The organism is Roseateles sp. L2-2, from assembly GCF_050613215.1.
Taxonomy (GTDB): Bacteria; Pseudomonadota; Gammaproteobacteria; order Burkholderiales; family Burkholderiaceae_C; genus Roseateles; species Roseateles noduli.
Genome location: NZ_CP192509.1, coordinates 218,988 through 330,693, shown reverse-complemented (window position 1 = coordinate 330,693; position 111,706 = coordinate 218,988). Strand labels below are relative to the sequence as shown.

Here is a 111,706-nt window from a genome sequence, read left to right as displayed (position 1 = left end):
CCGAGCATGGTCTCCCTGATCCTGAAGCTGGCGGGCTACACCTACGGCCCGCTGCTGGGACTGTTCGCCTTCGGCATCCTGACGACGCGGACCCTGCGCGCCGGCGTGCTGCCGTGGGTCGCGCTGGCGGCGCCGGCGCTTTGCTGGGTGATCGACGCCCACCAGGCCACCCTCTTCGGGGACTACCGGATGGGGTTGGAGCTGCTGCTGGTGAATGCCGCGCTGACCTTTGGGGGGCTGTGGGTCGGCTCGCGGCCCGCGCCGTCCTCCAGCGGGAAGTCGCCGGGCTGAAGGACGTAGTCGGCATACCAGGCCCGCACCCGGTCCGCCTCCCGCAGGACGGACGGCGGAAAGTCGTAGCGGCCCATCAGTGCGATCCCGTTGGTGTCGGGCAGCAGCCCGTCTTCGAGGATCAGCCCCTTGCCCTGTGTCCTGACCAGATGGAGCGGCCGATAGCTTCGCCGCAGGATCTTCCCCAGCGCGAGGTTGTGGGAGGTGACAACGACACGCGCATGCGCGGCAAGGTGCTGCAGCACTGCGGCCCCGGCCGCCACGGATTCGATGTTGTTGGTGCCGCGGAAGACCTCGTCGATGATGAAGAAGGCCTTTTTTCCAGCAGCCTCGGCGACCTTGACCAGGGTTTCGGCGCGAAGCAACTCGGCCATGTAGAGGCTCTGGCTGTCCTCGATCGAATCCTTGTTCTCGATGCTCACCCAGACGGTCACCGGAGGCACCCGCGCCTGGGTGGCATAGCAGACGCCGAAGGCGCGCGCGACCAGCAGATTGATACCGACGGCCCGGAGCAGCGTGCTCTTCCCGATGCCGTTCTGCCCGCTGAGCAGCAGGCTCTTGTCGCTCATCCGGAGGCTGAGCGGCTGGCAGTCGTCGAAGAGCGGACTCTTCAGATCCGTGAAGACGACACCCCCGTCCGTCTCCAGCCTGGCGACGCAGAGCTGGCCAGCGGAGAGAGCGTGCTCAAGGAAGCACAGATCCGCCTCGCATTCCGCCACTCGCTCATAGACCCGGCGCAGCGACGGGAGGGCGGATTCGAACCGTTCCACTGACGCGCGCAGCGTCGCGTACTCGCTCATCGCCAGCAGGTTGGCGTATTCCGCGATCGCCGCGAAGCGGTCATACAGACGCCCCGAGATCAGCGCGGCGAGCCGATCCGTCTCGGCCAGATCATCTGTCAGCGCCCCGTACAGGCGGCCGCGGCGGGTGACGCCCAGTTCTCCGAGCGATCGGGCCGACGCGAGAACCAGCAGCAGCCCGGCACGCAGCTTCTTCCATTCCTGGAGGCGCGGGAACAGCCGAATCTGCACGAAGCCGACGAGACCCACGTAGGCCAGCGTCGCACCGATCCCGACGGTCGCGGGCCAGGCGAACAGCCACTGCAAGGTCCAGACGAGCGCCAGTCCCCAGGGCGCCAGCCATAGACGCTCGGCCCAGCCCGGAGTGACGATCCTGGCGCCGTGGAACAGATGCGGCGTGATGTCGTCGCTGGCGCAGCGCAGGGCCTCCCGGATCGGTCCGGCGGGTTCGATCAACGCGGTGAGTTCAGCAGGGGAATGCTCCTGGAGCAGGTCGGCGACGACACCCGGGGCGATCGCCCCCCGCCTGAGGCGCCGATAGGTCGCCTGGCGGGCGCACAGGCTGGCCCGCTGGCCGATGCGCCTGAGGTACGCCGGCATGTCCAGGTCCCGCCACGACTGGTCGTCGACGTGCTCCGGCGCGTCGACGTCCTTCGCGCGGTCGAGGCTGGCCACCTCGCTCTCCGAAAACCAGTCGTAAGACATCGAGTGCGGACGCGCATTGGCGAACGATTCCGAGAAGACGGCCCGGATTCTCTTGAACCGTCCCGAAACGAGGGCGATGTGAGGCAGGGTCATCGGTCGTTGGTCTGCATGTGAGGGCTCCAGCGGTCAGTCAGCCGGACTGTTCAGACAGTGTTTCACGATCCGCGGGCGGTCATCCCACAGGTGCTCGTTCGCGTTCTCCGATGGGCAGGATCGAGCGTTCCGCAGCGGCGGACTGACCCTCGCCCGCTATCCTGGAGCGACGTGCCACGACGCACGCTCCCTCACCGCCCATGCCGCACGCCCATCGCGCCCGCCCCGCCCTTCACGCCTCGACGCCCCCGTCGTTCGCCCAGCGCCAGCACGCGCGGCTGCGCTGGGTCGAGGCACTGAGGCGCCAACTGCGCAGCAGGTTCCTGCTCCGGCTCCATGTCTTCGTCATCGCGATGCTGATGCTCGGCGCGCTGATGCTGGGCGGGGCGGGACTGCGGGCGATGGGCGTCGAAGCGCTGGCCTGGCGCTACGCCCTGCTGCTGCCGGCGAGCTACCTGATCTACCTGGGCCTGCTGCGCGTGTGGGCGCGGGCCCTGTTGCGTCACGACGGGTCGCCGCTGGACGGCACGCCGGACCTGCTGGACTTCGGCTCCCAACTCGCCGGCAGCCTCGGACGCGGACGTGCCCCCGTGCCGTTCCGCAGCGGCGGTGGCGGCGATTTCGGTGGCGGCGGGGCTTCCGGAGACTTCTCCACAAGCGCATCCACAGCCTTGTCCACCGACTTGCCAACACCCTTTTCCACAGCTTGTCCATCGCACTTGTCCACAGCCGGCGACGCGCTGGGTTCGACCGGCGACGCGGTCGGCGGACTCGATGAGGGCCTGGTCATCGCCGTGCCCATCGCACTGATCCTGGCGATCGGAGCGGCACTCGGCTTCTGCGTCTTCGGACTGTTCGGCGTGGAAGTGCTGCTGGCGGTCTCGGTCGAAGTGGCCCTGGCCAGCGTCGCCGGCGGCATGGCCTGGCGGCGCATGAGCGAGGAAGGCTGGTGGCGATGCGCGGTCCGGCGGACCTGGGGACCGGCGCTGGGCCTGCTGCTGGTGGGCGTGCTGCTGGGCGCGGCCATCGATCACTGGATGCCCGCCGCCGATTCGCTGCCGCACGCGTGGCAACTGGTCCGGGTGAAGTAGTCGCCACGGGCGGCGCCTGAGCGGCTCCTGCCGCGAGCGGGTCGGACCGGCGACGACAATCAGTCCATGGCCACCCAGAAATCCCAATACGTCTGCTCCGAATGCGGCGCTACCAGCGCCAAGTGGCTGGGCCGCTGCCCGTCCTGCAGTGCCTGGAACACCCTGGTCGAGACCGCCGCCGAGCCCGCCGCCGGCAAGAACCGCTTCCAGGCGCTGGCCCGCAGCCAGCCCGTCGCCACCCTGTCCGAGATCGAGGCCCGCGACTTCGAGCGCACCCCCACCTCGCTGGAGGAGCTGGACCGCGTGCTGGGCGGCGGCATCGTCACCGGCGGCGTGGTGCTGATCGGCGGCGATCCGGGCATCGGCAAGTCGACGCTGCTGCTGCAGGCGGTCGACGCGCTGTCCCGCCAGATGAAGGTCCTCTACGTCACCGGCGAGGAATCCGGCGCGCAGGTCGCCATGCGCGCCCGGCGCCTGAGCCTGGACGGCTCCCAGGTGCGCGTGCTGGCCGAGATCGGCCTGGAGAAGATCCTCGCCACCATCGAGGTCGAGAAGCCCGACTTCTGCGTCATCGACTCCATCCAGACGATGTACTCCGAGCAGCTGTCCTCGGCGCCGGGTTCCGTCGCGCAGGTCCGCGAATGCGCCGCGCAGCTGACCCGCACCGCCAAGTCAGGCGGCTGCGCGATGGTGCTGGTCGGCCACGTGACCAAGGAAGGCGCGCTGGCCGGGCCGCGCGTGCTGGAGCACATCGTCGACACCGTCCTCTACTTCGAGGGCGACACCCACAGCAGCTACCGGCTGGTGCGCGCGATCAAGAACCGCTTCGGCGCGGTCAACGAGATCGGCGTCTTCGCCATGACCGAGAAGGGCCTGAAGGGCGTCACCAACCCGAGCGCGATCTTCCTGTCCACGCACGGCGAACCGGTGCCCGGCTCCTGCGTGCTGGTCACGCTGGAAGGCACGCGGCCGCTGCTGGTGGAGCTGCAGGCGCTGGTCGACGGCGGCGGGCCCAGCCCGCGCCGGCTGTCGGTGGGCCTGGAGCGCGACCGTCTCGCCATGCTGCTGGCCGTGCTGCACCGGCACGCGGGCGTGGCGACCATGGACCAGGACGTCTTCGTCAACGCCGTCGGCGGCGTGCGCATCAGCGAACCGGCGGCCGACCTGGCCGTGCTGCTCGCGATCCAGAGCTCGCTGCGCGGCAAGCCGCTGCCCAAGGGCTTCTTCGCCTTCGGGGAAGTCGGCCTGGCCGGCGAGGTCCGCCCCGCCCCGCGCGGCCAGGAGCGCCTGAAGGAAGCGGCCAAGCTCGGCTTCTCGATCGCGGTCGTGCCGCAGGCCAACGCGCCGAAGAAGCCCATCGACGGCCTGACGGTCCACGCAGTCGCCCGCATCGAGGACGCCATCGAGATCCTGCGCGGGCTGTGACGTCGCCGACGTCGGGAACGATGCCGGTGTCGGGATCCACGACGCCGGCATCCGCAATCGCCACACCCGCCGCCGACGCGGCCCGACGACAATCGCGGGTTCGGCCCCATCGCTTCGGGGTCCGGCCTCACCCCCTTCGGAGTTCCCCCGCATGAACCGCCTCGTCGGCATCCTTCTCGCCATTGCCGCCATCGTCGTCGGCACCTATTACTTCGGCTGGAAGGGCGCCATCCTGGGCACTTCCGCCGTCATCTTCTATCTGCTGCTGCAGTTCTCGCAGCTGATGCGCGTCATGCGCACGGCCCAGAAATCGCCGCTGGGCCACGTCTCCAGCGCGATCATGCTGAACTCGAAGCTGCACGCCGGCATGAAGCTGATCGACCTGATCCGCATGTGCAAGTCGCTGGGCGTGAAGGTCCAGGAGAACACCTATCGCTGGACCGACACCGGCGGCGACGCGGTGGACGTGGTCATGGAAAACAGCGTGGTCGCGCGATGGACGCTGATCCGCGCCCAGGAGCCTGAATCGGCGGCCCCCGACTACACACCGGCCGCATAAAATCCCCGACTTCGCAGCACCCGGCCCCTGAGCGGCCGCAAAGGAAGACCCATGTCCCTGGACGATCGCGACGGCAAGATCTGGATGGACGGCGAGCTGGTGGACTGGCGCGACGCCAAGATCCACGTGCTGACCCACACCCTGCACTACGGCTGCGGCGCCTTCGAGGGCGTGCGGGCCTACCAGACCGACAAGGGCACCGCGATCTTCCGGCTGCGCGAGCACACCGAGCGCCTGTTCAACAGCGCCAAGATCCTGCGCATGAAGCTGCCGTTCACGATCGAGCAGGTCGAGGAAGCGCAGAAGGCGGTCGTCCGCGAGAACAAGCTGGCCAGCTGCTACCTGCGTCCGCTCACCTGGATCGGCAGCGAGAAGCTGGGCGTCAGCCCGAAGGGCAACAAGATCCACCTGATGGTCGCCGCCTGGGCCTGGGGCGCCTACCTGGGTGAGGAAGGCCTCAAGCGCGGCATCCGCGTCAAGACCAGCAGCTACACCCGCCACCACGTCAACATCACGATGACGCAGGCCAAGACGGTGTCCAACTACACCAACTCGATCCTGGCCAACATGGAAGCGACCGAGGACGGCTACGACGAGGCGCTGCTGCTGGACGCCTCGGGCTTCGTGTCCGAAGGCGCGGGCGAGAACCTCTTCATCATCAAGAACGGCGTGGTCTACACGCCGGACCTGTCGGCGGGCGCGCTCAACGGCATCACCCGCAACACCATCTTCGCGATCTGCCAGGACCTGGGCCTGCAGCTGGTCGAGAAGCGCATCACCCGCGACGAGGTCTACATCTCGGACGAGGCCTTCTTCACCGGCACCGCCGCCGAAGTCACGCCCATCCGCGAGCTGGACCGCATCGAACTGGGCAGCGGCAGCCGCGGCCCGATCACCGAGAAGATCCAGTCGGCCTTCTTCGACATCGTCAACGGCCGCAATCCCAAGTACGCCCACTGGCTGAGCGTGGTCTGACCAGAGGCGGGCTTCGCCGCCCGACCGCCGGACCGACCGCCAGCCTCCGCAAGCTTTCAAGAACAAGATCATGAGCGCCAACACCACCACGCCCAAGGCCACCGTCGAAGTCACCGCCCAGGACCTGCAAGGTCCGGGCGTCGTCTTCTGCCCGAACCCCAAGATGCCGCTGTGGAGCAACCACCCGCGCGTCTTCATCGACCTGAGCCACACCGGCGAAGGCGCCTGCCCATACTGCGGCACGCTGTACAAGCTGAAGGCCGGCGAGCACCTGCCCTCCGGTCACTGAGCCACGACGGCCGCCCGCTCAGCGGTCGGCCTCCCCGCTCCCTTGAACAAGGAACGAGACCCATGGTGCGCAAGCCTCAGACCGCCCTGCTGCTGGCCTCTCCGGAGGACACCGAAGCGCAGTTCTACGAGGCCCTGCAGGCCGGCGACCTGGAACGGCTGATGGCCGTCTGGGGCGACGAGGACGAGGTCTGCTGCGTGCATCCGGGCGGGCCGCGCGTCGTCGGCGCGGCGGCGATCCGGGCGAGCTTCGAGCAGATCTTCGCCAGAGGCTCGATCCCCGTGCATCCGGAATGCCAGCGCCGGCTGGTCAACGGCGAGACGGCGATCCACCAGGTGCTGGAGCGCGTCGAGATCACGGACGAGGACGGCACGCAGAGCGCCTGGGTCGTCGCGACGAATGTCTACCTGAAGACGGCGCTGGGCTGGCGCATGGTCGCGCACCATGCCAGTCCGGGCACCTCGCAGGACGTGAAGCAGGAACTGGCGATCGTGTCCGCCGGTGCGCCCACGACGCTGCATTGAGAGGGTTGTCCATGCAGTACCAGGCACCTCCCTGGTTGCCCGGAGGTCACGCGCAGACGATCTGGCCCGCGCTGTTCGCGCGACGCTACGAAGGCCCACCGCCGCAGTTCCGCCGCGAACGCTGGCAGACGCCGGACGGCGACTTCGTCGACGTCGAGCACCTCATCGATTCCGCCGCCGCGCCAACGAGCGCGTTGAACGCCCAGGCGCCCGCAACCGCGCCCGCCGAGCGTCCGCTGCTCGTGCTCTTCCACGGGCTCGAAGGCTCCGTGGACAGCCAGTACGTGCAGGCCTTCGCCGCCGTGGCGCAGCAACGGGGCTGGGCCTTCGCGATGCCGTACTTCCGGGGATGCTCGGGTGAGCTCAACCTCGCGCCGCGGGCGTATCACTCGGGCGACTACCTCGAAATCGGCTGGATGCTGGAGCAGCTGCGCGCTTCGCACCGCGGCCCGATGATCGCCGTCGGCATCTCGCTGGGCGGCAACGCGCTGCTGCGCTGGGCGCAGGAGGCCGGCGAGACCGCGGCATCGACGGTCCGGGCGGTCTGCTCGGTCTGCTCGCCGATCGACCTGACGGCGGCCGGCCACGCGATCGGCAAGGGCTTCAACAAGCTGGTCTACACGCGGATGTTCCTGCGGACCATGATGCCCAAGGCGATGAACAAGCTGAAGCAGCATCCCGGGCTGTTCGACGCCGAGCGGATGCGGCGCGTGCGCAACCTCTACGAGTTCGACAACATCTTCACCGGCCCGGTGCACGGCTTCCGGGACGTCGACGATTACTGGCTGCGCGCGTCGGCCAAGCCGCACCTGGCGCGTATCCGCATCCCGGCGCTGGTGCTGAACGCGCGCAACGATCCGTTCGTGCCGGCACACAGCCTGCCGGAGCAGAGCCATGTCGGCGCGCATGTGACGCTGTGGCAGCCGCGCGAGGGCGGGCATGTCGGTTTCCCGTCGGGCCGGCCGCCCGGCCACGTGCGCACCATGCCCGAGCGCGTGACCGACTGGCTCGCGACGCGGCTCTGAGCCGCACGGAAAGGACTCGCATGGATGCCATCGTCGAAGCGGCGCTGAAGAAGTGGCCCAACGTGCCGCACTGCTACGGCTGGCTGGCGCTGGACGCGCGCGGCGACTGGTACATGCGCGACGAGCGCATCCAGGCCGCCGGGCCGTTCCCGACGGTGAAAGGCAGCCGCATCGTGCACGACAAGCTGATCGGCTTCATTGACCGCAACTACGCCTCGGACGATCAAGGCGCCTGGTTCTTCCAGAACGGACCGCAACGGGTCTACGTGCAGCTGGAGGCCGCGCCCTGGATCTGGCGCCTGCAGCCGGACGGCCGCGTGCTGAGCCACACCGGACGCGAGGCGCAGGTCGCTGGCGCGGTGCTGGACGATCAGGATCGTTTGTTCCTGGAGACCGATCTGGGCCTGGGCCTGGTCCACACGCAGGACATGGGGCCGGCAGCGGACGCGCTCGAAGCGGGACGCTGGACGATGTCGAACGCCACGCATGCCGAGCTCATCGCCCGCCATGGGGTGCTGCTGGCGCCGACCGATCCCAAGGGCGAATCAGGCAAGTCCTGACCCTGCGGCGAAGGCGGCGTGAGCCGCCGAGCTGCGTCGAGATGCGTCGCCCATGAAAAAGCCGACCCGCGGGTCGGCTTTCGTGTCTCTGGGGCGCGAGGCTTACTGCGAAGCGCCGGAGGCCGGAGCGGCAGGAGCCGAAGCGCCGGCATCCGCGCCGGAGGCGGCTGCGGCGGGCAGCTTCGGGTCGTCGAACTTGGCGCCGCCCTGGTTGGCCATGTAGACGACGGCGCGGGAGATCTCGAAGTCGCTGAAGTCGCCGCCGCCCTGCGGGCCCATGTTGCCCTTGCCCTTGAGGGCGGAGTGCACCAGGGTGTCGAAGCCGGACTTCACGCGCGGGCCCCAGGCGTCGTGGTCGCCGAGCTTGGGGGCGCCGGCCGCGCCGGTGGCGTGGCAGGCTGCGCACTGGCCCTGGAAGACCTGCTCGCCGGTCTTCATCGCGGCGGGGTTGGTCAGGTCCTTGAGCTCGATCGAGCCCACGGGCTGGATGCGGGCGGCGACGGCCTCACCCTCGAGGCCGGTGCCGCCGGCGCCGGGCTTGATCTCGCTGGACACGTAGTTCGCGAGCATCACGATGATCACGATGGGAATGACGAAGGCGAAGAAGACGGCGACGATCAGTTGCTTGGGGGTCTTGATCGGGCCCTCGTGGGCGTCGTGTCCTTCGGCGTGCGTGTCCTGGGCGTTGGCGTGGTCCTGGGTTCCGCTCATGAATTCCTCGTGGCTCGAATCGAATCGAATACGGCAGAAGCGAGTCCGGGTTTCTGAGGGGGTGTCGGCTGACGGATCGCCCTGGGAAAACCGGACCGTGGAACAGCAAATCGGCGCAGTATAGCCAGCCCCCTGTCGCCCCACCCTGGGGCTTTCGTCAAGGTCGGCACGTTGGTGGGGCAGGTGTTGCGCGAGGGTCGCGCAGCGGCTCGTCCAGATGTTCGCGATGGTGCCGTTTTGACGGGATGGGCGTGATCGGCTCGGGGGGCCTCAGAACGAGGCTAGAATGCGCGCTTCCCGCGGCGACCGTGGTGAAGTGGATATCATTGGGCCCTCCGAAGGCTTAGTCGCAAGTTCGATTCTTGCCGGTCGCACCAAAATTCCGAGAAGCCGGTTGTCACGAGCGTGGCAACCGGCTTTCTGCTTTCTGTCGTCGCATGACGCCGATCCCCCATCGGCAGGCCCACCGACACGCAAATTCGCTCATACGGCTGCCGCCATTTGTGCGATTGCTCCGCGAACGGATCTGCCTAAAGTTCCTCACCTCTGCTCCAGCGCGACCGGACAGGTCTGCGCCTCGATGGAGCTGGCTTCATGCCCGCCAAGAGGATTGAGAACCATGTTCCCTGACAAGATCCGACGCTTCGTTTCAAGGCTCCTCCAACGTACCGAGGCCGGTGAGATCCCCTGGGAATACGACCTGTTCGATGCGGTCGCCTGGAAGGAAAAGGACTTCGCCGTCTCCCTCCATTACTCGTTCAATGGTCGGGAGGACTGCGGCGTCTTCCGCTTCGTCTATCGGGATGCGCAAGGAAGCGATTTCGAGTTCTTCACGAACAGCGACAACGCCGACTACCCGTTGACGAAGCATCTTTTCGACAGCGCCCAGGCGACCAAGATGGAACTTCCGTTCTGACGACCGGTGAGGCGGATACTGGTCCGTCCACAGGTCCATCGAAGCCACGCCATGCGCCTCCTCATCCTCGGCGGCACCGTCTTCCTCGGTCGCCATGTCATTGACACCGCGCTGGCGCGCGGCCACACGGTCACGATGTTGAACCGCGGGCGGCACGGCCCGGGTCTGTTCCCCGAGGTCGAACGCCTCATCGGCGATCGCGACGGCGACATGAGCGCGCTGCGCGGTCGCGCGTTCGATGCGGTCATCGACTGCACCGCGTTCAACCCCGCACAGGTCGAGCGCACCGTCGCCGCGCTCGATACGGGCACGCCGCATGTGGTGCTCGTCTCCTCGATCTCGGCATATGGCGTGTTCCCGCCGCATCGCGTCTTCGACGAATCCACGCCGCTCGCTGAAGGCGACGAAGGTTACGGGCCGCTGAAGGCCCGGGCTGAAGAGACACTCGCGAACGCTCTGCCTGACCGGCACGCGATCGTTCGGCCAGGCTTGATCGTCGGGCCGCATGACCCGACGGGTCGATTCACGTATTGGCCGACGCGCGTCGCGCGCGGCGGCGAGGTCCTCGCTCCCGGACGGCCCGAACGGCCGGTGCAGGTCATCGATGTCCGCGATCTCGCCGCGTTCTGCGTGACGCTGGCGGAGTCGCGCACCACCGGCGCGTTCAACGCGGTCGGGCCGCGTCTGCCGATGCAGGCGCTGCTAGCCGCTTGTTTGCAAGCGGCGCCGGGAAGCGACGCCCGATTCCATTGGAAGCCGGACGCCATGCTGCTCGTGCTCGGCGTCGCGCCGTGGACCGGGCTGCCGCTGTGGCTGCCCGAAGAGGATCCGGCCGTCGGCGGCATGCTGCTTGGCGACGCATCCCGCGCCGTGGCCGCAGGCCTCACGACCCGAGCTATCAAGGAGACCGCTGCCGACACGCTCGCCTGGGCGCACGCGCCGCGAGAGCCCGGCTGGGATGCCGCCAAGCTCGTCGCCACGCTGGCGCCGGAGCGCGAGGCCGAGATCCTCGCCGGCCGTTCCGCCACGGACCGCCCGAGCGGCCCGGGCGGTGCCGGTCACCTCAGATCGACCTGATCAGATCGACCTGATCAGTTCAGCCTGAACACCGCGATCGCCGTCGACAACCGGTTCGACTGATCCTTCAGGCTTTCCGCGGCCGACGCCGCCTCCTCGACCAGCGCCGCGTTCTGCTGCGTCATCTGGTCCAGGTGACCCACCGCGGCGTTCACCTGGTTGATGCCGTCGCTCTGCTCCTGCGAGGCCGCGCGGATCTCGGCAATGATGTCCGTCACGCGCTGCACGCTGGTCACGATGTCCGTCATCGTCGTGCCCGCGTCGCTCACCAGACGCGAGCCCGATTCCACGCGCTCCACGCTCGTCGCGATCAGCGTCTTGATCTCCTTGGCCGCCTGCGCGCTGCGCTGCGCCAGCGAGCGCACCTCGCTCGCCACCACCGCGAAGCCCCGACCCTGCTCGCCCGCACGCGCCGCTTCCACCGCCGCATTCAGCGCCAGGATGTTGGTCTGGAAGGCGATGCCGTCGATCGTGCCGATGATGTCGGCAATGCGCCGCGAGCTGTCGCTGATCTCGCCCATCGTCGCCACGACCTGTCCCATCACCGCGCCGCCGCGCTGCGCCGTCTCCGCCGCGGAACCCGCCAGCTGGTTGGCCGTCGTCGCCGCATCCGCCGTCTGGCGCACCGTGCCCGTCAGCTGCGTCAGGGACGCCGCCGCCTGCTGCAGGTTGGAGGCCGTCTGCTCCGTGCGCGCCGACAAGTCCATGTTGCCCGTGGCGATCTCCGCGCTGGCCGTGCCGATGTTGTCCGTCGAGCCCCGCACCTCGCCGATCAGGCGCACCAGGGCGCCCTGCATCTCGCTCAGCGAGCGCAGCAGCTGGCCCGTTTCATCGCCGCTGGTCGTCTCGATGCGGCGGGTCAGGTCGAAGCGCGCAATCGCATCGGCCACTTCCGCCGCCTGCGCGAGCGGCCGCGTGATCGAGCGCGTCAGCCACACCGCCAGCGCACCGCCGGCCGCCAGCGCGACCAGCCCGAACACCACCAGCGCCACCCGCGCACGCGCGTTGGTCTCTGCCAGCAGCTTCAGCGCCGTGTCGAGCTGATCCCGCTGCTGCTGCGCCACCACGCGGATGCTCTCCAGATAGGTCGCCGCGGCCGGCTTGAACTGCTCGTCGAAGAGCTGCTTGGCCCGCGCCGGATCGCCCTGCTTCTTCGCCTCGGTGATGGTGTCGCGCACCTTGATGTAGGCCTTGCGCAGTTCGATCACGCGGTCGAAGGCGGCGCGCTCTTCCGGCGAGTTCAACAGCTTGTCCATCCGCGCCTGCAGCTCGTTGGAGGACTTCGTCGACTCGGCGGCCTGCTCCGCGAAGAAGGTCGCCAGGGTCGGGTCCGCGCTCACGGCGATCGCCGTCGTGCGCGTCCCGCCGTTGTAGACGTTGCGGTACCAGTCGGCGGCCACGCGCTCGGTGACGATGGTCTCCTGGTACATGGACTCCGTCTGCGCCGCCACGCGGCTCAGCCCCAGGTAACCCATCGCCGATCCGATCAGCGCAATCACCAGTACCAGGGCCTGGACCAGCCCCAACCGCCGGCCGATGGATCCCCGGACGTTCGTGTTGGACATCATGTTCGTTCTCCTCGACACCGGTCCGAAGGGAGATCGGACCCGCGGTGCGGCGCGATGTTGTCATCGGTACCGTACACCGATATCAAGCGCCCGTTAAGACGCATCTGCCCTGTGGAATGCTTGGCAGAGGCGTGGGCGATCTTCAGATGCGAGGGGTCAGCCGCACCTGCGGGATCGGCTTGAGAGAGCCCACGTCCAGGGTGCGCGGCTGACCCGACAGCTTGCGCGGCGTCGCCGCGCCGAGCTCGTCCAGGCCGGTGAGGAAACGCGCCGCTTCGGCCCGCAGCGCCGAGGAGCGCTGGTAGCGCGTGTCCGTGTCGAGCAGCACCAGCCAGTCCGCCGACGTTCCCCCGTCCGTCTCGGGGCCGATCCCGGCTCCCGTGCCAGTGCCAGTCTTTGCCTGCGTCCCCAGCGCCGACACCAGTCCGACCGTCGCCGGCTGCATCACCCCGAGGAAGGTCGTCAACCGCGCGCGACGGTGGCTGTCCCACCCCGCACCGCCTTCGGCCCCCGAAGGATGGAAGCGGGCGATGAGGCGCTCCGCCGCCATGCCGCCCGCCTGCGCGAGCGCGGCGATCGTCCCGGCGGGCATCGCCAGGTTGAGCCCGCCCTCGTCCGGCTTCTGGCTGATCTGGACGATGCGGTCGCGGAAGCCCGGCGTCGGGAACAGGATCTCGTCGCGCCAGTTCTGCATCGTGCCGACGATGCTCCACAGGAAACCGGCCAGCCCCGCCAGCGGCGCCTTCTCGCGCGCACCCGGCGCCTGCTGCTCCCAGTCGTCGACGAGGTCCGGTTCCGGCCAGTGGCGCAACCGTCCGCCGCGGTCGTCCTCGGGCAGGAAGATCCGTCCGCCGTCGTTGCCCGCCCCCCCCGGTCGGATGACGTGGTCCGGATGCGGTCGTTTCAGATTCACCGCGAAGGTGGGATGCCGCGGCAGCATCGCGTCGAACAGGTGCAGCGGCATGTTGCTGCCAATGCCGCCGTCCGAGAACCAGATCCGCGTCGCCCGCAGACGCAGGCGGCGGCGCTCCTCGGCGGTCTCGGCGGCGCGCACGGCGGCCTGCGTGCGCTGGTTGGCGGTGCGCGACCAGTCCACGGCGTACAGCGGCACCGCCGACAGCAGCAGCGGGAAGCTCAGGCTCATCCGGATCGCCACCACCACCGGCAGATCGCCGTGACGGGGCAAGGGGCGCAGCTCCCGGCCTTGGGCGCTCTCGATCACCGGGCCGTCATGGTTGCCGTTGAAGGGCGCCGCCAGTGCCGTCATCACCGCCGACGGAAAGAGGCGCGACCACTCCGCCGGGTCGTAATAGAACATCGGCGTCCCGGGCCGGAACGGGATGCTGTAGACCATCTGCTGGCTGACCGCGCTGGTGATCACCTCCAGGTTGATCCGGCGCGTCGCCGGATCCGGGCCCCACAGGTCGCCGAAGCTCAGCGGCGGTCCGTCGACGCTCTTCCCGGCCAGCTCGTTGAAGTAGCCGTGCAACCAGTCGGTGAGCGCGGTTTGCTCACCCGCCGCACCCGCAACACCCGACACTCCCGATCCACCGGGCTCGCCACGCGTGCCCTGCCCCGGCTGCGTCTGCCCGCTGCACAGGCCGTAGCCGTTGTCCTTGAGCCCGCGGAGCAGGCTCCTGGCGAAGAGCACCAGCACCGTCCCGAGCATCGCCGCGGTCACGAGCGCGACGATCACCGCCAGGCCCACGACGGCGAGCAGCTTCTGCCAGGGTCCGGCGCCCCCGTCGGACGCCAGGAGCTGGAGATACGGCACCAGCAGCGCCGCACCGACCGCGGCGATCGCCAAGGCGGCGACGCCGTGCATCGCCACCATCCCGCCGAGGATGGAGATCGCCGCCGCGCCTACCGGCTTGCCGAGCGCCCGCGTCAGTACGTCGAAGTGGCGGCGCAACGCCGGGACCGGCTGGAAGAGCGTGAACAGCCGGCTGCGACCGGTGCCAGGTCTTGCGCCCGGCAGTTCCGCGCCGAGCTCCTCCGGCAGCCGGGCCAGGCGTTCGAACGCGCCGGCATGGCCGCGCTGGCGGCCGAGCTCCGCCGCGGCGCTGGCCCCGGCGGCAATCGCGCCGGCCGAGGTGCCGCCGATGTTCTTGAACTGGTACTTGTCGGAAAGCCCCGCCACGAGCCGCGGATAGATCACGCCGCTGGTGACCCCGCCCTTCATGACGAGGTCGCAATGACTGACCCCTTCCACCGCTGACTGCCGCATGTCGTCGCTCTCCATGACGCCTGATTCTCAGGGCCAGGGCGACGAGCGTTGTCAGGATCGTTCCGGCTCGGCGTCGCGCACCCTGCCGTCGCGGAGCACCACGCGGTGGTCGCCGAAGCGCGCGACGTCCTCGGGATCGTGCGTGATCATCAGCATCGGCATGCCGATGCGCTCCAGCAGCGTGTCGAGCTCCGCCCGCATGCGGCCCCGCAGGTCCGGATCCAGCGCGGAGAACGGCTCGTCCAGCAGCAGCGCGCGCGGTTCGTTCACCAGCGCGCGGGCCAGCGCGGTGCGCTGGCGCTGGCCGCCGGAGAGCTGGTGCGGCCGCTGCTGCGCGACGCGCTCCAGCTCGAAGGCCTGGATCCAGCGGTCCACCGCCTCCCCGCCGTCGTGGCGCGACGGATTGCGCCAGCCGCGCTTCAGCGCGAAGGCGATGTTCTGTCGCACCGTCAGCTGCGGGAACAGCGCGTAGTCCTGGAAGAGGTAGCCCAGCCGCCGCTCGCGGGCCGGCACGTCGATGCGCGACGCGCTGTCGAAGACCGGATGGCCGTCGATGTAGATCGTGCCCTCGTCGGGTTTCAGCAGTCCCGCGATCGCCTGCAGGGTCAGGCTTTTCCCCGCGCCCGACGGGCCGTAGATCACCGTGCGCCGCGCCTCGGTGCTGAAGGCGACGTCGAGCTCGAAGCTGCGCCCGCCGCCCTCGACCTGCTTGCGGACGCGGACTTCGAAGCTCATGTCGTGCTCCTCGGCCCGGCCAGCCGTCCGGCGGCCAGCAGCACCACGATGCAGGTCAGCGACACGATCAGCACCAGCAGGTTGGCGGTGTCGTCCTGACCGGCCTGCACCGCTTCATAGACGGCGACCGACAGCGTCTGCGTCTTGCCCGGGATGCTGCCGGCGACCATCAGCGTCGCGCCGAACTCGCCCAGCGCGCGGGCGAAGGCCAGCAGCACGCCGGCCAGCACGCCGCGCCAGGCCATCGGCAGCGTCACCCGGAAGAACAGCGCCCATTCATTCAGGCCGAGCACCCGGCCGGCGCGTTCCAGCTGCGGATCGACGCCTTCGAAGGCAGCGCGCGCGGACTTCATGACCAGCGGGAAGGCGACGATGGTCGCGGCGATCACCGCGCCCTGCCAGGTGAAGATCAGGTTGATGCCGAAGGTGTCCCACAGCCACGCGCCCAGCCAACCGCGCTTGCCGATGACGACCAGCAGGTAGTAGCCGAGCACCGTCGGCGGCAGCACCATCGGCAGCGTCAGGATGGCGTCCAGCAGTTCCCGGCCCGGGAAGCGCAGCCGCGCGAGCGCGAAGCCCGCGGCGACACCGAGCACCAGGTTGAGCGCGGTTGCCCAGCCGGCGACCTTCAGCGACAGCGCGAGCGCGATCCAGGCGGATTCCACGGGGGACGGCGCTCCTCAGCCCAAGGTCGTCAGCCGGTCGGCCGATCAGGGCTTCTGGAAGCCGTACTTGGCCAGCACCGCCTGGCCGGCGGCCGAGGCGACGAAGTCCAGGAACTGCTTGCCGCCGTCGGCGTTCGTGCCGCCGTTGGTGACGGCGATCGGGTAGGAGATCGGCGTCTCGGTCGGCACGCTGAACAGGATGCGGACCTTGTCCTTCAGCACGAAGGCGTCGGTCGCGTAGACGAAGCCGGCTTCGGTCTCGCCGCGCGACACGTAGTCCAGCGCCTGGCGCACGTTCTGCGCGAAGACGGCCTTGGGTTCGAGGGCGGTCCACAGGTTGGCCTTCTCCAGCGCGGCCTTCGTGTAGCGGCCGGCGGGCACGCCTTCGGGCTTGCCGATGGCGATGCGCTTGACGGCGGGCTGCTGCAGCTCGGCCAGCGACTTCAGGGTCACGCCGTTCTCCACCGGCGTGATCACGACCAGCGCGTTGCTGACGAAGTTGCGACGCGAGCCCTCGACCAGCAGCTTCTGCTGCTGGGCCTTGTCCATGGTTTCCTGGTCGGCCGACGCGAACACGTCGACCGGTGCGCCCTTGGCGATCTGTGCGAGCAGCGCGTCCGACGCGGCGAAGTTGAACTGCACCTTGGTCCCGGGATGGGCGGCTTCGAAGGCCGGGGCCAGTTCCTTGAACGCGTTGGTCAGGCTGGCGGCGGCGGAGACGGTCACGTCGGCGGCGTGCGCGAGGCCGGCGGCCATCAGCGCGAGGGTCAGCACGGCGGCGCGGCGGGCGATCTGGGCGGGGCGAATCGAGCGCATGGCGAGTCCCTCAAGGGCTGGACACAAAGGAGGCTCGCAATATATCCCAGGATATTGCGCCGCACGACGCCCGAACACGGGCAGCCTCGCAGGGCGCACGGCCGCGCGCGAAGGCCCAGGCCCGAGGTTCTCGGTGTGTCGACGCCGGCGGCGCCGGTGCCCCTTGGAGCGAATTCCGAGCGGCGAGGAGGAGATTGAGCGGAAAGGGGCACCGGCGCTGCCGGCGTGCGCGCTGCTCTCAGGACGCGAGCAATTTCAGCAACTGCTTGATCTCGGGCTTGCAGGCTTTGAGGGCGGTCTCCTCGATCTGCCGATAGAGGGAGATGAGCGCGCGCCCGGACTCGGTGAGCGCGCTGCCGCCGCCTTTGGCGCCGCCGGCGGCGGTGGCGACGGCCGGCTCCTTCAGTGCCTTGTTGGTTTCGTCGATCAGCAGCCAGGCGCGGCGGTAGGACATGTCCAGCGACTTGGCCGCCGCGGTGATGGAGCCGGTTTCGTCGAGCGCTTCCAGCAGCGCGATCTTGCCGGGTCCGATGGCGATCACGTCGCCGACGGTGACGCGCATGCGGAGCTTGAGCGTCGGCTGGGGCGTGGAGGGAGCGGGAGTCGAGCGGGCAACCATGGCTGCATTACACCCGATGCCGCTGCCTCAATCCGCCAGGCGCCAGCAGCCCCGCCCGGCCGCTTTCGCCGCGTAGAGCGCGTCGTCCGCGCGGCCGAGCAGCGCCACGTCGTCTTCCGCGCCGCCGTCGTGGCAGGCGATGCCGATGCTGGTCGAGAGCCGCAGTTCCTGCCCCTGCAGCGTCAGCGGCGCCTTCACCACTTCCAGCACCTTCTCCGCGACCAGCGTCGCTTCCCGCGGTTCATGCAGGTTCTCGAGGATCAGCACGAACTCGTCGCCCGCCAGCCGGCAGAGCTGGTCGGTCTCCCGGATCGCCCCGCGCACCCGGTCGGCGAAGGCGCGCAGCACCACGTCCCCGGCCGCATGGCCCAGCGAGTCGTTGATCTGCTTGAAGTGGTCCAGGTCCATGAACATCAGCGCCATCGTCCGCTGCACGCGTCGCGTGCGGGCGATGGCCTCCGACAGGCGGGACTCGAACTGGCGCCGGTTCGGCAGGCCGGTCAGCGGATCGACGCGGCTGAGCTGGTCCAGCTCCCGTTCGACCTGCTTGAACGGCGTGATGTCGGTCGCCAGCGTGTAGACCCCCGCGACGCTGCCGTCGGGACGCAGGTCGGGCACGTACTCGGCCAGCATGTCCCGCACCACGCCGTTGGTCTCCGAACGCGTCTCGAAACGCTGACGCACCCCCGCCAGCGCCGCCTTCAGGAAGGGCTGCCGCTGCGCGTGCAGCACCGGCCCGATGACCTCCAGCAAGGTCCGACCCAGCGCGGCCTCCGGCTCCATGCCCATCCAGGTCCGGAAGGTCGCGTTGAGGAACCGCAACCGCTCTTCGGAATCGATATAGGAGATCAGCACCGGCAGGTTGTCCGCGATCGTGCGGAGCCGGCGCTCGCTGGTCTCATGACGCAGCACCGCCTCGTTCAGTTCCAGGGTGCGGGCCTCGACGCGCAGTTCCAGCGACGCATTCAGTTCCGCCAGCGAGCGGTCCTGCTCGGCCTGCCGGTGCGCGAGGTCGGTCAGCGCGTGCGACAGCAGCGCCGCCTCGCGGTAGCCGCCGACCGTCGGGAGCGCGTCCTCGCTCAGGTGGCGCCGCTGCGCGATCGCGTCGGCCAGCTCGTTCAACGGTCGGCTCATGCGCCGCGCCAGCCACCAGCTCAGGGGCACCGCCGCCGCCAGCAGCAGGATCGCGCAGAGCACGATCTGGCGGCGCAGCCCGTAGTAGTCGGACAGCGCCACCGCCACCGGCTGCCGCACCAGCACCGTCCAGCCCAGGCCGGGATACAGGCCGTAGCCCTGGCTCGGCACGCTGACGGCGAAGTAGTCGACGCCGTCGGACTCGTGGTGCCGCAGGCCCTCGCCGTGTTCGGCACCGATCAGCATCTGCTTGCCCTCGCGGTCGGAGGGCCCCAGGATCACCACGCCGTCCTTGCCCAGGACCAGCGCGTCGGCCTGGTGGGACGACAGCGTCGCGTCGATCAGCTCGCTCTTGATCTGGCGCGCCCAGCCCCAGCTCAGGTGCACGCCGAAGACGCCCTGCAACTGGCCGCGCTGGTCGAGCAGCGGGATCGCGAAATCGACGAAGCGCCAGGGCTCGTTCTGGCGCGGCAGCAGCTTTTCCAGCAGCAGCGCCGCGTGCACGTCGCCGACGAAGGGCTGGCCGCCCTTCGCGCCCTGCCACCAGGGCCGCTTGGAGACGTCGACACCGTCCAGCAGCCCGCCCGCCGCGGCCAGCACCTTGCCCTGGCCGTCGGTCACGCCCAGCCACGCGAAGTGGTCGAAACCGACCTGCACCTGGTCCAGCGCGCGGCGCATGGCCTCGGGATCGTCGAAGCGGCGGAAGGGCTCCAACTGCGCCAGCACCCGCACTTCCTTGAACTGCTGCGCCATGCCGCGGTCCAGCGCGTCGCGGAAGTCGACCGCGACCTGCCGCAGCGACTCGACCGCGCGGCGCTCGGCGTGGGCGCGGGCGAAGTTCTCGATCAGCAGCGCGGAGATCAGCAGCGCCGCCGCCACCGCCGACAGCACCATCGCGGTGAGCCAGCGGCCCAGCGACGCGCGCGAGCCGCGCGGCGGGACGAAGCCGTCGACGCTCGATCCGCCCGCGCCGTTCGGGTTGCCGGGCGCCGGAGGCGGCGTCAGGACCTGGGAGTTGTCGTGCATCTCCGCAGTTGTAGCGAGAGCCGCGTCAGCCCGCAACGCGGGATAGTGCCACTGCACCAGCGGCGGGCAAAGCCCGACCCTGTCCGGGCACCGTCGGAGGGCGGGCTGTGCAGGCGCACCAAAAGCGATCAAGCTGGAGGCCTGCCCGGCCCGCCCGCCGGACGGGGGTGGGCACGGCGCTTGCAACCGGCCCCTTCCGACCGCCACCCGGAGGCGGTCCGTCCCTGGAGACCTCATGCATGCGCTGACCCTTCCGGCCGCTGGCCACTATGACGAGATGCTGCTGCAAAGCGGCGCGATCCGGCCCAGCTACCAGGCCTTCGCGGACTGGCTGCACGCGCAGACGCCCGACGCCCTGGCCAAGAAGCGGGCCGAGGCCGACCTGCTCTTCCACAAGGTCGGCATCACCTTCGCCGTCTACGGCGACGAGGCCGGCGCCGAACGGCTGATCCCCTTCGACACCGTGCCCCGCATCGTCCCCGCCGACGACTGGCGGATGCTGGAGCGCGGCCTGCGCCAGCGCGTCACCGCGCTCAACCGCTTCCTGTGGGACATCTACCACGACCACGAGATCATCAAGGCCGGCCTGATCCCCGCCGAGCAGGTCTTCGCCAACGCGCAGTACCAGCCCGCGATGCAGGGGCTGGACCTGCCGCTGGGGGTCTACGCCCACATCACCGGCGTGGACCTGATCCGACATTCCGACGGCGGTTATTACGTGCTGGAGGACAACCTGCGCGTGCCCTCCGGCGTCAGCTACATGCTGGAGAACCGCAAGATGATGATGCGGCTCTTCCCGGAGCTGTTCGCGAAGTACTCGATCGCGCCGGTCGCCCACTACCCGGCGCTGCTGCTGAACACGCTCCGTCAGGCCAGCCTGGCGGACAACCCGACGGTCGTCGTGCTGACGCCGGGGCCGTTCAACTCGGCCTACTTCGAGCACGCCTTCCTCGCCCAGCAGATGGGCGTGGAGCTGGTCGAAGGCCAGGACCTGTTCGTCAAGGACGGCTTCGTGTTCATGCGGACCACCGTCGGTCCCAAGCGCGTCGACGTCATCTACCGCCGCATCGACGATGCCTTCCTCGACCCGCTGGCCTTCCGGTCGGACTCGATGCTGGGCGTGCCGGGGCTGCTGTCGGTCTACAAGCAGGGTCATGTCGTGCTGGCCAACGCGGTCGGCACCGGCGTGGCGGACGACAAGTCCATCTATCCGTACGTGCCGGACATGGTCCGCTTCTACCTCGGCGAGGAGCCGATCCTCCACAACGTGCCGACCTGGCAATGCCGCAAGCCCCAGGACCTGGACCATGTGCTGGCCAACATGGCCGAGCTGGTGGTGAAGGAAGTGCACGGCGCCGGCGGCTACGGGATGCTGGTCGGGCCGGCCTCGACGGCCGCCGAGGTCGCGGACTTCAAGGAACGCGTCAAGGCGAATCCTTCCAACTACATCGCGCAGCCGACGCTGTGCCTGTCGAGCTGCCCCACCTTCGTCGAGCGCGGCATCGCGCCGCGCCACATCGACCTGCGGCCCTTCGTGCTCTCGGGACGCGAGGTCAACATGGTCGCCGGCGGCCTGACGCGCGTGGCGCTGAAGGCGGGCTCGCTCGTCGTGAACTCGTCGCAGGGCGGCGGGACCAAAGACACCTGGATCCTGGAGAACTGACATGCTGTCCCGTACCGCCGCACAGCTCTACTGGATGAGCCGCTACATGGAGCGCGCCGAGAACCTGGTGCGCATGCTCGACGTCACGCACTCGCTGTCGCTGCTGCCGCAGTCGCGCGGCGCCGCGACGGAGCTCGCCGCGCCGCTCGCCGTCACCGGCACGCTCGAGGCCTACCAGGCGCGTCATCCGCGCCTGAGCGCGGAGCAGCTCTTCCGCTTCATGGGGATGGACCTGGAGAACCCGGCCTCGGTGCTGTCGTGCATCCGGCAGGCGCGCGAGAACGCGCACGCCGTGCGCGGCCAGATCACCGCCGAGATGTGGGAGGCCATCAACACCAGCTGGCTGGAAGCCCGCGAGCTCGCGCGCAAGGGCGTGGCCGAACCCTCGTCGTTCTTCGACTGGGTCAAGGAGCGCTCCCACCTGTTCCGCGGCGCGACCTACGGGACGCTGCAGCGCAACGACGCCTACTGCTTCATCCGGCTGGGTACCTTCGTCGAACGCGCGGACAACACCGCGCGGCTGCTGGACGTGAAGTCGCAGCTGATCGCGCCGGCGGTGGACACGCTCGCGCCGGTCGACGCGCCCAGCGAGAGCGCCCCCGACTTCTATGCGTGGAACGCGCTGCTGCGCTCGCTGTCGGCCTTCGAGGCGTATCACGCGGCCTACCGCGACAGCCTGAACGGCCGCCGCGTGACCGAGCTGCTGATCCTGCGCCCGGACGTGCCGCGCTCGCTGCGCGCGTGCTGCGACGAGATCCGCTCGGTGCTGCCGCAGATCGAGGCGCGCGGCGGCGACGAGGACGCGGGGCGCAAGGTCAAGCAGAGCGCGGGCCGGCTGGCGCTGCGGCTGGAGTATGGTGCGGTGGACGAGATCCTCGACCAGGGACTGCATCCCTGGCTGACGGGATTCCTGGAGGATTCGGCGCGGCTCGGCCGGGACATCCAGCAGGCCTACTTCGAGGCGCAGTAACCACCAGGACCGGGCCATGCACCTGCACATCTCGCACGAGACCATCTACGCCTACGACTCGCCGGTGGCGCGCAGCACGCAGTACCTGCGACTCACGCCGCGGCCCACGCGCGGCCTGCGCGTGCTGCACTGGCAGCTGGAGCTGCCCTCGCCCGCCAGCGCCTGCAAGGACGCGTTCGGCAACACGATGCACGTGCTGAGCCTGGACGGCCCGCGGCGCGACATCGTGCTGCGCGCGGTCGGCGAGGTGGACACCGACGATGCGCCGCCCACGCCGGATCCGGAGGAGGAACTGCCCTCCCCGCTGTTCCTGCGCGACAGCCCGCTGACGCGCGCGGACGACCAGCTGCGGCAGTTCGCCGCCGGCTTCGCGGACGCGGCGAAGGCCGACGCGCACGGCGCGCTGCTGGCGCTGATGGCCGCCATCGGCGAACGCATGCCTTACGTGCGCGGCTACACCGACGCGGCGACGCCCGCGGCGGAGGCCTTCGAGACCGGTCACGGCGTCTGCCAGGACCATGCGCAGGTCTTCGTCTGCTGCGCGCGGCTGCTGGGGCTGCCGGCGCGTTACGTCTCGGGCTATCTGGCGACGGACTTCGAGCATGTGGCCAGCCACGCCTGGGCGGAGGTGCGCCTGCCCGCGGCCGACGGCGCAGGCGCCGTTCCCGCGCACGGCATGGCGGGCGGCTGGCTGGGTTACGACATCAGCAACCAGTGCCTGGCCGACGGACGCTACGTGAAGCTGGCGACCGGTGCGGACTACCTGGACGCCTGTCCGGTGCGCGGTGTACGAACAGGCGGCGGCATGGAGACGATGCGGGCGGAAGTGCTCGTGAAGCCCGGCACGTCGGACCAGCAATGAGCGTGCACCACGACGGCGCGTTGCAAGCTTGATGCGCTAACCTTCCGTCCATGACTTACTGTGTTGCCATGCGGCTGCGCGCCGGCCTGCTGTTCGCGTCGGACTCCCGCACGAATGCGGGCGTGGATCACATCGCCACGTTCCGCAAGATGAACCTCTTCGAGCAGCCGGGCGAGCGCCTCGTCACGCTGCTCACGGCCGGCAATCTGGCCACCACGCAAAGCGTGGTGAGCCTGCTGCGCCAGCGTGCGACGGTCAACGGCCGTCACCTGATGAGCCTGACCTCGATGTACGACGTCGCGGAGCTGGTGGGCAAGACGCTCAAGGAAGTCGTCGCGCGCGACAGCGACGGCGTCGGCCAGCTGAACCAGGGCGTGGACTTCGGCGCCAACCTGATCGTCGGCGGGCAGATCCGGGGCGAGGCGCCGCGCGTCTTCCACGTCTATCCGCAGGGCAACTTCATCGAGGCCACGGAAGACACGCCCTACGTGCAGATCGGCGAGTCCAAGTACGGCAAGCCCATCATCGACCGCGTCATCGATTTCGACAGCTCGCTGGCCGAGGCGACCAAGTGCGCGCTGATCTCGTTCGACTCGACGATCCGCAGCAACCTGTCGGTGGGGCTGCCGATCGACATGCTGCTCTACAAGACCGACAGCTTCGCGCCGGCCGAGCCACACCGGATCACCAAGGACGATCCGTACTTCAAGACGATCAGCCAGGGCTGGGGCGGCGGACTGAAGCGGGTGTTCGAGCAGCTGCCGGACGAGGACTGGTTCGCGTGAGCGGACGGGGCCGCTGCGCGGCCCAGCGACTCAAGGCGCAGACGGTCCGGAAGTTCCCGCACCGCCCTCGGCTGCCGGCGGGACCGCCTTCGCGAGCTGCGCGTTGATCTCTTCGAGGATCTGTTCCAGCGAGTCCTCGCCGTAGCCGCGGTGCATCGCGGCGATGCGGCCGTCGCGGTCGATGATGAACAGATGCGGCAGCGCGTTCACCCCGTAGGCCCGCTGCGCGGACTTGTCGGCGTCGTTGACGAGCTGGAGCTTGAAGTCCTTCATGATGCCGGCGACGCGGCGGAAGACCTTCTTGTCCTCGGTGTTCACCGCGATCACCCGCAGACGCTCCTTGGCGACGCCCTGCAGGCTTTCAAGCTGCGGCAATTCCTTGAGGCAGTAAGGGCACCAGGTCGCCCAGAAGGTGACGACCACGATCTGGCCACGATGCTTGGCGAGGTTCAGCTCGTCGCCTTCCAAGGTGCGACCGAGCCGATCAGGCGCGAGGTCGCCCCGCTTCAGGCCTTCGGCATGGACAGCTCCTGCGATCAAGGCGCAGGCGGCCAGCAAGATCCCCGCCAGACGGCGCGCTCCGACTCCGAATCTCATGGGTGACTCCCTGTCACGGCTCGCGGTCGATACGCCGCTTGCGTGGGGAGTGATGCTAACGCGATGGCTTGCAGTCGCAGACCTCGCTCACCGGCCTTCAGCAGGAAGTCAGCTGACGTGCCGTGCCCTTCTTCCAAGGAACGCGATAAACGCCAGCGCTCGCAGTGCGCGCATGCAGGACGATGAGGGGCCACCAATCGACCAGCCGGGAGGCCATCGGCCAGAACGTCTGGGACGCCCATTGGTTGTCGAGCACATAGGCGATCAAACCGTTCCGTCGTATCGCCTTGCGCTCCTCTCCCGCCCGTTTGCTCAACTGATCGCGCGTGATCACGACCCAGCAGGTTCCCTGTGCTCCGAGTCCATCCATCCATGCCGTGTCGGCCATGTGCGCTGGAAACACTTCCTGCAGATGCACAACCCGCTCCGCGAGATGCTTCTCCTCGGACAGAACCGCCATCGCGCGGGCGATGGTTTCCGACAGGTTGTTGTCGAACATCACCTTCATGCGGCGACCCTTTGCTCGAACTCGACGGCCGCCATGACCTCTTGTGGCGTCGCGCGCCAGAGCCTCGACACGAAGTCCAGGGCCCCCTTCTCGGCCATGTAGGACTGCTGGACGGTGATGGTCGGAACGCCGGTGCGCTCAATGATCGGATGTCCGAACTGACGGGTCGGATCAATCACGATCAAGCGCTTCCTCGGCAGCGGGAACCATCGCAAAGGCTGACCGTTGCCGTCGAAGTCGATCTGATCCTTCAAGGCTGGCCTGACGATCCGATCGAAAACGTACTGGCGTCGCCTCACATCCAACAGCCGTCGATCTTGAGCAGAGGCGCCAAGCACCTCCATGAAGATGCGCTTTCCATCGGTCAGGAAGCGCTTGGACTGCAACGGGTAGGGCCCCAGGTCTTCCCGAGCCACTTCGATCGTTGCGCGGACCGCCTGCAAGGACACGCCTTGCCGGATCAGCTGCGTGACCATCCGAAGCTCCATCAGGTCCTTGAAGCCCAGCACATAGTCGCCGCCGATCTCTTCGTCGTCGGCATACTGGAGAAGCCACAGAGGCAGAGTGACCGATGTCCCTGAGGCCGTCCGGCGCGAATAGCCTTTCAGCCATCGGCGCACGCTGCGCACATCTGCGCCGACCAATTGGGCAGCGCGAGGAATGCGGTAAAGACCGGTACCGACAAGCGAATGACGTTGGCTCATGACGAAGCAGTTTAGGAACGCTTCGTGAGCCGGGAATCGAGCCAGCGAGGGATGTTGCCGCCGAGACACGCCCCATCGGGCGCCCCCTTCAGGGGGTACTCAATCGTCGAGCGACTTCAGGAACTGCTTCAGCTCCGGCGTCCGCGGCGAGCCGAAGACATCGGCGGGTGTGCCGATCTCGTGCACGCGGCCCTGATGCATGAAGATCACCCGATCCGCGACCTTGCGCGCGAAATTCATCTCGTGCGTGACCATCAGCAGCGTCATGCCTTCGTCGGCCAGCGACTCGACGACGCGCAGCACCTCGCCGACCAGCTCAGGATCCAGCGCCGAGGTGATCTCGTCGCACAGCAGCACCTGCGGCTCCATCGCCAGCGCCCGCGCGATCGCGACGCGCTGCTGCTGACCGCCCGACAGCTGATCGGGCATCGCATCGAACTTCTCCGCCAGGCCCACCCGCGCCAGCAGCGCCCGCGCCTGCTCCGCCGCATCCTTGTCGGAGCGCCGCTTCACCAGCGTCGGCGCCAGCATCACGTTGCGCCCGACGCTCAGGTGCGGGAACAGGTTGAAGCTCTGGAAGATCATCCCGACCTGCTGCCGCAGCGCGCGCATCGCCATCGCGCTTTCGTACAGCAGCGGCTTGTCGGCCACGCGCAGCGAGCCCTCCTGGAACTGCTCCAGGCCGTTGATGCAACGCAGCAGCGTGCTCTTGCCCGAGCCGCTCTTGCCGATCAGCGCGATCACCTCGCCGCGCATCACGTCCAGGTCGATGCCCTTGAGCACCTCGTTCGTGCCGTAGGACTTGCGCAACGCGGTGATGCGCACGATGGGCACGCCGGATGCGGGCGTCGTCATCGGCGGGTCCATGTCGTCGATCGGGTGGTCGATCACGTGATCGATCAGCTTGTCAGGCAGTGCGGCCATGCTGCTTCCTTTCGAGGTGTTGGGCGGCCAGGCTCACGGGGAAGCACAGCACGAAATAGAACAGCGCCACGCAGCCGAAGACCAGGAAGGGCTTGAAGCTCGCGTTGGCGATCATCCCGCCGGCCTTGGTCAGCTCCACGAAGCCGATCACCGATGCCAGCGCGGTGCCCTTGATGACCTGCACCAGGAAGCCGACCGTCGGCGCGATCGCCAGGCGCGCCGCCTGCGGCAGGATCACATGGCGCAGCTGCTCGCCGAAGCTCATCGCCAGGCTGCGCGCCGCTTCCCACTGCCCGCGGGGAACGGCTTCGACGCAGCCGCGCCAGATCTCGACGAGGTAGGCGCTGGTGTAGAGCGTCAGCGCCAGCGAGGCGGCCGTCCACGCCGAGACGTCGATGCCCAGCAGCGACACGCCGAAGTAGGCGAGGAACAGCTGCATCAGCAGCGGCGTGCCCTGGAAGATGCCGACGTACGCGCCGATCACGCGCTGCGTCTTGCGGCCCAGTCCGATGCGCAGGCACAGCAGCGTGCCGCCGACCAGACCGCCGCCGATGAAGGCGATCAGCGACAGCGCCACGGTCCAGCGCAGGGCGAGCGCGAGGTTGCGCAGGATGTCCCAGAGGGTGAACTCGATCATGAGCGTCTCCCGCCGCCGAAGAACCACTTCGGCCCGGCCCAGAGCAGGAAGCGCCGTGTGATCAGAGACAGCGCCAGGTAGATCGCCAAGGCGACGAAGGTCGCCTCGAAGGCGCGGAAGTTGCGACTGTGGATGAGGTTGGCGGCGTAGCTCAGTTCCTCGGTGGAGATCTGGCCGCACACCGCCGTGCCGAGCATCACGATGACGATCTGGCTGGTCATCGCCGGCCACACGCGCTTGAACGCGGGCGGCAGGATCACGCGTGTGAAGACCTGCGTCGGGCCGAGGGCCAGGCTTTGCGCCGCCTCCCACTGGCCCTTGGGCGCGGCCTGGATGCCGGCGCGCAGGATCTCGGTGCCGTAGGCGCCGAGGTTTAGCGTCATCGCGATCAGCGAAGCGGCCTCCGGCGACAGCTTCACGCCCAGCGCCGGCAGGCCGAAGAACACGAAGAACAGCTGCACGATGAAGGGCGTGTTGCGCAGCAGCTCGACGTAGACGCCGACGCCGCGCCGCAGCGCCGTCGACCCGCAGGCGCGGGCCCAGGCGCCCAGCGTCGCGATCAACAGGCCGAGCGGCACGGCGATCACCGTGAGACCGACCGTCCATGCGAGGCCGCGCAGCAGCAGCGGCCATTCGGCGAGGACGGCGCCGAAGTCGAACTCGATCATGGGCGGCTCCCGGGGTGCCTGCTAGACGCGATCAATGTCGAGGTGCAGCGAGGTCGCCGCTCAGAGCGGCAGCTCGCCCGCGCCGCGGCCCAGCCACTTCTTGGAGAGCGCTTCGAGTTCCCCGCCCTGCTTGGCGGCGGCGACGATCGCGTTGACCTTCGCGAGCAAGGCGTCCTCGCCCTTGGCCACGCCGATGAAGCACGGGCTGTCCTTGAGCAGCAGCTTGTATTCGATGTTCAGGCCGGGCTGGCGCTGCATCAGGTTGCCGGCGACGGCGGCGCTGGTGGCGACCACCTGCGTCTGGCCGGCGGCGAACGCGGCGATGGTCGCGTTGTTGTCCTCGAAGCGCTTGAACTCCAGCGTCGTCGGCGCGACCTTGGCGAGTTCCTGATCCTCCATCGCGCCGCGCGTCACGGCGACAGTCTTGCCGGCCAGGTCCGCGAAGCTCTTGATCGCGAGGCTCTTGGGCGCGAAGACGGCCTGGTAGAACGGCGCGTAGGCCGAGCTGAAGGCGATGACCTTCTCGCGCTCCGGGTTCTTGCCGAGCGTGGAGATGACGAGGTCGGCCTTCTTCGTCTGCAGGTACGGGATGCGGTTGGCGCTGGTGACCGGCACCAGCTCGACCTTCACGCCGAGCTTGGCGGCGATCAGCTCGGCCATCGCGACGTCCAGGCCTTGCGGCTTCATGTCGGGACCGACGAAGCCGTAGGGCGGGTAGTCGGTCGGGATCGCGATCTTGATGGTCTTGGACTTGGTGATGGTGTCCAGCGCGGTCTGCGCCTGTGCGCCCAGCGAGAGGACGCCCAGGCCGAGGCCGAAGCCCGCCGCCAGCAGCAGGCGACGCGGCAGGAAAGCGCGGACGGAGGGACGGACGGCGTGGCTCATAACAAGGCTCCTAGGTAGGGGGCGGGGGCGGAATCGGAAGCGTCGGCCACCGCTGCGCGTGCGCGCGAGCGGCGCGCCGGCGAGGCGGAAGACGATGCGGAGGCACTCGACGCCAACGGCGAGAGCGCCTGGCGCAGGTGATGCAGCGGGTCGTCGGTCTGGGTCTCCAACTGCAGCCCGGACTGCACGCTGGCGAGGTGCTCGGCCATCAGCGCCTCGGCGCGGACGGCGTCGCCCTGCTCGAGCGCGGCCACGATGGCAACGTGCTCCTGGCAGGACTGCGCGGCGTCGTGGGACGACTGGTAGAGCATCGCGATCAGCGTGGTGCGCGCGGTGTAGTCGCGCAGCGTGTCGGCGAGCAGGCTGTTGCCGAGGCACTCGGCCAGGCAGACGTGGAAGTCGCCGAGCAGGAAGCTGCGTGCGCCGACGTCGTCGCCGCGCAGGGCGGCCTTCTCCTGCGCGAGGTGTTTCTTCAGGCGCGTGAGCGCGGGCTTGTCGAGCGGGCGTCGGCCGCGCAGCAGGCCGAGCTCGATGACGCGGCGTGCCTCGAAGGCTTCACGGGCTTCGTCGCGGGAAGGAGCGATGAGGTACCAGCCGCGGCGCGCGCTGACGGTGACGATGCCGCGCGCGGCGAGTCGAGTCAGCGCCTCACGGACGATGGTGCGGCTGCAGTCGAAGAGCAGCGCGAGTTGCTGCTCGCCGAGGCGCGTGCCCGGCGCCAGCTTCTGCGCGAGCACGGCATCGATGATGCGCTGGCTGATGTCGGTGGCGGTGATGCCCATGCACGGGGCTTTGCAGCTTCCGTGCCAGTGCGGGTCCACCCTGCCTTCCCAGGCTCATCTGTCTTGTATGCAAGCCAGAACGACACCCGCGCACCGCCGTTGCGCACAAGCTTGGTGTGGCGGGCACTGGCAAGGTGCCCGTCGGGGCTTATGCAAACGCCATGATTTGCTTCTGACGCGTCCGCCAAGCCAAGTGGATGAGCCGGCTCTCTGCGCGATCCAACATGGGCCCGTAGAAGAGTGGCTGCGTCGTGGCGAAGCTCGCATTCCCCATCTTCTGATCCTCACAACCCTCGAAGCGCTCGCCGACAAGGTAGCCCATGACCCGCGTGTCGCGCCCGATCAGTTTGAGCTCTCGCAGTCGCTTGGCGCTATTCCACACGACCAGTCGTTCCTTGGCGCCTGCCTTGACCCCTGGCCGAGTCAGCACAACGACGATCAGTTGATCGATGCCGTTCTGGTCGAGGTCGGGATCGGAAGCGGCACACGAATAGAAGCCGACGCTCCGGTCCGGTACCAGAGACGCGTGCAGATCCGCCACGGCTCCGGCGATGAGTAAGTTGGGAACGAACTCGATAGAGTCGAGCTGCGGATCCAGCAGCCAGAGATGGAGTCCGAATACCGGCTGGAGCTGAGGCGCTCCGCGGTCGGGGATGTCGACCAACACCTTGCGCAGGTCCTCGATCAACGAGAGACGGCGCGATATCTCATTCTGCAAAGCTTCGGTCATGACTGTCTCCTTCGGTTGGGAAGACAGCCAGTGTCAGAAAGAACTTCGGCGCCGAATATGGCGCCGAATTGCAGGAGTCGCTGATATCGAAGTCAGCGTCAGCCGTCGACCCGCATCGAGTAGTCAACCGCCTTCGCGTCCTTGGTCAGGCGCCCCACCGAGATGCGGTCGACGCCCGTCGCCGCGATCCAGCGCAGCTGGTCGATCGCCACGCCGCCGGACACTTCCAGCAAGGCCTGACCCCCGGCGATCGCCACCGCCTCGCGCATCATCGGCTCGCTGAAGTTGTCCAGCAGCACGCTGACCGCGCCGGCTTTCAAGGCCTCGCGCAACTGCTCGATGGTCTCGACCTCGACCTGGATGGTCACGCCGGCCTCCAGCGCCTGCGCCTGCTGCAGCGCCTGCGTCACACCGCCGGCCGCGGCGATGTGGTTCTCCTTGATCAGGATGCCATCGTAGAGGGCCAGGCGTTGATTCGCCCCGCCGCCCACGCGCACCGCGTACTTCTGCGCCAGCCGCAGGCCGGGCAGCGTCTTGCGCGTGTCCAGCACCGCGCAGCCGCGCGGATTCGGGCTCGCGCCCTCGATCGCCCGCGCGTGCGCGCGCGTCGTCGTCGCCGTGCCCGACAGCAGCTGCAGGAAGTTCAGCGCCGGCCGCTCGGCCGACAGCAGCGACCGGCCTTCGGCCTCGATGCGGCAGACCACCGTGTCGGGCGCCATGTCGGCGCCTTCGTCATACGACCACTCGATCCGCGACGACCCGTCCAGCGCGAGGAACACGCCCTCGAACCAGTCGCGCCCGCACAGCACCGCCGCTTCGCGCACGCGGACATGCGCCGTCACGCGACGGCCCGCCGGCACCAGCCGCGCGGTCCAGTCGCTGACGCCGATGTCCTCGAACAGCGCATCGCGGATGTTGCGCGCGCGGGCCTCGTCCAGGGTCTCGTTGTGGTCGAACATCGTCTCGGGTCTCTGCCTCGCGCCCGCGGCGCCTGTTTACTCGGCCTCGCCGATCGTGATCGACAGTTCGCCGAAGCCTTCGATCACGCCGGTGATCTTGTCGCCCGGCTTCACCGGACCGACACCTTCCGGCGTGCCCGTGTAGATCAGGTCGCCCGGCTCCAGGTGATAGAACTGCGACAGGTTGGCCACCAGCTCCGGAATGCTCCAGATCATGTTCGACAGGTCGCCGCGCTGCTTCTCCACGCCGTTCACCGACAGCGTGATCGCGCCCTTCGTCAGGTCGCCCTGCTCCGAACGCGGCACCAGCTCGGTGATCACCGCCGAGTGCTCGAAGCCCTTGCCCAGGTCCCAGGGCCGGCCGATGGCCTTGGCCTCGTTCTGCAGGTCGCGGCGCGTCATGTCCAGTCCGGCGGCGTAGCCCCAGACCGCATCGCCGGCCTGCTCGGGCGTCGCCTTGAACACCGGCTTGCCGATCGCCACGACCAGCTCCATCTCATAGTGCAGGTTCTTCGTGCCCGGCGCGTAGGGGATGGTGCCGCCCGACGGCGCCAGCGCGCTGGCCGGCTTGGTGAAGTAGAACGGCGGCTCGCGATCCGGGTCGCTGCCCATCTCGCGGGCGTGGGCGGCGTAGTTGCGGCCGACGCAGAAGATGCGGCTGACGGCGTAACGCGCGTCGGTGCCGCGCACGGCCACGGCGGCCTGCGGCGCTGGGGAGAAGATGTAGGTGCTCATGACGGTGCGGACGTAACGATCGAAACGATCATGAAAGGGAAGAAGCGAGCGCGCAGCATAACCTTGGCAAATCCGCGCCGCATTGCTAGGGTTGCGGCCATGTTTGAAGCCCGCCCCGCCGGTCAGCGCCTGACCGTCCTGACGTGTGCCCTGATCCTGGCCGCCTGCGCCAGCCCTGGCCCCTCCTCCAACCGACCCTCCTCCGGCGGCCCCAAGGTCTCCTCCTGGCCGGACCGCGACGGCCCCGACGCCGTCATCCCGCCCGACCTCAAGAAGGTGCCCGACGCGGTGCCCAAGCTGGAATCCATCCGCAAGGGCGGCCCCAACAAGCCGTATGAAGTGCTCGGCGAACGCTACGAGCCGATCGCCGAGGACAAGCCGCTGGTGCAGAAGGGCCTGGCCTCCTGGTACGGCCGCAAGTTCCACGGCAAGCCGACGTCCAGCGGCGAGATCTACAACATGTACGCGATGACGGCCGCGCACGCGACCATCCCCATCCCCAGCTACGCCCGCGTGCGCAACCCGAAGAACGGCCGCGAGATCATCGTTCGCATCAACGACCGCGGTCCGTTCCACAAGGGTCGCATCATCGACCTGAGCTACACCGCCGCGCTCAAGCTGGACGTGCTCAACGGCGTGGCGCCGGTCGAGATCGAGCGCATCACCTACGAGGACATCCGCACCGGCGCATGGACGCGCGACCGCGACACGCTGTCGCCCGATCCGAAGGTCGCCCCCGACACCCCCGTCTACGCCGCCGCCACGCCCAGCGGCGCGCCCGACCTGACGACCACCGCGCAACTGCGTCCGCCGGTCACGCCGGTGCCGGCCCAGGTGCCGCTGCCGACGCCGGTGATTCCACCGGTCGCCAAGGCGGACCGGCCCGCGACCTCGTCGACGTCCAACGCATCGCCGTCCGCCGCGACGACAGATGCCGGCATGACGCCGATTCCCATCACCGCACTGCCGCCCGGCAGCGACCTGCCGCCGACGGGCCAGTCCAAGGCCGACGCGATGGCGGCCGCCACGGCCGGCGCGATCGCCGCGACCGACTCGCAGGCGCCGGTGCCCGCGCTGAAGATCACCGCCGCCGCACAGGGCTACTGGCTGCAGTTCGGCGCGTTCTCCCGCATGGAAGGCGCCGAGCAGTTGCGCGAGCGCTTCACGCGCGGCATGGAGGAACTGGCGCCCATGCTGACGATCTTCAAGGACAAGAACCTGCACCGCCTGCAGGCCGGCCCGTTCGCGAGCCGCGAGGACGCCCGCGCCGCCGCGGACCGCGTCCGTTCGTCGATGGCGCTGACGCCCATCCTGGTCGAGCGGCGCTGAGCGCCACGGACGCCCTGGCCTGCCAGGGCGGACGCTCCACCGGCCTCAGCGCCCGCCGGCCACGTCCAGCGTCGCGCCCACGGTGAAGCTGGCCGCATCGGACATCAGCCACGCGATCGCTTCGGCGATCTCCTCCGCGCGGCCGAGCCGGCCGATGGGAATGCCCTTTGCCGCCTCCGCCAGCAACGCGGGCAGCGTTTCCGCGGGGAGGCTGTCGGCATGGATGTCGGTCTCGATCACCCCGGGTCGCACGCCGTTCACCCGGATGCCCTGCGCGATGAGCTCATGCCCCAGGCTCAGCGTCAGCGTGTCCACGGCGCCCTTGCTGGCGGCATAGTCCGAATAGAGATCCGGCGATCCGCGCTGCGCCGCGCGCGACGACAGGTTGACGATCGCACCGCCGCGTCCGCCCTGCGCGGTGCTCATCCGGACGGCGGCCTGCTGCGTGCAGTAGATCAGCCCGAAGACGTTGACCTCGAAGACGCGCCGGAGCCGCTCGGGCGTGAGATCCGCCAGCGAGGCCTTGCGGGCCACCATGCCGGCGTTGTTCACCAGTCCGGTGAGACGGCCAAGCCGCGCGTCGATCTCCGCGAACATCGCCGCGACCTGCGCGGGATCGGCGACGTCGGCGCGGACGGTCGTCGCCCGACGCCCCATCGCGCGCACGCGCTCGGCGATGGACTCGGCGGCCTGCGCGTCCTGCCGGTAATTGAGGGCGAGATCGTGACCGCGCGCCGCCAGCAGCAGCGCCGTCGCCGCGCCGATGCCGCGACCGGCGCCGGTGATCAGCGTGATGGGCGTGATGGGCGGGGGGGGCACCGCCCCCTCGGAGTCAGGGACACCATTCGTCATGCGCGCGATTGTGCCCCCGGCATCGCTTTGCGATGATGGTCCGCATGCCGCCGCTCGACGCCGCCACGCTGCTGATGGTGATCGCCGTGATCGACGCCGTCGCGTGTGTCGTCTGGCTCGCGCTCGGCGAGGTGCTGCGCATCGCGCCGCGCGCGTCACGGCGGATCTCCGCCCATCACGGCCTGCTCGCGCTGAGCTGGTGGCCCGCGCTGCCGGACTCGATGGAGCGGCTGATCGGGCTGCCGCTGGACCTGGCCGCCGCCGGCTTCCTCACCGCGGGCGCCCGCGCCCTCACCCGGGACCGCGACAACGCCCGCGACATCGTCGCCATCGTCCTGCTCGGCGTCGTGGCGGTCGCCTGCACGGCCGGCGACCCGGAGCCCTTCCGCGCGCGCGCCTTCTCCAACATCGCCGTCGGCGTGCTGGCGCTGATGGCGGCCCGCGACGTGGCCGTCGGCGCGGGCTTCCGCATCGCGCTCACCGCCGTCCTGGTCCTGCCCTACGTCGTGTTCGCCACCGTCTGCTTCTGGCGCTCGCTCACCCTGCTCGACTGGCTGCCGCCGGCCTACGTGCTGACGGGGCCGGGCGTCAACGCCCCGCTGGTCATGCTGATCCTGGTCGTCGACGTGACCCTGGCGACAGGGCTGATCGCGCTCGTCATCCAGCGCCTGATCGCGCGGGTGCGCCACCTGATGCGTCGCGATGCGCTGACCGGACTGCTCAACCGCCGCGCGCTGGAGGAGCACCTGGCCCGCATGCAGGCCCGCACCGATCGCGGCCGGCGCAACGCCGTGCTGATGCTGGACGTCGATCACTTCAAGCGCATCAACGACGAGCTGGGCCATGCCGGCGGCGACGCCGCGCTGCAGCATCTGTCGGCCGTGCTCGGCGAGACGCTGCGCGATGCGGACTGCATCGGCCGCCTCGGCGGCGAGGAGTTCGCGGTGCTGCTGCCCGACACCGACCTCGAGGGCGCGATGCTGGTCGCGGAACGGCTGCGGGACCTGCTGCAGAAGCAGCCGCTGGCCTGGGGCGACAAGCTCTGGCCGATCAGCGCGAGCTTCGGCGTGGCCACGATGCGCCCGGGCGACGCCAACGGCCGCGGCGCGCTGTCGCGGGCCGACGCGGCGATGTACGCGGCCAAGGCGCGCGGACGCAACCGCGTGCTGCGCGCCGCGGGCGAGACGGAGTTCGCCTGATGCTGCCCGTCGCCGATCCGGTCTCGCTGATCGCCGCGCTGGTCGTGCTCTTCGGCGTGGCCGCCACGGTGTGGCTGATGATGGCCGTCGGCCTGCGCGAATCGCCCTGGGCCTGCGCGAGCGTCGCCGGCGCGAACGGCGCGCTGGGCGCGTCCTTCCTGCTGCACGACGCGCTCGGCCTGGCGCCGCGGATGGACTACGGCTGGTCGGACTTCCTGTCGGTGGCGGCCTTCGGGCTGATCCGGATCACCGTGCCGCTGGTGGGCGACCGGCCGGCGCCCTGGCGCGCGACCCTGCTGGTGATCGTCGGCGTCGGTCTGCTCACCGCGCGCTTCACGATAGGGCCGCAGACGTTGCCGCACAAGCTGGTCCTCTTCGGCACGATGTGCGTGCTGGCGCTGCTGGCGGCCGTCGACGCCTGGCGACTGATGCGCGCGCGCGGGCTTCACATGCGCGCGTCGCTGCTGCTGGCCTCGCCGTTGGTCGTCGTGGGCCTCCTGCTGCTTTCGCGGCCGCTGGAGGCGGCGCTCGCGCCCGGCCGCACCGAGGACATCGACGTCGCCAGCGCCTTCAACCTTGCCTGGCTGTGGGCGTCGCTGGTGCTGGCGCTGCTGATCAACGGCTGGATCGCCTTCCTGCTGCTGATGAAGCTGGTGCTGGAGATCCGCCGGCTGACCGAGCGCGACCCGCTCACCGACGCGCTCAACCGCCGGGCCTTGTCCGAGGCGGTGGACCTGGAGCACTCCCGTCTGATGCGCGGTCACGGCTACGCGCTGGTGCTGCTGGACCTGGACCGCTTCAAGCTGTTGAACGACACGCTCGGCCATCCGGCCGGCGACGCGGCGCTGAAGTCGCTGGTCGCGCTGCTGCGGCCCTGCCTGCGCGAGGTGGACCGCTTCGCGCGCCTGGGCGGCGAGGAGTTCTGCGCGCTGCTGCCCGACACCGGCATCGCCGGCGCGGCGCTGGTGGCGGAGCGCATGCGGACGCTGCTGGCGGAGCATCCGTTCACATGGGAAGGACAGACCTGGCCCCTGACGGCGAGCTTCGGCATCGCCGAGTCCGCGCGCGAGGACGCCAGCGCCGCCGAGGTGCTCAAGCGCGCCGATCAGGCGCTGTACCGCGCGAAGGGACAGGGCCGCAACGTCGTGCAGGCGGTGGAGCTGGAGCCGGTGCGATGACGACCGGGGAGGCGGCTCAGCAAGTGGCCCAGGATGGCGCTCAGGACGGGGCTCAGGACGCGCGCTTGAGCTTGCCTTCGTCGAACTCGTAGAAGTCGGGGTTGCGTTGCGCGACCAGCTTCAGCAGATCGTCCAGCACGTCGCCGAGCGGGATCTCCTGCTTCGGATCGCCCACGGCGAAGGCCCGGATGCCGACGTTCATCGGCGAGGCGTCCAGCAGCAGCAGGTAGAAGCGCTCGAACTGCTCCTCCCGTCCCGCGGGATCGCCGCGGCCGGAGAACAGCTGCAATCGCGCATGCGCGTTCAGGAAGGTCGACCGCCGCTGCAGCGTGCCGTCGTGTTCCGCCCCGTGATCGAGGAAGAAGAATCCCGCGAGCACCGCGTACGGGAACCGGCGATGCAGGGTCACGGCCTCCATCAGCATGTCGCCGCGCCGGTTGATCAGGTTCTTCTGGTAGTTCTTCGTCTTGCTGTCGCGGAAGTTGATCGTCTTGACCGAGACCGCGCACAGCAGCCCCGACTCTTCCGTCGCCCAGGTCACGTCCACCTTCTTGGCGCCTAGGCCGCCGGCCATACGCCGCTCCGCGCCGGAGTCGCCCGCTTCGCCGGACGGTCCCGGCCGCGCTTCCTTCATGCCGCGATGCCGCAGCTCGTCGGCGATCGCGAGCGCCACCTGCTGCGACACCAGCTCGCTGTAGCGCTTCTTCGCATCCTGCTTGGCGTCGTCCGCCGGCTTCTCCGGCAAGGTCCGCAGCGCGGCGGACAACACCTCGTCAATCCTGGCCATGCTTGCCTTTTCCACGCGTCAGCCGACGCTGCATCAATGCGACCCGCGCCTCGCGGATGGCGCCCAGACGCGCCTCGGACCACCCCAGATGCTGACGCAGCACGATGGTGTCGACGATCGCGACGCACGCCGGCAGATCGTTGCGCGCCAGCAGGGCGCCGACGGCCTTCTGCACGTCCTTCAGCGGGGTCGCCACCTGCGCCAGCACGGTCTCCGACGGCAGGGGCAGACGGCTGGCCTCCTTCGGCTCGTGCTTGAGCAGGCCGCCGCCGTAGGCGCGTCCGACGATCTCCGCCCCGAGCAGCGTCAGGCTGTTCAGCATCGCCAGCGGCAGCAGTTCCTGCCCCAGCTTCTTGCGCGACGCCTTCAGCTTCACGCCGTAGAGCGAGTTGAGCACCTGCACGCCCGCGCCGTTGCGCACCAGCCGCGGACGCTCGTGGTTCATGTAGGGCATCAGCAGGTCCGGCTTCGCCACCATCGGGACGGTCCACCACGGATCGCGCACCCGGCACTTGTAGCCCGTCGGCACCCCCAGGGCTTCACCGTGCGCGATGTATCGTCGAGCGGCCCTCGACAGCTCGGTGCCGGGAGCGAAGAGGAAACAGCGTTCGCCGGCGGCCGCCATGGCCCGCCAGTCGTGGGCCGAATAGCTCAGCCCCCGCAGATGACGCGCGCCCGGCGGCGAGATCCTGACGAGCTCCGACGGCGGCAGCTTCCATTGCTCGACGTCCGCCTGCGTGAGGGTGAAGAAATCGTTGTGGCCGGTGACGGCGCCGAGGTAGGTCGCGCCCCACTCGGACATCGCCTCGAAGTCCTCGCCGGCCGCGGCCTCGTCGTACAGGCGGTAGGCGTCCGACGACACCAGGGCCCCGGTCCACTTCTCGTCGGGCGCGGGCTCGAACTTCAACCACTGCTTGGGCAGCGTCGTCGCCAGGTCTTGCGCGGTGCGCGCCTGGAAGACCTCGAACGACTGCGCGCCGCCGCTGCCTTCGGCCAGCAGCAGCACGACATCCTCGAGGACGCCGGGGAACACCAGTGTCTCGAAGAGCACCAGCCGGACGCTGGCGAAACGGTCCAGCAGGAATCGCCGGATCTGGGCCGCGTACTTCACCGACAGCAGCTCCGCCGGGATCACCAGCGCCAGGCGACCTGTCGGGCGCAGGAAGGCCGACGCATGCACGGTGAAGGCGGCCCACGAACTGGCCAGCTGCGTCAGGCGGACGCCTTGGCGCAAGGCCGCCTGCAGGGACGCGGCGCGCGAGGCGCCACTGAAGTCCTGATAACGCACATAGGGCGGATTGCCGATGACGGCGTCGAAGTTCGCGGCGCTGTCCTTCAGGAAGAAGTCGCCGACCTCGATCTGCGCGGAGAAGCCTTCGCTGGCGAGCACCTGGTGCGCCTGCGCCACGGAATCGTGGTGGATGTCCCCCGCGTGCAACTGCTTCCCGACGGCGCGCCGGGTCGCGCCCAGCTCATGGAGCCGCTGCGCGGCCGGCAGCAGGAAGGCGGCCTCGCCGCAGGACGGCTCCAGCACGGCATCGTCCTTGGACCGCACGGCCCAGTCGACCATGAAGCGGGCGATCTCGGGCGGAGTGAAGAAGGCCCCACGGGCCTTCCTTTCCTCCACGCCATCCGATCTCAGTTGCTCTGCCACGCCGCCGTCTCCCAACCATGCGCCGGCGCCGCCTCTTGCCGATGCGGACACCCCCGAAAGCTGGAAATATTAACAGTAGCGTCAGAACCGGCCGCGCAGGCTCAGCATGACGCTGCGCGGATCCCCGTAGTTGGGATAGTCGAGGTTGGCCCAGTAGGTCTTGTCGAGCGCGTTGCGGACCGACAGGCCGAGGCTGAAGTGGTCGTTCAGCTGGTAGTTGGCGTGCAGGTTCAGCAGCACGTAGCTGCCCTGCGTGACGGTCACCGTGCCCAGCGTCGGATGCGGGATGCCGTAGCCCGCGACCGTGCTCTGCGCGTTCACGCCGGCGCCGACGGTGAGACGCTCCCACGCGCCGCGCAGGCGGTAGCTGGTGCTCAGCTGCACCGTGTGGCGTGGCAGGTTGGCGTAGATCAGGTCCAGCGCGTTGCGCGTGATGCGCGTGTTGGCGTAACCCGCGTTCAGCGTCCAGCCCGGCGCGAGCTGGCCGGCGACGTCGACTTCGAAGCCCTTGGTCTTCGTGCCGTTGACGCCGATGTACGCGGAGCCGCCGTCGGGCAACGTGCCCTCTGGCACCGACGAGTCGCGCACCGCGTAGTTGTCCTGCTTGGCCTCGAACACCGCGGCCGACACCGCCAGCCGCTTGTCGAGGAACTCGCCCTTGAGGCCGAACTCGGTGTTGCTGCCGCGGACCGGCGCGAGCAGGTTGTCGTTCTTGTCCTTGTAGTTCTGCGGCTTGAACAGGTCGGTGTAGCTGGCGTAGAACGAGACGGCGTCGGTGACGTCGTAGACGACGCCGAAGTACGGAGAGACCTCGTCGGTCACCTTGTAGGCGCCGGTGCGGGCGGTGAAGTTGCCGGCCGTGTTGAAGGCGTCGGTGCCGGTCTTCCAGTAGCTCAGGCGCGCGCCGGTGATCAGGGACAGCGGCTCCAGCAGCTTCCAGCGGCCCATCGCGAAGACGCCGCTCTGCTCGGTCTCGGCGACGCGCTTCGCGCCGGTGGCGCTGAAGGTCGGCGCGGGCGCGTTGCCGTCCCAGGTGCGGATGTCGGGGATGTTGTAGCTCCACGAGGCGACCGAGGTCAGCGTCGGCGTGGTGGTCGTCGTCTTCACGCCGTTGGCACCGATCACCAGGTCGTGCTTGCGGCCGAACAGGTCCAGCGTGCCCGAGGCGTAGAGGTCGAGGCTGTCGCGCTTCTCCCAGCTCTTGCCGACGGCGGCGAGCAGCTTGAGGCCTGCACCGGTCTTCGGATCCGGATAACCGCTGGCGTAGGTGCGCAGGCTGAAGGTATTGCCCTCGCTGTGGTTGGCGATGGCCTTGAGCGTCCAGTCGGCACCGAGCTTCTGCTCCAGCTGCGCATAGAAGGTGCCGTTCTGGCGCGACCAGCGCGTCCACGGCGGAGAGAAGCTGGTCTCGCGCGGCAGGTCGGCCAGCGAGCCGTCCGAGGCGAAGCGCGGGATCGTGCCCCAGATCGGACCCTTCGGCACGTTGTTCTGGTCCTGGTAGCCCACGGTCAGCGTCGTGGTGGACGTCAGGTCGGCCTCGACCGTGGCCATGAATGCGGTCTTGGTCTCGCTGTGGCGATCGCGGTAGCCGTCCTTCTCCTGCGCCGAGGCGATCAGGCGCGCGCGCACGCTGCCGTCGCGCGTGATCGGCGTGTTGAGGTCGGCTTCGACGCGATGGAAGTCTTCCGAGCCCATCACCAGGCCGCCATAGGCGGAGAACGCCTTCTCCGGCCGCTTGCGGATCATGTTGACCGTCGCCGACGGGATGCCGGCGCCGGTGGTGAGACCGTTGGCGCCGCGCACGACGTCGATGCGGGAGTAGAAGACGGTGTCGTACTCCTGCTGTGTGCCGCCGCTGTAGGTAGGCACGCCGTCGATCTGGAAGTCGGTGATCTGGAAGCCGCGCGCGAAGTACAACGGACGCTGCGTGTCGTAGAACGACACGTTCACGCCGGTGATGTTCTGCATCACGTCGTTGATGCTGATCAGCGTCTCGTTCTCAAGGCGGCTCGCGTCGAGACTGCTCATGGACTGCGGCGTCTCGCGCGCGGTCAGCGGCAGGCGCGTGCTCGCACCTTCGAGCTTCTTGCGCGCGGCGCTGATGGTCACACGGTCCAGCGCGCGGCGGCGGTCGGCGCGGGCCACGCCCTCGCCGGCGACTTCAGCAGCGGACTCGGCGGCAGGTTCTGACGCCTCGGCATCGGGCACATCGACATCGCGAGCAGGCACCGACGTCGACTGGGCCACGGCGGCACCGGCAGACAGGAGGAACGCGACAGCAGCCGCGACAGGAGTTCGGGAGGAGCGTGACATGTGAAAGAACAGCATCGAGCAGGCGAGAGCCCGCATACCGGCGCGCGCAGGCGCACCAGCCCCGGGGAGGGAGGTGGAAGACGAAGGCTTGCGGGATCAGCCCCAGAGTCGCGCGGCGCAGGCAACTGGCGTTGCAGGGCGCGGGGGAGCAGAAGATCAGGCTGGCGGGCGGGTCATCGGCCGGGGTTTACGCGGCAGATGAGAACTGTTCTCATTGTAGAAACAGTCACGCCCCGGGCTCAGGCAAAACCTGTCACCTTGTGCGGTCTTCAGGTCGGGCCCTCCTTCGCTTCGCCAAGCGCGGGCTCTCCACGGGGCATGGGGCCTCGCGTCCGCGAACCCCAAGCCCCATTCCGGCCCCAGTGGAAGTCGTTGACCCCGATCCAAGCGTCGCACTCAGGCCAGGGCGACCCGATTGCGTCCCAGATGCTTGGCGCGCTCGACGGCCGCATTGGCGCGCGCAATGAGCAGGTCCGTCGCGTACGGCGGCGCACTCGCCAGGCCCATGCTGAGCGTGACGTCCAGGCCCGGCGCGAGCTCGTGCCACGGATGCACCGAGACACTGGCACGGATGCGCTCGCACACTTCGAACCCGCGATCCGCGATGGTGTCGGGGAAGACGACGAGGAACTCCTCGCCGCTCCAGCGCAGCAGCAGGTCGGAACCACGCGTGTTCTCGCGCAGCAACTCGGCCAGCTCCTGCAGGACTCGATCACCGATGTCGTTGCCGTGGCGCTCGTTGATGTTGCGCAAGCCGTCGGCATCGATCAATGCGACGGTGAGCGGTCTATCCTCCTGCTCCGCCGTGCGCAGCAGCGGCGGCAACCGCGCCTCCAGGCAGCGCCGATTGCCCAGACCCGTGAGCGGATCCTTGAATTCGGCGGCGTCGCGCGCAGCGAGGCTCGCCGGATCGGCGGCGAACTCCGCCTCCATCCGCGAGACGAAGTACTGCGATTGCGCCATCAGCTGCGAGACCGCGCGCCGACGCTCCAGCGTGCGCGCCTGTTCGAGGTGGAACAGCGACGGCCCCAGCAGCGCCAGCGCCTTCGCGGCGCGATAGCTGGCCTGGTGCAGCCGCACGCGCAGGAACAGCGGCACGTCCTTCAGCGCCGGACTCGCCGGCGCCGTCGACGCGGTGGACGCCGTCGAGGCGATGGGCAGCGTGGGCGCGTTCAGCGCGGACGGCGTGCCACCGGGCGCGAGATGTTCGGTCTCCTCGCGCAACGCCTGCAGCTGCTGCCAGGCGGCGGTGGCCTGGCCGCGCGCGAGTTGCAGCTCGGCGAGCATGCAGCGCAGGCGCCAGTCCAGCAGTCGGAAGCCGGCGCGTTCGCATTCGTCGCGGGCTTCGATGAGCAGCGGCTCGGCTTCGTCGAGGCGCCCCATCAACAGCAGGACCTCGCCGAAGTTGGAGGCGGTGAGCGCGATGCCGTAACGATCGCCGAGCTGCAGCGAATGCGGGCGCGCTTCGCGGGCGAGTTCGAGTGCGCGTTCAAGCGTGCGCGTTGCCTGCTCGGGCGCGGCGCCGTCGCGCTGCAGGTGGTAGGCACCGATGGCGACGGTGCAGAGGTTGGTGAGCGTGACCACGCGCTCGAAGGGCGTGGCGTTGGTGCGGAGCAGGCCGGCCGCCTCGCTCATCAGGCGCTCGGCCTGCCAGGGGTCGCCCATGCGCTCGAAGCAGGCGCCGAGTCCGTTGAGCGCGACCGCGTGCAGCCGCACGTCGCCGAGCTCGCCGGCGAGCTTCAGCGCCTCATGCGCGCAGGCCAGGCCTTGTTCGTAGGCGCCGAGCTCGCAGGCCGCGAGGCTCATCCAGCGCAGCAGCTCGCACATCGCGGGGCTGGCGCCGAGCGGCCGCATCAGGCGCAGCGCGCGCTCGCCGACGTCGAGCATGCCGGGCAGATCGCCCAGGCGCAGCCGGAAGAAGCTGCGCAGCTTGCCGGCCTCGGCCTGCTCGTTGATGAAGCCCTCGGCGTCGGCGCGATCCCAGATCGCGTCGGCCAGCACGACGCCGTCGTCGAGCCGCGCCTGCTGCTGCGCCAGACGCGCGCGCTCGAGCAGCTCGCTCAGCGGCACGCCGTCGAGCGCCGCGGGCTGGGTCGGGTCGGAAGAGGGGTCGCCGGTCGGAAACATCCGGCAAGGTTAGCCGATCGGCGGCGTGCAACGGCTGCTGGCCCTCACCCCTGCCCTCTCCCGCAAGCGGGAGAGGGAGTAAGAAGGGAGCGCTGCGCCCATTGAAGGGCGCGGGAGTCACGGTCAGCTCGGTGCATTCTCACTCCCTCTCCCGCTTGCGGGAGAGGGTGGGGGTGAGGGCCAGCGGCCGTGGCAGTTCACTTGCTCGTCGGCATCACGAACTCGGCGCCCTTGGCGATGCTGGCGGGCCAGCGCTGCATGACGCTCTTCTGCTTCGTATAGAAGCGCACGCCCTCCTCGCCGTAGGCGTGCATGTCGCCGAAGAGGCTCTTCTTCCAGCCGCCGAAGCCATGCCACGCCATGGGCACGGGGATGGGCACGTTGATGCCCACCATCCCGACCTGCACGCGGCGGGCGAATTCGCGGGCGACGTTGCCGTCGCTGGTGAAGCAGGCGACGCCGTTGCCGAACTCGTGCGCGTTGACGAGGTCCAGCGCGTCGCCGAAGTCCTTGACCCGCACGCAGGCGAGCACCGGGCCGAAGATCTCTTCCTTGTAGATGCGCATGGCCGGCGTCACGTGGTCGAAGAGCGTGCCGCCGGTGAAGAAGCCGTCGGGCAGCCCCTCGACACGATGCCCGCGACCGTCGACCACGAGCGACGCGCCTTCCTCGACGCCGTGGGCGATGTAGCCCTCGATGCGGTCGCGCGCCTCGCGCGTGACGATCGGCCCCATCTCCGCATCGAGCGCCATGCCGTTCTTGATCTTGAGCGCCTTCGCGCGCTCCGCGAGCAGCGGCACGATGCGGTCGGCGACGTCGCCGACCAGCACGGCCACCGAGATCGCCATGCAGCGCTCGCCCGCCGAGCCGTAGGCCGCGCCGATGAGCGCGTCGACGGCCTGGTCGATGTCGGCGTCGGGCATGACGACCATGTGGTTCTTCGCGCCGCCCAGCGCCTGCACGCGCTTGCCGTGGCGGGCGCCGGTCTCGTAGATGTACTGCGCGATCGGCGTGGAGCCGACGAAGCTCAGCGCGCGCACGTCGGGATGGTGGAGCAGCGCGTCGACAACCTGCTTGTCGCCCTGCACGACCTGGAAAATGCCGTCGGGCAGGCCGGCCTGCTTGAAGAGCTCGGCGATGGCGAGGCTGGGCGACGGATCGCGCTCGCTGGGCTTGAGGATGAAGGCATTGCCGGTGGCGATGGCCAGCGGCGCCATCCACATCGGGACCATGAACGGGAAGTTGAACGGCGTGATGCCGGCGACGACGCCCAGCGCCTGGCGGGTGGTCCAGTTGTCGATGCCGGTGGAGACCTGCTCGGTGTAGTCGCCCTTGAGCAGCTGTGGCACGCCGCAGGCGAATTCGACGACGTCGATGCCGCGGCTCACCTCGCCCTGCGCGTCGGTGAAGACCTTGCCGTGCTCGGCGGTGATCATCGCGGCGAGGCGGTCGCGGTGCTGGTTCAACAGCTCGAGGAACTTGAACATCACCCGCGCACGCCGCAGCGGCGGCGCGTCCGCCCACGCGGGGAACGCGGCCTGCGCGGCGGCGACGGCGGTGTTCACGTCCTCGACGTTGCCGAGCTGGAGCTGACGCGCGACCTGGCCCGTGGCGGGATTGAAGACCGCCTGGCTGCGCCCCGAGGTGGCCGGGCGACGCTCACCGGCGATGAAGTGGGTGATGTCGGCGCCGTCGGTGAAGGCGACGGGGGCGTTGGTGGACGAGGTCACGGCGGTCTCCTGCTTCTTGGGGCCCGCGCTACCGCGCCGACCTATGGGGGTAGGAACGAGTCTAGGCAGCGCGCTCCCACCTGCCTAGCCCAGATCACCAACCACATTGTTCGATAGACTGAACAATCATGGCCCGCCGCTCCCCCACCCCTTCGCCCACAGACGCCCGCTTAACTGCCGCGTCCGCCCCCGCCGTTCCCCCGGAAGTCGAGGCTCCCTCGTCCTTGCGGGGGGAAGCGCGCGACGAGCTGCTGTGGTCGCAGCTGCAGGCGTTGATCGCGGTGGCCCGTCTCGGCAGCTTCACGAAGGCAGCGCAGCGGCTGGGTCTGTCGAAGGCAGCGATCAGCCAGCGGGTGGCGGAGCTGGAACGCCACCTCGACCAGCAGCTGGTGCAGCGCACGACGCGCTCGGTGCGCCTGAGCGAGGCGGGGTCGCGACTCGTCGAGCAGGCGGAGCCGGGTCTTGCGCTGCTGAGCCGCAGCCTGAGCGAAGCGCGTGACGCCGCGGGTGCGCCGCGCGGCCTGCTGCGCGTCACGGCGCCGGTGGCGCTGGGCAGGCAACACGTGGCCCCGGCGCTGCCGTCGTTCTTCGAGAAATACCCGGAGTTGCGGATCGAGCTCGACCTGTCCGACCGGCTGGTGCCGTTGGCGCAGGAGGGCTTCGACCTGGCGATCCGGCACACGAGCGCGCCGCCGGAGACGCATGTGGCGTTCAAGCTCTGCGCCTCGCGGGCGCTGCTGACCGCGAGCCCGGCTTACCTCAAGCGTGCCGGCGTCCCGCAGCATCCGGCGGAACTGGCGCAGCACCGCTGCCTGCCGTACCTGCGACCGGGCCCGGCGCAGTGGTTCTTCGAGCGCGGCGCGGGCGAGGCGGAGCGCGAGCGCATCCGCGTGCCCGTGCAGGGCAACTTCCGCGCGAGCAATAGCGAGGTGCTGCGGGACGGCGCGCTGTCCGGGCTGGGCATCGCGCTGCTGCCGGACTTCAGCGCGCAGGACGCGATGCGGGAGGGACGACTGGTCGAGGTGCTGCCCGATTGGCGCGCGGTCGGCTTCTTCGGCGATGCGATCTACGCGATCCACCCCTGGAGCAGCCACACCCCGCAGGGGGTGCGCCTGCTGATCGATCACCTCAAGGCGGTCATGCGCGAGGGGTATTGACCGCGGCGCCTATCCCCGATTGGGCATCCAGGCGCGCACGAAGGTCGGCGATCTCGGCGGCGAAGTTGTCGCGCGCGGTCGTGGCGCCGACGAGTTCCATCTCAGCGGCGAGGCGCTTGTCGGATTCAGCGGCGGAGGTCGCGACCTGGCGTTCCAGCTGCTGTCGGAGGTCGACGAGCTGCGCGTCCTTGCCGGCGATCGCGAGTTGATCCTTGGCCTTGCCGACGAGCGCATCGGAGGCGATGTCGCGCGCATGGCGCAGCTCGATGGTGAGGCGCTCGATGCTGGCGTCGCGTTCGGCGACGCGGGAGAGCGCCTCATCGCGTGCGGCGGCGACCTGGTCCAGATGCGACTGCAGTTCGTCGCGCTCGGACTCCGCGCGCTCGTTCAGATGCAACAGCGCGGCGAGGTCCGTCTCCGTCCGCGCCAGGCTGTCGCGCAGGCGGGCGGCGACGTCCTCCATCAGGTGGCGCGCGTCGCGAAAAGTGCTCGTGGCAGCGGAGGCGGCGGAAGTCGCGGCCGCGGCGGTGACGGCCGCGTCGTCGAAGGTCGTGTCCATGTCGGTTCCCAATCAGGTCCGTGAGCCGAAGGGATCACGGCGGCGACCGATGCGTGTGCCGGGCGCCCATCGACGTCAAGGCGACCGTGGGAGAGGGATTCTTTAATCCGGCGTCATCCGCCCTCTCATCCGCTCTCATGCGCGTGTCGCCCGCGCTGCGCGATGGGTCCGCATCCTCAGCTTTGTGGATGCACGCACGGACGACTCCCCGTCAACATCGGCGAGGGGCGGCGTTCTCCCATGCTTGGCCGTCCGGGACACCACCATGAAGACCGTATTTATCCTGGGGGCCGGCGCGTCGCGAGCCGCGGGCGGGCCGTTGATGTTCGATTTCATCGATGCCGCGACGCGCATCTTCCGGCTCGGCGAAGCCGGTTGGGCACAGCCGCACTTCGAAGGGATTCTCGATGCCCGCCGCAAGCTGCAAGGCGCCTTCGTCAAGTCCACCATCGACATCGACAACATCGAGAACCTGTTTTCCACCTACGAGATGGCGAGCCTGATCGGCAGGCTCTCCGATCTCGATGAGTCGGTGGTCAAGCAGCTCCCCAAGAGCCTCCGCTACCTGATCATGCGGACCTTGGAGCAGGCGATCCTCTATCCCATCGACGGCAAGGAGCAGGTCATCCCCGCGCCGTATCCCTACGACGCCTTCGCCGAATTGCTGATCGAGCTTCGGGATCACCGGGAAGCCTCGCCGGTCACGGTCATCAACTTCAACTACGACCTGTGCCTGGACTATGCGCTGACCTTGCGCGGCTTCGAGCCGGACTATGGGCTGGCGGGCTCACCCGTCCGATCCAAGCGTTCCATCGCGCACTACAAGGTGCACGGTTCCCTGAACTGGTTCCGGAATCCAGAAACGGGAGAGATCGCGCCGCAGCCCCTCAGGAAGCTGCCGATGCGGACCTATTGGGATCGGCTGGGTCTGGAACACCCGGCCGAGCGTCCGATCGACACCATGGAGCTGATCTACGGACCGGACAAGTGGGGCATGGACCTCTACCCGGAGCCCATCATCGTGCCGCCGACCTGGAACAAGGGCTGGTATCAGGAGCAGTTGAAGTCGGTCTGGCGCTCGGCGAGCGAGGCCCTGGCGGCGGCGGAGAACATCTTCGTCATCGGCTATTCGCTGCCGGCGTCGGACCAGTTCTTCCGCTCCTTCTATTCGCTCAGCACGATCTCGGACAGCTTCATCGAGCGCTTCTGGCTCTTCGACCCGTCTCCCAAGACCGACGTCGTGGAGCGTTTCTCATCGCTGCTGGGACCCGCGATCATCGATCGCGGCCGCTTCAGATTCGAGTGCGAGAAGTTCGACGGCGCGATCAAACGCCTGGCTGAGCACTTCGGTTACCGGACGGAGAACTTCGCGGGCCGTTGAAGCGCGCTTCAGGGCGATCACGGTCCCGAGGGCCTCACGTAGTAGCAATCGAACTCGCCCTCTTCCACGAGCTCGAAGCCATGGCGCTTGTAGAAGCGATTCGAATCGCTCTGCTTCAGCGCGCCGACGCGCACCGGCAGCGCGAGCCGCCTCGCCTCGTCGAACACGTCCGCGAGCACCGCCGCGCCGATCCCGCGACCCTGGCTCGCCGGATCGATGTAGAGATGATCGAGCGACAGCCACGCCGCCTGCGGCGTGGTGACGACAAAGCCGACGCGATGTCCGTCGACGACGACGTGCCGTGTGCGCGCCGGATCGAAGCTCGACAGGAAGCGCTCGCGGGCGCGCTGGGGATCGAAGCGGCCGATGCGCTCCAGGCTTTCGCGCATGGCGGCGATGCGCAGGGCGACGAGCGCTTCGGCGTCGCCGGCGCTCACCGGCGCCAGATGCACTTGCGGGGACGAAGTCATCGAAGTCGACATGGCGCGGGATCGTAGCGGTCCCGGACGGCGGATCACGAGGCCAAGGGTCGATAACTTGCCCGCACGCCGCCGACACGCTCTTTCTTCTTGAAGACCCGCGCCGACACGTGATGCCTGAGCAGCACCGTGTGCTCGTCGATCCATTGCGCCTCGACGAAAGGACCGCCGTGCGGAACGATTGGCGCCGTCCCCCGGTTGCCATCCACGATGAGCAGGTTGCCGCCTTCGTTGTCCAGCGGCTCGTCGGCCGCCAGCAACGACACCTGCGTGGAATTCGAAGTCGTCGCTCCGCAGCCGCGGACGAACACCACCAGGCGCTGTCCGCCTTGCGGCGATCGGACCTCGGCCACAACGTCGTTGTCACAGGGATCCGGCAGGGCAGAGAGCAGACTGCCGAGGCCGAAGAGGACGAGCCCAACCAGCGTCAACAGCACCAGAGCGATACGAACCCACATGGACATTCCGGGAAAAGAAGAAGTCCCGGACTGTGAGGATGACGCGTGAGGTCAGCATGAAGTCGATGCGATCGCATCGCCGATGAACGGTGGCCTTGTCGTGCCCCCTTCCGGACGGCACAAAAAAGGACGCCCGACCAGCAGAGCTGACCGGGCGTTGCAAGTCCTAGAAAGGACGTCGTTGGGATCGGTGCCGTCCATCGGGGCCCTGGGGCCGCGCCGTTGGAGGGCGTAGATGGACTCTAGGGCGAACCCTGAGCGTGCGGCATCCCCTCAAGGTGGGATACATGCGCGAAATGGTTAGCAGGCGTAAGAGCGACTCCACATTACGGAAAACTGCACACGAATCGCCTCCTTCGAACCATGACTTCTGTTCGGTAGCGAACAGAAGTGGCGCTTGCACGCGTGCCGGACAGCCCGCCCGGATAATCGCCACCCATGACCGCGCCCAAGCACCCCAACAAATCCGCGCCTCGCCGGCCCGCTCCCAAGTCTTCCGGGGGCCCCGCCAAGACCGGCACGCCGCAGCGCGGTCCGCGGCCGCAGCAGGGATTCGGACCGTCGGGCCCGTCCGCGCCGAACTCGCCTTACGCGCCGTCCGCCGCCCCGGCCCCCGCCGCGCCGCCCGAAGCCTGGAGCGACGCCGATCTCGACGAGCTGCAATCGCTGCTCGACGAGGTCCCCGCGCCGCTGGAGCCGCTGGACGTCTCCATGCTCGACGGCTTCCTGGTCGCGGTGATCCTGCAACCCAAGCCGGTCCCGCTGTCCGACTGGTGGCGCTGGGTGCTGGATTCCGAGGAAGGCCGCCCCGCGCCCGCCCGCTACGACGCGCGGCCGCTGTTGCAGCTCGTCCAGCGCCGCGAACACGACCTGCGGCTCGCGATCAACGATCGCCAGTGGTTCGATCCCTGGGTCTTCGAGCTCGACGAGGACGCCTCCGCCTCCGAGACCGTGTTGCCCTGGGTCGCCGGCTTCGCGCTCGCCGCGGACCTGTTCCCCGCGCTGATGAATCTGGACGAGACCGAACTCACCGAGCCGCTCGCCCAGCTCTACATGCACCTGGATCCCGAGGACCTCGAGGACGCCGACGCCCTGCTCGAGGAGATCGAGAGCCTGGAGCCGCCCGAAGAACTCGACGACGCCGTCGAGAGCCTGGTCCGCGCCAGCCTTCTGCTGGCCGATGTGTCCCGGCCGATCCCTGCGCCCAAGCCGCAGCGCTCCGGCGGCCACCGCGGCGGCCCGGGCGGCCGCGGCGGACCGCCGCCGCGTCGCCCGCGCTGAGGTCGTCGGCGCTCAGCCTCAGGGCTGGGGAATCGGCGCGCCGGGGCCGACCTGGCGCTTCATCCACTCGCTCATCTCCCAGAGCGTGTGCCCCACCGACTCGCGCGCCGAGTAGCCGTGCGACTCGAACGGCAGCGTGACGTAACGCACCGAGCCGCCCGTGCCCGCCAGCGCCTGGTACAGCCGCGCACTCTGGATCGGGAAGGTGCCGGAGTTGTTGTCCGCCTCGCCGTGGATCAGCAGCAGCGGCTCCTTCAGCTTGTCGGCGTAATTGAACGGCGACAGCTTCTGGTAGACGTCCTGTGCCTCCCAGTAGGTGCGGCGCTCGCTCTGGAAGCCGAAGGGCGTCAGGCTGCGGTTGTACGCGCCGCTGCGCGCGATGCCCGCCTTGAACAGATGGGTGTGCGCCAGCAGGTTGGCCGTCATGAACGCGCCGTAGCTGTGGCCGCCGACGACCATGTGCTCGCGGTCGCTGACGCCCAGTTCCACCGCCTTGTCGATAACCGCCTGCGCGTTGGCCGTGATCTGCGCGATGAAGCTGTCGTTCACCGTCTTCGGATCGCCGACCACCGGCATGGTCGCGTCCATCAGCACCACGTAGCCGTCCAGCAGCAGCATCAGCGGGCTGGTGCCCGCGAAGGTGTTGAAGCGGTTGCCGGAGCCGCTCACCTGACCCGCGGTCGACGCATCGGTGTACTCCAGCGGATAGGCCCAGACGAAGGTCGGACGGCGCTCGCCGGCCTTGTAACCCGGCGGCTTGTAGAGCCAGAACGAGAGCTCCACGCCGTCCGCGCGCTTGAAGCGGACGAACTCGCGCTGGATGTCGCGCAGCTGCGGCGACGGGTCTTTCGCATCGGTCAGCGCCTGTGCGGTCGCGAGCGCGGCACCGCCGCGCAGCATCACGTTGCCGGGCTCGCTCACGCTCTCGCGCACCGTCAGGACGCGGGCGCCTTCGGTGTCGAGCACGGCCAGCGGGCGCTCGTAGTGCGCGCTGTCGCCGCCGTTGGCCTCGGAGCCCGACTGGAACACGCGCGTCTTCTTGTTGCTCGCCAGCACCAGCCGATCGATGAAAGGCTTGTCGCCTTCCGGGCTCGCGCCGGTGCCGAAGTACCAGATCGCGTCGCCGTCCAGGCGCACGACCGGGCGTCCCGTCGGCTGCATGCGATGCACCGGCGTGCCGGGATCGCGGTAGCGGTCGCGCACGGAGCGCTCGATCAGCCGCTGCGCCGGCGATGCGCCGTCCATCGCGACCAGCTCGGTCGATGTCCGCATCTTCGTCAGGTCGAAGTCCTGCACCAGCGCCTGCTTGCCGCCTTCGACGAATTCGAGCCGCGACAGCCGCTGCGGCACGCGATGCACCTCGCGCGCCTCGCCGGTATACGGCGCGTCCAGACGCATCAGACGATCGCGATGCGGCACCTGCGCGCGGTTGTCGCCGCCGTCCAGCGCCTCGACCCAGTAGACCGCGCCGTCTGCGCCGGGCGAGGCGAAGAAGTTGCGCGGGCCGGTGATCACGCCTTCGACCGGCACGCCTTCCTTGAGCTTGACCTTGCCGATCGACGCGACCTTGCCGTCGACGCCGCGCACCTCGGCCTGGGCCGCGAAGTCGTCCCAGCCGACCTGGTAGCTGAACGGCGGCAGCAGCCGCATGGTCAAGACCTGACCCGGCGTGCCCAGCGCTTCGAGGTGGCTGAAGATGCCCGGCTCGCCGACCGGCCGCACCGCGCCGGTGTTGAGGTCGATGCGCGCCAGCTGCGAGGTCGCATGGTGCGCGAAGACGGCCGCCTCCTGCGCGTTGGTCAGCAGGTCCTGCTGCGTGCGCTCCGGCGAGTTGCGCGCGATGGATTCCTGGATAGCCGGGCCCGACGGCGCGGCGAAGGTGGGAGCAGCACCACGCTTGGCCGGCACCGTCAGCGTGACGAGTTCATGGTCGTTGAGCCACACGACGTCGTTCTCGAGCATCGTGTGCAGCTTGAGCTTGGGCACCGCCTTGAGCTTGCCTGTCGCGACGTCGCCGACCCACAGCTCGACGGCCGTGTCGGTGCGACGGTTCAGCAGGAAGCGTTTGCCGTCCGGCGAGAAACGCAGGAGATGGAAGGCGCCGCCCGCAGGCAGTGCGACGGGGCGTTCGACGCCGCTCGCGCCGTTCTGGAGGGGGCGCAACGACAGCGATTCGATCGTGGTGATCAGCTGCGGGCTGTCGGTGGCCGGGTCGTAACGCAGGCCGGCCTGACGCAACACGGGGCGGGCGAGCTCCGCGATCGCGCGCGACTTGCGGTTGACGACGATCGCCAGCGTGCGCTGGTCCGGTGAGACCTGGTAGACCGGCAGCGCCTTGGCATCGAGCACCGCACGGATCGCCTCGGACGGCTGCTGATAGATCTGTGCGAGGGTCGCCGCGGAGGTCAGGGCGGAGGTCTGGGCCGACGTCGATGCCGCGTCGTCGGCCGGTGCCGCGATCGCGGAAAGACCGCCGAACGCGGCGGACAGGGACAGGGTCAGCGGGATCAACGCCGAGGCGCGAGGCTTGGACATGTGTCGGCACCGTGAAGCAAGGGAAGGCGGCAATCTAGCAGCGCCCTCCCACGATGTCCGACGTCAGCCCTCGGGGTGATCCCGAGGTTTCAGGCCCTCGGCCTCACGTCCGGATCACGCAGCGAACAGACGTGCCGCATGCAGGCCCAATCCGGTCGCGACCGACGCGAAACGGTCGCCGCGCACCGTCTTGGCGTCCGGATAGTCCGCCGCGATGCGGTCGGCCAGCACGGTCAGCCCGGTGGAGCCGCCGGTGAAGTACAGCGCGTCGATGTCCGACGGCTTCAACCCGGCGCGCTCGACCGTCTCGCGACCCGCCTGGGCGATGCGCTCGATGTCGCCGCGCAGCGATTCCAGCGCCGCGGCTTCCGACAGTTGCACCGTCAGGCCGGACTCGATCAGCTGCAGGTCGATCGTGCAGTCGCCGCCGCCGGCGACCTCGATCTTGGCGTCCTCCGCGCGATTCGCGAGCTCATGGCCGAGCCGCTCGTCCAGCACCGTCATCAGACGCTGATGGTGGCGCGGGTCGCCGTAGAAGCTCTTCATGTTGCGCAGCTCCAGCACGCGCTGCGGGCTGTAGCAGGTGTTGATCAGGTGCCAGGTCGCGAGGTCGAAGTAGACGCCGCTGGGCACTTCGCGCGGGGTCTGGCCCGGCTTGGCGGGGCCGAGCGCGCGGTAGCCGAATTCACGCAGGATGCCGGTCAGCTCGATGTGGCGGTCGAAGTCGGTGCCGGCGATGTGCACGCCGTGGCTCGCCAGGATGTCGTCGCGGCGGTCCAGCCGCTGCGCGCGCTCGGGCCCGACGCGCACGATCGAGAAGTCGGACGTGCCGCCGCCGATGTCGGCCACCAGCACGAGCTGCTCGCGCTCGGCCTGCTGCTCGAAGTCGAACGCGGCCGCGATCGGCTCGAACTGGAAATGCACGTCCTCGAAGCCGACCGCCCGCGCCGCGGCCGCCAGCGAGGCCTGCGCCGCGGCATCGCGCTCCGGTTCGCCGTCGACGAAGTAGACCGGACGGCCCAGCACGACCCGGCGCGGCTCGTGGCCGCCCGCGTCGGAGGCGCCGGCCTGCTTGCGCAGGCGCTTCAGGTAGCCGCTCAGCATGTCGATGTACTTCACGCCGCGGCCGCCGCCGACGTCGGTGACCTGGTCGATCAGGCTGGAACCCAGGATGCTCTTCATCGAGCGCATCAGACGCCCGTCGGTGCCCTCGACGTAGGCGCTCATGGCCGCGCGGCCGAAGGCGCGCGGCGGGCCGTCGGCGTCGTGGCGGCCCTCGGCGAAGTAGAAGACCGCCGTCGGCATGGTCACCTTGCCGTCTTCGAGCGGCACCAGGCGCATCGCGCCCGGACGGCCGGCCTCAAGCGCGAGGTCAGGCACGGCCACCGCCGAGTTGGAGGTGCCGAAGTCGATGGCGCAGAAATCGCGCGGCAGGTCAGAAAGCGATGAGGACATGGCAGCGCGGCGGGAAATGCGAAAAGGGCGCGGATTCTAGCCGCGCCCTTGTTTCAGGGGTCCCGGCGTCTCGGTGACGCCGGCAGGGGCTCCGCCGGATCAGGCGGGCTGGAAGCTTCGTACGGCCTTGGCAGGCAGCGCGTCACCGTAAAAGCCGAAGTCCAATGCAGGACGCTTGCCGCTCATCAGTTCCGCCAGTGCACGGCCGGAGCCGGCGCCGTGCGTCCAGCCCAGCGTGCCGTGGCCGGCGTTGATCCACAGGTTGGACGCCTTCTGGCTGCGGCCGATGTAGGGCACGTTGGTCGGCGTGCTGGGGCGCAGGCCGGTCCAGTAGTTCGGCTCGGACAGGTCGGCGACGCCGGGGAACAGCTCCTCGTAGCGGCGCACCAGCGATTCGCAGCGGACCTTGGAGGTCGGGCTGTCCAGGCTGGTGTCCAGGCCCACCAGTTCTGCGGTTCCAGCGATGCGGACGAAGTCGCCCAGGCGCGAGATCGCGATCTTGCGGGCGTCGTCCAGCAGGCTGACGGTGCTGGCCTGCTCCGGCTTCTTCAGCCGCAGCGTGGCCGAGTAGCCCTTGGCCGGATAGATGTTGAGGTGCTCGCCCAGCGACTTCGTCAGGGCCGGCGCGTACGACGCCAGCGCCACGACGTAGGCGTCGCCCTTCAGCCATTGCGTCTGGCCGGTCTCGCGCGACTGGATCTGCACGCCGGCGATCTCGTTGCCCTGCGCGCCGCCTTGCGGCTGCAGGGTCACGATGTCGTGGTTCCACAGGAACTGCGCGCCGCGCTTTTCGGCCAGCTTCGCCAGCGCCTGCGTGAAGACGCGTGCGTCGCCGGATTCGTCGCTCGGCGTGTAGGTGCCGCCGAACACCGCATGCTGCGCCGAGCGCAGCGCCGGTTCGATCGCCAGGACCTCGTCACGGCTCAGCACGCGGCGGTCGACGCCGTGGCGGCGCATGATCTCGGCGCCTTGCGCGCCGGCCTCGAAGTCGGCCTCGCTGCCGAAGAAGTGCAGGATGCCCTTCTGCAGCCGGTTGTATTCGATGCCCGTGTCGGCGACCAGCGACTGCAGCGACTCGTGGCTGTAGCGGCCCAGGCGCACGAGCTGCTCGACGTTGCGCTCGAACGCGGCCGTCGTGCACTGGCCCAGGAAGGACAGGCCCCAGCGCCACTGCGCCGGATCCAGGCGCGGGCGGAACAGCAGCGGCGCGTCGTCCTTCAACAGCCACTTCGCCACCTTGAACGGCGCGCCTGCGTTGGCCCAGGGTTCGCAGAAGCAGACCGAGATCTGCGCGCCGTTGGCGAAGCTGGTCTCCAGTGCCGCGTCGGGCTGACGGTCGACGACGACGACCTCGTGGCCCTGATCCAGCAGGTACCAGGCGGTGTGGATGCCGATGATGCCGGCGCCGAGGACGATGACCTTCATGGAGAGCTCCAGGTGAACTTGTGGTTCTGCTGCGATTCAGCGTTGGACATGCAGGGATCAGGCCAGCGGGCGCAGGATCAGCTGCAGTCCCAGCAAGACCATCACGAGGGCGATCAAGGCATCGATGCTGCGCCAGACCGCCGGCCGGCGCAACGCCGGCGCCACCGCCGCCGCGCCGAAGCCCAGCAGCGAGAACCACATCCAGGACGCCACCGAGGCGCCCGCCGCGAACGGCCATTGCAGGCCGGCCGGCTGCTGCGCGCCGACGGTGCCCAGCAGCACCACCGTGTCCAGGTAGACATGGGGATTGAGATACGTCATGGCCAGCGTGCTGCCCAGCACCGCCGACAGCGTCGCGCTGCCTGCCTGCGCCTGCAGGCCGGCCCGGGGCGACAGTGCGCGCAGCGCGGCCTTGGCACCGTAGGCCAGCAGGAAGGCGGCGCCGCCCCAGCGGAAGACTTCCATCAGCAGCGGGCTCGCGGCGATCAGCCGGCCCAGCCCGAACACGCCCAGCCAGATCAGCAGCATGTCCGACAGCGCGCACACCACCACCACCGGCGCCACGTGCTGGCGCATCAGGCCCTGGCGCAGCACCAGCGCGTTCTGCGCGCCGATGGCGACGATCAGGCCGGCTCCGGTGAGCCAACCTTGCAACAGGGCTGCGCTGGGTGATGACATGTGCGCCGGATTGTCAGCAGCACACCGTCTTTGATGAAGCGGGATTAATATCTCAGCGACTCCATTAGGAACGCTTATGAAAGACCTGGACGCCGCCGGCCTGGACTGCCTGGCCGCGCTGGCTGACGAACGCAGCTTCGAACGCGCCGCCGAGACACTGGCGATCACGCAGAGCGCGGTGTCGCAGCGGCTGCGCAGCCTGGAGGCGCAGGTCGGCCAGCTGCTGGTGGTGCGCTCACGGCCCTTGCGGCTCACGGATCCCGGCAAGCGCCTGCTGCGCTACGCCCGCCAGTTGGCGGCGCTGCGCTCGGACGTGGTACGGGAACTCGGCGTGCAGTCGGCGCAGACCGAACGGCTCCCGATCGCCGTCAACGCCGACAGCCTGGCGACCTGGGTGCTGCCGGCGCTGGACCCGCTGGTGCAGCGCGGGATGCGGGAGGGCTTCGGGCTGGAACTGGTCGTCGACGACCAGGACTTCACCCACGACTGGCTGCGTCAGGGCGAGGTGCTGGGCTGCGTCACGACCGTGCCGCAGGCGCTGCGCGGATGCATCGCGCAGCCGCTGGGGGTGATGCGCTACATCGCCGTCGCCAGCCCGGACTTCGCGGCGCGGATGCTGCCCAACGGGCTGGGAGCGGCGAACTTCGCCCAGGTCCCGTTCCTGGTGTTCAACCGCAAGGACGACGCCCAGCAGCAATGGGTCCGGCAGGCGATGGGGCTGCGCTCGGCGCGGCTGAACGCCCGTTACGTGCCGTCCAGCGAAGGCTACGTGAACGCGGTGCGGATGGGTTGGGGGGTGGGCGTGGCGCCGGAACTGCAGGTGCGGCCGCTGCTGGCGAGCGGGGAGCTGGTGGCGCTCCGCCCGGAAGTCCAGGTGGAGGTGGCCCTGTACTGGCACCAGTGGAAGCTGGGCGGCGAGACCGCGGCGGGCGCTGCGGGCCCCGGAAAAACGACAACGCCGGAAGGCGGGGCGCCTCCGGCGTTGCTGGATCAGATCGGGGAGGCGCTGGCCCGGGGTGCCCGGGAGGCCTTGATCAGCGCTTGAGGGCGGCGACCTGGACCTTGGTGAGCGTCTGCACAGGGGCCGGCGTCACGGACGGCGACGCCGAGGCGGGCGCGGCGCCCTGCTCGGCCAGGCGCATGCGGAAACCGCCGCGCTCGTGCTTGTCCTGCACGGAGTTGGCCAGCCAGGCGGAAGTCAGCACGACGCTGCCGACGATCGCCCAGGTCATTGATTTGTGAATCAGTGGAGACATGAGAAAGCAATGGCTTCCACGAATTAGGGAAGACGCGGAGCATAGTCACCCCTGATTGAGGGGGGCATCACACCTAAGTGGGGCACGTGGTTATTTCGCGTCATCTGTGGCGGGCACGCCCCAATCTGTGTGGATTTGTGAGCGCGATTCCAACGCACCCGCGATCTGGGGATTTGCCTGAAGACAAAGACGCGCAAACTGTGCTTCACCGCGCGGCGAAGCATCGTCACCGCGCGACGGTCACACCCCGTGCTTTCCGACGAGGTCCATCATGCGAATCTCCTCCGCCCTGAGCCTTTTCCGTCGCAACCCGCCCGCCGGCCACGAGCCGGAGCCGGCCGACATGGGCACCGCGTTCGGCATGGAAGCGAGCTTCGGCGACGAGAGCGAGTACGAGGACTTCCGGCGCAGCGACTACGGGCTGGAATCGGAGTCGGCGCCGCCGGCCGCGGTGGAATCGCCGCTCTCCTGGATGGCCGCGCGACGCGGCTGACGCGCAAGGCGCCCCACGCGGGCGCCTTTTGCATTCCGGGCCGGAGGATCAGCGGATCAGCAGCACCGGCACATCGCTGTGGGCCATGACCTTGGTGGCCACCGAGCCCAGCACCAGCTTGCCCAGCGCCGTGTGGCCGTGCGAGCCCATCATCAGCAGATCGAAGCGGCCCTTCTCGGCCACGGCCGTGATCGCGTCCGACGCGTGCCCGGTCTTGACGACGTACTGGGCCTTGATGCCGCGCTTGTCCATGAAGGCGCGGATCGGCTTGAGCACCTTCCCGGCCTCTTCCTGGTAGTACTCGGCGAGCACGGCCTTGTCGAGCACCGCGGCCGCGCGGGGCGGCACGCCGGGGACGACGTGCACCACGGTGTAGTCGTGGGCCCCGCCCAGCCACTCGTCGTGGGCGGAGAGGTAGGCCAGCATGCGCTTGGAGTAGGTGCTGCCATCGACGGCGACGAGGATCTTCATCGTGATCTCCCTCTGTGACGGCCGACGACCGGCCTCGGACCAGTGTGTCACAGGGCCGCTTCCGGAAAGCCGCAGCGATGCCGCAGGCTGCGTCGTCCTTGACGTTGGACAATCGCGCTTTCCGACATCCGCCCTCCGCCGACCCGCCGTGCGCCTGCAACTGATTTCCGACCTCCATCTCGAGCGCCAGACCGACTTCCAGACGACCGCCGCGCCGGATGTCGACCTGCTGGTGCTCGCGGGCGACGTGGGCTCGTACCAGACCGGCTCGCGGCTGGTGACGGACGACTTCGGCCTGGGCCGTTTCTCGCCGAAGCGCGACGGCGCGCCGTGGTCGCGGGTGCTCTACGTCCCGGGCAACCACGAGTACGACGGCATCGACTTCGCCACCGCCCATGCGCGGCTGCGCCAGACCTGCGCCGACCTGGGCATCGAGTGGCTGGACCGCGAGGAGATCGTCATCGGCGACGTGCGTTTCCTCGGCACGACGCTGTGGGCGGACTTCGACGCGCTGGCCGCGCGCGAAGCGACGCCGACCAAGCAGCTGACGGCGAGAGAGAAGGCGTTCCGCGCGGCGAACCACTACCTGCGCCGGTTCTCGACGCTGGTCGACGGACAACACATGCTGGCGGAACGGCAACGCGACCTGGCCCTCGAATGCCAGGCCTGGCTGCGCGAAGCGCTCGAACGGCCCTTCGACGGCAAGACCGTGGCGGTGACCCACTACGCGCCCAGCCTGCGCAGCGCCGATCCGCGCTACGGCCTCACGCCGGGCACGGCCGGCTTCTGCAATTCGCTCGACGATCTGCTGCCCTATGCAGACCTGTGGCTGCACGGCCACCTGCATTGCGCCCACGATTACGTCGTCGAGTCCGCGTCCGGGCCTCGCGGCGAAACGCCGCACCATTGCCGCGTCGTCGCCAATCCGCTGGGCTACGCCAACAAGGGCGAGCAGGAAGACTACCGGCCCGACCTCGTCATCGAGGTCTGAGCGCACGCGCGTTCGTCGCGCACCGCGGCGTGCCTCCGGGCGCGCAGCATCGCGCCCGACCGCTTCAGCGCTTGGCCGGCGGACCGTCGTAGGTCCACAGGTACTCGCGCGGCATCGGGCCCTTGTTGCGACCGCCCTGCTGCGTCTGCTCCCAGGCGTGGGCCAGGATGCCCACCGAGCGCGAGATGCAGAACAGCCCCCGCGCCAGCGGCGCCGGGAAGCCGAGCTCGGCGTAGATCACGGCGGTCGCACCGTCGATGTTCATCGGAATGCGACGGCCGTCCTTGCGCCGTTGCAGCTCCGCTTCCACCGCGCGGCCGATGGTGGCGAAACGACCCGACACGACGCCGAGCTGGGCGGCCTCGTCCACCAGTTCCAGCAGCCGCGGCGCGCGCGGGTCCACCGGATGGAAACGATGTCCGAATCCCGAGACGAACTTGCCGCGCAGCTCGATGGCCTCGTCCAGGCCCGCGGCGGTGGCGTCTTCGAGCGAGCCGCCCGCGTCCATGCGCATCGCGATCGACTGCAGCATCTCCACGCATTGCTCGCCCGCGCCGCCGTGCACGTCGCCGAGCACGTTGATCGCCGATGCCATCGCGTTGTTGAGCCCGACGCCGCAGGTCGCGGCCATGCGCGCGATGGCGATGCTCGGCGCCTGCGGGCCGTGGTCGACCGCGGCCATCAGCGCGACGTCCAGCAGCTTGGCCTGCTCCGAACCGGGCAGCTCGCCGCGCGTCATCAGCCAGATCATCTGGGCGAAGCTGACCTGCCCGATCAGGTCCTGGATGGCGTGGCCGCCGTAGCGGATGACGCCGGGCGACATCTCGATGATCGAGGTGCGCCACCAGTCCGGCACGCGTTGATCGTGCACCGGTCCGTCGACCGGCGTCGGCTTGCCTTCGTTGGCGCTCATACGGCTTTCTCCTCTTTCAGCGCGGCCCGCTCGGCGGCGCCGTAACCCAGTTCTTCGAGGATGGCCTCGGTATCCTGGCCGAGCCGCGGCGGCGGCGTCGACACCGACGGCGCCTGCCCGTTCAGCTTGAAGCCGGTGCGCAGCACGCGGACATCACGCCCGACGCCGGGCACGTCCTCGAAATTCGCAACCATCCCGCGGTCCGCGATCTGCGGATGCGCGAGCGCTTCCTTGACGGAGTACACCGGACCCGCGGGCACGCCCGCATCGTTCAGGCGCTGCCACCACTCCGCAGCGGAGCCATCGCTCATCGCGGCTTCGAGCAGATGCTTGAGTTCGGCCCGGTGCTTCAGCCGCGCGTGGCGATCGACGAAACGCGGATCGGTCTTCCACTCCGGATGTCCGACCGTGTCGCAGACGGCCTCGAACTGCTCCTGCTTGTTGGCCGCGATGTTGAGCAGGCCCTGCCCGGTGCGGAAGGTGCCGGACGGACTGGCCGTCACGTTGTCGTTGCCCATCGGCTGCGGTTCCCGGCCAGCGACCAGCAGGTTGGACACCGCCCATCCCATCGTCGCCATCGCCGCTTCGAGCATCGAGACGTCGATGAACGTCGCCTCGGCGCGTTCCTTGTCCGCCAGCGCCGCGGCGATGGCCATCGCCGCCGTGAGGCCACCGATGGTGTCCGCCACCGGATGCCCGACCCGGAACGGCGCGGTGTCCGGACCGCCGGTGATGCTCATCATCCCGGACATGCCCTGGATGATCTGGTCGTACGCGGGCAGGTCGCGCAGCGGCCCGTCCTGGCCGAAGCCCGAGATCGCGCAATAGACCAGCCGTGGGTTGACCTGGCGCAGCTCGTCGAAGCCGACGCCCAACCGCTGCATCACGCCGGGCCGGAAGTTCTCGACGACGACATCCGCCGTCGCCACCAGCCTGCGGAACACCGCCTTGCCGGACGGCCGCTTCAGATCGATGGTGATGGATCGCTTTCCCGGGTTCTGCGCCAGGAAGGACACGCCCATGTGCGCCTGGTTCAGCGCCGTGTCGGCGCCGAGCTGGCGGGCGAGGTCGCCGGTCTCGCGCGCCTCGACCTTGATGACGTCGGCGCCCAGGTGCGCCAGCTGGTGACAGGCGAAGGGGCCGGCCAGCACGTTGGTCAGGTCGAGGACGCGGACGCCGCGCAAGGGAGATTGGCTCATGATGGACTCATCCGAAGCTCCGTCGCCAAGCCGGTCAGTCGACCTTGACGTTGCCGCTGCGGACCACGTCGCCCCAGCGCTTCTGCTCGCGCGCCAGGAACTGCGCGGCCTGCTGCGGCGTGCCGGCCATGGGCACGCTGCCTTCGGACTGCAGCTGGCCGATCGTGGCCGCCTTGGACAGGGCCTTCTGCACCTGCGCGTTCATCCGGGTCACGACCGCCGCCGGCGTGCCGGCCGGCGCCACGATCATCTTCCAGTCCGAGGTGTCGAAGCCCTTGAAGCCGCTCTCGGCCACGGTCGGGACATCGGGCAGCACCGGCAGCCGCGCGGCAGAACTGATGGCCAGCGCGCGCAGCCTGCCGGCTTTGATGAAGGGCACCACCGTCTGCGGCGTCGCGAAGTAGTAGTCCACCTGACCGCCAAGCAGGTCGGTCGCCGCCGGACCGGCGCCCTTGTAGGGGATGTGCGTCACCTGGATGGCGGCCTGCTTCGAGAACAGTTCCCCTGTCAGATGGCCCACCGTGCCGTTGCCGGCGGAGGCCATGGTCAGGGTGCCGGGTTTTGCCTTGGCGGCGGCCACCAGGTCGGCGACCGTCTTGAAGCTGGAGGACGACGAGACCACCAGCACCACCGGCTGACCCGCGACCAGCGCGACCGGCGTGAAGGCCTTGGCGGCGTCGTAGGGCATCTTGGGATAAAGCGTGGGGTTGATCGCCAGGTTGGCGGTCTGGCCCATGCCCAGCGTGTAGCCGTCGGCCTTGCTCTTGGCGACGGCGTCCAGTCCGATGTTGCCGCCCGCGCCGGCCTTGTTGTCCGGGACGAAGGTCCAGCCGGTGTCCTCGCGCATCTTCTCCAGGATCAGCCGCGACACGATGTCCGTCCCGCCGCCCGGCGGGAACGGGACGATCATTCGGATGGGCTGGGTCGGGAAGGAGTCGGCGGCCAGCGCCGCCGTCGCGGTCATGCCCGCGCTCGCGGCGGCGATCAGAGTGAAGGCGGCGCCGCGGATCAGGCACTGCGAATTCAGGAATTGCGGAATCAGGAACCGGGTCATGTCGCGTCTCCGTGTTTGTTCTATCTTGCAGAACGGCGGTTTGTTTGATAGAACTGTAGGACGTCTCCGTGATGCCCGAGACGAGGGATTACCCGTGGCCGAATCAGACAGCGCACCTTCCGAGAACCCCGAGGCTTCCGCCGGATCCAGCGGCGTGGCCGTGCTAGACCGCGCGTTCGCGCTGCTGGGCGCGTTCGGCCAGGACGACGACGCCCTGTCGCTGGCGGAGCTGTCTCGGCGCACCGGCCTCTACAAGAGCACCGTGCTGCGGTTGCTGGCGGCGTTGGAGCACGGTGGCTTCGTGCGGCGTCTGCCGGACGGGCAGTACGCGATCGGACCGGCGCCGCTGCGCCTGGCGACGATCTACCAACGCTCGTTCCACGTCGGGCCGATCGTGGAGCCGCTGCTCAAGCAGCTCAGCACCGACACCGGCGAGACCGCGTCCTTCTACGTCCGGCACGGCGAGGCGCGGATCGCGATCCATCGCTGGGAGCCGGCGCGCTCGGTGCGCGCGGCGGTCGCGGTGGGGCAGCAGTACGCGCTGCACCAGGGCGCGTCGGGCAAGGTGCTGTGCGCGTTCTCGAGCGACCTGCGCGAACGTTTCCCAGGCATCCGCGAGCGCGGATGGGGCGTCTCCTACGGCGAGCGCGAACCGGACACGGCCTCGGTCGCCGCGCCGGTGTTCGCCATCGACGGCCGCGTGCAGGGCGCGATCGCCGTCTCAGGGCCGCGGGTGCGGTTGTCTCCACCCGAGACGATGTTGAACGCCTGCCGCGCCGTGCTCGGCGCCGCGCGCGAGGCCAGCCGCCTGCTCGGCGGCGATGTCGCGCTGTTGGACACGGCGCTGCGGACCGTGTCGATCGCCGACTTCACGACCGGCGGCTGACCATGAGAAACGCCGGCGCAAGGGCCGGCGTCTTGTGGCTTCGCCGCCGTCGCCGCGCCTCAGGCGCGACGTGACGGCCGGCGGAGATCAGGCCGCGCCGTGGCAGTTCTTGAACTTCTTGCCCGAACCGCAGTGGCAGGGATCGTTGCGTCCCAGCTTGGGGGTGTCACGGCGCACCTGCTCAACGTGATATCGCTGCTGCTCCGTCGCTTCCTGCAGGTCGACGACGGTCAGGATCAGGTCCTCGATGGCCTCGTCGATGTTCTTGAGCGGATGCTCCTTGTCCAGCAGCTCGACGATCTCCACTTCCTCCGGCGTCTCGGCCGGCAGGTGGCGGTACAGGCGCGCCAGCAGCGCGTTGATGTTGTCGTCGGCCTGCTCGTGCAGGTCGGGGAAGGTCACCGCGGCGTACTCGAAGCCGCCGACCCACGGCAGCAAGGCCTGGGTGATCGGATCGTCGGGGAGCTGCGGCGCGTCCGGATCGACGGGCTCGTCGGCGTTGGCGTCGACCTTGGCGTCGGCTTGCGCGGCGGCTTCCGGTGCGGCGCCTTCCGCAGCGTCTTCAGCGGTGCCGTCGGCGTCCGCTGCATCCGCTTCCAGGTCCAGCACCACCGGGTAGAACCAGCCCTGCTCCAGCATGCTGTGGTTCAGCGAGGCGAAGCGGCGCTCCACCAGCGCGCGGATGCGGGCCAGCCAGGCGGGATCGACGTCGTCGGGCAGCGGACGGCCTTCGTAGTCGAAGATGGGGGGCAGCCATTCCTCGATCGGGATCAGGCGGGGCTGCACCAGCACGCCGGCCAGGTAGCCGTCCAGCATCGAGGCGTCCAGCGGCTCCAGCGGTTCGGGCGTGATGGCGAGGAGTTCGTCGAGTTCGTCGAACTCGGCGTCGGAAAGGTCGTGGGCAATGCTCATGGGGCGCGATTGTCGCCGCTCACGTCGGCGGTCGTGTGGCCGGACGGCGGACGCACCGCGTCGATCAGCCGTTCGCGCATCCAGCGCTGGGCGCTGCGGTCCTCGTTGCGCAGGTGCCAGAGCACGTCCACGTGCACCGGCGACAGCGGCATCGGGAGCGGCCGGTAGATCAGCGCGTCCTGGTAACCCGTGGCGGTGATGAAGGACTGCGGCAGCACCGTCAGCAGGTCGGAATGCGCCACCACCCGGCCGGCGGTGAAGAACTGGTTGACGGTCAGCGCGATGCGGCGGCTGCGCTTGAGCGCCGCCAGCGCCTCGTCGACGAAGCCGTAGGGCCGGCCCGAGAAGCTCACCAGCAGGTGATGCGCCTGGCAGAAGGCGTCCAGCGTCAGTTCCTGGTCGGCCAGCGGGTGGCTGCGCCGCATCACACAGACGTAGTACGAGTCGTAGAGCCGCTGCTGCCGGATCGCCGCCATGTCGCCCTGCCCCTTCAGCGCGGCGACGGCGTTCGGGAAGTAGCCGAGCGCGAAGTCGGCCTCGCTCTGTTCCAGCAGGAGGCGAGGATCGCGCGTCGTCAGCGGCAGCACGTGGACGTTGGCCAGGGCGCGCATCTGCTCCAGTTGCTGCATCAGCGGCGGCAGGATCAGCGCGGCCGTCGCGTCGGCCATCGCCAGGCGGAAGGTGTATTCCTCCGACGTCGGCTGGTAGTCGCCGGGATCCAGCGCCACCCGCAGCCGGGTCAGCGCCGACCGGACTTCCGGCCAGAGCCCCTCCGCCCGCGAGGTCGGCTTCATCCCGAAGGCCTGGCGCACGAACAGGTCCTCGCCGAGCGCCTCGCGCAGCCGCTTGAGCGCATGGCTGACGGCCGGCTGCGTCATCGACAGCCGCTCTGCGGCGCGGGTCATGGAGCGTTCCGCCATGACGGCGTCGAACACCTTCAGCAGGTTCAGATCGAGGTTCCGGAAGCTCATTGAAGGCACTTTTTCACGGAAAACAGACGGAGATCGCGGCGGCGCAACGGTCGGAAGGCGCCTCCCGGACCGGTCATCGGGGCCTCGGCGTGCGCATTCCTTGGCATTCGGCGGCCAGCCGCGTGATGCGCATCACGGCCTGGACGCGCTTCGCCCCATGATATGCACAGCGTTCATACATTCAATGCCCATCTTTCATTGGCGTCATGCCTAGGGGAAACCCTATAGTTCGGTCCATCGGTTCTACAGAGCCGACCCAAACAAGCCAATCAAAGGAAATCGCCATGAGCGTCGCTACCCAAACCTTCGGTCTTCCCCTGAGCCGCACGGTGCGTCGCGGCGGCACGTTCGCCACGATCGGCGCCCGCGTCTGGGCCCGCACGATCACGAACGTCAAGGCCCGCATCGAGTCCGCCAAGATGGCTCGCGCCGAGCGCGAGATCCTGGCCCTCGCCGCCCAGTACGAAGAGAGCATGCCCTCCTTCGCCGCTGAGCTGCGCGCCGCGAACGCCCGCCGCAACGGCTGAATCAACGGTTGAACGGCTGAGCAGCCGACACCGCCGGGTGCCGTATGGGCCCGGTCGCGAGGTCTGAAGCCGTCGTGATGTGAGCGCAGGCTCTCATCGAATCGCGCATCAGATCGAGCAAAAGAAAAGCCCGCTTCGAATCACTTCGAGCGGGCTTTGCCTTTTCAGGCTCCCCCGGACCCGCCTCTTTCGAGGCGGTCGCCGGGTGGAATTCAGCGGTCGATCAGGCCTGGGTCAGGCGCTGTTCGATCTTGGCCTTGGTGGCGGGCAGTTCCGCCGGCAGGCCTTGGGCCAGCTGGACGAACAGCTCGTCGTGGAGCTTGAGCTCCGTCGCCCAATCCTCATTCGAGATGTGGGTGACGGTCTTGTACTGTTCCGGCGTGAAGGCCAGGCCTTGCCAGTTCAGGTCTTCGTAACGCGGGCTGGTGCCGAAGGCGTGTTCGACGCCCTGACCCTGGCCGTCGACGCGCTCCAGCATCCACTTCAGGACGCGCATGTTCTCGCCGTAGCCGGGCCAGACAAACTTGCCGTCGGCGCCCTTGCGGAACCAGTTGACGCAGAAGATTGCCGGCAGCTTGGCGCCGGACTGGGCGAGCTTGTCGCCCAGCGTCAGCCAGTGCTGGAAGTAGTCCGCCATGTTGTAGCCCATGAAGGGCAGCATCGCGAACGGGTCGCGGCGCACGACGCCCTGCTGGCCGGCGGCCGCGGCGGTCGTCTCGGAGCCCATGGTCGCGGCCATGTAGACACCTTCGGTCCAGTCGCGGGCCTCGGTCACCAGCGGCACGGTCGTCGAGCGGCGGCCACCGAAGATGAACGCGTCGATGGCCACGCCGGCGGGGTTGTCCCACTCGGCGTCCAGCGCCGGGTTGTTGGTCGCGGCGACGGTGAAGCGGGCGTTCGGGTGAGCAGCCTTGGCGCCGGTCTCCTTGGCGATCTCCGGGGTCCAGTCCTTGCCTTGCCAGTCGACCAGGTGGGCCGGCGGCGTGTCGGTCATGCCTTCCCACCAGACGTCGCCGTCGTCGGTCAGCGCGACGTTGGTGAAGATGACGTCCTTGTCCAGGCTGGCCATGCAGTTCGGGTTGGTCTTCACGTTCGTGCCCGGGGCCACGCCGAAGTAGCCGGCTTCCGGGTTGATCGCGTAGAGGCGGCCGTCCTTGCCGGGCTTGATCCAGGCGATGTCGTCGCCGATGGTGGTGACCTTCCAGCCTTCGAAGCCGGCGGGCGGGATCAGCATGGCGAAGTTGGTCTTGCCGCAGGCGCTCGGGAAGGCGGCGGCGACGTGGTGCTTCTTGCCTTCGGGCGAGGTCACGCCCAGCACGAGCATGTGTTCGGCCAGCCAGCCCTGGTCGCGGCCCATGGTGGAGGCGATGCGCAGCGCGAAGCACTTCTTGCCCAGCAGCGCGTTGCCGCCGTAGCCGGAGCCGTAGGACCAGATCTCGCGGGTCTCGGGGTAATGGACGATGTACTTGGTCTTGTTGCAGGGCCACTTCACGTCGGCTTGGCCGGCTTCGAGCGGCGCGCCCACGGTGTGGACGCAGGGCACGAACTCGCCGTTGTCGCCGAGCGTGTCCAGGACCGCGCGACCCATGCGGGTCATGATGCGCATGTTCACGGCGACGTAGGGGCTGTCGGACAGCTCGACGCCGATGTGGGCGATCGGGGAGCCGATCGGGCCCATCGAGAACGGCACCACATACAGCGTGCGGCCGCGCATGGCGCCGCGGAACAGGGCCTTGTCGCCGGTCTGCAGCAGGGCGCGCATCTCGGCCGGTTCCATCCAGTTGTTGGTCGGGCCGGCGTCGAGCTTGTTCTTCGTGCAGATGAAGGTCCGGTCCTCGACGCGGGCGACGTCGGTCGGATCGCTCCACGCGAGGTAGCTGCCCGGGCGCTTGGCCGGGTTCAGCTTCTGGAAGGTGCCGGCGTCGACCAGCTGCTGGCACAGGCGGTCGTATTCGGCCTGGCTGCCGTCGCACCAGTAGACCTCCTTGGCCTCGGTGAGGGCGGCGATCTCGGCCACCCAGGCGACGAGGCGCTGGTGTTTGACGTAGGCCGGTACGTTCAGGCGCAAGCCTTCCATGACGGGTTGGTTCATGACGGTTTCCAATTTGAGGATATGAAAAGCGGAATTGGGTCAGCTCCGTTCCGGTGGCTCCCGACCCCGTCTTTCAGAGGAGGAGACCGCGGAGCTGACCCAATGCCGCGCCTCAGCGTGGTGCTTCGCCGAACACTGGTTCCAATGTAATCACGCCGTAACTCCAACGCCTGTCGGGGTTATGCGTTTTGGGAATGGATTGATGCGTCGCCACCGCGGGCGCACGCGCGAGCGCCCAGCAAGCTGCGCGCCATAAATGTGTCGGATTGCTTTACATACCGTCCCACGGATTTGGGACATGTTTCGCTAACCCGTTGTCGTTCAACAGGATTCAGCCTCTGGCCCATGTCGTGCTTTTCAGGGACACGAACCGTTCGTTTCCGCTTGAAAAAACCATGTCCCTGATCTCCCGCCTTGTCGCCGCCGCCGCCCTGACCTTCTCGGCAGTCGCCGGCCACGCCGCCACCGTCTCCCTGCTGACCACCGACAACGGCTGGTACTCGACGGTTTCGGCCCACAGCCCTTCCAACACCAACACCATCACGGGCTTCTACAACAACGGTGAGTACCGCAGCTTCTACGTGTTCTCGCTGCCGGGCCTGGCCGCCGGCGAGACCATTCTCTCCGCGACGCTGAGCTTCGCATCCGCCAACGGCACCATGGAAGGACAGTACGCGCAGAAGCATCTGGGCCTGTTCGACTACGTCGGCTCGATCAACAGCCTGCGCACCGGCACGGCCGATTCGGCCGCCGCCTTCGCCGACCTGGGCTCGGGCAAGTCCTACGGCACGGCGACGCTGAACGGCCCGACCGGCACGATGCCCGGCTTCTCGGTCTCGCTGACCAACGACGCCATCGCCGACCTGCTGGCTTTCAGCGCAACGCCCAACCACGCCTTCGTGATCGGCGCCTCGCTGCTGGACCCGTTCGTGTCGGGCCGTGCCGAAACGCTGTGGAGCAGCTCGGGCCAGAACGGCAACGCCGTCGCCGCCCGCCTGACCCTGGTGACCGGCCAAGCCGTCCCGGAACCCGACTCGATCGCCCTGCTGGGCGCCGCCGCGCTGGCCTTCGGCATCGCCGCGCGCCGCCGCAAGGCCAAGTAAGCACCGGAACTCCGGACCCCGAAGGGCGCAGCGGCGACGCTGCGCCCTTTGTCGTTCCGGGGCGCTCCGGTCAGGACGGGAGATCCGCCTGCTCCCGGCACAGCTCCCACAAGGCCGGCACCCACAGCGTCTGAGGCGCCGGTTTCGGCAGCTTGACGAGCCCGGCCTCTCCCGGCCAATCCTTCCGGGGCGCGGCCGCGCACAGCAGCGTCTTCATGTCCGGCCAGCGTGCGCGCCACTCGTGCCAGGCCCGGACTGACGGCAGCGACTCCGGCGACGAGGCCAGCAGCAGTCCGTGCCCCGCCGTCGCCGCTTCGGCGAGCGCCTCGGGCAGGTCCTCCGCCCGCTCGACTTCCCGCGCATCGAAGCCGCATTGCAGCAAGCGCTCCAGCATCACCTCGCGCACCGCCGCGCAGCGGTCCCACACGACCGCCACCCAGCCGTCGCCGATCCGCTCCATGCCGGCCTGCGTCTGCAAGGCCGGCCATTGGACTTCCGCCTCGGTCGCCTCGATCAGCGGCAGTTCCGCGATGAAGCTGCTCCCCCGCCCCGCCGAGCTGCGCGCGCTCAACTCGCCGCCCATCGCGCGCACCGTCTGACGGGCGATGGCCAGGCCGAGTCCCAGGCCGGGCACGTCGCCCGAGCGCCGGCCCCGCGTGAACGGATCGAAGATCCGCTCCAGATCCTCCGGCGCGAGCCCGGGGCCTTCGTCGGTCACCGACAGCACCAGCCGCCCGCCCACCGCGCGGGCCCTCAACGCCACCTCGCCCGCCTGCCCGTACTTCGCCGCATTCGACAGCAGGTTGAGCAGCACCTGCCGGAGCCGCCGCGCATCCAGCGACAACACCGCCGGCAGCGAGTCATCCATCACCAGCGAGAGCCGGGTCTTGCCCGCCATCATCAGCGCCTGCGACTGCAGCGCCAGCTCATGCAGCAGTCCGTGCAGGTAGACCGGCGCGTTCAGCACTTCCAGATCGGCTTCCGCCGTCGGCTGCCGCGCGAAGCGCTGCAGTTCGTCGATCGTGTCGAGCAGCATCACCCCGCCGTGTTCGAGCGCCTGCCGGGTCGACTCGAAATCTTGTCCCGGCGCCAGCCGCCGCGTGAGCTGCACCATCGACGCCAGCGGTGCGCGCAGGTCGTGGCCGATGTGGCCCAGCAGCCGGCCCTTCGCCGCGTCGCTCGCCTGCGCGTGCGCGCTGGCGCGGGCCAGCTCCGCGGTGCGCTCCAGCACGGCCGTTTCCAGGGCCTGCGCATGCTGGCGACGTTCCCGCTGCAGCAAGCGCAGCATCGTCACCAGCACGGCCGCCGCGCCGGTCGTGCCGACCATCGACGGCGCCAGCTCGATCCAGTCGGCGTACGGCAGATAGCCGAGCAGGCTGAAGTACCGCGGCGCAATACCCAGCACGACACCCCCGATCGCGCACAGCCACACGCCGCCCACCGGGTCGCCGCGCCGCATCGCCCGGAAGCTCGCGATCAGGCCGATGGCCGTGAGCAGCAGGTTGGTCGGCGCCGCCATGCGCGTGCCGGTCTGGTAGTCCACCGCGATGCAGGCCGCCACCGCGATCAGGCTCAGCCCCACCACCGCCACCAGCGCGCGGTGCACCGCCGGTTGCGTGGCGCGCAGCCGCAGCACCGTCGCCATCGCCATCAGCTGGAAGACCGTGGTCAGCGCACCCGTCGTGCCCAGGGCCCGCTGCGCCCAGTCGGTCGCCTCCGGCCAGAAGCGCTGGAAGGCCGTGCCGCGCATCGCCATCTCGTAGACCATCGCGCTGGAGAGGAAGGCCGCGATCCAGGCATAACCGCGATCGCGCAGCGACACCGCCAGGCCCGCCGCCAGCGCCGCGAGCGTCAGCCCCACCGCGGACAACATGCCGTCGCGCCACACGCGCCATTGCTGTTCCTCGATCAGCGCCTCCGCCACCCAGAGCGTCGGCTCGATCGCCAGCGCGCCGCGGCTCGCGGCACGCAGCTGGAGTTCCCAGACCTCGCCGGGCTCGATGCGCATCGGGAAGGCGCTCTCGCGCAGCGCGAGCGGGCGCTGGTCGAAGGCGAGATCGGTGCCCGCGCGCGCCATGGTCCACGGCGTCGCGCTACCGTCGGGCAGCAGCCGGCGGCGGTAGAGCGCCACCGACTCGATGCGCGCCGGGTCCACCATCAGGATGTAGCGGGCCGCTTCGGGCCCGTCCTGGCGCAGCGTCCAGCGCAGCCAGTAGGTATCGCGCGTGTAGCCCGGCGACAGCGCCGTTCGACTGGCGGGACGCCATCGCGCCGGTCCGTCGCGGGGCGGCTGCTCGGCGCGTTCGATCCAGAGCTGCCCCTGATCGACGAGGGCGATGCGTCCGGGATCCGTGCCATGCAAGGCGATCACCGGCTGGTCAGGCGCGGGTCCCGCGTGAGCGATGGCGAAGGCCATCTGGGCGACCAGCGCGACGACCCACAGGCGCCAACCAGCCATCAGGGCTCCTGGGCGTCGGAAGCGGCGGACTCTCGCGCCCGCAACGCCGTCCGGTAAGCCTGCGGACTGAGCCCGTTCCGTTCCCGGAAGGCGGTCGCGAAGTTGCCGGCGTTCGCATACCCCACGTGGAATGCGACGTCCGCGATGCTCATGTCCGTGTCGGCCAGCAGCCGCTGTCCGGTACGCACGCGCTCGTCGCTGATGTAGCCGGACACCGTCTGCCCGAGCTCCTCGCGGAACAGCGCCAGCAGGCGCCGCCCGGTCAGCCCGACCTGCCGGCCGATCTGGTTCACCGTCAGCGGCTCGACCAGGTGATCGCCGATGTACTTGCGGGCCGCGGCCAGCAGTCGCTGGTCCGGCGTGCCGACCTCCTCGACCGGCGCCGCTTCGACGTCGTCCGTCGACGGTGTCCGACGCGATGCGGCCAGATGCAGATGCACCCGCACGCGCGCGAGCACCTCCTGCGGATGGAAGGGCTTGCTGATGAAGTCCACCGCGCCGTTGGACAGGCCCTCGATGCGGCTGTCGACGTCGTTGTGGGCGCTCAGGAACAGCAGCGGCACCTCGCGCGTCGCCGGGTCCGACTTGAGCAGGCGGCACAGCGCGAAGCCGTCCATGTCGGGCAGGCCGACGTCCAGCAGCGCCAGGTCCGGGGCCAGGCCTTGCGCCTTCTGCAGCGCCACCTTGCCGCTCTCGGCGAAGGTGAGCCGGTAGAGCGGATGCAGCAGCGCGGTCAACCAGCGCAGGTCCTCGGGCTGGTCGTCCACCAGCAGCAGCAACGGGCGATGGATCGCGGGAGCGGGCGCGGCACGGGACATCGGCGGATTGTCCGGGCCGACCCGGCGAATCGCGCCCGCAGGGCCCGGTCCGGTGGGCGCCCAGCGATCAAAACGCCCATGTGGGGGGGAGGAAACGGAGCGGAAAAACTACCGGAAACCGGCACGGCCTGACCCCCGCGGCCGGCCTTGAACGAATCGCCAAACATCGGCGGCGAATTGACAGAACTCCGGACGGGTGCCGCACGGGATAACCGCGCCCTTGCTACACACAACGGGAGATTGGGAATGAAGTACAGCACGCGGCGACGCGCGGCCGGCCTGGGGCTGAGTCTGATGAGCCTGTCCGTGAGCCTGGCCTGGGCCGCGGCGCCGGACGCCGGCCAGCTGCTCAACGAGCAGCGCCGACTGACCCCGCCGACGCAGCGCGGCGACCTGGACAAGGCCCCGGGCGTCAACACGCCGCTGGGCGACGACCAGCAGGCCGGCCTGCGCGCCCGCGTGGACCGCATCCGCTTCACCGGCGCGGACGGCCTGATCCCGGAACCCGAGCTGCAGGCGCTGGTCGCCGACGCCAAGGGCCGCCAGCTGTCGCACAGCCAACTGCAGTCGCTGGCCGCCCGCGTCACCGCGGCGCTGCAGAAGCGCGGTTTCGTGCTCGCCCGCGCCTACCTGCCGCGGCAAGACCTGACCCAGGGCGAACTGGAGATCGCCGTCCTGTCGGGCCGGCTGCAGTCCGGCGTGAACCGCGTGCGCGTCACCGGCGCCGACGAGTCGCTGGCCCCGCGCCTGGGCGCGATCGCCGATGCGGCGCTGGCCTCCGGCCCGGTCCGCTACGAGCAGCTCGAACGCGCGCTGATGCTGATCAACGACGTGCCCGGCGTGCAGGCCCGCGCGACGCTGGAACGCGGCGACGAGCCCGGCACCAGCCGCCTCGAGGTCCGCGCCGACACCGGCCGCGCCTGGGCGGTCGACGCCTCGGTGGACGACTACAACAACCGCTACACCGGCCAGTGGCGCGTCGGCGCCGCGGCCTCGCTGATCCGCCCGCTCAACCGCGAGGACCTGCTGCAGGCCAGCGTGTCGCGCACGGACGGCAGCCGCCAGGCCGCCCTGGTCTACGGCTTCGCCGTCGGCGCCTCGGGCCTGCGCGCCCAGCTGGCGACGACCTGGCTGGACTATCGCGTCGGCGAGGAGCTCAAGCCACTGGACCTGCGCGGCACCGCGCGTACCGTCTCGGCCAGCCTGAGCTACCCGGTGCTGCGCGGCCGCGAGCGCAACCTCTGGGTCTCCGCCGAAGGCGAGCAGCGCACGCTGGTCGACGAGGCGCTCGGCCAGACGCTGCGCGACCGCCGCCTCAACCGCCTGACGGTCAACGTCTACGGCAACGCCTGGGACAACGTGCTGGGCGGCGCGCAGAACGACTTCGGCCTGGGCGTCACCAGCGGCACGGTCGCGCTGCGCGAGTCCGGCGACCAGATCGCCGACGCGCTGACCGCCCGCACCTCCGGCAGCTACGACAAGGCCACCTGGCGCCTCTCGCGCCTGCAGACCGCGCAGGCGCTGCCGGGCTGGGGGCTGTTCGTCGGCGGCTACGGCCAGCTGAGCGCGCGCAATCTGGACTCGTCGGAGAAGTTCCAGCTGGGCGGACCGTCGGGCGTGCGCGCCTATCCGGTCGGCGAGGCCAGCGGCGACAACGGCTGGATCGGTACCGCCGAACTGCGCCGCGAGCTGCGTCTCGGCAACGGCCTGGCCGCGCAGCTGATCGCCTTCGCGGACTACGGCCGCATCGAGCAGCACGAGCGCCCATGGACCGGCGCGCTGGCCGGACAGCCGAATGAATACGGACTGGGCGGCGCGGGCCTGGGCGCCAACCTGGCCGGCGAGCGCTGGACGCTGCGCGCGAGCTGGGCGCATGCGGTCGGCCGCAACGCCGGACGCACCGCGGCCGGTCGCGACGCCGACGGCCGCGACGACCGCCAGCGCTTCTGGCTGCAGGCCTCCTTCCACTATTGATCGACGCCGCAGCCCACCCTCAGCCCGCCGCCGAGCCCGCGCCCGCGCCCGGCTCCCGGCCCGCTGAGACGGCTGCTCCGACCGCACAGACCGCTTAGAGCAAAGAGAACACCATGGGATCGTTGAACCACAGCTATCGCCTCGTCTGGAACGAGCTTTGCGGCGCCTTCGTCGCCGTGCCTGAATTCGCCCGCGGACGCGGCAAGCGCACCGGCGGGACCGTGCGCCGCGCCATCGCCGCCGCCATCGCGGCGGCCGCCGCCGGCAGCTTCGCCGGACCCGCCGCCGCGCTCGATGCGGGGGCGCTGCCCACCGGCGGCCAGATCACCGCCGGCAACGCCTCGCTGACGCAGCAGGGCTCGCAGCTGCGCATCGACCAGACCTCCAACAAGCTGATCCTCAACTGGAACAGCTTCGACATCGGCAGCAACGCCTCGGTGCGCTTCAACCAGACCGGTGCCGACGCGGTGGCGCTGAACCGCGTCACCGGCGGCGCGCCCAGCCAGATCTTCGGCGACCTCTCCGCCAACGGTCAGGTCTGGCTGGTCAACAACAGCGGCGTGGTCTTCGGCAAGGGCGCGACGGTCAACGTCGGCGGCCTGGTCGCCAGCACGCTGAACGTCAGCGACGCCGACTTCCTCGGCGGCCGCGCGCGCTTCTCCGGCACCAGCACCGCGCAGGTCCGCAACGACGGCTCGATCCGCGCCGACGGCGTGGTGGCGCTGCTGGGCGCCTCGGTGGTCAACACCGGCACGATCAGCGCCGGCCAGGTCGCCATGGCGGCGGGCCAGCAGGTCGCGCTCGACTTCAACGGCGACGGCCTGCTGCAGGTGCGCGTCGATCAGGCGGCGCTGGACGCCGAGCTGTCACAGGAAGGCCTCGTGCAGGGCCGCCAGGTCGTCCTGAGCGCCCCCAGTGCGAGCGCACTGCGCGCCAGCGTCATCAACATGGACGGCGTGGTCGAGGCCAAGGGCCTGTCCGAACAAGGCGGCCGCATCATCCTCGACGGCGGCGACAACGGCCAGGTGAACGTCACCGGCCGACTGGACGCGAGCTCCGCGCAAGGCCTGGGCGGTGACGTGCGAGTCACCGGCGGCACGATCGCGCTGCGCGGCGCCACGGTCGACGCCAGCGGCGCCACCGGCGGCGGCCAGATCCACATCGGCGGCGGCTGGCAAGGCAAGGACGCGAGCCTCACGAACGCAGACAAGGTCAGCGTCGACGCGGCGACCACGCTGCGCGCCAATGCGACGGTGAACGGCAACGGCGGCGAGGTCGTGACCTGGTCGGACGGTCGTACCGATTTCGCCGGCCGCGTCGAATCGCGCGGCGGCGATCAGGGCGGCAACGGCGGCCGCATCGAAGTCTCCGGCAAGCAGGAGCTGGCGTACAGCGGCCGCGCCGACGCGCGCGCCGCCAAGGGCGCGACCGGCGACCTGCTGCTGGATCCTGCCTCGCTCACCATCAACGGCGGCGGCAGCGGCACCGACGTGCTGACGGGCTCGGTCGTCTACGAGAAGGACATCGAGGCGCAGCAGGCCAACGTGCTGCTGCAGGCCACGGGCGACATCCTGGTCAACGACCTGAACCTCAACGGGGGCGACGGCAAGATCACGATGCAGCCCAACGTCAGCCTGCGCATCGAGGCCGGCACCTCCAGCGGCACGCACCTCACGCCGCCGTCCAACCTGACCGACGGCGCGTTCACGAGCAACTTCGACCTGATGTTCGCCAACGCGAGCAACGTGCTGGAAGTGTCGGGCAGCGGCAGCCTGATGCTGGTGGCCGGTGCGACCGGCTCGGGCCGAGTGCTCAACGCGCCGACGATGATCGCGCGCGGCGCCGGCACCAATCCGTCCGGCGCGCTGCCGACCCACAATGTCTCCGTCCCCGGCAGCGGCACGCCGGGCGCGGGCTCGATCACCATCTACGGCGCCGACGGCGCGACGGTGGGCGGCTCGCTGACCACCAACGGCGGCTATGTCCGCATCTGGGCCGACTCCGACAACGGCGGCGCCGGCTTCTTCACGCTGAACGCCCCGGTGTCCACCAACGGCGGCAACCTCTACGTGTCGACCGGCAGCGGCGACGTGACGCTGAACTCCAGCATGGTGCTGGGTGCGGGCCGGATCTTCTTCCGCGCCGACGGCAGCTACACCAACGGCAACAAGATCCTGGCTGGCCTGCTCAGCGTGAACGGCGACGTCAACATCGACACGCCCTTCGTTTTCAAGGGCGGCGCGAGCATCTATACCGACAGCTCGATCAACTTCGGCAACGTCAACGTCAACATGGACACCGGCACCGGCGTCCTGACGCTGCGCGCCAACCGCATCGACTGGGGCACCTCGACGCTGCAGAACCTGAGCACCGCATCGCTGCGTCTGGAGCCCTACAACCCGGCCACCAACATGGTGCTCGGAGACGCGAACGGCTTCGCCTCCGCGACGACGCTGGCCAAGCTGCCCGGCATCAAGAACCTGACGATCGGCCGCGCCGACGGCACCGGCACGATCAGCGTGCCGGGCAACTTCAGCTTCAACGCCTCGGGCAGCTTCGAGATGGTGGACCGCACCATCGACGTCACCGCCGGCACGCTGAACAACACGACGGGCAACATCGTGCTCACCGGCGACAACGTCAACCTGTCGCAGAGCATCACCGCCAAGAACGGCACGGGCAAGGTCACGATCCGTCAGATGACGGTGGCCAACGAACTGCACCTGGGCGGCGGGCTGAGCAACGCGTCCATCGGCCAGGTCAACGCGGCGACGCTGGAAGTCGGCCGCAGCGACGGCGGCAACCTGGTCTTCGACAACGACATCACCACCAACGCCACCACGGTCAGCCTGAAGAGCGGCGGCCAGGTGATCGGCGTGAACGGCGGCGTGGCCGCGGCCAACGTGGCCGTGACCGCGGGCCAGGGCGCGACGCTGACCGACGACACTTTCAGCTTCACGAAGCTGGCGCTGGACGTCGGCGGCACCACCGTCGTGAACCCGGCCAGCGCCGCCGGCTTCACGCTGGGCACCGTCGACGGCGTGGCCGGCCTGACCACGCGCGGCGCGGCCGATGTGACGCTCAACAGCGGCACCGGCACGCTGGCGCTGGACGCGCCGATCAACTTCACCGGCGGCGCGGCGAAGCTCACGCTGCAGGCGCCGAGCTGGAGCAGCACGGCCAACCAGGTGACGACCAACGGCGCGCAGGCCACGGTGGTCTTCGACCGCACCGGCCCGGCCACCGGCATCACCGTCGGCGGCACGACCACGGCCGACCTGACCAACACGATGCTGGCGCGCTTCAACGGCGTGAACACGCTCCGCGTGGACGCGTCCGACCTCGACCTGGGCGTCGTGGGACCGGTCCAGCTGTCCCTGGGCAACCGCCTGGAGCTGCTGGGCGGCACCTTCGCCCAGGCCGGCGCGATCACGATGACCAACGGCGGCGTGCTCGTGCGCGCCGAGGCCGGCGGCATCAACGTCGCCAACAACATCAGCTCCAGCGGCACCGTCTCGCTCGACGACCGCAGCACGGTCGGTATCGGCAACCAGCAAGGCGTCCTCATCACCGCCGGCAAGCTGGCGCTGCGCAGCGGCGGCGACGCCAGCTTCAGCAGCGCGCAGCAGGTCGGCACGGTGGCGGCGGACGTGCATGCGCTGTCGATGTCCAACACCGGATCGCTGATCGTCGGCACCGCCGACGGCCTCCAGGGCGTCCAGGCCGACGGCACCGTCGCGCTGCGCGCCCAGGGCGCCGCCGCGGACCTGACGCTGCAGCAGCAGATCGTCGCTGGCAACGACGGCAGCGCGGCGACCCCGGTCGTCCTGCGCGCGGGTCGCAACTTCATCAACCAGGCGGGCGCCAGCGCGCTGCAGGCCGGCAACGGCGGCGCCTGGCAGGTGTACTCGACCTCGCCGCTGAGCGACACGCGCGGCGGTCTGGTCGCGTCCTTCAAGCAGTACGACACCAGCTACGGCAACACCGTCCAGGGCGCCGGCGACGGCTTCCTGTACACGGTGGCCCCGACGCTGACCGTCGGCCTGTCGGGCAGCGCCTCCAAGGTCTATGACGGCAACGTCGACGCGGCGACCGGCGGACTGGTGCTCGGTGCCACCGGCGGGATCGACGGCGACGTCGTGAATCTGGCCATCGGTTCCAGCGGCTCGGCCCACTACGACACCAAGAACGTCGGCTCCGGCAAGACGGTGACCGTCGACGGCGTCGTCATCGCCGGCGGCCAGAACGGCGGCACCGCCGTCTACGGCTACCGCCTGGTATCCGACAGCGCCAGCGCCGCCATCGGCCAGGTCACGCCGAAGACGGTCACCGTCGCCAACGGCGCGGTGCAGGACAAGGTCTACGACGGCAACACGACGGCGCAGCTCTCCGCCGGCGGCATCGCGGGTCTGGTCTCGGGCGACGACACGGCGCTGAGCGGTGCAGTCAGCTTCCTGGACAAGAACGCGGGCGTCGGCAAGGCGGTCAACGTGTCCGGTCTGGTCCTGACGGGCAACGATGCCGGCAACTACGTGCTGGACACCAGCGCGGGCGCGACGGCCTCGATCACCCCCAAGACGGTGGGCGTCGGCGCGATCCAGGTCAGCGGCAAGGTCTACGACGGCACGCGCGATGCGCAGGTCACCACCGGCGGCCTCACCGGCGCGGTCTCGGGCGATCAGCTCGACGTGACGGTCAGCGGCCAGTTCGACACGAAGAATGTCGGCAACGGCAAGGCGGTCGACGTGCAGCTCGCGCTGACCGGTGCGGACGCGGGCAACTACGTGTTGGCTTCCAGCTCGGCGCAAGGCTCGGCCTCGATCACGGCCAAGACCGTGGATGTCGTCGCGGTCCAGGTGAGCGGCAAGGTCTACGACGGCACGCGCAGCGCGCAGGTCACCACGGGCGGCGCTGTCGGCGTCATCGCGGGTGATGAGCTCGGCGTTTCGGCCACCGGCCAGTTCGACACGAAGAATGTCGGCACCGGCAAGGCGGTCGATGTGCAGTTCGCGCTGACGGGATCGGACGCGGGCAACTACGTGCTGAGCTCGAGCTCGGCGCAGGGCGCGGCCTCGATCACCGCCAAGACCGTTGACGTCGTCGCGATCCAGGTCGGCGGCAAGGTCTATGACGGCACGCGCGCCGCGCAGGTCACCACGGGCGGTGCTGTCGGCGTCATCGCGGGTGACGAGCTCGGCGTTGCGGCCAGCGGCCAGTTCGACACGAAGAATGTCGGCACCGGCAAGGCGGTCGACGTGCAGCTCGCACTGACCGGCGCGGACGCGGGCAACTACGTGCTGGCCTCCGGTTCGGCGCAAGGCTCGGCCTCGATCACGGCCAAGACCGTGGATGTGGGTGCGATCCAGGTCGGCGGCAAGGTCTATGACGGCACGCGCGCCGCGCAGGTCACCACGGGCGGCGCTGTCGGCGTCATCGCGGGCGACGAGCTCGGCGTTGCGGCCAGCGGCCAGTTCGACACGAAGAACGTCGGCACCGGCAAGGCGGTCGACGTGCAGCTCGCACTGACCGGATCGGACGCAGGGAACTACGTGCTGGCTTCCAGCTCGACGCAAGGCTCGGCCTCGATCACGGCCAAGACCGTGGATGTGGGTGCGATCCAGGTCGGCACCAAGGTCTACGACGGCACACGCACCGCGCAGGTCACGACCGGCGGCGCTGTTGGCGTCGTGGCGGGCGATCAGCTCGGCGTCGCGGCCAGCGGCCAGTTCGACAACAAGAACGCCGGCACCGGCAAGGCCGTCGACGTGCAGCTCGCGCTGACCGGCGCGGACGCGGGCAACTACGTGCTGAGCACCGGCTCCGCGCAATCCCGCGGTGACGTCACCGCCCGCACGATCCAGGCACCGACGGTGACCGTGGTCACCGGGGTCTTCAACAGCGACACCTCGGCCACGCTCGTCATCGGCTCGCCGCAAGGCATCGTGGCGGGCGATCAGGTGAGCGTCGGCGGCACCGGCCGCTTCGACACGCCCTTCGTCGGCAGCGACAAGCCGGTGAACGTGCAGTTGACGCTGACCGGCGCGGACGCGGCCAACTATCGTCTGGAAAACTCGTCGCCGGCCGTGACCGGCACGGTCAATCCGCAGATCGTGCCGGCCGCAATCGGCGCGCTGGTGATCCAGCCCGTCGCCGGCAACGCCACGCAGGACAGCGGCGGCAGCAAGACCTCGAACGTGCCGACCGGCAATGGCGGCACCGGCGGCGGACTCGGCAACAGCGTGGCCGTGGTCGCGGCAGGTCCGTCGGGCAATCCGGCGGGAACGATCGAGGTCGGCAACGGTGCCGGCGGTGGCAACGGTGGCAACGCCGGGAACGGCGCGGGCAACGGCAACGGCAACGGCAGTGTTGGCGGCAATGGCGCTGGCACGGGTTCCGGAAACGGCGCTGGCAGCACTGGCGGAGCCGGCAACGGCTCGGCCGGCACTGACGGTGGCACGAGCGGTTCCGGTCTGAACGGCGCCAACGGCAACAGCGCGGGCAACGGCAACGGCGCCACAGGCGGTGCGGGCAACGCCAACGGCGGCTCGGCGTCCGGCGATGGCGCGGGCGCGGGCCAGAACGCGAACGGCACCGGCGGCAACGTCGCCGTCGCCAATGTCGGCCTGGAGCAGATGCTGCGCGACAGCGGTCAGATCAGCCTGGCCGTCGATGCGCCGGCCTACGGCCAGCCGCTGCAGAGCCAGCTGCCGGTCTACACCGACAACGGCAGCGCGGCACCGACGCCGCTGGGCATGTTCCGCGTCGACGACCTGGGCGACAGCCTGGCGCTGAAGCCGGTGCAACAGCCGGTCCCGGCCGCGGATGCGTCGTCCGGCGGCGTGACACGCCAGTTGCGTGCGGTCGTGGCGCTCGGCGACGAGCGCTCGGCGACGCTGGACGTCGTCCTGATGGCCGACGGCACGTTGCGGGTGAATGCGCCCGCCGCTGCCAGCGACCTGGACGACGACCTCGTCACCACGCTCGCGCTGAGCGCGCTCAAGCAGCAGACCGGCGTCGCGCCCACCAGCGTGCGCGCCGTGATGCTGCGCCGCGGCAGTTGATCCGCTGAACGGCTGATCCGACCGATCCCCGCCCAGGGGATCCCACCACAACGCCGCGGCGCTTCCACGCCGCGGCGTTGCCGTTTCCGGCGCTCGCAGCCGACGGCGCGGTCGCCCCACCCCCAAAGCTTCGGGGATCGGCTCGCGCGCCGAAACGCCCTATGCTCGGCGCCTCCCCCGTCGAGGTCCCCGACGTCCATGTCCGCTCCCACCGGCCTGTCGCTCCGCGCCCGCCTCTACCTGGTGCTGGGTCTGGCGCTCGCGCTGGTCGCCGCGTCCGCGCTGCTGGGCTGGTGGCAGTCGCAGCGGCTCGCCGGCATCGCAAAGTCGCTGTACGAGGACCGCCTCGTCCCCGTCGACCTGCTGCGCGAACTCGAACACACGCTCGGCCCGCACCAGCTGGGCGCCCTGCTGATCACGCAGGCGCAGCAGCCCGACGCGGTCAAGCTCGACGGCGCCGGTCGTCGGCTCGCCGACACGACCCGGCAGCTCTGGACCCGCTACCTCGCCACCCACATGTCGGCGGCCGAGCAGGGTCTGATCGTCCGCACCCAGCCGCTGCTCGACCAGCTCTGGACCGCCCTCGACGCCAACCAGCCGCCCACGCCCGACACGCTGCGCGAGCTCAACCAGCGGCGCCTGGCGACGATGCGGATGCTGGACGAGCTGATCGCGTTCCAGCTCAGCCAGGCCCGCGTGGACACCGAGCGGGCCCAGCAGACCGCCACCGAGGCCGCGCATCTCGGCCTGCTGCTGGTGCTGCTGACGGGCGGCCTGTGCAGCGTCGTCGTGTGCACGGTGTGGACCCGCTACGACGATGAACGGCGCCTCAGCCAGGATTCGCGCGAGCGGCTGCAACGGCTTTACGTCGCGCTGTCGCAGACCAACCAGCTGATCGTGCGTCGCGAGGCCGAGGCCTTCGACGACCCGCGCGCCGAGCAGCGCCTGTTCGAAGGCCTGTGCCGCATCTGCGTCGAGACCGGCCACGCCCGCTTCGCGGCCGTGGTGTTGACCGACGGCGAGCACTTCGAGCGCGTCGCGGAGCACGGTCCCGCCGACCGCCTGATGCCCGGCGCGCCCAAGCAGTGGTCCCGCGACGCGCCCTTCGCGCGCAGCTCGATGGCAACGCGCGCGATCCTCGAAGGCACCCACCAGGTCAGCAACCACGCGCTCGAGGATCCGACCCTCGCCACGACCGGCGCGCCGATGATCCCGCCCGGCGTCGAGTCGATGGCGGCCTTCCCGCTGCGCCGCGGGGGCGAGGTGGTGGGCGCGATCAGCCTGCTCGCGGGCGAGCGCGGTTACTTCGATCCCCAGGTGCTCGGGCTGATGGACGAGATGGCCGGCGACCTGTCTTTCGCGCTCGACCACCTGCGGCGCGAGCGCGACCAGGCGCGGGAACTCGACGGCCTGCGCGACGCGCTGCGTCGGCAGGAGTCGGGTCTGGTCGAGACGACGCCGGCGGCGTTCCGGCTCCCGACGACTGCGGCAGAATCGCCGGATGCAACTGATCAGTCTGAACACGGCCCGCGCTGAACCGCTGCTCATCGACAGGCGCCCGGTGATGACGGGCATCCGCAAGCGGCCGGTGGAAGGCGCGGTGGAGGTGCGGCCGCTCGGCCTGGAAGGCGATGAGCAGGCCGATCCCAGCGTCCACGGCGGCCTGTCCAAGGCGGTCTACGCCTACCCGTCCGAGCATTACGCGTTCTGGCGCACGGTGCGTGCGCAGGCGCATGCGGCTGGCTGGGACGATCCGCTGCCGTGGGGGTCCGTGGGCGAGAACCTGAGTCTCTCCGGCCTCGCCGAAGGCGACGCCTGGATCGGCGACGTGCTGGTGTTCCCGGACTGCGAGCTCGCCGTGAGCGAGCCGCGTTATCCGTGCTTCAAGTTCAACGCGGTGATGGGCTTCAACAAGGCCGCGAAGATGATGACGCAGAGCGGCTGGTGCGGCTTCTACCTGGCGGTTCGCCAGCCCGGCACGATCACGGCGGGACAGTCCTTCACCGTCCGCCCCGGCCCGCGCGAAGTCTCCATCGCGGAGATCTTCCGGGCCAAGACGCAGCGCTGACCGCTTCTACCCCTCGCGCGGTTGGGCGAGCGCGCTCACCACTTCTTGCTCCCTCTCCCGCTTGCGGGAGAGGGTTGGGGTGAGGGCCAGCGGCCGTGGCAGTACCGAGGCCCTCAGTCCGCCAGTGCCGGGTAGTCCGTGTAGCCCTCAGCGCCACCGCCGTACATCGTCGCCGAGTGCGCCTTCTGCAGCGGCGCATTGAGCTTCAGTCGACGCACCAGGTCCGGGTTCGAGATGAAGCTGCGACCGAACGCCACCGCGTCGGCGTGCCCCTTGGCGACGGCATCGATCGCCATCTCGCGGGTGTAGCCGTTGTTGGCGATGTACACGCCCTTGAAGCGCTCGCGCAGCGCGTCGTAATCGAACGGCGCCACATCGCGCGGACCGCCGGTGTGTCCTTCGATGACATGCAGGAAGGCCAGCTTCATCGGCGACAGCTGTTCCACGACGTAGTTGAAGAGCTTCTGCGCATCGCTGTCCTGCCCCGCGTCGTTGACCGGCGTGACCGGGGACAGGCGCAGGCCGGTGCGGTCGGCGCCGATCGCGCCGGCGATGGCCGTCATCACTTCGAGCAGCAGGCGTGCGCGGTTCTCAATCGAACCGCCGTAGGCGTCGGTCCGGTCGTTGATGCTGTCGCGCAGGAACTGGTCCAGCAGATAGCCGTTGGCGCCATGCACTTCGACGGCGTCGAAGCCCGCGGCCATCGCCGCTTTCGCCGCATGGACGTAGGACTCGATCACACCGGGCAGCTCGTCGAGCTTCAGCGCGCGCGGCGCGGCGACGTCGACGAAGCCGTCCTTGGTGAATGTCTTGCTGTTGGCCTGGCGGTCCGTCGCCGACAGCGGCTTGGCGCCGCCGGGCTGGAAGTCCGCGTGGGAGATGCGACCCACGTGCCACAGCTGCACGGCGATCTTGCCGCCGGCCTGGTGGACGGCGTCGGTCACCTGCTTCCAGGCGGCGATCTGTTCCGGCGAATGGATCCCGGGCGTGTCGAGGTAGCCCTGACCCTGCTGCGTGATCTGGGCGCCCTCGCTGATGATCAGTCCGGCGCTGGCACGCTGGCGGTAGTACTCGACCGCCAGCGGTCCCGGCACCAGGCCGACGGAGCGGTTGCGGGTGAGCGGCGCCATGACGACGCGGTTGGCCAGCGAGACGGCGCCGACTTGCAAGGGATCGAAGAGACTGGGCATGAGGGTGTCGAGGATTCAGTGAAGGTGGACAGCGTCCGGTAGGGGTGCCGGACCACGATGGCACGCAGCTTAGCGAGCGAATCCGGCCTCCGCAGCGCCTAGGCGACAGCCCGGACGCCGGCTGGGGCCTTGCGCCGCCTTCACGGCCGGCCCGTAACGCTTGGCTACACTCGCCCGGCTGCCTGGGGACGCCGTCCCCGCCTTCTGCGCGGCGTCCCCTCCTCCACCGTCCCGACTCGGGAGCTTGTCGATGCCCTCTGGTTCCTCGCGCTCTCCGCTCTCCCTGCCCGCCTCGCTTGAATCCGGACTCCGTGAGCCGCGGACCGACATCGGTCGCCGCCGCCTGCTGCAGGCCGGCGCCGCAGTGGCGCTGCCGCCCTGGCTGTTGCCGGTCCAGGCCCAGCGAGGCGGCGCGTCGGGCGCCGTGATGCACGTCGGGCCGGACCATCCGGTGAAGACGCTGGCGGCAGCCGCTTCGCAGGCGAAGCCCGGCATGACGATCGAAGTGCAGGCCGGCGACTACACCGGCGATGTCGCCGTCTGGCCGCAGGACGACCTGACGCTGCGCGCCGTCGGTGGCCGCGCGCGGATGCTGGCCAAGGGCGCGCACGCGCAGGGCAAGGGCATCTTCGTCACGACCGGCAAGCGGATGACGATCGAGGGCTTCGACTTCGTCGGCGCGCGCGTGCCGGACCGCAACGGCGCGGGCATCCGGTTGGAGCGCGGTTCGCTGACCCTGCGCGACTGCCTTTTCCAGGACAACGAGAACGGCCTGCTGGCGGGCAACGACGGCAGCATCGAGCTGCGCATCGACGGCTGCGACTTCGGTGCGATCGCACCCGGCGAAGGGCGCACCCACAACTGCTATGTCGGCGCGATCGGCAAGCTGTCGGTGGTGGCGAGCTACTTCCACCACGGCGCATCCGGCCACCTGCTGAAGTCGCGGGCGGCGGTGAACCACATCTTCTACAACCGCCTGACCGACGAGACCGGTCGCGCGAGTTTCGAGCTCGAGTTCCCCAACGGCGGCGTGGCGCTGGTGATGGGCAACGTGATCCAGCAGAGCCCGTCGAGCGAGAACTACCACCTGATCGCCTACGGCAGCGAGGGGCTCTCCAACCGCCGCAACGAGCTGCACCTGATCAACAACACGCTGGTCGATCGGCGCCAGGCCGGCGGCGTGTACCTGCGCATGGCGCAACAGGCGCAGAAGCTGCGGCTGATCAACAACCTGCTGTGCGGCAAGCACGAGCTGCCGGCGGGTCCGGACCGCGAGCAGCACCACAACTACTTCGTCGAGCTGGACAGCTTCGTCGATGCCGACCGCTACGACTTCCGTCTGCGACCGGAATCGCCGCTGATCGGCCGCGCAGTGGACGCGGGCGCCGTCGACGGACAGGCGCTCAAGCCGGCGATGCAGTACCAGCATCCGTGCGGGCTCAAGGACGTGCCGGCGGGGACGGCGTATTCGCCGGGGGCGTTTCAGGTTTGAAGCGCCTGTGCTTTCATCTCCCGCTCCGCTGCCAACGTGAGGAGGCCCACCACATCGATGTGCTGGATGCTTGCAATGATCCGATCGTCGAGGGCCCGCATCATGCGCACTTCCCTTCGAGCCCGCTCCAGAGTCAATGAACGTACTTGCGCGCACGGCCCGGACGGCCTGGCCTGATCGGCAGCTTCATCGCGGTCGCGAAGATCAAGAGGCATTTGATGTGGTGTCTTCATGGTCATGATTTCCTGGCGGTTGATCAGTGGGCATGTCGACATCGACAACGCTGCGGCGTCGCAGCGACTCGATGACCAAGCTCTCCAAAGCGGGAAGTGCCTCAAGGCTCCTGCGTGCTCGTGGTCCTGCCGACTTTGGCGCAACGGTCACGAGCTGCCCCCCCTTCTTCCTTGAGCCGGGATTCACGCGGAACAGATGGAGGTATCGGGTCGGCGCTACGCCATCGAAAGGAATGAAGCGGACCTTGTCCACCGCCTGCTCGTCTTCCGTAACCGCGTCGCCATGCAAGTGCGTGGCGAGGCTCTTCCTGTACGGCTCGATGAAGTAGACCTCCTTGACGCCCGCTGCCACGATGTGCCGCGCACAGGCGTGGCAGGGATAGGTCGTGACGAACAACTTCCCGCCCCGCACGCGGTCTCCTCCGTGCCTCAAGGCACCCAGGAGCGCATGCATCTCTGCGTGGATCGCCCTGGAGAACTCGAGAAGGCTCCTCAACTTCTGGTGCTTGAAGACAACCTCCGCCGCCGCGGCGCGCTGATCCCGTTCGATGAACGGGGTGAGGGCCTCCAGAAGCTGCGTGGACAGAACATCCTTCTCTTCGTCGTTGTGGCACTTCGCACCGTGCGTCCAGCAGCGCCTGTCGCTGAGCCCGTGCGGATCACCGGCCAGATCCGTCATGTAGAGGCCTCCGAACGCCTTGGGGACGTCGTTCCAGCCGACGGCAAGCACGTCGCCATCGGCGTCCGTCACGGCCGCGCCCACCTGGCGGGACAAACAGGCCGAGCGCGTCGCGGCCGCTGAGGCCGCATGCATGGCAGCCTCGGCTCGGGTTGGCGTGACCACGCGCGTGCCGAGAATGAGATGGAGAAACCGCTCGATGTGATGTCGGATCTGCACCGACGTATCGGTGTCGACACGCAGGAAGAAATCGCACTGGGGGAACGTGCCATCGACGCTCTGACCGCCGGCGAGTTCTTTTCCTGATTCCCGATCCATCAATTCTGAGATGTCAGCGTCATCAAGACCTTCAAGCCGAAGCGCCGTGTCGCGATACGGAAGCGGTGAATACACCCCCACCACGTAGAGCACTTCTCGATAGACCGTCCTCAACAAGTCGAGTTCCTGCTGATTCTTGATGGAGTCGATCAGATGACAGACGCGCCGAGGCACGAAGGTTTGAGACAGGGCGCTACGGCCGTTCAGATCCCGGCTTTGCCGGATCTGCCGGACCGCAAGTTCCGCAAGGACCGCACCTCCGAAACGCTGCCGCATCTCGTCGCCCACACGGTTCACGATCTTGAGACGCAGAACCGGGTCCGCCGGCAGGTCGATGTCGGCCACGAGGGCGTGGTGCTTGATGTGATCGCTCAGTCGGATGAGCTCCGTTGCATACCCGAAGGTCGACTGAAGCACCTCGGCGATCGTCTCCGCCACACCGCGGAGCGGTGTCCCGATGGGGCCACAAAGGGCGATGACCAACTCCTCGGTTTGTGTCGCCGCGATCAACGACGCGGAGGAGTGATCAGCGAGCATTCGATGGCGAGCGTTCTCGCCGGGTACGGGGTGGGCGTTCAACTTCTGGCTCATTCGGATCTCCATCAACAGATCGAAATCCTGCGCCCGTTCCGGAGGGTCGAATTTCACCCGACCGCGATGCCGTCGCGGATCCGCGACGGGCCCTCCTGCACATTCATGGGTCCGTTGAAGACCCGATGCCTTGGATTTGCTACCCCCATCGGGGGAACGATGGCCGGGGGCGCGCTACAGTCCTGCCCATGCTCGCTTACCGACACGCCTTCCACGCCGGCAATCACGCCGACGTGCTCAAACACCTGGTATTGGCCGAGGTCCTCCGCTACATGGCGGAAAAGGACAAGCCCTACACCCTGGTGGACACCCATGCCGGCGCCGGCGGCTACGCCCTGGACGGCCGCTACGCCCAGAAGAACGCCGAGCATGCCGGCGGCATCGCCGCCCTCTACGCGCGCAAGGACCTGCCCGAACCGCTGCAGCAGTATGTGCAGCTGGTGCACGACTTCAACCCCGGCAAGAAGCTGGAGCAGTACCCCGGCTCGCCCGCCATCGCGCGCATGCTGATGCGCTTCGACGACCGTCTGCGCTGCTACGAGCTGCACGGCACCGATCACCGCATCCTCGCCAGCTACCTGGAGGACCGCGCCAACACGCAGGTCCTGCAGCAGGACGGCTTCGCGTCGCTGAAGGCGGAACTGCCGCCGCCGTCGCGCCGCGGCGTCGTTCTGATGGACCCGTCCTACGAGATCAAGGCCGACTACGGCAAGGTCGTCGCCGCGCTGCGCGAGGGCCTGCAGCGCTTCGCCGACGGCACGATCGCGATCTGGTATCCGCAGCTGCAGACCGTCGAGTCCGCGCAGCTGGTGCAGCGCCTGAAGTCCGCTTGCGAACCTGTCGCCAAGAAGGGCTGGCTGCACGTGCGCCTGACCGTCACGCAGGCCGACGAGCGCGGCTTCGGCATGATGGGCAGCGGCATGTTCGTCGTGAATCCGCCGTTCGTGCTGCACGACAAACTGGCCGAATGCCTGCCCACCCTCGTGGACACGCTCGGCCAGTACGACGACGCCAATTACCTGCTGGAGCAGCAGAGCGCCTGATCAGTGCCCGACGGTGAAGCGCCGGCGGATGTGCTGCGGGCGTTCCAGTTCGTCGACGATGGCGACCGCCAGGTCGGCTGTCGAGATATGGGCCGGTCCATTGGCGTCCATCACCGGCGTGTCCAGGCTGACGCGATAGCTGCCGCGGCGTTCGCCCGGCTCCAGATGCGGCGCGGGCGACAGGAAGGTCCAGTCGAGCGACGATTCCAGGCGGATCAGGTTCAGCGCTTCGCGCGCGGCCAGCGCGCCCTGCTTCCACTGGTCCGGGAACTCCGGCAGGTCGACGATCTGCACGCCCGGCGCCGCGTACAGGCTGCCGGCGCCGCCGACCACCAGCAGGCGCTTCACGCCGGCACGCTTCACGCCGTCGTAGATCGCGCGGGTGCCTTCCAGGAACTCGGTGTGGATGTCCGCCACCGACCAGCCCGGGTTGTAGGCGCTGACGACCGCGTCGACGCCTTCCACCGCGGCCGCGACCTGGTCCGCCTGCTTCGCGTCCGCCTTCACCACGGTGAGGCCGGCACGGGCGTCCAGCTTGGCCGGGTCGCGCGCCAGGGCGACGACCTCGTGACCGCGGGACAGCAGTTCCTTCAGCACTTCCTTGCCGACAAAGCCGGTCGGTCCGATCAGGGCGACTTTCATGAGAATTCCTTTCGAGGGGGTTCCGGGGAGGCCCGGGGAGGCCAGGGTTTTCGGGACAGCGACGGGATGTCGCGATGAAGTGGACTTTAGAAACTTCACAATCTCCGCAGAAGTCCTCAGAATCCGACTCCATTCTTTAGACGATCTACACAATCCCCCGATGCTGGACCAACTCCGCCGCATGGCCGTGCTGGCGACCGTCGTCGAACAGGGCAGCCTGGTCGCGGCGGCGCGGCAGCTGCAGACGACGACCTCCGCCGTCAGCCAGCAGCTGCGCGCACTGGAGCGCGACATGGGCGTGACGCTGCTGCACCGCTCGACGCGCCGCATCGGCCTCACGCCCGCCGGCGAGCGCTTCGTGCAGGGCTGCCAGGCGATGCTGGCCGCCGCACGCGACGCGCAGACCCAGCTGCATCACCTGCGCGACGCGCCCGAAGGCGAGCTGCGCATCAGCGCACCCGTCGGCGCGGCGCGGCAGATCGGTCCGGCACTGGCGCCGCTGCTGGCAGCGAATCCAGGGATGAGCCTGCATCTGGAGGTCGACGACGGCTTCACCGACCTCGTCGCCAAGCGCATCGACCTGGCCGTTCGCTTCGGCCGGCTGCCCGACAGCAGCTGGGTCGCGCAGCGCATCGGTCAGCGGACGGTCGGCCTCTACGCCGCACCCGCCTATCTGGCACGACGCGGCGTCCCCACGTCGATGTCGGACCTGACCCGGCACGACTGGGTGTTCCTGCGCTCGGACACCGGCGCGATCCGGAACCTCTCACTGGTCGGCCCCGACGGCCGCGAGGAAGTGCTGCGGGTCAATCCGCGCGCGAGCAGCAACAACCAGCTCAGCCTGCAGCAGTTCTGCGAGGCCGGCGTCGGGCTGGCGTTCCTCAGCGCGGAGGACGTCGAGGAATCGCAGACGCAAGGCCGCCTGCTGCCGCTGCTGCCGGGCTGGTCGCTGCCGATGCTGCCGGTCTACGTGATGACGCCGCAGCGCGATGCGCAACCGGCGAAGGTCCGCCATGCCATCGACGCGCTCACCCAGGCGTTCGCCGGCGCGGCATCATCGACGTCATCGACCACGGCGGCGTCCGCTGCATAGTCGGCCAGGACCCGCCAGGAGCGCGCCGATGCCCGATGACCATTGGATCCAGCTGCGACGCGATCCGCGCACCGGCATCGAGACCGTGCGGGCGCACTTCACCGGTCACGCCTACGACCCGCACGGCCACGACGAGCTGCTGATCGGCATCACGCAGCAGGGCGTGCAGCGCTTCCGCTGCCAGCGCGCGCTGCACACGAGCACGCCCGGCCGCGCGATCCTGATCGAGCCGGGCGCGGTCCACGACGGCCACGCGCCGGAGGAAGCCGGCTTCACCTACGCGATGCTCTACCTGCCGCAGGACTGGACGACCCGCCTGCTGGCGCAGCACGGGCTCGGCAATCTGTCGGCGATCCAGCCCGCGTTCCGCGACACGCTGGCGGAGGATCCCCGGCTCTTCGCGGCGATCGAGTCGGCCTTCGACGCCCTTCACACAGGCGAAGCACGACTGGGCTGCGACCAGCACCTGGACCGCCTGATCGGGCTGCTCGCCCGGCATGTCGCCGTCTCGGACGCACCGATCCGCGGCGACTCCTCCAGGCTCGCAGAGCGCGCCCGCGAATTCCTGCATGACCGCATGGCCTGGGACGTCGGTCTCGACGACCTGGTCGCGCACACCGGCATGGACCGCTTCCGGTTGACGCGCCAGTTCAAGCAGTCCTTCGGCCAGTCGCCGCACGCCTACCTCGTGAGCCTGAGGCTGCGCGCGGCGCGGGCGCTGCTGGCGCGCGGCCATCGGCCGTCCGAGGTCGCGACCGAGGTCGGCTTCTCCGACCAGAGTCACCTGGGACGCTGGTTCCAGCGCGCCTACCGCCTCACGCCGGCCGACTACCGGCGCCGCTGCACAAACCTTCTAGACCGCGATGCGGGCCCGCCGTGACGATGCGGGCTTCGCAGTTGAAGCACGCCGTGCGACGCCCATGTTTGATACGAAAGTGGCCCTCATCGTCCGGAACGACCTCGCGACCTGGCAACGGCTGAACGTGACCGCGTTCCTCGCGACGGGCGTGGCGGCCTCGGCCCCGGAAGCGATCGGGGAACCCTACGTCGACGCCCTCGGCCGCCAGTACGCCGCCATGCTGGGCCAGCCGATGATGGTCTTCGAGGCGGACCTCGCCGGCCTGCAGGCCGCGCACCGCAAGGGCATGGAGCACAACCTGACCCTCGTGCCCTACGTGCACGCGATGTTCTCGACCGGCCACGACGAGGCCAACCGCAACGCCTTCCTCGCCGAGGACGCCGACCGGCTCGACCTCGTCGGGCTGGCGCTGCGCGGGCCGAAGAAGGCCGTCGACAAGGCGGTCAAGGGCCTCTCGCTGCACCGCTGACTGCGCGGCAGACTGCGCCGCACACGGCCTCTCGGTTGTCCGCATGGCGCCGTCACGGCGCGCCGGTACATTCGCCGCATGCCGTTGAGTCAAGCCGCCTGGGCCCGCATCGTCCCGTTCGCCCTCTTCATGCTGCTGCTGGCGCTGCGGGGCGCCTTGCCCGAGCAGAACGCCCTGGGCCTCGATCCGCGCTGGATCTACGCGCTGAACCTGGTGGTGGTCGGCGGCGCGCTGGCGTGGTTCTGGCGCGGCTACGGCGAGTTCGACCGGCAGAACCGCCCCAGCCTGCGCGAGGCCGGCCTGAGCATCGCCGTCGGGCTGATCGTCTTCGGCCTGTGGATCCATCTCGACGCGCCGTGGATGCAGCTCGGCGAGGCGACCGCCGCCTTCGTGCCGATGACGGCGGACGGCCGTGTCGACTGGCCGCTGATCGCGATCCGCTGGCTGGGCGCGGCGCTGATCGTGCCGGTGATGGAAGAGCTGTTCTGGCGCAGCTTCCTGATGCGCTGGATCGCCAGCCCGCAGTTCGAGACGGTCGATCCGCGCGCGGCCGGCCTGCGCGCGCTGGTGCTGTCGACCTTCGTCTTCATGCTCGCGCACACGCTGTGGCTCGCGGCGATCGTGGCCGGCGCGGCCTACGCGTGGCTCTACATCCGCACCGGCAAGCTGTGGTGCGCCGTCATCGCGCACGCGGTGACGAACGGCGTGCTCGGGATCTGGGTGGTCTGGAGCGGGCGGTGGGAGTTCTGGTGAGCGGCCGCCCCCCGCGTCTCAGCGCTTGAGCGCCTTCGTCACGGCCGCCGGCCGCTGCAGGTGCTTGAAGCGCTCGAACAGCCAGCAGCGCATGCCCATCACCAGCGTGAACTGACGCTTCTCCTCGTCGGGCAGCTTCTGGTCGAGCAGGTGCTGGCGCGCGAAGTCCTCGGCGACCCGCTGCAGCCGGTCGCGCAGCTCGCGCGCCATGCCCGGGCTGAGCTGGCCGTGGACCAGCATCAGCAGTTCCGCGTCGTTGTCGAAGCCGCCGGCGAAGAAGTCCTGCATGACGTTCTCGCGGAAGAAGGCCATGACCGGGCCCTGCGGCCGCCAGCGGAAGGTCTTCGCGACCTGCAGCCGGTAGCGGTTCAGCGGTCGCAGCTCGATGATGCCCAGCCGGTCCAGCTGCGCCAGCGCGCGTGTCACGTCCGGTTCGCTCATCCGGTAGGTCGCGACGATCTGCTCGAAGCTCCACTGGCTCAGGCAGCAGATGGCGGTCAGCAGCAGCTTCTCGTCGGCGACGACCTCGCGCTCCTGCTGCAGCGTCAGCTCGCTTCGCAGCGACGTCGACCGGGCCAGACGCTGCGACAGCTCGGCGAAATCGGTCTTCAACACGCGGCAGATCTCGTCGATGCGCGACAGCGGCATCTCGCCGCCCGCCGCGAACATGCGCTTCACGCTGGACTCGGACAGGTCCAGCGCCGTCGCCAGCTGCGCGTAGCTGATGCCGGACTGCTTCAGCTCGGCCTTGATGAGATCGATGAGGGATTGCGTGCTCGCCATGGGGGCGGACGTTAGCGCAAGTCGGTGGCGGGAACCCATGACCGGTAGCGGTATTCGAGACCGGCCGGCCCGCGACGCGATACCGACGCAAGCGAAGCGCGCCGGCGACGACCCGGCTCACGACGATCGCGTCCGTTCCAACTTCCACGGGCGCCGACCATGCTCCGCCGACGTCATCTCCTGTGCTGCGGCGCCGCCGCGGCGGCCGGTCTCTTCAGCGCGCTCGCGGCCGACGCCGCCGGCCCGTTGCGCAATCCCTGCGGTCATGCCGCGCTGCCGATTCCCGGCGTCGATCCGCAGTGGCTCGAACGCATCTGGGACGGCATCGATCCCTCGCAGCTCTGGGACGTCCACGCCCACCTGATCGGCACCGGCGATTCGGGATCGGGCTGCTGGATCGCGCCGTCGCTGTCGCAGTGGTGGCATCCGGTCGAGTTCGCCCGCAAGCACGCGATCCTCAATGGCGCCTGTGTCGATCCGCGCTCCGTCGCTTCGGGTGACATCGACCGCGCCTATGTCCGGCGCCTCACTGCGCTGGCCGACGCCTTCCCGACGGGCGCGCGCTGGCTGCTCTTCGCCTTCGACGAGGCGGTGGATGCCGCCGGCCATCGGCGCCCCGACTGGACGACCTTCCACGTCCCCGATGCCTACGCCCGCGCGGTCGCCGCTGAACGCCCCGATCGCTTCGGCTGGGTGGCCAGCATCCATCCGAACCGGGAGGACGCGCTGGAACGCCTGGAGCGGGCGATCACCGGCGGCGCGCTTGCGATCAAGTGGCTGCCGAGCAGCATGGCCATCGACCTGCGCGACGCGCGCCTGCGGCCGTTCTACGACCGACTCGCGGCCGCGCGACTGCCGCTGATCGTCCATTGCGGGGAAGAACACGCCGTCCCCGGCGCGGACCGGCAGGACCTCGGCAACCCGCTGCTGCTGCGCGAGCCGCTGCGCCACGGCGTGCGCGTGATCGCGGCGCACTGCGCGTCGCTGGGGCTGGCGATGGACCTGGACCTCCCCCGGCCCCGGCCCGCGCCGGCCTTCGACCTCTTCGCCCGCCTGATGGACGAGCCGGCTTGGCGCGGTCTGCTGCTCGGCGATGTCTCCGCGATGTTCCAGTTCAATCGCCGCCCCGAGGTCTGGCGCACCGTGCTGCGACGCCAGGACTGGCACGACCGGCTGTTGCACGGTTCCGACTACCCCCTGCCGGGCGTGCTGCCGCTGGTCCGTCTGCCCCAGCTCGTCCGCGCGGGCGTGCTGGACGAAGCGCACGTCGCTCCTTTGGGGGCATTGCGCAACCACCACCCGCTGATGTTTGATCTCGCCCTCAAGCGCTTCGCCCGGTGGCAGGGAGACGCGCTGAGCGCGCCGGTCTTCGCGACCGCCCGGCACTTTCCCGTTCCAGCGGCGTGACTGATTCCCTGAATGCGGGACTGAGCCGTACGAACGGGCCTCGGACCGAGCGGTAGCACCGATCGATACCCGGACAGGCGGCGGGCGATACTCGCCGCAAATCAGCAAGGGGAACCGGGCCGGCGCGACGACAGTTGCGCCATCGCCACCGGCAACCCCCCGACGGGGCGACGACCCCGGCAACCACAACCGGTCCTGAACGACCGGATTCCAGGAGGAACGTAGACATGACCACCCCGCACATCCGCATCCAGCGCGACACCAAAGCCTGGCGTTATCAGGTGTGGATCTCCTTCGGCATCAGCGTCGCGCTCTGCGCGATCGGCCTGGCCTGGCTGCCGGGCGCCGACCTGGACCGCGCCTTCATGGTCATGGGCTACGTGTTCTGCCTGTCCACCGCCTTCGCGCTGTCCAAGTACATCCGTGACAACCAGGGCGCCCGCGCCGACACGCCGATGTGGGGCATCGTGGTCTGGAGCGGCTTCGCGCTGGCGATGGCGCTCACCGGCTGGGGCCTGTGGCGCATGGAGATCCAGCCGGTCTGGAAGGCCTACCTGCTGGTCTGCTGGTTCTACCTGATCTCCAACGTCTTCACCCTGGCCAAGATGCTGCGCGACGCCCACGAGGCCGATCTGGCCGAAGCCCGTCAGCAAGGCCGCCGCGAAGCCCTGCGCGAGACCGCGCCGACCGTGTCGGCCGCCGCTCAATGAACGCCCTTGCTGACCTCGTCACCGATCTCCGTCCCATCTCTCCGACCGCAAGGAGCCTTCCCATGCGTCCCCGTTCGACCTTCCGCCCCCTGCTCTCTCTCCTGACCGCCGCCGCCCTCGCCTTCGGTTCGACCGGCGCGGCCCGGGCCCACGGCCCGAGCGACGCCAGCGCCGCGCTGTCGGCCGTCCCGGTCGCCATCTCGGTCGTCGCGCCTTCCGCGGTGCTGTCCGGCGGCGCGGCCTTGGTGGTCGTCGCGGTCGAGAGCACCGCCCGCGGCACCGTCTGGGTGCTGGAACGCGCCTCCGACGGCGTGCGCATCAGCGTGGAGTTCTCCGGCAAGGTGGCGGTCGGCGCATCGAACGCCATCGGCACGGCCATCGTCGTCACGGCGATCAGCACCGGCTTCGTCCTGTCCGCGGCGAGCGAGGCGGTCGCCTTCATCCCGAACGAGATCGGCGCCTCGCTGCTCCACAACGAGCGCATCACCGACAAGGACCGCGTGTCGCGATGAGCAGCCGTCCGGCCATGAAGACGACCATGGCGACCGCCGTGCTGGCGGCGACCCTGGTGGGAACGCTGGCCGCGGGTCCGGCCTGGGCTGGCCGCCCGTGCGAGAACGCCAAGCCCACCGTCGACCAGATCAAGCGCGGCATGGCCCTCGCGCAGGCCACCGCCGCCGCGCTGGATCGCAGCGGCGCCGACGTCGTGCTGCTGGCCCGTGCGGGACAGGATCTCAGCGAGTACGGACTGCGCTGGTCGCACGTGGGTTTCGTCTATCGCGACACCATCGGCGGCGGCGGCGACGCCAAGCCCGTCTGGCGCGTGGTGCACAAGCTCAACCAGTGCGGCACGGCGCAGGCCGACCTGTACCGGCAAGGCCTGGGGGAGTTCTTCCTGGACAACCCGCACCGCTACGAGGCGGCGTTCTCGGTGCTCCAGCCCGAGCTCCAGCAGGCCCTGCTGCCGGTGCTGCGCGAGAACGCCCGCGCGGCGGCGCTGCACACGCCGGACTACAACATGGTGGCCTACCCGTGGTCGCGCCAGTACCAGCAGAGCAACCAGTGGGCGCTCGAAACGCTGGCGACCGCCGCCGCGCCGCGCGAGGTGCTCAATCGCGCGCAGGCGCAGGACTGGCTCAAGCGCCAGGGCTACCAGCCGTCCGACCTGCGCCTGTCGACCGCCAAGCGGTTGGGCGCGCGCATCGGCATGGCCAACGTCGCCTTCGACGATCATCCGTCCGCGAAGCGTTTCGCGGGTCACATCGAAACCACGACGGCCGACACCGTCTTCACCTGGCTCACGCGCAGCGGTTACGGCCAGGCGCCGCAGAGCGTGAAGGCCTCGCCCTGAGGGGTCCTCGCGGACCCTGACGCGGCCGATTCCGGACCTTGAGCCCTCCCTCCCCGACTTCCACAGCGAGCCCTCCCATGAGCGACTCTTCCCACACCAGCCAGTTCGCGTTGCTGAGCCAGCGCCGGTTCGCGCCCTTCTTCTGGACGCAGTTCCTCGGCGCGGGCAACGACAACCTGTTCAAGTTCGCCTTCACGGTGCTGGTGACCTACCAGCTCAACGTGAGCTGGCTGCCGCCGACGCAGGCGGGGCTGGCCATCGGCGCGCTGTTCATCCTGCCGTTCGTGCTGTTCTCGGCCACCAGCGGCCAGCTCGCCGACAAGTACGACAAGGCGCGGCTGATGCGCTTCGTCAAGTCGCTCGAGATCGTCATCATGGCGCTGGCCGCCTACGGCTTCTACGCCGTCAACGTGCCGGTGCTGCTGGGCTGCGTGTTCCTGATGGGGCTGCACTCCACGCTGTTCGGGCCGGTGAAATACGCCTACCTGCCGCAGCACCTGAACGATCACGAGATCACCGGCGGCAACGGCATGGTCGAGATGGGGACCTTCGTCTCCATCCTGCTGGGCAACCTGGCGGGCGGCCTGCTGGTCGCCACGCCGATCGTCGGGCCGCAGCACGTGGCGATCGCCTGCGTGGTGGTGGCGCTGCTGGGCCGCGCGACGGCGCAGGCGATTCCGGCCAGTCCGTCGACCGTTCCGGACCTGGTCATCAACTGGAACCCGGTCTCCGAGACCTGGCGCAACCTGAAGCTGGCGCACGGCCAGCTGGCGGTGTTCCGCTCGCTGCTGGGCATCTCCTGGATGTGGTTCTTCGGTGCGGTGTTCCTGGCCAACTTCCCGTCGTTCGCGAAGGAAGTGCTGCACGGCAACGAGCAGGTCGCGTCGCTGCTGCTGATGGTGTTCTCGGTGGGCATCGGCGTCGGCTCGCTGCTGTGCGAGGTGCTGTCGCGCCGTCAGGTCGAGATCGGCCTGGTGCCGCTGGGCGCCATCGGCATGAGCGTCTTCGCGATCGACCTGTACTTCGCCTCGCGCGGGCTGCCGCCGTCGGCGCCGCTGAGCGTGGGCGCCTTCCTGGCCAACCATGCGCACTGGCGCGTGCTGGCCGACCTGGGCCTGCTGGCGCTCTTCGCCGGCCTGTACAGCGTGCCGATGTACGCGCTGATCCAGATGCGGGCGCAGCCGTCGCACCGCGCGCGGATCATCGCGGCGAACAACATCCTCAACGCGCTCTTCATGATCGCCAGCTCCATCCTGGCGGGCGCGCTGCTGGGCGCCGGGCTGACGATCCCGCAGCTGTTCCTGGTGGTCGGCATCGCCAACGCCGTGGTGGCGTTCTACATCTTCCTGGTGGTGCCGGAATACCTGCTGCGCTTCTTCGCCTTCGTGCTGTCGCGCCTGATCTACCGCTTCCGGGTCACCGGCGACCAGCACATCCCGACGCAGGGCGCGGCGGTGCTGGTCTGCAACCACGTGAGCTTCGTCGACGCGGTCCTGCTGATGGCCGCGAGCCCGCGGCCGATCCGTTTCCTGATGGACCACCGCATCTTCCGGGTGCCGGTGCTGGGCTGGATGTTCAAGCTGGCCAAGGCGATCCCGATCGCGCCGCAGAAGGAAGACGCGGCGACCTACGATGCGGCCTTCGCCGCCGCGCAGGCGGTGCTGGACGACGGCGAGCTGGTGGGCATCTTCCCGGAGGGCGGTCTGACGCGCGACGGTTCGCTGCAGGCCTTCAAGGGCGGCGTGATGAAGCTGGTGGAAGGTCGTCCTGACATCCCGGTGGTGCCGATGGCGCTGCAGAACCTGTGGGGCTCGTTCTTCTCGCGCGTCGAGCAGGGGCAGGCGATGGTGCGGCCGTTCCGACGCGGGCTGTTCAGTCGCGTGGGGTTGGCGGCCTCGGCGCCTATCCCGGCGAAGGACGTGACGCCGGACCTGCTGCGAGAGCGTGTGGCGGCGTTGCTCGGTCCGCAGGACACCGCAGCGGCGCAACCGGTGAAGGCGTGAGCTGACCTGATCCGGTAGCAAGCAGGAAGGCCTCCGGAAGGAGGCCTTCTGCGTTTCCGGCTTGCGGACAGTCCTTCCGCCGCCGTCAGCGGCAGCTCGCCGACGCGATCTTGAAGTCGCTGTTCTTCGAGCGCTTGTAGGTCACCTCGCAGCTGGAGTAACCGTCGAGCGAGCGCGCCAACTCGACGCGTGTTCGGAAGTAGCTGCAGACAGCGAAGCCGCCGGACATGCCTTGCAGGTTCCAGCGCTGCATGCGCGTCGCGCCGCCCTTGCCGTCCTTGCGCTCTTCTTCCTTGTCGTAGATCTCACCATTGGGCGAGCCGACAGGACCGCCATTCACGGCGAAATTGGTCAGATCGTGCTGCGTGCGCTCGCTGCCAGCGGTCGTCGCAGACCAGCCAGCCGGCGCGGACGCGAGCGACTGATTCGTCAGCGGAATCTGGACGGGACAGCTGAAAGGCTCAGGGTTCGGATCGGCGGATACCGTTCCGACGCTGGCCGACAGCATCGCGGCAACGAGTTGGAGTCGGAACGGCGTGTCAATGCGCATGATGGGGCGGGAGTCTAGGTGGCGGTGGCATCGACATCCGCTGACCATGGTCATCCCGCTCGACCGTCAAGCGCTGCGGGTGCCTCGCCGCATCAACCGCCTGATCCTCAACTTGATCGCCCTCGCCGACCGCCACACCGCGCTTGTGCGTACCCAGACGAGCAGGCCTTCCTTCCACACGGTCCAGCGGCCGTAGAGCCGCGCGAACCAGGGCAGGCTCATCAGCGCGGGCTGCGTCAGCGCGAAGATCCGCGCCACCACCGCCGTGCCGACGACCTTCGCGAGCACGATGACGCTGAGGCCCAACCCGGGCCGCCCGATGCCGATGAGCCACAGCGCCAGCAGCTTGATCGGCAGCAGCAGCAGGCCGGGCAGGAAGAACACCACCAGCGCCAGATACGGCGGAAGACGCCTCACGACGGCTTCCAGCTGGCGCAGCACCGGCAGGCGGCCAATGGCGGCCATCGCGCGCTGGAGCGGTTCCCAGCCCCATTCCTCGAAGAGGATGACGACGGCCAGGACCACGCGGATCAACCAGCGGATGGGCGCGAAGAGCAACTTCAGCATCACGCCATCTTTGCACGGCCCACCTTAGGGCCCTCTGAAGTCAGACCCCGCGCGCCCGATCCGCCGCGAACCGCTGCCGGAAACCTTCGAAGTCGCCGGCGTCCAGCGACTCGCGAACTTCCTTCATCAGGTTGAGGTAGTAGTGCAGGTTGTGCACGCTCGTCAGCATGGGGCCCAGCATCTCGCCGCAGCGGTCCAGGTGATGCAGGTAGGCGCGGCTGAAGTTCTGGCAGCAGTAGCAGGTGCAGGTCTCGTCCACCGGCTTCTCGTCCGACTTGTAGCGCGCGTTGCGCAGCCGCAGGTCGCCGAAGCGGGTGAACATGTGGCCGTTGCGCGCGTTGCGCGTCGGCATGACGCAGTCGAACATGTCCACGCCCTGGCGCACGCCTTCGACCAGGTCTTCCGGCGTGCCCACGCCCATCAGGTAGCGCGGCTTGTCCGCCGGCAGCTGATGCGCGATGTGATCGAGGATGCGCAGCATGTCCGCCTTGGGCTCGCCCACCGACAGCCCGCCGATCGCATAGCCCGGCAGGTCCAGGTCCTTCAGCCCCGCCAGCGACACGTCGCGCAGGTTCTCGAACATCCCGCCCTGCACGATGCCGAACAGCGCATTCGGGTTTTGCAGCTTGGTGAACTCGTCCTGGCAGCGCTTGGCCCAGCGCAGGCTCATCTCCATCGACAGCCGCGCTTCCTTCTCCGTCGTCAGCTGGCCCTTGGACTCATAGGGCGTGCATTCATCGAACTGCATGACGATGTCGCTGTTGAGCACCGTCTGGATCTGCATCGAGATCTCCGGCGTCAGGAACAGCTTGTCGCCGTTCACCGGGGACGCGAACTTGACGCCCTCCTCGGTGATCTTGCGCATCTCCCCCAGCGACCAGACCTGGAAGCCGCCCGAGTCCGTCAGGATCGGCTTGTTCCAGCTCTCGAAGCGGTGCAGTCCGCCGAACTGCTTCATGATGTCCAGGCCCGGACGCATCCACAGGTGGAAGGTGTTGCCCAGGATGATCTGCGCGCCCATCTCTTCCAGCGAGCGCGGCATCACCCCCTTCACGGTGCCGTAGGTGCCCACCGGCATGAAGATGGGCGTCTGCACGACGCCGTGGTTGAGCGTCATGACGCCGCGTCGCGCGCGGCCTTCGGTCTTGAGCAGTTCGAACTTCAGCATGGCCGCGATTATCGGCCCCCGTTCGACGGGAGGCGCGCCCCCTCCGCCCCGGGGAGCGACGTAGACTCCCGCCCATGTGGGAGCGGAGACTCCCGGGAGAAGCATGTTGAGGTCCTGGATCGCCGCCTTCGTCGCGACGGCCGCCTGCGCCATCGCGCCGGCGTCGGCGCTCGCCTGCGGGCCGTACACGGTCGGCCTGTACGAATACAGCGGGCTGTACTACCGCGATGAGCAAGGCCGCTGGGCCGGCATCGACAAGGACGTCGTCGACGAGGTGGCCCGGCGCAGCGGCTGCAAGCTCATCGCCATCACCGAATCGCGCGTGCGCATCTGGGCGCGGCTCGCCTCCGGCCAGATGGACATGACGGTCTCCGCGCTGATGACCAAGGAGCGCGAGCTGCTCGTCGAGTTCATCCCCTACATCGAGTCCAAGCAGTTCGTGGTGATGCGCCCGGCGCTGGCGGCCTCCAGCGGAACGCCGGCGGCCTTCCTCGCCGACAAGCGCCGCCGCGTGATCGTCGTGCGCGGCTACGTCTTCACGCCGACGGTGGAATCGTGGCTCACCAGCCTGCGCATCCAGGGTCGCGTCGACGAAGCGCCCGACCAGCCCACCGCGATCCGCATCTTCAAGGCCGGCCGCGGCGACGCGGTCGTGCTGGGCGCGCACAGCCTGGCCCTGGCACGTCGCGCGGATCCGGTGTTCGCCGGATTCACCGCGCTGTCCTTCGCGCCGAACGAGCGCAGCATCGGCGCGCTGGCGCTGTCCCGGGAACGCATCCCGCAGGCCGATCGCGACCTGATGCGCCATGCGGTCGAGGACATGCTCAAGGACGGCACCATCGACGGCTACAAGCACCGGCATCTGGGCGACGTGTCCGAGACGCCCTAGCAGCGGACGGCAGCGGACGACGAAGCCCGGCGCCGGGCCGCGACAATCGCGCCCATGCCCCACAGCCTCGCCGCGCCGGTCCACGCCGAACTGATCATCAAGAAGAGCCGCTTCATCGGCTGCGTGGAATCGGTGCCCGATCGGGCGGCGGCGCTGGCGCGGGTCGAGCAGCTGCGCGCCCAACACCCCGGCGCCGCCCACGTCTGCTGGGCGCTGATGGCGGGCGGCCAGTCCGCCGCCAACGACGACGGCGAGCCCGGCGGCACCGCCGGCCGGCCGATGCTGGAGGTGCTGCGGCACCAGGACCTGGAGGGCGTGCTGGCGACGGTGGTGCGCTACTTCGGCGGCGTGAAGCTGGGCGCGGGCGGACTGGTGCGCGCCTACACCGACGCGGTCGCGCAGGCGCTCCTCAAGGCCGACAAGGTGCCGGTGATCCGGCTGCGGACGCTGCGCTGCACCCTGCCCTATGCGCAGGAGGGCCTGCTGCGCCGGGAGGCCGAGAAGGCCGGGGCCCAACTGGTGGACGTGGCGCATGGGGCACTGGTCGAGGTGACGCTGCGCTTGCCGGAGGGCGCCGCCGACGCCTTCATCGCGCTGCTCAAGGAGTCCGGGCAAGGGCGGATCGGCTGGCTCAAGCCGGACGACTGAATCTCAGGTCCGCAGCGCCCCGCCGACGTGTCTCGCCCATCCGCGAAGCCTCGCCGCCCTCCGCAGCCTAGAATCGCCGGCTGTTTTCCCCACTACCGCGCGAGACTGCCCGTGGCCGCAACCATCCTCCAAAAGATTCCCGCCGGCGAGCGCGTCGGCATCGCCTTCTCGGGCGGCCTGGATACCAGCGCCGCGGTGCACTGGATGCGCGGCAAGGGCGCCGTCCCCTGCGCCTACACCGCCAACCTCGGCCAGCCCGACGAGAGCGACTACGACGAGATCCCCCGCAAGGCCAAAGCCTACGGCGCCGAGATCGCCCGCCTGGTCGACTGCCGCGCGCAACTGGTCGCCGAAGGCATCGCCGCCCTGCAGTGCGGCGCCTTCCACATCAAGAGCGGCGGCGCCACCTACTTCAACACCACCCCGCTGGGCCGCGCCGTGACCGGCACCGCCCTGGTCGTCGCCATGCGCGACGACGGCGTGAACATCTGGGGCGACGGCTCGACCTTCAAGGGCAACGACATCGAGCGCTTCTACCGCTACGGCCTGCTGGCCAACCCGGCGCTGAAGATCTACAAGCCCTGGCTGGACCAGACCTTCATCGACGAACTCGGCGGCCGCAAGGAGATGAGCGAATACCTCATCGCCAACGGCTTCGACTACAAGATGAGCGTGGAGAAGGCCTATTCGACCGACTCCAACATGCTGGGCGCCACCCACGAGGCCAAGGACCTGGAGTTCCTGAACCAGGGCATGAACATCGTCAACCCGATCATGGGCGTGGCCTTCTGGAAGGACGACGTCGTCATCAAGGCGGAGACGGTGTCGGTGCGCTTCGAGGAAGGCGTGCCCGTCGCGATCAACGGCCGGACCTTCCCCGACCTGGTCGAGCTGTTCATGGAAGCCAACCGCGTCGGCGGCCGCCACGGCCTGGGCATGTGCGACCAGATCGAGAACCGCATCATCGAGGCCAAGTCCCGCGGCATCTACGAGGCCCCCGGGATGGCGCTGCTGCACATCGCCTACGAGCGCCTGGTGACCGGCATCCACAACGAGGACACCATCGAGCAGTACCGCATGAACGGCATGAAGCTGGGCCGTCTGCTGTACCAGGGCCGCTGGTTCGACCCGCAGTGCCTGATGCTGCGCGAGACCGCCCAGCGCTGGGTGGCCCGCGCCATCACCGGCGAAGTGACGCTGGAGCTGCGCCGCGGCAACGACTACACCATCCTGGACACCGTCAGCCCCAACCTGACCTACGCGCCGGAACGCCTGTCGATGGAGAAGGTCGAGGACGCCCCGTTCACGCCGGCCGACCGCATCGGCCAGCTGACGATGCGCAACCTGGACATCGCCGACACGCGCGACAAGCTCGGCGTCTACAGCCGCTCCGGCCTGCTGGGCAAGCACTCGGAAGGCTCGATCCCGCTGCTGACCGGCGGGGACGAGTAAGCCCCGAGGTTCCCCGCAAAAGCCGCCCTCAGGGGCGGCTTTTTCGTTGGCGCCGGACAGTCCGCGCACCTCCACTGAGACAGCCTGTCTGCTGTGGAGTCTCCATGTCTCGTTCTACTCTTGCCGGCGCGGTGTTCGCCTTGGCCACCACCCTCGGCGCACCTGTATTCGCTGTCTCTGAACCAAGCCCTGAGGCTCGCTCCAAGCAAAGCCGCGAAAGTGCGTTTCGGATGTTCGAGACTGCGTTCCCCTACCTCCCACCCCACTTGGTTGACCCCTATCGACGATGGATGGCCGCCGAGCGCGCGAAGATCGGCACCAGCGCGACCTCGCACCTGAGTCTGATCGGGCGCCATTCCTCAGAGTTCGAATGGATCGATTACACGGCGCTCGGCGTCCGGCATTGGTTGTCGGAAACGCCTGAAGGACACGTCATGTGCTACTCGTCAGGCGGGAAGTGTGTCGACGTGAGACCGGGCCAGTCCGCGCCTCCCGAGGCACCCATGGAAACCGCGGGCGCGGTATGCACCGAAGCGCAGTACAACACCCCGGGCAGCTGGTGCCGGCTGCCCAAGATCGAGGAGCGACACACCCATCTGACAGTGGAGCCGCAGACTGCGAATTGGCGCGACATCATGACCAACCCTTGGTCGGCCGACGACGAGCCCGCCGTGGTGGTGCGCCTCAAGATGCCGGAAGGTCGGTCGCTGACCTTGTTGTCGAATGTGGCGTTCGATCGAACCATCCTTTTCGGAGGCCGATGGCTTTCGAGCGCGCCGTTGGGTTTCGAGTTCGGATCAAAGCCGCGCGTGCACCTGGGCACCAACGCCTTCTCCACGGAAGGCCACTGGAGGGCGCCTCGCACGGATGGCATCGTCACGGCCGCGATGAAGGTCACAGCCGGTGGCAATGCGTGCTTCTTCGTCGCATCCGACCACACTCGGCACGAGGGGCATTTCTTTGCCTCCGACACGCTGATCGGAAACACCCTGCCACTCTTCGACGCAGATGACCGACCCATCAAGATCAGCGCCAGCGCCTCCCCGACGCCGCAGGTGCCGACAGGCTCGCTCATCGCCTGGTACGCCAATCCAGGAGACGATCTCAAGATCGAGGAACTCCTGCTGGTGACGGCCCGCCGTGTCCCAGACGCAGGCGGTCCGCGCGGTGGAAAACGCAAGCTCTCCTACGCGCAGGGCTGCGACAGCCGGTTGTCGCCCCCGTTCAACTGATCGTCCATTGATCGATCGATGAAAAAAGCCGCTGATCGCTCAGCGGCTTCTTGTTTTCGTCACAGGGCCGACGAGGCCCCGATGCGGCAGATCAGCCGCGGCGGCGGCGGGCGATGAAGCCCAGCGCACCCAGGCCGGCCAGCATCAGCGCGTAGGTGTGCGGTTCCGGCACGGCCGGCGCGATCGCGGCGTTGACGTTGGAGCTCAGGAACTCCGCGCGCACGCCGGTGAAGTTGTAGGTCTGGTCGACCGTGTCGGTCACGATGAACTGCAGCGTGTTGCGGCCGGCGAGGAAGCCGCTGGACGCCGAGAACGAGGTCCAGTCCGCGTAGCCGCGCTGGCCGGAGATCGTCGAGATCGCCACGCCGTTGAGCAGCAGCACGCCGTTGTTGTCCGCCGCCCAGTGGCCGCTGAACGAGGCGCTGCTGGCGTCGTAACCCGTCAGGTCGAAGTTCAGCGTCCAGGTGAAGGTGGAGCTGCTGGTCGGGCTGTAGTTGGTGTTCTGGTCGGCACCCGGGATCAGCCACGACGAGGAGGTCGTGTTGGGCAGCCAGCTCGGGAACGGGTCCGCGTTGCCGTTGCTCACCACGCCGAAACCGGACAGGCCCGCGGCGTTGCCGGTGGCCGTGTACTTGTAGTTGGTGTCGGTGCTGCCGGTCGTCAGTCCGGCGCCGGTGTTCACCAGGCCCCCGATGGAAGCGGCGGCAGCCAGCCCGCTGAACAGCGTGGCGGCGGCGGCGATCGTGGTGCGTGCGAACAGCGTCATGGTGGATCCCGGACAGAGGTAGGTCTTGTGGCCTCGATTGTCCCTAAACCTAGGGAGACGCGGCCCCCCGTGGGCGCGGGGGGACACCACAGTCCGAAAGAGGGGTCGGGTGTTGCTCCCGCTGTCATTTCGCGCCAGAACGGCGCGTTTTCGCATCGGATGGGCGCATCGCGCCCGTTTTCCGCTCAAGCCGCACCGTCTTCGGGCGTGGGGTCGGCGGCCGGCCGGATCGATGTCGACGGCGTCGCAAGCGGCTCGATCCGCGGCAGGTGGCCCAGCTTGTCGGGATTGCGCTGCACATAGATCGCGCTGATCCGCCCCGCCTCCGGCGCGGGCCGCAGCGCGACGGTCTGGATCGGCTCCCCGGTGGCGCCGTAGACGACGAAACCCGGCAGTCCGTTGACGCGTGCCGGCCGGATGCGCCAGTCGCGGCTGGACGGCATCTTCACGAAACCGACGAAGGTGCGCGCCACCAGCGCCCCGCCCTCGAGGGTCCGCACCGCCGACACCTTCCCGCCGCCATCGGCCAGCAGCACGACGTCGTCGGTCAGCACCTTGGCCAAGGCGTCGACGTCGAAGGACTGCAGCGCGCCCATGAAGGCCTGGAACAGGCGCTGGCGTTCCTCGTCCTCGACCTCGTGGCGCGCGTAGTCGGCCTTGACGTGCTGCCGCGCGCGGCTCGCCAGCTGCCGGCAGGCCGCGGCGCTGCGGTCCAGCCGGCGCGCGATCTCGTCGAAATCCAGTTCGAAGACCTCGTGCAGCAGGAAGGCAGCGCGTTCGAGCGGCGACAAGCGCTCCAGCGTCAGCATGAACGCCACCGACACGTCCTGCGCGAACTCCGCCTGCGTCTCCGGGCTGGGCGACCATTCCCGGGATTCATCGACCAGGGGCTCGGGCAGCCAGGTGCCGACGTACTGCTCCCGCCGCACCGCCGCCGACTGCAGCCGGTCCAGGCAAAGGTTGGTCACCAGGCGCGACAGAAAGGCGCCCGAATGGCGCACGGTCGATTCGTCGACGTCCGCCCAGCGCAACCAGGCGTCCTGGACGATGTCCTCGGCCTCCGCCCGCGAACCCAGCATCCGGTAGGCCAGCGCACGCAGCGACCGCGCGTGGTCGCGGTCGTAGCGCAACGCGCGCGCGGCTGGCGCGGGGTCGAGGGCCGGAGCGCCGGCGGGCGTAGTGTCGGGAGCGGTGTCGGGAGCGGTGTCGGGAGCGGTGTCGGTCATGGCGCGTCGTCCGGAGTCGTCTTGCCCACAAGACGACGCAGCCTACTCCGATGTGACAACGCGCCCGTCGTTCAGCGCCCCGCGCGCTCCAGCAGCATGGCGTCGCCGTAGCTGAAGAAGCGGTAGCGCTGCTCGATCGCGTGGCGGTAGAGCGCCATGATGGGCTCGTAGCCGGCGAAGGCCGACACCAGCATCATCAGCGTGCTCTTGGGCAGGTGGAAGTTGGTCACCAGCCGGTCCACGACCTGGAAGTCGAAACCCGGCGTGATGAAGATGTCGGTCTCGCGCGCGCCGGCCTTCAGCCCGCCGCCCAGCGCTGCCGACTCCAGCGCGCGCAGCGTCGTCGTGCCCACGGCCGTGACCTTGCCGCCCGCGGCGCGGCAGCGCGCGATCGCGTCGACGGTGCCGGCGGTGACCTGGAACCACTCGCTGTGCATCTTGTGCTCGGCCAGCGATTCGACGCGGACCGGCTGGAAGGTGCCCGCGCCCACGTGCAGCGTCACGTGCGCCGTACCGACACCGCGTTCGGCCAGACGCGCCAGGAGCGCTTCATCGAAGTGCAGCGCCGCCGTCGGCGCGGCCACCGCGCCGGGCTCGCGCGCGAAGACGGTCTGGTAGCGCCGCACGTCGTCGGCCGAATCGCCGTGCTCGATGTAGGGCGGCAGCGGCACATGGCCGTGCTGCTCCAGCAGCTCGAACGGATCCCCGGACAGGCGCAGGTGGAAGAGCCCGTCGTCCGGCCCGCAGCGGCCGAGGACCTCCGCGTCGAACGCGTCGGCGAAGCGCACCACCGCGCCGGCCTTGGGGCTCTTGCTGGCGCGCATGTGGGCCCAGACCTCGCGCGTGCCGGGCAGCACGCGTTCGACCAGGGCCTCGACGGCGCCGCCGCTGGCCTTGGCGCCGTACAGGCGCGCCTTGATGACCTTGGTGTCGTTGAACACCAGCAGGTCTCCCGGGTTGAGCAGGTCGGGCAGCTCGCGGAAGACGCGGTCGACGGGCGGATCGGACCGGCCGTCGAGCAGGCGCGAGGCGCTGCGTTCGGCGGCGGGATGCTGGGCGATGAGGTCGGGAGGCAGAGCGAAATCGAAATCGCTCACCGAGAAGGTACGGGACATGGGGACGATTTTCCCACTACTGCCACTACTGCCAGCGCGCCCCCTGCTGCAGCAGCATCGCGAGCTTCCCGCTGCCCTGCAGGTCGCCGATGCCGCGGCTCAGCGCGACGGCGAAGCGTTCACCCTCGGGCCGGACCTTGGAGAACACCGTGTAGAGCGGCACCTCCGACACCGACGGCTCCAGCCACACCAGTTGACCCGCCGAACCGCGCAGGTGGGTCTCCAGCAGATGCGCACCGACGCCCTTGTCGATCAGCGCCAGATCGACGCGTCCGGCCAGCAGCTTGCGCAGGTTGGCGAGGTCGTCGACGGCGCCTTCGACCGGCAGGTTGGCCGCCTCGAAACGGGGCGGGTTCGCATAGCCGTTGACCACGCCGATGCGCAGATCGCGCAGCGCGGCGAGATCGTCGATGCGGCGCCGGCGATCCGCGCGGGCCATGAAGCCGACCTGGTTGAGGATGCCCAGCGGCTGGGGGAAACGCATCGTGCGCTCGCGCTCGACCGAGCGCCACGCGCCGATCACGCCGTCGTGGTCGCCGCGCTGGAACTCGAGCAGCGCCCGCGCCCAGGGGCGGAAGGTGAGCGTCATCGACCGCCCCGCCTGATGCAGCGCGGCGCGGGTGATCTCGCAGGCGACGCCGCCGCCGGGCAGCGCGCTGCCGGTGTAGGGCGGGAATTCGGTGGCGACCATCCGCACCGGCGCATCGGCGGCGCGGGCCGGCGTCGCACTCAGTACCGACAGCGCCGGCGCGGCGGCGGCCAGCCAGACGAGGCTCTCGCGGCGGGAGGTCATGGGCGATCGGGGCGTCGGGATGCCGGAATGGGCGGTCGACACAGCCTAGCAGCCGACCGTGTCCGAAGGCGCCCCGCCGACCCGGGGGAAATGCCCGGTCGCCCGGCCTGAACCGGCAATCGGTCACGCCGGCGCATGAAAAAAGCCGGCCGGGTCTCGCGACACCGGCCGGCTTCCAACGCCTTCGGCCCGTTTACTGGCCGCCGGTGCCCGTGGCCAGCAGCGTGCCGCTGGCGCCCGAGATCCAGCCCGTGCGCGCATCCAGGAATTGCACCTGCGACAGCGAGCGCTGCGTGCCGGACACCTGCGAGCGCCAGGTCTTGCCGCCGTCGACCGTCAGCAGGATCGTGCCCGCATCGCCGACCGCCCAGCCGCGCTGCGCATCCAGGAAGCGGATGCCGCGCAGCGCGGGTCCGGAGAGGCCGATGCCGGCCGCCTGCCAGGACACGCCCAGGTCGGTCGAGGACATCAGCAGTCCGCCGTCGCCGACGACCCACAGGGTCGACGCGTCGCTGAAGGCCAGCTGGCGCAACGACGAGGACGTGCCGGTGAAGCGGCCGGTCCAGGTCTTGCCGCCGTCGGCGCTCACGGCGACGCGACCGCCGTCCCCGACCATCACGCCGTTCTTGCCGCTGAACTTGATGTCGTTGTAGCCGACGTCCAGCTTGGACTGCTCCGTCCAGGTCTTGCCGCCGTCCGTCGTCGACATCACCGTCGACGTCATCGGGTAGACCCAGGACACCGAGGTCGTGACCGCGAAGCCGTTGGCGGCGTCGGTGAAGTGGAAGGCGCTCACCACCCGGTTGGACGGCATCAGCGGCGTCAGCCACTTGGTGCCGCCGTCCTCGGTCATGTAGACGCGACCGTCGCCGGCCAGCAGCCAGCCGGTCTTGGCATCGATGAACTGGAAGCGGCTGGCGATCGTCGAACTGGCTTGCGGCGCCAGACCGGTCAGCTTCGCCGTCCAGTCCAGGCCGCCGTTGACCGTCTCCATCAGGTCGCCGCCGTACGTCAGCGCGAGCCCGCGCTTGCCCTCGAAGAACCAGAAGGCCGTCAGCGTCTTGGCCGCCGCATCCGGATCCGGACCCGCGACGCGCTTCCAGGTCTGCAGGCCGTCGCTGCTCAACAACGTGGCGCCGTTGTAGCCGCTCGTCGCCAGCCAGGTCTGGTCGCCGATGCGGCTCAGGCGGTAGTTGTAGGTCGCTTCCGGCAGCCCCTTCACGCGCGTCCAGCTTGCGCCGGCGTCGGCCGACACTTCATAGACGGTGACCCCGGTGCCGTTCTCGTAGTACTGGCGCAACCAGTTGCCCTCCGCCAGCATCGAGTAGTAGAGGCCGGCGTTCGATCCGCCGGGCACGAAACCCAGCGAGGCCCAGGTGCGTCCGCCGTCCTGGGTGCGATACAGCACGCCGTTGTAGGCGAGCGCGCCCACCAGCCCGTCGAGCATCTGGATCGAGCCCGAGAACGGCCAGAAGTTCGCGGGCAGCCCTTGCCCCTCGAAGCTGGCCCAGGTCAGGCCGCCGTCCGTGCTTAGACGGAAGCGTTGCACGTAGGTGGTGCCCGTGGCCGGCACGTAGGTCTCGGTGTAGCTGCGCACCTGGACGGTCTTGCCCCAGGTCT

Annotated in this window: 102 protein-coding genes and 1 tRNA gene (2 of these 103 only partly in view); 47 read left to right on the top strand and 56 right to left on the bottom strand. The window is 69.3% G+C overall.

Annotated elements, in window-relative coordinates:
- On the top strand, positions 1-291 hold the final stretch of the coding sequence (locus ACQZ13_RS01565) for a sodium:solute symporter (RefSeq protein ID WP_431049542.1). It extends 1,179 nt beyond the left edge of the window; only the last 291 of its 1,470 coding nucleotides appear in the window; its start codon lies off the left edge, out of view; it ends in the stop codon at positions 289-291.
- Here the strand turns inward: ACQZ13_RS01565 and ACQZ13_RS01560 are convergent.
- Positions 183-1,889 carry a MutS-related protein gene (locus ACQZ13_RS01560; RefSeq protein ID WP_431049541.1) on the bottom strand — a complete coding sequence of 569 codons (1,707 nt, stop codon included), beginning with the start codon at positions 1,887-1,889 and terminating at the stop codon, positions 183-185. The two genes, ACQZ13_RS01565 and ACQZ13_RS01560, sit on opposite strands and share 109 nt — an antisense overlap.
- Before the next feature lie 200 nt (positions 1,890-2,089).
- On the opposite strand from ACQZ13_RS01560, the gene ACQZ13_RS01555 reads away from it, so the two are divergent.
- The 8 genes from ACQZ13_RS01555 to ACQZ13_RS01520 all read left to right on the top strand — a co-directional run bounded on the left by ACQZ13_RS01555 (position 2,090) and on the right by ACQZ13_RS01520 (position 8,337).
- A complete protein-coding gene (locus ACQZ13_RS01555) occupies positions 2,090-2,980 on the top strand; it encodes a hypothetical protein (RefSeq protein WP_431049540.1) in 891 nt (296 codons plus the stop codon).
- 66 nt (positions 2,981-3,046) lie between these two features.
- Positions 3,047-4,405: a DNA repair protein RadA gene (radA, locus tag ACQZ13_RS01550; RefSeq protein WP_431049538.1), complete on the top strand. Its 1,359-nt coding sequence runs from the start codon at positions 3,047-3,049 to the stop codon at positions 4,403-4,405.
- 151 nt (positions 4,406-4,556) lie between these two features.
- Positions 4,557-4,964, top strand: a complete 408-nt coding sequence (locus ACQZ13_RS01545) for a hypothetical protein (RefSeq protein ID WP_431049537.1) — start codon at positions 4,557-4,559, stop codon at positions 4,962-4,964.
- Positions 4,965-5,015: 51 nt separating this feature from the next.
- Positions 5,016-5,939, top strand: coding sequence for a branched-chain amino acid transaminase (locus tag ACQZ13_RS01540; RefSeq protein ID WP_431049536.1), 924 nt, complete (start codon positions 5,016-5,018; stop codon positions 5,937-5,939).
- Between the two features lie 70 nt (positions 5,940-6,009).
- On the top strand, positions 6,010-6,228 hold the full coding sequence (locus tag ACQZ13_RS01535) for a zinc-finger domain-containing protein (protein ID WP_067279675.1): 219 nt from the start codon (positions 6,010-6,012) through the stop codon (positions 6,226-6,228).
- A gap of 62 nt (positions 6,229-6,290) precedes the next feature.
- Positions 6,291-6,752 (top strand): YybH family protein, encoded by a 462-nt coding sequence (locus ACQZ13_RS01530; RefSeq protein ID WP_431049535.1) that lies wholly within the window; start codon positions 6,291-6,293, stop codon positions 6,750-6,752.
- 11 nt (positions 6,753-6,763) lie between these two features.
- Entirely contained in the window at positions 6,764-7,777 is a 1,014-nt protein-coding gene (locus tag ACQZ13_RS01525; RefSeq protein WP_431049534.1) for a YheT family hydrolase, read from the top strand.
- 20 nt (positions 7,778-7,797) lie between these two features.
- Positions 7,798-8,337, top strand: coding sequence for a DUF2946 family protein (locus ACQZ13_RS01520; RefSeq protein WP_431049533.1), 540 nt, complete (start codon positions 7,798-7,800; stop codon positions 8,335-8,337).
- Positions 8,338-8,439: 102 nt separating this feature from the next.
- On the opposite strand, the gene ACQZ13_RS01515 is transcribed toward ACQZ13_RS01520, so the two are convergent.
- Positions 8,440-9,048: a c-type cytochrome gene (locus tag ACQZ13_RS01515; RefSeq protein WP_088405684.1), complete on the bottom strand. Its 609-nt coding sequence runs from the start codon at positions 9,046-9,048 to the stop codon at positions 8,440-8,442.
- Positions 9,049-9,350: 302 nt separating this feature from the next.
- On the opposite strand from ACQZ13_RS01515, the gene ACQZ13_RS01510 reads away from it, so the two are divergent.
- The 3 genes from ACQZ13_RS01510 to ACQZ13_RS01500 all read left to right on the top strand — a co-directional run bounded on the left by ACQZ13_RS01510 (position 9,351) and on the right by ACQZ13_RS01500 (position 11,041).
- Positions 9,351-9,425: transfer RNA gene (locus tag ACQZ13_RS01510), tRNA-Arg, on the top strand.
- A 242-nt stretch (positions 9,426-9,667) separates the two neighbouring features.
- Positions 9,668-9,964: a hypothetical protein gene (locus ACQZ13_RS01505; protein WP_431049532.1), complete on the top strand. Its 297-nt coding sequence runs from the start codon at positions 9,668-9,670 to the stop codon at positions 9,962-9,964.
- Between the two features lie 51 nt (positions 9,965-10,015).
- Positions 10,016-11,041 carry an NAD-dependent epimerase/dehydratase family protein gene (locus ACQZ13_RS01500; RefSeq protein WP_431049531.1) on the top strand — a complete coding sequence of 342 codons (1,026 nt, stop codon included), beginning with the start codon at positions 10,016-10,018 and terminating at the stop codon, positions 11,039-11,041.
- Positions 11,042-11,055: 14 nt separating this feature from the next.
- On the opposite strand, the gene ACQZ13_RS01495 is transcribed toward ACQZ13_RS01500, so the two are convergent.
- The 7 genes from ACQZ13_RS01495 to ACQZ13_RS01465 all read right to left on the bottom strand — a co-directional run bounded on the left by ACQZ13_RS01495 (position 11,056) and on the right by ACQZ13_RS01465 (position 19,831).
- Positions 11,056-12,609 (bottom strand): methyl-accepting chemotaxis protein, encoded by a 1,554-nt coding sequence (locus tag ACQZ13_RS01495; protein ID WP_431049530.1) that lies wholly within the window; start codon positions 12,607-12,609, stop codon positions 11,056-11,058.
- 142 nt (positions 12,610-12,751) lie between these two features.
- Positions 12,752-14,851, bottom strand: coding sequence for a hypothetical protein (locus ACQZ13_RS01490; protein WP_431049528.1), 2,100 nt, complete (start codon positions 14,849-14,851; stop codon positions 12,752-12,754).
- 36 nt (positions 14,852-14,887) lie between these two features.
- The gene (locus ACQZ13_RS01485; protein ID WP_431049527.1) at positions 14,888-15,571 is read right to left on the bottom strand and encodes a sulfate/molybdate ABC transporter ATP-binding protein; all 684 of its coding nucleotides are present in this window, start codon (positions 15,569-15,571) and stop codon (positions 14,888-14,890) included.
- A complete protein-coding gene (gene modB, locus ACQZ13_RS01480; RefSeq protein ID WP_431049526.1) occupies positions 15,568-16,236 on the bottom strand; it encodes a molybdate ABC transporter permease subunit in 669 nt (222 codons plus the stop codon). Before modB ends, ACQZ13_RS01485 begins: the two co-directional genes overlap by 4 nt.
- A 45-nt stretch (positions 16,237-16,281) precedes the next feature.
- A complete protein-coding gene (gene modA, locus ACQZ13_RS01475) occupies positions 16,282-17,052 on the bottom strand; it encodes a molybdate ABC transporter substrate-binding protein (RefSeq protein WP_431049524.1) in 771 nt (256 codons plus the stop codon).
- A gap of 238 nt (positions 17,053-17,290) precedes the next feature.
- Entirely contained in the window at positions 17,291-17,614 is a 324-nt protein-coding gene (locus ACQZ13_RS01470) for a winged helix-turn-helix domain-containing protein (protein ID WP_431049523.1), read from the bottom strand.
- A gap of 84 nt (positions 17,615-17,698) precedes the next feature.
- Entirely contained in the window at positions 17,699-19,831 is a 2,133-nt protein-coding gene (locus ACQZ13_RS01465; RefSeq protein ID WP_431049522.1) for a diguanylate cyclase domain-containing protein, read from the bottom strand.
- A 235-nt stretch (positions 19,832-20,066) separates the two neighbouring features.
- Between ACQZ13_RS01465 and ACQZ13_RS01460 the strand changes: the two genes are divergently transcribed.
- Genes ACQZ13_RS01460 through ACQZ13_RS01445 form a run of 4 tightly spaced genes read left to right on the top strand, consistent with a single transcriptional unit; the run spans position 20,067 to position 24,111 of the window.
- Positions 20,067-21,494: a circularly permuted type 2 ATP-grasp protein gene (locus tag ACQZ13_RS01460; RefSeq protein WP_431049521.1), complete on the top strand. Its 1,428-nt coding sequence runs from the start codon at positions 20,067-20,069 to the stop codon at positions 21,492-21,494.
- A gap of 1 nt (position 21,495) precedes the next feature.
- A complete protein-coding gene (locus tag ACQZ13_RS01455; protein WP_088405674.1) occupies positions 21,496-22,464 on the top strand; it encodes an alpha-E domain-containing protein in 969 nt (322 codons plus the stop codon).
- Between the two features lie 16 nt (positions 22,465-22,480).
- The gene (locus ACQZ13_RS01450; RefSeq protein ID WP_431049520.1) at positions 22,481-23,326 is read left to right on the top strand and encodes a transglutaminase family protein; all 846 of its coding nucleotides are present in this window, start codon (positions 22,481-22,483) and stop codon (positions 23,324-23,326) included.
- 50 nt (positions 23,327-23,376) lie between these two features.
- Positions 23,377-24,111: a peptidase gene (locus ACQZ13_RS01445; protein WP_431049519.1), complete on the top strand. Its 735-nt coding sequence runs from the start codon at positions 23,377-23,379 to the stop codon at positions 24,109-24,111.
- A 30-nt stretch (positions 24,112-24,141) separates the two neighbouring features.
- Here the strand turns inward: ACQZ13_RS01445 and ACQZ13_RS01440 are convergent, their stop codons facing one another.
- The 11 genes from ACQZ13_RS01440 to ACQZ13_RS01390 all read right to left on the bottom strand — a co-directional run bounded on the left by ACQZ13_RS01440 (position 24,142) and on the right by ACQZ13_RS01390 (position 32,240).
- Complete coding sequence (locus ACQZ13_RS01440) at positions 24,142-24,708, bottom strand: TlpA family protein disulfide reductase (protein ID WP_431049518.1); 567 nt, start codon at positions 24,706-24,708, stop codon at positions 24,142-24,144.
- A gap of 97 nt (positions 24,709-24,805) precedes the next feature.
- Complete coding sequence (locus ACQZ13_RS01435; RefSeq protein WP_431049517.1) at positions 24,806-25,216, bottom strand: hypothetical protein; 411 nt, start codon at positions 25,214-25,216, stop codon at positions 24,806-24,808.
- Positions 25,213-25,920 (bottom strand): DUF433 domain-containing protein, encoded by a 708-nt coding sequence (locus ACQZ13_RS01430; protein WP_431049516.1) that lies wholly within the window; start codon positions 25,918-25,920, stop codon positions 25,213-25,215. The genes ACQZ13_RS01435 and ACQZ13_RS01430 overlap by 4 nt, the downstream gene beginning before the upstream one ends.
- A gap of 99 nt (positions 25,921-26,019) precedes the next feature.
- Entirely contained in the window at positions 26,020-26,787 is a 768-nt protein-coding gene (locus tag ACQZ13_RS01425) for an amino acid ABC transporter ATP-binding protein (protein ID WP_431053436.1), read from the bottom strand.
- Between the two features lie 40 nt (positions 26,788-26,827).
- Positions 26,828-27,481 carry an amino acid ABC transporter permease gene (locus tag ACQZ13_RS01420; RefSeq protein ID WP_431049515.1) on the bottom strand — a complete coding sequence of 218 codons (654 nt, stop codon included), beginning with the start codon at positions 27,479-27,481 and terminating at the stop codon, positions 26,828-26,830.
- Positions 27,478-28,149, bottom strand: coding sequence for an amino acid ABC transporter permease (locus tag ACQZ13_RS01415; RefSeq protein ID WP_431049514.1), 672 nt, complete (start codon positions 28,147-28,149; stop codon positions 27,478-27,480). The genes ACQZ13_RS01420 and ACQZ13_RS01415 overlap by 4 nt, the downstream gene beginning before the upstream one ends.
- A 60-nt stretch (positions 28,150-28,209) precedes the next feature.
- A complete protein-coding gene (locus ACQZ13_RS01410; protein ID WP_431049513.1) occupies positions 28,210-29,034 on the bottom strand; it encodes a transporter substrate-binding domain-containing protein in 825 nt (274 codons plus the stop codon).
- On the bottom strand, positions 29,031-29,816 hold the full coding sequence (locus tag ACQZ13_RS01405) for a GntR family transcriptional regulator (protein ID WP_431049511.1): 786 nt from the start codon (positions 29,814-29,816) through the stop codon (positions 29,031-29,033). The genes ACQZ13_RS01410 and ACQZ13_RS01405 overlap by 4 nt, the downstream gene beginning before the upstream one ends.
- 148 nt (positions 29,817-29,964) lie before the next feature.
- Positions 29,965-30,546 (bottom strand): hypothetical protein, encoded by a 582-nt coding sequence (locus ACQZ13_RS01400; protein WP_431049510.1) that lies wholly within the window; start codon positions 30,544-30,546, stop codon positions 29,965-29,967.
- A gap of 98 nt (positions 30,547-30,644) precedes the next feature.
- On the bottom strand, positions 30,645-31,505 hold the full coding sequence (gene nadC, locus ACQZ13_RS01395) for a carboxylating nicotinate-nucleotide diphosphorylase (RefSeq protein ID WP_431049509.1): 861 nt from the start codon (positions 31,503-31,505) through the stop codon (positions 30,645-30,647).
- Positions 31,506-31,541: 36 nt separating this feature from the next.
- Positions 31,542-32,240: a fumarylacetoacetate hydrolase family protein gene (locus ACQZ13_RS01390; RefSeq protein WP_431049508.1), complete on the bottom strand. Its 699-nt coding sequence runs from the start codon at positions 32,238-32,240 to the stop codon at positions 31,542-31,544.
- A gap of 99 nt (positions 32,241-32,339) precedes the next feature.
- Here ACQZ13_RS01390 and ACQZ13_RS01385 point away from each other — a divergent pair, with 99 nt between their 5' ends.
- Positions 32,340-33,569, top strand: a complete 1,230-nt coding sequence (locus ACQZ13_RS01385; protein WP_431049507.1) for a septal ring lytic transglycosylase RlpA family protein — start codon at positions 32,340-32,342, stop codon at positions 33,567-33,569.
- A gap of 45 nt (positions 33,570-33,614) precedes the next feature.
- Here ACQZ13_RS01385 and ACQZ13_RS01380 read toward each other — a convergent pair whose 3' ends face one another.
- Positions 33,615-34,421: an SDR family oxidoreductase gene (locus ACQZ13_RS01380; protein WP_431049506.1), complete on the bottom strand. Its 807-nt coding sequence runs from the start codon at positions 34,419-34,421 to the stop codon at positions 33,615-33,617.
- A gap of 44 nt (positions 34,422-34,465) precedes the next feature.
- On the opposite strand from ACQZ13_RS01380, the gene ACQZ13_RS01375 reads away from it, so the two are divergent.
- Both ACQZ13_RS01375 and ACQZ13_RS01370 read left to right on the top strand, forming a co-directional pair.
- On the top strand, positions 34,466-35,620 hold the full coding sequence (locus tag ACQZ13_RS01375) for a diguanylate cyclase (protein WP_431049505.1): 1,155 nt from the start codon (positions 34,466-34,468) through the stop codon (positions 35,618-35,620).
- Complete coding sequence (locus ACQZ13_RS01370) at positions 35,620-36,798, top strand: GGDEF domain-containing protein (RefSeq protein ID WP_431049504.1); 1,179 nt, start codon at positions 35,620-35,622, stop codon at positions 36,796-36,798. The genes ACQZ13_RS01375 and ACQZ13_RS01370 overlap by 1 nt, the downstream gene beginning before the upstream one ends.
- Positions 36,799-36,850: 52 nt before the next feature.
- Here ACQZ13_RS01370 and ACQZ13_RS01365 read toward each other — a convergent pair whose 3' ends face one another.
- From ACQZ13_RS01365 to ACQZ13_RS01345, 5 genes are all read right to left on the bottom strand, one after another.
- Positions 36,851-37,585 carry a hypothetical protein gene (locus ACQZ13_RS01365; RefSeq protein WP_431049503.1) on the bottom strand — a complete coding sequence of 245 codons (735 nt, stop codon included), beginning with the start codon at positions 37,583-37,585 and terminating at the stop codon, positions 36,851-36,853.
- Positions 37,572-39,239 (bottom strand): HsdM family class I SAM-dependent methyltransferase, encoded by a 1,668-nt coding sequence (locus tag ACQZ13_RS01360; protein ID WP_431049502.1) that lies wholly within the window; start codon positions 39,237-39,239, stop codon positions 37,572-37,574. The genes ACQZ13_RS01365 and ACQZ13_RS01360 overlap by 14 nt, the downstream gene beginning before the upstream one ends.
- Positions 39,240-39,320: 81 nt before the next feature.
- Positions 39,321-41,486 carry a TonB-dependent siderophore receptor gene (locus tag ACQZ13_RS01355; protein WP_431049501.1) on the bottom strand — a complete coding sequence of 722 codons (2,166 nt, stop codon included), beginning with the start codon at positions 41,484-41,486 and terminating at the stop codon, positions 39,321-39,323.
- Positions 41,487-41,948: 462 nt separating this feature from the next.
- Complete coding sequence (locus tag ACQZ13_RS01350) at positions 41,949-43,679, bottom strand: diguanylate cyclase domain-containing protein (RefSeq protein ID WP_431049500.1); 1,731 nt, start codon at positions 43,677-43,679, stop codon at positions 41,949-41,951.
- Positions 43,680-43,876: 197 nt separating this feature from the next.
- Complete coding sequence (locus tag ACQZ13_RS01345; protein ID WP_431049499.1) at positions 43,877-45,409, bottom strand: CoA-acylating methylmalonate-semialdehyde dehydrogenase; 1,533 nt, start codon at positions 45,407-45,409, stop codon at positions 43,877-43,879.
- A 224-nt stretch (positions 45,410-45,633) separates the two neighbouring features.
- On the opposite strand from ACQZ13_RS01345, the gene ACQZ13_RS01340 reads away from it, so the two are divergent.
- Entirely contained in the window at positions 45,634-46,566 is a 933-nt protein-coding gene (locus ACQZ13_RS01340) for a LysR family transcriptional regulator (RefSeq protein WP_431049498.1), read from the top strand.
- On the opposite strand, the gene ACQZ13_RS01335 is transcribed toward ACQZ13_RS01340, so the two are convergent.
- Positions 46,547-47,125 (bottom strand): hypothetical protein, encoded by a 579-nt coding sequence (locus tag ACQZ13_RS01335; RefSeq protein ID WP_431049497.1) that lies wholly within the window; start codon positions 47,123-47,125, stop codon positions 46,547-46,549. The genes ACQZ13_RS01340 and ACQZ13_RS01335 overlap by 20 nt on opposite strands.
- A gap of 244 nt (positions 47,126-47,369) precedes the next feature.
- On the opposite strand from ACQZ13_RS01335, the gene ACQZ13_RS01330 reads away from it, so the two are divergent.
- Positions 47,370-48,506: a hypothetical protein gene (locus ACQZ13_RS01330; protein ID WP_431049496.1), complete on the top strand. Its 1,137-nt coding sequence runs from the start codon at positions 47,370-47,372 to the stop codon at positions 48,504-48,506.
- Positions 48,507-48,523: 17 nt separating this feature from the next.
- Here the strand turns inward: ACQZ13_RS01330 and ACQZ13_RS01325 are convergent, their stop codons facing one another.
- Positions 48,524-48,988, bottom strand: a complete 465-nt coding sequence (locus ACQZ13_RS01325) for a GNAT family N-acetyltransferase (protein ID WP_431049495.1) — start codon at positions 48,986-48,988, stop codon at positions 48,524-48,526.
- A 32-nt stretch (positions 48,989-49,020) separates the two neighbouring features.
- Complete coding sequence (locus tag ACQZ13_RS01320) at positions 49,021-49,443, bottom strand: hypothetical protein (protein WP_431049494.1); 423 nt, start codon at positions 49,441-49,443, stop codon at positions 49,021-49,023.
- Between the two features lie 438 nt (positions 49,444-49,881).
- On the opposite strand from ACQZ13_RS01320, the gene ACQZ13_RS01315 reads away from it, so the two are divergent.
- Positions 49,882-50,724 carry a YecA family protein gene (locus tag ACQZ13_RS01315; RefSeq protein WP_431049493.1) on the top strand — a complete coding sequence of 281 codons (843 nt, stop codon included), beginning with the start codon at positions 49,882-49,884 and terminating at the stop codon, positions 50,722-50,724.
- Positions 50,725-50,742: 18 nt separating this feature from the next.
- Here ACQZ13_RS01315 and ACQZ13_RS01310 read toward each other — a convergent pair whose 3' ends face one another.
- The 4 genes from ACQZ13_RS01310 to ACQZ13_RS01295 form a co-directional block, all read right to left on the bottom strand.
- The gene (locus ACQZ13_RS01310; protein ID WP_431049491.1) at positions 50,743-53,259 is read right to left on the bottom strand and encodes a prolyl oligopeptidase family serine peptidase; all 2,517 of its coding nucleotides are present in this window, start codon (positions 53,257-53,259) and stop codon (positions 50,743-50,745) included.
- 114 nt (positions 53,260-53,373) lie between these two features.
- A complete protein-coding gene (locus ACQZ13_RS01305) occupies positions 53,374-54,714 on the bottom strand; it encodes an Hsp70 family protein (RefSeq protein ID WP_431049489.1) in 1,341 nt (446 codons plus the stop codon).
- Between the two features lie 99 nt (positions 54,715-54,813).
- Positions 54,814-56,139 carry a D-amino acid dehydrogenase gene (locus tag ACQZ13_RS01300; RefSeq protein WP_431049488.1) on the bottom strand — a complete coding sequence of 442 codons (1,326 nt, stop codon included), beginning with the start codon at positions 56,137-56,139 and terminating at the stop codon, positions 54,814-54,816.
- 57 nt (positions 56,140-56,196) lie between these two features.
- Positions 56,197-56,817, bottom strand: a complete 621-nt coding sequence (locus ACQZ13_RS01295) for a LysE/ArgO family amino acid transporter (protein WP_088405645.1) — start codon at positions 56,815-56,817, stop codon at positions 56,197-56,199.
- A gap of 76 nt (positions 56,818-56,893) precedes the next feature.
- Here ACQZ13_RS01295 and ACQZ13_RS01290 point away from each other — a divergent pair, with 76 nt between their 5' ends.
- Positions 56,894-57,862 (top strand): LysR family transcriptional regulator ArgP, encoded by a 969-nt coding sequence (locus tag ACQZ13_RS01290; RefSeq protein WP_431049487.1) that lies wholly within the window; start codon positions 56,894-56,896, stop codon positions 57,860-57,862.
- On the opposite strand, the gene ACQZ13_RS01285 is transcribed toward ACQZ13_RS01290, so the two are convergent.
- Complete coding sequence (locus ACQZ13_RS01285; RefSeq protein ID WP_431049486.1) at positions 57,852-58,049, bottom strand: hypothetical protein; 198 nt, start codon at positions 58,047-58,049, stop codon at positions 57,852-57,854. The genes ACQZ13_RS01290 and ACQZ13_RS01285 overlap by 11 nt on opposite strands.
- Positions 58,050-58,344: 295 nt before the next feature.
- Here ACQZ13_RS01285 and ACQZ13_RS01280 point away from each other — a divergent pair, with 295 nt between their 5' ends.
- Complete coding sequence (locus tag ACQZ13_RS01280; protein ID WP_088405642.1) at positions 58,345-58,566, top strand: hypothetical protein; 222 nt, start codon at positions 58,345-58,347, stop codon at positions 58,564-58,566.
- 48 nt (positions 58,567-58,614) lie between these two features.
- Here ACQZ13_RS01280 and ACQZ13_RS01275 read toward each other — a convergent pair whose 3' ends face one another.
- Positions 58,615-59,037 carry a universal stress protein gene (locus ACQZ13_RS01275; RefSeq protein ID WP_088405641.1) on the bottom strand — a complete coding sequence of 141 codons (423 nt, stop codon included), beginning with the start codon at positions 59,035-59,037 and terminating at the stop codon, positions 58,615-58,617.
- Between the two features lie 148 nt (positions 59,038-59,185).
- On the opposite strand from ACQZ13_RS01275, the gene ACQZ13_RS01270 reads away from it, so the two are divergent.
- Positions 59,186-60,028: a metallophosphoesterase gene (locus tag ACQZ13_RS01270; RefSeq protein ID WP_431049485.1), complete on the top strand. Its 843-nt coding sequence runs from the start codon at positions 59,186-59,188 to the stop codon at positions 60,026-60,028.
- Positions 60,029-60,092: 64 nt separating this feature from the next.
- On the opposite strand, the gene ACQZ13_RS01265 is transcribed toward ACQZ13_RS01270, so the two are convergent.
- The 3 genes from ACQZ13_RS01265 to ACQZ13_RS01255 are packed head-to-tail and all read right to left on the bottom strand — an operon-like array spanning position 60,093 to position 63,194.
- Positions 60,093-60,941: a citryl-CoA lyase gene (locus ACQZ13_RS01265; RefSeq protein WP_431049484.1), complete on the bottom strand. Its 849-nt coding sequence runs from the start codon at positions 60,939-60,941 to the stop codon at positions 60,093-60,095.
- Positions 60,938-62,140, bottom strand: a complete 1,203-nt coding sequence (locus ACQZ13_RS01260; RefSeq protein ID WP_431049483.1) for a CaiB/BaiF CoA transferase family protein — start codon at positions 62,138-62,140, stop codon at positions 60,938-60,940. The genes ACQZ13_RS01265 and ACQZ13_RS01260 overlap by 4 nt, the downstream gene beginning before the upstream one ends.
- 34 nt (positions 62,141-62,174) lie before the next feature.
- Positions 62,175-63,194, bottom strand: coding sequence for a Bug family tripartite tricarboxylate transporter substrate binding protein (locus ACQZ13_RS01255; protein WP_431049482.1), 1,020 nt, complete (start codon positions 63,192-63,194; stop codon positions 62,175-62,177).
- 94 nt (positions 63,195-63,288) lie between these two features.
- On the opposite strand from ACQZ13_RS01255, the gene ACQZ13_RS01250 reads away from it, so the two are divergent.
- Entirely contained in the window at positions 63,289-64,080 is a 792-nt protein-coding gene (locus tag ACQZ13_RS01250) for an IclR family transcriptional regulator (protein WP_431049481.1), read from the top strand.
- 87 nt (positions 64,081-64,167) lie between these two features.
- Here the strand turns inward: ACQZ13_RS01250 and ACQZ13_RS01245 are convergent, their stop codons facing one another.
- Both ACQZ13_RS01245 and ACQZ13_RS01240 read right to left on the bottom strand, forming a co-directional pair.
- On the bottom strand, positions 64,168-64,992 hold the full coding sequence (locus ACQZ13_RS01245) for a UPF0149 family protein (RefSeq protein WP_431049479.1): 825 nt from the start codon (positions 64,990-64,992) through the stop codon (positions 64,168-64,170).
- Positions 64,989-65,963, bottom strand: coding sequence for a LysR family transcriptional regulator (locus ACQZ13_RS01240; RefSeq protein WP_431049477.1), 975 nt, complete (start codon positions 65,961-65,963; stop codon positions 64,989-64,991). Before ACQZ13_RS01240 ends, ACQZ13_RS01245 begins: the two co-directional genes overlap by 4 nt.
- A 284-nt stretch (positions 65,964-66,247) precedes the next feature.
- Between ACQZ13_RS01240 and ACQZ13_RS01235 the strand changes: the two genes are divergently transcribed.
- Positions 66,248-66,490, top strand: coding sequence for a hypothetical protein (locus tag ACQZ13_RS01235; RefSeq protein WP_067279865.1), 243 nt, complete (start codon positions 66,248-66,250; stop codon positions 66,488-66,490).
- Positions 66,491-66,713: 223 nt separating this feature from the next.
- On the opposite strand, the gene ACQZ13_RS01230 is transcribed toward ACQZ13_RS01235, so the two are convergent.
- Positions 66,714-68,582 carry a phosphoenolpyruvate carboxykinase (GTP) gene (locus tag ACQZ13_RS01230; protein WP_431049476.1) on the bottom strand — a complete coding sequence of 623 codons (1,869 nt, stop codon included), beginning with the start codon at positions 68,580-68,582 and terminating at the stop codon, positions 66,714-66,716.
- Between the two features lie 395 nt (positions 68,583-68,977).
- On the opposite strand from ACQZ13_RS01230, the gene ACQZ13_RS01225 reads away from it, so the two are divergent.
- Positions 68,978-69,685 carry a PEP-CTERM sorting domain-containing protein gene (locus tag ACQZ13_RS01225; RefSeq protein ID WP_431049475.1) on the top strand — a complete coding sequence of 236 codons (708 nt, stop codon included), beginning with the start codon at positions 68,978-68,980 and terminating at the stop codon, positions 69,683-69,685.
- Positions 69,686-69,755: 70 nt separating this feature from the next.
- On the opposite strand, the gene ACQZ13_RS01220 is transcribed toward ACQZ13_RS01225, so the two are convergent.
- On the bottom strand, positions 69,756-72,143 hold the full coding sequence (locus ACQZ13_RS01220; RefSeq protein ID WP_431049474.1) for a sensor histidine kinase: 2,388 nt from the start codon (positions 72,141-72,143) through the stop codon (positions 69,756-69,758).
- Positions 72,143-72,961, bottom strand: a complete 819-nt coding sequence (locus ACQZ13_RS01215) for a response regulator (RefSeq protein WP_431049473.1) — start codon at positions 72,959-72,961, stop codon at positions 72,143-72,145. The genes ACQZ13_RS01220 and ACQZ13_RS01215 overlap by 1 nt, the downstream gene beginning before the upstream one ends.
- A 246-nt stretch (positions 72,962-73,207) precedes the next feature.
- Here ACQZ13_RS01215 and ACQZ13_RS01210 point away from each other — a divergent pair, with 246 nt between their 5' ends.
- The 4 genes from ACQZ13_RS01210 (at position 73,208) to ACQZ13_RS01195 (ending at position 84,064) form a co-directional block, all read left to right on the top strand.
- Entirely contained in the window at positions 73,208-74,935 is a 1,728-nt protein-coding gene (locus tag ACQZ13_RS01210; protein WP_431049472.1) for a ShlB/FhaC/HecB family hemolysin secretion/activation protein, read from the top strand.
- Between the two features lie 113 nt (positions 74,936-75,048).
- Positions 75,049-81,996 carry a YDG domain-containing protein gene (locus ACQZ13_RS01205; protein WP_431049471.1) on the top strand — a complete coding sequence of 2,316 codons (6,948 nt, stop codon included), beginning with the start codon at positions 75,049-75,051 and terminating at the stop codon, positions 81,994-81,996.
- A 198-nt stretch (positions 81,997-82,194) separates the two neighbouring features.
- Entirely contained in the window at positions 82,195-83,532 is a 1,338-nt protein-coding gene (locus ACQZ13_RS01200) for a GAF domain-containing protein (RefSeq protein ID WP_431049470.1), read from the top strand.
- Positions 83,498-84,064, top strand: a complete 567-nt coding sequence (locus ACQZ13_RS01195; RefSeq protein WP_431049469.1) for an MOSC domain-containing protein — start codon at positions 83,498-83,500, stop codon at positions 84,062-84,064. The genes ACQZ13_RS01200 and ACQZ13_RS01195 overlap by 35 nt, the downstream gene beginning before the upstream one ends.
- Before the next feature lie 113 nt (positions 84,065-84,177).
- On the opposite strand, the gene ACQZ13_RS01190 is transcribed toward ACQZ13_RS01195, so the two are convergent.
- Positions 84,178-85,254 (bottom strand): alkene reductase, encoded by a 1,077-nt coding sequence (locus tag ACQZ13_RS01190; protein ID WP_431049468.1) that lies wholly within the window; start codon positions 85,252-85,254, stop codon positions 84,178-84,180.
- Positions 85,255-85,504: 250 nt separating this feature from the next.
- Between ACQZ13_RS01190 and ACQZ13_RS01185 the strand changes: the two genes are divergently transcribed.
- A complete protein-coding gene (locus ACQZ13_RS01185) occupies positions 85,505-86,746 on the top strand; it encodes a hypothetical protein (protein ID WP_431049467.1) in 1,242 nt (413 codons plus the stop codon).
- On the opposite strand, the gene ACQZ13_RS01180 is transcribed toward ACQZ13_RS01185, so the two are convergent.
- Both ACQZ13_RS01180 and ACQZ13_RS01175 read right to left on the bottom strand, forming a co-directional pair.
- Positions 86,737-86,979, bottom strand: coding sequence for a hypothetical protein (locus ACQZ13_RS01180; RefSeq protein ID WP_431049466.1), 243 nt, complete (start codon positions 86,977-86,979; stop codon positions 86,737-86,739). The two genes, ACQZ13_RS01185 and ACQZ13_RS01180, sit on opposite strands and share 10 nt — an antisense overlap.
- The gene (locus tag ACQZ13_RS01175) at positions 86,951-88,567 is read right to left on the bottom strand and encodes an anti-phage dCTP deaminase (protein ID WP_431049465.1); all 1,617 of its coding nucleotides are present in this window, start codon (positions 88,565-88,567) and stop codon (positions 86,951-86,953) included. Before ACQZ13_RS01175 ends, ACQZ13_RS01180 begins: the two co-directional genes overlap by 29 nt.
- Before the next feature lie 188 nt (positions 88,568-88,755).
- Between ACQZ13_RS01175 and ACQZ13_RS01170 the strand changes: the two genes are divergently transcribed.
- Positions 88,756-89,610, top strand: coding sequence for a 23S rRNA (adenine(2030)-N(6))-methyltransferase RlmJ (locus tag ACQZ13_RS01170; RefSeq protein ID WP_431049464.1), 855 nt, complete (start codon positions 88,756-88,758; stop codon positions 89,608-89,610).
- Here ACQZ13_RS01170 and ACQZ13_RS01165 read toward each other — a convergent pair whose 3' ends face one another.
- Positions 89,611-90,252, bottom strand: coding sequence for an NAD(P)-dependent oxidoreductase (locus tag ACQZ13_RS01165; protein ID WP_431049463.1), 642 nt, complete (start codon positions 90,250-90,252; stop codon positions 89,611-89,613).
- A 160-nt stretch (positions 90,253-90,412) separates the two neighbouring features.
- Here ACQZ13_RS01165 and ACQZ13_RS01160 point away from each other — a divergent pair, with 160 nt between their 5' ends.
- From ACQZ13_RS01160 to ACQZ13_RS01145, 4 genes are all read left to right on the top strand, one after another.
- On the top strand, positions 90,413-91,345 hold the full coding sequence (locus ACQZ13_RS01160; RefSeq protein ID WP_431049461.1) for a LysR family transcriptional regulator: 933 nt from the start codon (positions 90,413-90,415) through the stop codon (positions 91,343-91,345).
- Between the two features lie 28 nt (positions 91,346-91,373).
- On the top strand, positions 91,374-92,225 hold the full coding sequence (locus tag ACQZ13_RS01155) for an AraC family ligand binding domain-containing protein (protein WP_431049459.1): 852 nt from the start codon (positions 91,374-91,376) through the stop codon (positions 92,223-92,225).
- Between the two features lie 40 nt (positions 92,226-92,265).
- Complete coding sequence (locus tag ACQZ13_RS01150; RefSeq protein ID WP_431049458.1) at positions 92,266-92,673, top strand: DUF2000 family protein; 408 nt, start codon at positions 92,266-92,268, stop codon at positions 92,671-92,673.
- A gap of 78 nt (positions 92,674-92,751) precedes the next feature.
- Positions 92,752-93,426 (top strand): CAAX prenyl protease-related protein, encoded by a 675-nt coding sequence (locus tag ACQZ13_RS01145; RefSeq protein WP_431049457.1) that lies wholly within the window; start codon positions 92,752-92,754, stop codon positions 93,424-93,426.
- 18 nt (positions 93,427-93,444) lie between these two features.
- On the opposite strand, the gene ACQZ13_RS01140 is transcribed toward ACQZ13_RS01145, so the two are convergent.
- Entirely contained in the window at positions 93,445-94,209 is a 765-nt protein-coding gene (locus tag ACQZ13_RS01140; RefSeq protein WP_431049456.1) for a helix-turn-helix domain-containing protein, read from the bottom strand.
- A 159-nt stretch (positions 94,210-94,368) separates the two neighbouring features.
- Between ACQZ13_RS01140 and ACQZ13_RS01135 the strand changes: the two genes are divergently transcribed.
- From ACQZ13_RS01135 to ACQZ13_RS01115, 5 genes are all read left to right on the top strand, one after another.
- Positions 94,369-95,616 (top strand): amidohydrolase family protein, encoded by a 1,248-nt coding sequence (locus ACQZ13_RS01135; RefSeq protein ID WP_431049455.1) that lies wholly within the window; start codon positions 94,369-94,371, stop codon positions 95,614-95,616.
- 227 nt (positions 95,617-95,843) lie between these two features.
- Complete coding sequence (locus ACQZ13_RS01130; RefSeq protein ID WP_431049454.1) at positions 95,844-96,326, top strand: YiaA/YiaB family inner membrane protein; 483 nt, start codon at positions 95,844-95,846, stop codon at positions 96,324-96,326.
- Positions 96,327-96,388: 62 nt separating this feature from the next.
- On the top strand, positions 96,389-96,838 hold the full coding sequence (locus tag ACQZ13_RS01125; RefSeq protein WP_431049453.1) for a hypothetical protein: 450 nt from the start codon (positions 96,389-96,391) through the stop codon (positions 96,836-96,838).
- A 14-nt stretch (positions 96,839-96,852) separates the two neighbouring features.
- Complete coding sequence (locus ACQZ13_RS01120) at positions 96,853-97,677, top strand: DUF2145 domain-containing protein (RefSeq protein WP_431049452.1); 825 nt, start codon at positions 96,853-96,855, stop codon at positions 97,675-97,677.
- Between the two features lie 77 nt (positions 97,678-97,754).
- The gene (locus ACQZ13_RS01115) at positions 97,755-99,680 is read left to right on the top strand and encodes an MFS transporter (RefSeq protein ID WP_431049451.1); all 1,926 of its coding nucleotides are present in this window, start codon (positions 97,755-97,757) and stop codon (positions 99,678-99,680) included.
- Between the two features lie 85 nt (positions 99,681-99,765).
- On the opposite strand, the gene ACQZ13_RS01110 is transcribed toward ACQZ13_RS01115, so the two are convergent.
- From ACQZ13_RS01110 to tgt, 3 genes are all read right to left on the bottom strand, one after another.
- Positions 99,766-100,230, bottom strand: coding sequence for an STY0301 family protein (locus ACQZ13_RS01110; RefSeq protein ID WP_431049450.1), 465 nt, complete (start codon positions 100,228-100,230; stop codon positions 99,766-99,768).
- Positions 100,231-100,296: 66 nt separating this feature from the next.
- A complete protein-coding gene (locus ACQZ13_RS01105) occupies positions 100,297-100,797 on the bottom strand; it encodes a hypothetical protein (protein ID WP_431049449.1) in 501 nt (166 codons plus the stop codon).
- 40 nt (positions 100,798-100,837) lie between these two features.
- Complete coding sequence (gene tgt / locus ACQZ13_RS01100) at positions 100,838-101,965, bottom strand: tRNA guanosine(34) transglycosylase Tgt (protein WP_088407979.1); 1,128 nt, start codon at positions 101,963-101,965, stop codon at positions 100,838-100,840.
- A gap of 103 nt (positions 101,966-102,068) precedes the next feature.
- Here tgt and ACQZ13_RS01095 point away from each other — a divergent pair, with 103 nt between their 5' ends.
- From ACQZ13_RS01095 to ACQZ13_RS01080, 4 genes are all read left to right on the top strand, one after another.
- The gene (locus tag ACQZ13_RS01095) at positions 102,069-102,854 is read left to right on the top strand and encodes a substrate-binding periplasmic protein (RefSeq protein WP_431049448.1); all 786 of its coding nucleotides are present in this window, start codon (positions 102,069-102,071) and stop codon (positions 102,852-102,854) included.
- A gap of 54 nt (positions 102,855-102,908) precedes the next feature.
- Entirely contained in the window at positions 102,909-103,502 is a 594-nt protein-coding gene (locus ACQZ13_RS01090; protein ID WP_431049447.1) for an IMPACT family protein, read from the top strand.
- Positions 103,503-103,613: 111 nt separating this feature from the next.
- A complete protein-coding gene (argG, locus tag ACQZ13_RS01085; protein WP_088407981.1) occupies positions 103,614-104,954 on the top strand; it encodes an argininosuccinate synthase in 1,341 nt (446 codons plus the stop codon).
- Positions 104,955-105,058: 104 nt separating this feature from the next.
- Entirely contained in the window at positions 105,059-106,186 is a 1,128-nt protein-coding gene (locus tag ACQZ13_RS01080) for a hypothetical protein (RefSeq protein ID WP_431049446.1), read from the top strand.
- 91 nt (positions 106,187-106,277) lie between these two features.
- Here ACQZ13_RS01080 and ACQZ13_RS01075 read toward each other — a convergent pair whose 3' ends face one another.
- The 5 genes from ACQZ13_RS01075 to ACQZ13_RS01055 form a co-directional block, all read right to left on the bottom strand.
- Positions 106,278-106,952: a PEP-CTERM sorting domain-containing protein gene (locus ACQZ13_RS01075; RefSeq protein ID WP_431049445.1), complete on the bottom strand. Its 675-nt coding sequence runs from the start codon at positions 106,950-106,952 to the stop codon at positions 106,278-106,280.
- 185 nt (positions 106,953-107,137) lie between these two features.
- Positions 107,138-108,178, bottom strand: coding sequence for an RNA polymerase sigma factor SigJ (gene sigJ / locus ACQZ13_RS01070; protein ID WP_431049444.1), 1,041 nt, complete (start codon positions 108,176-108,178; stop codon positions 107,138-107,140).
- Between the two features lie 71 nt (positions 108,179-108,249).
- On the bottom strand, positions 108,250-109,293 hold the full coding sequence (queA, locus tag ACQZ13_RS01065; protein WP_431049443.1) for a tRNA preQ1(34) S-adenosylmethionine ribosyltransferase-isomerase QueA: 1,044 nt from the start codon (positions 109,291-109,293) through the stop codon (positions 108,250-108,252).
- A 25-nt stretch (positions 109,294-109,318) separates the two neighbouring features.
- Positions 109,319-110,086, bottom strand: coding sequence for a substrate-binding periplasmic protein (locus ACQZ13_RS01060; RefSeq protein ID WP_431049441.1), 768 nt, complete (start codon positions 110,084-110,086; stop codon positions 109,319-109,321).
- Positions 110,087-110,279: 193 nt separating this feature from the next.
- Positions 110,280-111,706 carry the 3' portion of a YCF48-related protein gene (locus ACQZ13_RS01055; protein ID WP_431049440.1) on the bottom strand. The gene runs 955 nt beyond the window's last position, so the window shows 1,427 of its 2,382 coding nt (coding positions 956-2,382); the start codon falls outside the window, past its right edge; the stop codon is at positions 110,280-110,282.

Bases quoted from the DNA above. Each gene is read 5' to 3' on its own strand.
- ACQZ13_RS01560 (WP_431049541.1), bottom strand. From the start codon at position 1,889: ATGACCCTGCCTCACATCGCCCTCGTTTCGGGACGGTTCAAGAGAATC.
- ACQZ13_RS01555 (WP_431049540.1), top strand. From the start codon at position 2,090: ATGCCGCACGCCCATCGCGCCCGCCCCGCCCTTCACGCCTCGACGCCC.
- radA (WP_431049538.1), top strand. From the start codon at position 3,047: ATGGCCACCCAGAAATCCCAATACGTCTGCTCCGAATGCGGCGCTACC.
- ACQZ13_RS01545 (WP_431049537.1), top strand. From the start codon at position 4,557: ATGAACCGCCTCGTCGGCATCCTTCTCGCCATTGCCGCCATCGTCGTC.
- ACQZ13_RS01540 (WP_431049536.1), top strand. From the start codon at position 5,016: ATGTCCCTGGACGATCGCGACGGCAAGATCTGGATGGACGGCGAGCTG.
- ACQZ13_RS01535 (WP_067279675.1), top strand. From the start codon at position 6,010: ATGAGCGCCAACACCACCACGCCCAAGGCCACCGTCGAAGTCACCGCC.
- ACQZ13_RS01530 (WP_431049535.1), top strand. From the start codon at position 6,291: ATGGTGCGCAAGCCTCAGACCGCCCTGCTGCTGGCCTCTCCGGAGGAC.
- ACQZ13_RS01525 (WP_431049534.1), top strand. From the start codon at position 6,764: ATGCAGTACCAGGCACCTCCCTGGTTGCCCGGAGGTCACGCGCAGACG.
- ACQZ13_RS01520 (WP_431049533.1), top strand. From the start codon at position 7,798: ATGGATGCCATCGTCGAAGCGGCGCTGAAGAAGTGGCCCAACGTGCCG.
- ACQZ13_RS01515 (WP_088405684.1), bottom strand. From the start codon at position 9,048: ATGAGCGGAACCCAGGACCACGCCAACGCCCAGGACACGCACGCCGAA.
- ACQZ13_RS01505 (WP_431049532.1), top strand. From the start codon at position 9,668: ATGTTCCCTGACAAGATCCGACGCTTCGTTTCAAGGCTCCTCCAACGT.
- ACQZ13_RS01500 (WP_431049531.1), top strand. From the start codon at position 10,016: ATGCGCCTCCTCATCCTCGGCGGCACCGTCTTCCTCGGTCGCCATGTC.
- ACQZ13_RS01495 (WP_431049530.1), bottom strand. From the start codon at position 12,609: ATGATGTCCAACACGAACGTCCGGGGATCCATCGGCCGGCGGTTGGGG.
- ACQZ13_RS01490 (WP_431049528.1), bottom strand. From the start codon at position 14,851: ATGGAGAGCGACGACATGCGGCAGTCAGCGGTGGAAGGGGTCAGTCAT.
- ACQZ13_RS01485 (WP_431049527.1), bottom strand. From the start codon at position 15,571: ATGAGCTTCGAAGTCCGCGTCCGCAAGCAGGTCGAGGGCGGCGGGCGC.
- modA (WP_431049524.1), bottom strand. From the start codon at position 17,052: ATGCGCTCGATTCGCCCCGCCCAGATCGCCCGCCGCGCCGCCGTGCTG.
- ACQZ13_RS01470 (WP_431049523.1), bottom strand. From the start codon at position 17,614: ATGCGCGTCACCGTCGGCGACGTGATCGCCATCGGACCCGGCAAGATC.
- ACQZ13_RS01465 (WP_431049522.1), bottom strand. From the start codon at position 19,831: ATGCACGACAACTCCCAGGTCCTGACGCCGCCTCCGGCGCCCGGCAAC.
- ACQZ13_RS01460 (WP_431049521.1), top strand. From the start codon at position 20,067: ATGCATGCGCTGACCCTTCCGGCCGCTGGCCACTATGACGAGATGCTG.
- ACQZ13_RS01455 (WP_088405674.1), top strand. From the start codon at position 21,496: ATGCTGTCCCGTACCGCCGCACAGCTCTACTGGATGAGCCGCTACATG.
- ACQZ13_RS01450 (WP_431049520.1), top strand. From the start codon at position 22,481: ATGCACCTGCACATCTCGCACGAGACCATCTACGCCTACGACTCGCCG.
- ACQZ13_RS01445 (WP_431049519.1), top strand. From the start codon at position 23,377: ATGACTTACTGTGTTGCCATGCGGCTGCGCGCCGGCCTGCTGTTCGCG.
- ACQZ13_RS01440 (WP_431049518.1), bottom strand. From the start codon at position 24,708: ATGAGATTCGGAGTCGGAGCGCGCCGTCTGGCGGGGATCTTGCTGGCC.
- ACQZ13_RS01435 (WP_431049517.1), bottom strand. From the start codon at position 25,216: ATGAAGGTGATGTTCGACAACAACCTGTCGGAAACCATCGCCCGCGCG.
- ACQZ13_RS01430 (WP_431049516.1), bottom strand. From the start codon at position 25,920: ATGAGCCAACGTCATTCGCTTGTCGGTACCGGTCTTTACCGCATTCCT.
- ACQZ13_RS01425 (WP_431053436.1), bottom strand. From the start codon at position 26,787: ATGGACCCGCCGATGACGACGCCCGCATCCGGCGTGCCCATCGTGCGC.
- ACQZ13_RS01420 (WP_431049515.1), bottom strand. From the start codon at position 27,481: ATGATCGAGTTCACCCTCTGGGACATCCTGCGCAACCTCGCGCTCGCC.
- ACQZ13_RS01415 (WP_431049514.1), bottom strand. From the start codon at position 28,149: ATGATCGAGTTCGACTTCGGCGCCGTCCTCGCCGAATGGCCGCTGCTG.
- ACQZ13_RS01410 (WP_431049513.1), bottom strand. From the start codon at position 29,034: ATGAGCCACGCCGTCCGTCCCTCCGTCCGCGCTTTCCTGCCGCGTCGC.
- ACQZ13_RS01405 (WP_431049511.1), bottom strand. From the start codon at position 29,816: ATGGGCATCACCGCCACCGACATCAGCCAGCGCATCATCGATGCCGTG.
- ACQZ13_RS01400 (WP_431049510.1), bottom strand. From the start codon at position 30,546: ATGACCGAAGCTTTGCAGAATGAGATATCGCGCCGTCTCTCGTTGATC.
- nadC (WP_431049509.1), bottom strand. From the start codon at position 31,505: ATGTTCGACCACAACGAGACCCTGGACGAGGCCCGCGCGCGCAACATC.
- ACQZ13_RS01390 (WP_431049508.1), bottom strand. From the start codon at position 32,240: ATGAGCACCTACATCTTCTCCCCAGCGCCGCAGGCCGCCGTGGCCGTG.
- ACQZ13_RS01385 (WP_431049507.1), top strand. From the start codon at position 32,340: ATGTTTGAAGCCCGCCCCGCCGGTCAGCGCCTGACCGTCCTGACGTGT.
- ACQZ13_RS01380 (WP_431049506.1), bottom strand. From the start codon at position 34,421: ATGACGAATGGTGTCCCTGACTCCGAGGGGGCGGTGCCCCCCCCGCCC.
- ACQZ13_RS01375 (WP_431049505.1), top strand. From the start codon at position 34,466: ATGCCGCCGCTCGACGCCGCCACGCTGCTGATGGTGATCGCCGTGATC.
- ACQZ13_RS01370 (WP_431049504.1), top strand. From the start codon at position 35,620: ATGCTGCCCGTCGCCGATCCGGTCTCGCTGATCGCCGCGCTGGTCGTG.
- ACQZ13_RS01365 (WP_431049503.1), bottom strand. From the start codon at position 37,585: ATGGCCAGGATTGACGAGGTGTTGTCCGCCGCGCTGCGGACCTTGCCG.
- ACQZ13_RS01350 (WP_431049500.1), bottom strand. From the start codon at position 43,679: ATGTTTCCGACCGGCGACCCCTCTTCCGACCCGACCCAGCCCGCGGCG.
- ACQZ13_RS01335 (WP_431049497.1), bottom strand. From the start codon at position 47,125: ATGGACACGACCTTCGACGACGCGGCCGTCACCGCCGCGGCCGCGACT.
- ACQZ13_RS01325 (WP_431049495.1), bottom strand. From the start codon at position 48,988: ATGTCGACTTCGATGACTTCGTCCCCGCAAGTGCATCTGGCGCCGGTG.
- ACQZ13_RS01320 (WP_431049494.1), bottom strand. From the start codon at position 49,443: ATGTGGGTTCGTATCGCTCTGGTGCTGTTGACGCTGGTTGGGCTCGTC.
- ACQZ13_RS01315 (WP_431049493.1), top strand. From the start codon at position 49,882: ATGACCGCGCCCAAGCACCCCAACAAATCCGCGCCTCGCCGGCCCGCT.
- ACQZ13_RS01310 (WP_431049491.1), bottom strand. From the start codon at position 53,259: ATGTCCAAGCCTCGCGCCTCGGCGTTGATCCCGCTGACCCTGTCCCTG.
- ACQZ13_RS01305 (WP_431049489.1), bottom strand. From the start codon at position 54,714: ATGTCCTCATCGCTTTCTGACCTGCCGCGCGATTTCTGCGCCATCGAC.
- ACQZ13_RS01300 (WP_431049488.1), bottom strand. From the start codon at position 56,139: ATGAAGGTCATCGTCCTCGGCGCCGGCATCATCGGCATCCACACCGCC.
- ACQZ13_RS01295 (WP_088405645.1), bottom strand. From the start codon at position 56,817: ATGTCATCACCCAGCGCAGCCCTGTTGCAAGGTTGGCTCACCGGAGCC.
- ACQZ13_RS01290 (WP_431049487.1), top strand. From the start codon at position 56,894: ATGAAAGACCTGGACGCCGCCGGCCTGGACTGCCTGGCCGCGCTGGCT.
- ACQZ13_RS01285 (WP_431049486.1), bottom strand. From the start codon at position 58,049: ATGACCTGGGCGATCGTCGGCAGCGTCGTGCTGACTTCCGCCTGGCTG.
- ACQZ13_RS01280 (WP_088405642.1), top strand. From the start codon at position 58,345: ATGCGAATCTCCTCCGCCCTGAGCCTTTTCCGTCGCAACCCGCCCGCC.
- ACQZ13_RS01275 (WP_088405641.1), bottom strand. From the start codon at position 59,037: ATGAAGATCCTCGTCGCCGTCGATGGCAGCACCTACTCCAAGCGCATG.
- ACQZ13_RS01265 (WP_431049484.1), bottom strand. From the start codon at position 60,941: ATGAGCGCCAACGAAGGCAAGCCGACGCCGGTCGACGGACCGGTGCAC.
- ACQZ13_RS01260 (WP_431049483.1), bottom strand. From the start codon at position 62,140: ATGAGCCAATCTCCCTTGCGCGGCGTCCGCGTCCTCGACCTGACCAAC.
- ACQZ13_RS01255 (WP_431049482.1), bottom strand. From the start codon at position 63,194: ATGACCCGGTTCCTGATTCCGCAATTCCTGAATTCGCAGTGCCTGATC.
- ACQZ13_RS01245 (WP_431049479.1), bottom strand. From the start codon at position 64,992: ATGAGCATTGCCCACGACCTTTCCGACGCCGAGTTCGACGAACTCGAC.
- ACQZ13_RS01240 (WP_431049477.1), bottom strand. From the start codon at position 65,963: ATGAGCTTCCGGAACCTCGATCTGAACCTGCTGAAGGTGTTCGACGCC.
- ACQZ13_RS01235 (WP_067279865.1), top strand. From the start codon at position 66,248: ATGAGCGTCGCTACCCAAACCTTCGGTCTTCCCCTGAGCCGCACGGTG.
- ACQZ13_RS01230 (WP_431049476.1), bottom strand. From the start codon at position 68,582: ATGAACCAACCCGTCATGGAAGGCTTGCGCCTGAACGTACCGGCCTAC.
- ACQZ13_RS01225 (WP_431049475.1), top strand. From the start codon at position 68,978: ATGTCCCTGATCTCCCGCCTTGTCGCCGCCGCCGCCCTGACCTTCTCG.
- ACQZ13_RS01220 (WP_431049474.1), bottom strand. From the start codon at position 72,143: ATGGCTGGTTGGCGCCTGTGGGTCGTCGCGCTGGTCGCCCAGATGGCC.
- ACQZ13_RS01215 (WP_431049473.1), bottom strand. From the start codon at position 72,961: ATGTCCCGTGCCGCGCCCGCTCCCGCGATCCATCGCCCGTTGCTGCTG.
- ACQZ13_RS01210 (WP_431049472.1), top strand. From the start codon at position 73,208: ATGAAGTACAGCACGCGGCGACGCGCGGCCGGCCTGGGGCTGAGTCTG.
- ACQZ13_RS01205 (WP_431049471.1), top strand. From the start codon at position 75,049: ATGGGATCGTTGAACCACAGCTATCGCCTCGTCTGGAACGAGCTTTGC.
- ACQZ13_RS01200 (WP_431049470.1), top strand. From the start codon at position 82,195: ATGTCCGCTCCCACCGGCCTGTCGCTCCGCGCCCGCCTCTACCTGGTG.
- ACQZ13_RS01195 (WP_431049469.1), top strand. From the start codon at position 83,498: ATGCAACTGATCAGTCTGAACACGGCCCGCGCTGAACCGCTGCTCATC.
- ACQZ13_RS01190 (WP_431049468.1), bottom strand. From the start codon at position 85,254: ATGCCCAGTCTCTTCGATCCCTTGCAAGTCGGCGCCGTCTCGCTGGCC.
- ACQZ13_RS01185 (WP_431049467.1), top strand. From the start codon at position 85,505: ATGCCCTCTGGTTCCTCGCGCTCTCCGCTCTCCCTGCCCGCCTCGCTT.
- ACQZ13_RS01180 (WP_431049466.1), bottom strand. From the start codon at position 86,979: ATGAAGACACCACATCAAATGCCTCTTGATCTTCGCGACCGCGATGAA.
- ACQZ13_RS01175 (WP_431049465.1), bottom strand. From the start codon at position 88,567: ATGAGCCAGAAGTTGAACGCCCACCCCGTACCCGGCGAGAACGCTCGC.
- ACQZ13_RS01170 (WP_431049464.1), top strand. From the start codon at position 88,756: ATGCTCGCTTACCGACACGCCTTCCACGCCGGCAATCACGCCGACGTG.
- ACQZ13_RS01165 (WP_431049463.1), bottom strand. From the start codon at position 90,252: ATGAAAGTCGCCCTGATCGGACCGACCGGCTTTGTCGGCAAGGAAGTG.
- ACQZ13_RS01160 (WP_431049461.1), top strand. From the start codon at position 90,413: ATGCTGGACCAACTCCGCCGCATGGCCGTGCTGGCGACCGTCGTCGAA.
- ACQZ13_RS01155 (WP_431049459.1), top strand. From the start codon at position 91,374: ATGCCCGATGACCATTGGATCCAGCTGCGACGCGATCCGCGCACCGGC.
- ACQZ13_RS01150 (WP_431049458.1), top strand. From the start codon at position 92,266: ATGTTTGATACGAAAGTGGCCCTCATCGTCCGGAACGACCTCGCGACC.
- ACQZ13_RS01145 (WP_431049457.1), top strand. From the start codon at position 92,752: ATGCCGTTGAGTCAAGCCGCCTGGGCCCGCATCGTCCCGTTCGCCCTC.
- ACQZ13_RS01140 (WP_431049456.1), bottom strand. From the start codon at position 94,209: ATGGCGAGCACGCAATCCCTCATCGATCTCATCAAGGCCGAGCTGAAG.
- ACQZ13_RS01135 (WP_431049455.1), top strand. From the start codon at position 94,369: ATGCTCCGCCGACGTCATCTCCTGTGCTGCGGCGCCGCCGCGGCGGCC.
- ACQZ13_RS01130 (WP_431049454.1), top strand. From the start codon at position 95,844: ATGACCACCCCGCACATCCGCATCCAGCGCGACACCAAAGCCTGGCGT.
- ACQZ13_RS01125 (WP_431049453.1), top strand. From the start codon at position 96,389: ATGCGTCCCCGTTCGACCTTCCGCCCCCTGCTCTCTCTCCTGACCGCC.
- ACQZ13_RS01120 (WP_431049452.1), top strand. From the start codon at position 96,853: ATGAAGACGACCATGGCGACCGCCGTGCTGGCGGCGACCCTGGTGGGA.
- ACQZ13_RS01115 (WP_431049451.1), top strand. From the start codon at position 97,755: ATGAGCGACTCTTCCCACACCAGCCAGTTCGCGTTGCTGAGCCAGCGC.
- ACQZ13_RS01110 (WP_431049450.1), bottom strand. From the start codon at position 100,230: ATGCGCATTGACACGCCGTTCCGACTCCAACTCGTTGCCGCGATGCTG.
- ACQZ13_RS01105 (WP_431049449.1), bottom strand. From the start codon at position 100,797: ATGCTGAAGTTGCTCTTCGCGCCCATCCGCTGGTTGATCCGCGTGGTC.
- tgt (WP_088407979.1), bottom strand. From the start codon at position 101,965: ATGCTGAAGTTCGAACTGCTCAAGACCGAAGGCCGCGCGCGACGCGGC.
- ACQZ13_RS01095 (WP_431049448.1), top strand. From the start codon at position 102,069: ATGTTGAGGTCCTGGATCGCCGCCTTCGTCGCGACGGCCGCCTGCGCC.
- ACQZ13_RS01090 (WP_431049447.1), top strand. From the start codon at position 102,909: ATGCCCCACAGCCTCGCCGCGCCGGTCCACGCCGAACTGATCATCAAG.
- ACQZ13_RS01080 (WP_431049446.1), top strand. From the start codon at position 105,059: ATGTCTCGTTCTACTCTTGCCGGCGCGGTGTTCGCCTTGGCCACCACC.
- ACQZ13_RS01075 (WP_431049445.1), bottom strand. From the start codon at position 106,952: ATGACGCTGTTCGCACGCACCACGATCGCCGCCGCCGCCACGCTGTTC.
- sigJ (WP_431049444.1), bottom strand. From the start codon at position 108,178: ATGACCGACACCGCTCCCGACACCGCTCCCGACACCGCTCCCGACACT.
- queA (WP_431049443.1), bottom strand. From the start codon at position 109,293: ATGTCCCGTACCTTCTCGGTGAGCGATTTCGATTTCGCTCTGCCTCCC.
- ACQZ13_RS01060 (WP_431049441.1), bottom strand. From the start codon at position 110,086: ATGACCTCCCGCCGCGAGAGCCTCGTCTGGCTGGCCGCCGCCGCGCCG.